Here is a 115,343-nt window from a genome sequence, read left to right as displayed (position 1 = left end):
GCAAATTCTGCAGAACAGTATTTGGCAACAAGTGTCTCAAACTCGGGGACTTTTGGGCCTTGAGTTAAAAAGTCGGATTTTAGAACTTCGACAACAGATTGAATATCTGCATCAGAGATATCTTGTTTGCCATATGGGATCATTTCAAGGCCTCGTTGTTAAAGTCTGTGATTTCTTTAACAGTCATAAAGTGAGGGTTATCAAGGGAATTATATTCAAAGCCAGGATTAACAGGTTTACCTTTTTCACCAATTGCATTAATAGTAAAGTCATTACTTCTACTACTAAACTTTATACCAGGAGCAATTACAAAGTGGTCGTCATATTCGTAGGTGTCAAAACAGAGATCTGATGGACACATTACCTCATGTAATTTTTCACCTGGCCTAATACCAATTATTTTTTGGGGTAAATTTGGTGCCATAGCTTTTGCAAGATCTGTGATTTTTATTGAAGGGATCTTAGGGACAAAGATTTCTCCGCCAAGCATTCTTTCAAAATTCTTTAAAACAAAATCAACACCTTGTTGAAGGCTTATCCAAAAGCGAGTCATATCAGGGTGAGTAATTGGTATGTGATCTAACTTTTCATTGATAAATTTTTCAAAGACTGGAACTACAGAACCTCTAGAGCACACAACGTTTCCATATCTAACTACAGAAAAAGTGGTTTTATGGCCACCAGCAATATTATTCGCTGCGACAAATAATTTGTCAGACGCGAGTTTGGTTGCGCCATAAAGATTTATAGGGTTTGCTGCTTTATCAGTTGATAATGCTATGACCTTTTTTACGTTGTTATCCAAGGCTGCTTCAATTACATTCTCAGCACCATTTATATTAGTTTTAATGCATTCCATAGGGTTGTATTCAGCAGCCGGTACTTGCTTTAACGCTGCTGCGTGAATTACATAATCTACCCCATTCATAGCTCTAATGAGTCTATTTTTATCCCTTACATCACCAATAAAATAGCGCATACATGGTGCATTGTATTCTTGTTGCATCTCGAATTGTTTTAATTCGTCTCTGGAGAAAATGATGATCTTTTTAGGTTTATAACGTTCAAGCAAGGTCTTCACATATTTCTTGCCGAATGACCCTGTACCGCCAGTGATTAAAATGGTTGAATTATTGAACATTGATTTTTACCCATTGCACTTAGATCTTTACACTTTAAACGCTGCGAAAGCCTTTGCGCGAAGTTGATTTAGAATAACCTGACAATTAAACAATACTTTAGCTTATATGAAAACTAAATAGCATATTAAATAACAGGATTTAAGAAACTAGGCTTAATTTGATGATAGTTTGAACACCTCAACTACACTTAAAACTGATTTTATATGTTGTTTGGAGTCAATATGAAAATCAGTTCACCTAATACTATAAACACGAATCGCCTAGAAAGTGGTTTTGAGAAACTTGCTTCTGGCAAAAAGATCAATTCAGCAAAAGATGATGCCGCTGCAATTCAAATCCTTACAAGCGTTATTGCTGAACAAAATGGCAGTGCAGTTGCAATAAGAAATGCAAATGATGGCGTATCTTTTGCGCAGGTGGCTGATGGGGCATTACAAAGCGTTACAAATAACTTAAACCGAGTTGAAGCCCTCGCTATTCAAGCCAATAATGGTGCTTTATCCGCAAGTGATAGAAGTGCAATTCAATCTGAAGTTGTTCAACTTCAAGCTGGTATAGCGCAAACAATAGAGTCTACCAACTTTGCAGGTAAACCAGTTTTTTCGGGGGAGTCAACCCAATTCCAAGTTTCACCAAACCAAGGAGAAACACAATCTCTGTCTGTCGATGTTTCTCAAGTGTTGGATCAACTGTCTAACTTGGACGTATCATCTCAACTAAAAGCGGGTCAGTCTCTTGAATTAGCTAAAGAGCTTAGAGAGAGCGTAAATGATCAGCAAAGTGATTTGGCTAGTTTCTCAAACTCGATTTATCAATCAATTGATTCAAATAGAGAAACACAGCTTGCGTCGACCGCAGGCCAAGAGCGTATTGAAAGTACAGATTATGCATTAGAATCTGCAAAAGGCGTTGCGTCTCAGTTTAAGCTAGATGTTGATATTGCATTAAGAGCGCAATCAAACGCATTACCAAATGGGATCGATAAGTTATTAAGTTAATAAATCTTTTAATAACAAAGTATTGATATATCTCATGCTCAGTGGCATTTTTTTGGCGATAGAGTCAAAAACTTGCCACTTAGGTATTGCATCCCTGACATACTCCCTTACAATCTTTTATTAAGTCACATTGATAGAAGCATTGGACTCCTTAAATGGTTTTAATCTTAGATAACAATAATAATCGCGCGAATGGCTTATCAGCTGCTCTCAACTTTGTGGGGCAACCTGCGCAAATGGTTTCTGAAAGTGGTTTTCAGAAAGAGATGTCTAAGACTAAAGATGCCATAGTCGTCCTAGGTGCCCTTGCAGAGCTTGATCACGAACAAGTCATTAAAGCCTCTCCTGCGACTCCTTTTTTGTTAATAGGCGAAACGCTCAAACCACTTTTAGACCTCGCTAATGTTATTGGCTTAATCTCAGAGCCGTTTATTCATGATGTGACCATGCAATTATTGCATGATTCTCAGCAATACCTTCGAATGCTACCTAACAAAGCTGATGCCACAGCAGGTAAGAGTTTCGATGGTTTAGTGGGTGAAACTGAAGCGGTTAAACAGGTTCGTTTTTTAATTTCACAAGTTGCGAAAACTGATGCCAATGTATTGATTTTAGGTGAATCAGGCACAGGTAAAGAAGTCGTTGCACGAAATGTTCACCTTTTATCTAAAAGAAGCACAGGGCCATTTGTACCGGTTAACTGTGGTGCTATTCCTGGTGACTTATTAGAGAGCGAATTATTTGGTCATGAAAAGGGTGCTTTTACAGGGGCGATTTCAGCACGAAAAGGTCGCTTTGAACTCGCTCAAGGTGGTACCTTATTCCTAGACGAAATTGGTGATATGCCTTTGCAAATGCAAGTGAAGTTGCTTCGAGTGTTGCAAGAACGCAGTTATGAGCGAGTGGGTGGCACAAAAGCAATTCAGGCTGATGTTCGAATCATTGCTGCGACTCATAGAAATTTAGAGATCATGATAGAAGACGGTAAGTTTCGTGAAGATTTATTTTACCGTTTAAATGTTTTCCCAATCGAAAACCCTTCTTTACATGAGCGCGCAGATGATATTCCACTGCTATTAAACGAGCTTATGCGTCGAGTGCATGAGCAAAGCGGCAGCACAGCTAAGTTTACAGAGCGTGCAATTGAGAGTCTTAAAGCCCACCCTTGGCCTGGTAATATTCGAGAGCTGGCTAACCTTGTCGAACGTATGGTGATAATGTTTCCTGAAAAGGTGGTCGACGTCACTGACTTGCCGACTAAGTATCGACATATTGAAGTTGAAGCGTTTGAACCTGAGTATCCCGAAGAATTGCTTGAGAAAGATGCATTTAACGAATTATTTAGTAGTGGTTTTAGCGACTATGATGAAGAGTCGGTTGAGTTTGACTCTGGGTTCAATGACTCTTCAAATCAGTTCGGCCTGTTGCCAGATGAAGGTATTGAATTAAAAGAGTACTTGGCTGAATTAGAAGTGAGTTTAATTACGCAAGCTTTAGAGCGAAACGACTACGTGGTGGCCCGTGCAGCGGAAATACTAGGTGTACGTCGTACAACGCTCGTAGAAAAAATGAAAAAGTATAATTTAAATAAAGACTGAGTATTGAACATGGCAGGTTAATCTGTAATTCAAAGTAGAAAGCGCGTTTAATATGCGCTTTTTATTTTTTACACCTTTTATTTTCTACACAAGTTCTTTTGCAAAATCTTTATCGCAATATAAATCAATGGTTTCTTGCTTTCTAAAGCAGGCATTATCGTGATCGTTGACCATGCCACACGCTTGCATATGCGCGTATACTGTAGTTGGACCTAAAAACTTAAACCCGCGTTTCTTTAAATCTTTGGCAAACTTTTCACTGATCTCGCTGGTGGCTGGGTAATCTTCTTTGCTATGTATTTGATTCACGATCGGCTTATTATTAACAAACTGCCATTGGTATTTCGCGAAGCTACCAAACTCTTGCTGTATCTTTATAAATGCCTTGGCATTATTGATTGTCGCCGCAATTTTTAATTTATTGCGAACAATGCTTGGCTCAGTCATTAAACGTTCTACATCTTCATCTGTCATAGCTGCAACTTTATCAACATCAAAATTCTTAAAAGCAGCTCGGTAGCCATCGCGCTTTTTCAAAATAGTGTACCAACTCAGTCCTGCTTGTGCGGATTCCAAGGTGATAAACTCGAATAGCTTTTGGTCGTCAAATACTGGGATGCCCCATTCTTCATCATGATAAGCAACATAATCTGGTTTTGTTTCGTCTAGCCAAAGGCAGCGTGTGCACATTTTTTGTATCTCTGTTGGTTGATACCAATCCTCAAAATAGATCACTTAATTAAGAGGATTGGTACGAGTATAAAAAGAGTATATATAAAGCTGTATAAAAAAACAGTGTCAAAAATGTAACACTTAATAAATTGAGTCTAATTGTTATTTTAGGTATTGAAAGTAAAGGGTTTTTAACTTTGGCACACAACCTGCTTTGTTCGGTTAGTTTAAAGTTTTGAGATTAACGTTATGGCACTAGCACAATTAGCCCAGACATCACATTTATCTCCAGTAACGCCTCTAAGTCGTCGACCTGATTTAGAGTTTAACCCATGTTTACTGCAGGAGGCTTATGTGGGGGAATTAAGCGACTTACGTCAACAAGCAAGTTGGTTAAGTCACCTAGTTGATACTATGCCTGCTGGTGTTGTGGTGCTCGATGGTCAAGGCATGATTGCCAAAGCAAATCAAATTGCCATTGATATGTTGGGTGAGCCGCTAGAAGGTGAGAAATGGTTTAATATCATTCAGCGCTCTTTTAGCCCACAACAAGACGATGGACACGAAGTGTCATTGCGAGACGGTCGTTTGATCAAGCTTGATATTACCGCACTTGCGCCAGAGCCTGGTCAATTAATTTTAATGACTGACCTAACAGAAACTCGTCGTTTACAGAAACGTATGGCACATATGCAGCGTTTGAGCTCTCTAGGTAAAATGGTTGCATCGCTAGCACACCAAGTCAGAACGCCACTTTCAGCAGCTATGCTGTATGCCGCCAATTTAGGTAGTAATAAAGTGCCTGAAGCATCTCGTTCACGTTTTCATGAAAAGCTGATGTCTAGATTGAAAGATCTCGAATCGCAAGTAAACGATATGTTGTTGTTTGCAAAAAGCGGTGAGCAGCAAGTGATCGAAAAAGTGTCTATGCAGCAACTGCTTAGTGAAGTGAAAGCGGGTGCTGATGCCATGGTGGCGATGAATAGCAGTGAGCTTGAAGTAAATTTACCAGAACCAGACATTGAGATTTTAGGCAATAAAACAGCGCTCGCCAGTGCCATCCAAAACTTAATTCATAACAGCATTCAAGTGATTGGTAAAAATGCCCATATCACATTAAGTGCAGCGCGTGATGAAGAGTCAGAAAGAGTGAGAATTTCAGTGTCTGACAATGGCCCTGGTGTCGATTTATCGCTGTCAGAAAAGATATTTGAACCCTTCTTTACTACAAAAAGCCAAGGCACAGGCCTAGGTTTAGCGGTTGTTAGCTCAGTGGCTAACTCACACAAAGGTAAAGTAGAAGTCACCAATAATGAGCAAGGCGGTGCGTGTTTTAGTTTATTACTGCCAATTTCATTCAGTACAGAGCAATTGGAGGTTGTATGAGTCATTCAATTTTAGTTGTTGAAGATGATGCAGGGTTAAGAGAAGCATTAATCGATACACTTCAACTCTCAGGTTTTGATACGGTTGAGGCGAGCTCTGCCGAAGAAGCGGTGATGCTTTTGAAAAAGCAAACCTTCTCTATTGTGGTTAGTGATGTACAAATGGGTGCAATGAGCGGTTTGGATTTACTCAAAACCATTAAGCTTAACTACCCAGATTTACCTGTGCTGATGATGACAGCTTACGCAACCATTGACGATGCTGTAGAGGCGATGCGTTTAGGTGCCATTGATTACATGGCAAAACCGTTCGCGCCAGAAGTACTATTGAATATGGTTAGTCGTTATATGCCTGCAAAAGAAAAAGAAACAGAGGGCCCTGTGGTTGCTGATCCACAAAGTCTTCAGTTACTGGAACTTGCTAATAAAGTCGCGAAATCTGATGCCAGTGTGATGGTGCTCGGGCCGAGCGGTTCAGGCAAAGAAGTCTTGGCTCGATTCATTCATGATAAATCAGAGCGTAAAGATGAAGCCTTTGTAGCCATTAATTGTGCGGCTATTCCTGAAAATATGCTCGAAGCTACTTTGTTTGGCTATGAAAAAGGTGCGTTCACAGGTGCTATTCAAGCGTGTCCGGGTAAATTCGAACAAGCTCAAAAAGGCACTATTTTGTTAGATGAAATTACTGAAATGGATTTAGGCTTGCAAGCCAAACTCCTTCGCGTGTTGCAAGAGCGAGAAGTAGAGCGCTTGGGTGGTAGAAAAACTATCGACTTAGACGTCAGAGTTTTGGCGACTAGTAACCGTGATCTTAAAGAGGCGGTAGCTGAAGGCAAGTTTAGAGAAGATTTATATTACCGCTTGAATGTTTTTCCTCTGATGTGGCTGCCCCTGCATGAGCGTCCGGGTGATATTGTAGTGTTAGCTGAGCATTTGTTAGCAAGGCATACTAGCAAAGCAGGTAAGCCAGCAGTGCAATTAAGCGATAGCGCAAAGCAAAAGCTATTATCACATTCATGGCCTGGTAATGTTCGCGAGCTTGATAATGTGGTTCAACGTGCTTTGATCTTGCAGCAGGGCGATATTGTACATGGTGAAGATATCTTTATTGAAAACTATCAGCCGAGTTTAATATCTACAAGCTCAAGGAATACAGAAGTGTCGCCACAGATCAATGTGGAGCAACAGGCGCGACAAGTTGAGCCTGTAATCAGTGACACAGAAAATTATGATGCTGCAAATTATAAAGCGACATTACAAGATAAAGAGCATCAAATTATCCTAGATACGCTTCATAAGTGTAATGGTAAGCGTAAAGACGTTGCTGAGGTACTAGGTATGAGCCCAAGAACTTTGCGTTATAAACTCGCTAAAATGCGCGATATGGGGATCCCATTACCTGCGTAATTTTTCTACTCTGAAAGAGGCCAAAATCTTGGCTTCTTTTTTAATACCAATCCTTTAAATAACTCACTTAATTAAGAGCATTGGTATTATTGTCAAAAAATCGACTCACATTAAATGAACTTAACACACTGAAAATAATAAGTTAATTTGTGGCACGCTTTGTGCTTTTACAGGTTATATATTTTTATTGGAGTGGGTGTTATGAAAATCCAACCAAACTCTCTTTATCAAGAAATGCAGTCTCTGGCAGTAGAGGCAACAAGAAATACCATTAAAACCAATGAAGTTGCAGTGCAAAAAACAGCGGCGACATCATCGGCACAATTTGGTGACTTACTCTCAGATGCCATTAATACAGTTAATGGTTTACAAAAAGACGCTAAATCAAAAGTAACTGCACTAGAGATGGGTGATAGAAGTGTTTCACTTGCCGAAGTCATGATAGCATCACAAAAATCATCAGTGGCTTTCGAAGCAACGGTACAAGTTAGAAATAAACTTGTAGAATCTTATAAAGAAATCATGAATATGCCAGTTTAATCTGGGTAGTGGAGTAGCACCGTGGCAACGAATCAATCAACCGATCTGACTTTAACCGATGGCACTGCTGGCGCTGGCTCAGAAGAGCAGCAAGAGCAAAAGTCGGGATATTTAAGCGCATTAAGTGGCGTTGATATGCTTCGCCAGGTGACTATTATCATTGCTTTAGCTATTTGTTTGGCAATAGCAATTGCAATTATCATTTGGGCACGCCAACCTGATATGCGCCCACTGGGCCAGTACCCAACCGAAGAACTAGTGCAAACGCTAGACTTTCTTGATGCTCAGAAAATTGACTATGAACTTGATGGCAACACCATTATGGTTGCCGAAACTGATTACCAAACCATAAAACTACAAATGGCTCGTGATGGTTTCACACAAGCGCCGAGTTCTGGCACAGATATCTTGATGCAAGACATGGGCTTTGGTGTGAGCCAGCGCTTAGAGCGCGAGCGCCTTAAGCATAGTCGTGAACAGCAACTAGCGCGTACAATCGAAGAGCTACAAGATATTAATCGTGCCAAAGTATTGTTAGCAATTCCAAAAGAGAATGTGTTTGCACGTCGCGAGAAAAAGCCTTCGGCCACCGTGGTTATTACGCTAAAGCGTGGTAGAACGCTTGGCGGTGAAGAAGTTGACTCAATTGTTGATATCGTGGCTTCGGCAGTTCAAGGTTTAGAGCCTGCTCGTGTTACCGTTACAGATCAAAACGGTCGTTTGTTAAACTCAGGTTCTCAAGACTCACTGGCTGCACGCTCGCGTAAAGAATATGAAATTGAACGTAAGCGTGAACAAGAATATTTAGAAAAAATTGATAGCATCCTTATTCCTGTTGTGGGCTTAGGTAAATACACCGCACAAGTAGATTTAACCATGGACTTCAGTGCGGTTGAAGAAACACAGAAACGTTATAACCCTGATTTACCAGCAGTACGAAGCGAAACGACCTTTGAAGAAAGCAACATCGGTGGTATTACCGCAGGTATTCCTGGCGCGCTATCGAACCAACCACCAGTTAATTCAAATATTCCTGAGATTGCAGGTGGCACTAACGGTCAAGGTTCATCGCCTTCTCGTTCACAAAAAGAAGCTACTCGTAACTATGAATTAGATACAACCATCAGCCATAAGCGTCAGCAAACAGGCGTTATTCGTCGTATAAGTGTGTCTGTGGCAGTAGATTATCTGCCAAAAGCAGATGAAGAAGGCAATATGACAATGGCGCCACGTAGCCAAGAAGAGTTGATGAATATTCGTCGTCTGCTACAAGGTGGTGTGGGCTTTGATATGCAACGTGGTGATGCGTTAGAAGTTGTAACTGTCCCATTCGTGCGTGAAGATATCATTGAGCAAGCTGATCTGCCGCTATGGGAACAAGATTGGTTTATGAAAACAATCCGTCTTGCGCTTGGTGCCTTGGTTATTATCGTGCTTATTCTAGCGGTTGTTCGTCCAATGCTGAAACGCCTGATTGACCCAGATGACACTCTAGAAGACTTTGATGAAGATGCGTTAACAACGGGCGTAGACTTAGGTGATAGCACGTTAGATATGCTGAATAATGAGTTTGATTCATCAGCAGTTGGCTTCTCATCAGATGGTACTTTACAATTACCAGACTTACACGGCGACGAAGACTTACTGAAAGCAGTAAGAGCGCTTGTAGCCAATGAACCAGAATTATCATCACAAGTTGTGAAAGCGTGGTTAACGGAAGATGAGTAACGAAGAAGAACAAAAACAGCTCCCTGCAGCTTTTGATGTTGAGAAGCTCGATGGAGTTGATAAAGCCGCCATCTTATTACTGAGCTTAACAGAAGAAGATGCCGCACAAATTTTAAAGCACCTAGAGCCAAAACAAGTGCAGAAGGTCGGTATGGCTATGGCAGCCTTAGATGATCTTTCACAAGCTAAGATCAGTGCGGTTCATAACCTCTTTATTGAGCAGATCCAAAGCTTCAGTACCATAGGTTTCCAATCTGAAGACTTTATCAAAAAAGCGCTCACAGCAGCACTAGGTGAAGATAAAGCAGCAAGCCTTATTGACCAAATTGTCATGGGTTCTGGAGCTAAAGGTCTAGACTCATTGAAATGGATGGACTCGAAGCAGGTTGCTAATATTATTCGTAACGAGCACCCGCAGATCCAAACCATTGTTTTAAGTTATTTAGAGCCAGAACAGTCCGCCGAAATTTTGTCGCAATTCCCTGAAAAAGTCCGTTTAGATTTGACAATGCGTATTGCGAACTTAGAAGAAGTTCAGCCAGCTGCACTACAAGAACTAAACGAGATTATGGAGAAACAGTTCGCAGGTCAAGCCGGTGCGCAAGCTGCGAAAATGGGCGGCTTAAAAGCGGCAGCAGATATCATGAACTACCTAGACACCAATGTTGAAGGTCAGTTAATGGATTCAATCCGTGAACATGACGAAGAGATGTCACAGCAAATTCAAGATCTGATGTTTGTATTTGAGAACCTGTTGGATGTCGAAGATCGTGGTATTCAGGCTATTCTACGTGAAGTACAACAGGATGTATTGATGAAAGCAATCAAAGGTACTGACGATGCATTGAAAGATAAGATCCTAGGTAATATGTCTAAACGTGCAGCTGAGATGATGGCGGATGACCTTGAAGCAATGCCTCCAGTGCGTATCAGTGAAGTAGAAGCCGCACAAAAAGAAATCTTATCTACAGCTCGTCGCCTTGCTGATTCAGGCGAGATTATGCTGGGTGGCGGCGGCGGTGAAGAGTTCTTATAATCGATGAGTGATAAAAAGTTTTATAAAGGCAGGCCGGTTGAAGGCGAAGCCATTGATGAATTGTTAAAGAGCTGGCCTATTCCGGATGTCAGCGAAGATCCGACTAAGTTTTCAGGCCGTTCTACGGCATTTGGGCAACCACTTGAGCAAGTTTATCAAAAACAGCAGCATACGCAGGAAGACGAACCAGAAACGCAAGAGCCAGAAGAGTTCCCTACACTGACGCTTGAAGAGCTTGAGCAGATCCGTCAAGACGCTTATGAAGAAGGCATTAAGCAAGGTCATGAACAAGGTTATATCGAAGGGTTCGATAAAGGCGTCACAGAAGGAAAAGAAGCGGGTTATAAAGAAGGCTTAGAAATAGGTAAAGAGCAAGGTTTGAACGATGCCAAGCCTTTGATCGAAGAAAAGTTGCAGTACTTAGGTCAATTAATTGAAGGTATGGCAGCGCCTTTAAATAAGGTCGATGAAACGGTAGAGAAGCAACTTGTTCACCTTGCCAAATTATTGGCGGAGCAAGTGGTGTTTAAAGAGTTGCAAACTCATCCTGAGCTTATTTTAGTTGCGCTCAAAAAAGCCATTGATGCTTTACCTATGGGAGAGCAAGCGGTAAAAATTCACTTGAATCCAGAAGACCTAAGTTTAGTAGAAGAAGCCTATGGCGTTGAACACCTTCAACAACAGCACTGGCAACTGGTGGCTGAACCAACATTAGACAGAGGCGGTTGTGAAGTAAAAACTGCCCAGTCTTCAATAGATATGACACTTAAAACACGACTAAACGAAATTATGGAAAAGTTTTTGCATGATAGTGGTATCTAATACCAGAAATTATCATGCATGAGTCTAGAAAGCCCTTTAGCTGAGCGTTTAACACGCTATCAAAAACACATTAAGCCATTTGCTACGCCCGTTGCTGGCAGCTTGACTCGCGTGGTAGGGTTAACCCTCGAAGCGCGAGGTTTGAGTGCACCTGTTGGCAGTCAATGTAAAATCGAAACCATTCGCGGTTTTGTCGATGCCGAAGTGATTGGCTTTAACGGCGATACACTTTATCTCATGCCAAACGATCATATTTCTGGCGTATTACCAGGTGCCCGAGTGATCCCCCAGTTAAACGAAACCGGTCTACCAGTTGGCATGTGCCTCTTAGGTCGAGTCGTTGATGGTCTTGGTAGGCCATTAGATGGTTTAGGTGCTATTGAAGCTGAGCATTATCTTAAATTTGCACAAGATCCAATCAACCCACTGGCGAGACGTCCAATCAGCCAACCTATGGATGTGGGTGTGCGTGCAATTAACTCAATAATTACCGTTGGGCAAGGCCAACGTATGGGGTTATTTGCGGGCAGCGGTGTGGGTAAGTCAGTTTTGCTTGGCATGATGACTCGTGGTAGTGAGGCGGATGTCATTGTTGTTGGCTTGGTGGGGGAGCGTGGCCGCGAAGTAAAAGAATTTATTGATGAAATCTTAGGCCCAGAAGGTAGACGTCGCTCGGTTGTGGTTGCGGCTCCTGCTGATGCTTCTCCTTTAATGCGTTTAAAAGGCTGCGAGAGTGCAGTTACTATAGCTGAGTACTTTCGCGATCAAGGTTTAAATGTCTTATTACTTTTAGATTCCGTGACACGTTATGCTATGGCTCAGCGTGAAATAGCATTGGCAGTCGGAGAGCCGCCAGCCACAAAAGGCTACCCGCCTTCGGTATTTGCAAAACTCCCTGCGCTGGTGGAGCGGGCAGGTAATGGAGGTGAAGGGCAAGGATCTATCACGGCATTCTTCACTGTTTTAAGTGAAGGTGATGACATGCAAGACCCCATCGCCGACTCAGCGCGTGCAATTCTAGACGGTCACATTGTTTTATCTCGTGAACTGGCTGACAGCGGCCATTACCCGGCGATAGACATCGAAAAGTCCATTAGCCGTGTTATGCCACAAGTTGTTTCTGAGCCACATATGCAGCAAGCGCGAGTGCTAAAACAAGTTTACTCAATGTATCAGCAAAACAAAGACATGATCACATTAGGTGCTTATCAACAGGGGAGCGACCCTATGCTAGATCAAGCTATACAAATGATGCCGCAAGTGAATGGTTTCTTGCAGCAAGGTATGAAAGACGTATTGCGTTATGACGAGTGCTTACAAGGCCTCGCACAGTTACTAGGACAAGGCTAATGGCGAAAAATAAATTAGACTTATTACTCAAACTTGAGACCGATAAAGAAGAGAACTTACGCATTAATTATGTGCAAGCGCAGCAAAACTTTGTTAGTAACCAACAAAAACTTCAGGGCCTAAACGACTTTCGATTGGAGTATAGTCAACAGCTTCATAACAGAGCCAAACAAGGTATGAGCTGTGAAAGTATCAAACAGTACAATTCTTTCATTAATAAAATTGAAGAGGCGATAAATCAGCAAGCAACAACGGTGAGAACGGCGAAGCAAGTTGAAGAGCAGCGCCGAAAACTTTGGCTAGCTCAACAAGCGAAAACTAAGGCGATTGCTAAGTTGATGGAAAAGAAAGCCATTGAAAAGCAAACCAAAGAAAATAAAGCTGAGCAAAAAATGTTAGACGAGTTCGCCACGAATATATTTATGAGACGTGTTGCAAGCTAGCTTGGCTTAAATATTGCTTGGTTTTTACAGATTATAGAATTTAATACGAATGCGGCTTACGTTTGCCGCTCTGAAAAGGTGTAGATATGCTTAATTTAAAATTAGAAGTGGATCTAAAATTGAGCCAAGCTGAAAAAGCGCGATTTGTCAGCGAAAAAGAGCAAGCAGACAAAAACGCCTTTTATTCAGAGTTAGAGCGAGCTGAAAAGGCATCAACGAGTGTTGATGCAACGAATGTTATTACTAAAAATAGTGCTAGTGAACAACATGCTGTTGAAATTACCCAAAAGCCAGCGAGTGAGCATAATAAGAAAGCCAGTGATTTAGATAAACCAATGTTGGCTGACTCTAAAAAAGCAGATGCTTCATCTAATAGTGATTCAGAGCAGAAAGAGTCGAGTGCAGCACCTTTATTAGAAAACGCTCGTGAATCGAGTGAACAAGTTGTTGATGATAAGAAAAAAAACTTAGAACAAATAACCACGACAAAAGATACTGAGCAAAAAGCAAATATTAGTTTTTACCATGGGCAACAAAATCATGAGCAGGTGAGTGCTGAAAGTCAACAAGCGACTAAGCCAGTTACTGATAATAATGCTTTGAATGCTGGTCAAGTCGAGCAACCTGAAATTGCAAAAGCAAATAAGCAAAACATTAATTCATCTAGTCAAACAGGTACGCTTACAAATGCTCAAGTTGAGCCTTCAACATCTGACAAGCTACTTGCCCAGATCCAAGCTTCAACTTCTCAAGCTACCGACGTAAAACAGCACCTTGCGCCAGTGCCAAAAGCATTGAAAGACGTGCTAACACAGTTTGATAGTAGTAAAGAAGTTCTGCCTGTAAACACTGAGAAAAAAGCGGATAAGATTTCACCGCCAAATTTAGGACGAGGTGAAAATGAAGCGGTAAAAGTAATGTCTGCTAAATCTGAACTCGTTTCATTACTTGGTGGGCAAATGCAAGGGGATAAGAAATCAGCTAGTGACACTGGTGAAGTCAACGCTGCATCGTCATTAGCAAATAAAGCTACTCAAGAACATCAGGGTCTATCTAAAGACGGCAAACCACAAGTTTTAAATGAACAAATACAACCTCAGCCTGGTAACATGAATGAGGAACTTACAGAGTCGGTTAATAATCAGGCTAGTAAAAGTGAAAAGCTAATTAGCAGTGTAGCGGCACAGCAAACTTCACCTAAATCAAGCGAAAACCCATCATCTACGGTAATGAATGAGGTGCAACCAGATGCTGATGTTAACCAAGTGTCAGATTTAAATGCTATTAAGAAATCTGATATTAATGTTACTGAGAAATCAAATGAACAGAACAATAAATCACCGCAAATACACGCTGATAAAAGGGTAGATATAATAGCAACTGATTCAAAGCAATCTGTCAAAGAGCCCACAGCAGATAATGTTTCTATTTCTAATGAAGCAAAGGTAGCGACACATCTAGATAATGTAACAGAACGACAAGAAGGCAGTAACCGAGTTACAGATAAAGTGGTAAATTTGACAGATAAAACACCGGTCAATCCAGGCGCTTTAGAGCAGCAAATAAAGTCGCTGCCAAACCAAGAGAAACTTGCACTACAGCACTCATTACAACAAGCCGTTGATAGTGGTAAGTTAGATGATGTGCAATTGAAACGTGCTGAAGAGACACTATCAATACTTAAATCAAGCATTGATATGCATAACCAAGATGCTAAAAAAACTGAACCAAAAACAGCCAGCGTTATTGGTGGTATAGGAACTCAGAATAAAGGCAATGCTGATTTAGCAAACTACAACAGTACAAAAGTAACGGCTCAAAGTTTATCTGAGACAGCTCAAGCATCTGTAGAACAAGCAAAGAATGAGCAAGTTTCAATGGCTGATTTATCAGACGTAATGCAGGTCAACAATGAACAGTTTGCAAAGCAAGGCCGCAAAGCTGAGATGAGCCCGCAAACAGAGAATATTTTTAAGTCGATAATACAGCAGACACCATTAGCGAATTTGCAATCAACACACGATTTAGATGTTTCTCAATCAGTTCAGCAGTTTGATAATGTATTGCAAAATGCGCAAACGCAGCAAAGTGCATCAGTCACTCAAAAGGCAAGTACTGACCCAAATATTGCTCAAACTTTTAACTTGCAGAAAAATGATGCAGTAAAAGCATTACATGACAAAGTAAATGCAATGCTCAACATCAATAACAAAGAAGCGGAAATTCGACTCGATCCACCAGAGTTAGGCAGTATGCAAATTCGAATTCGGAGTGAAGCAGAACAGGCCCAAGTGAATTTTGTGGTCCAAAATCAGCAAGCAAAAGAGGCATTAGAGCAATCTATGCCTAAACTTAAAGAAATGCTCGCTGAACAAGGTATCCAACTAGGAGAGAGTAATATTCAACAGGATTCCGGTTCAAGTTCTGAGCAAGGTACTGATGAAGCTCAAGAACTTGGCAATTCAAAGCTTGCTAATCAGGAATCACAAGCGCAAAATAGCCATCAAAATAGAACAAATTCAACAAGCAGTGAATCCGGCATAGATTACTACGCTTAACAGCTGCTAATATTGATTAGATTAGAATAAAATTTGAAGGCTAGGCATGGCAGAAGAAACTGATTTAGAAATTGAAGAGTCGGGTGGCGGCAAGAAAAAGCTCATTATTATCATTGCTGCGGCTGTAGTTTTAATTGCAGGTGCTGTTGGGGCTTTTTTATTTTTATCAGGCGATGAAGAGCCGGCTGAAACTTTAGCTGAAGAAACGGTGGCGACAGAAGCTGCTTCTGAATCCTCAGGTGCAGAACTTGGCAGTGCATTATACGTAGCCATGCCAAGACCTTTCGTATTCAATGTGCCTGGCGCAAGCCGAGATCGAATTGTACAGATTAAGGTGCAACTTCTTGTGCGTGGTGACGTCAATGAAGAAGTTGCTAAGAAACATATTCCACTTATAGAAAGTACATTATTAGGTGTGCTATCAACTACGACCGCTGACGAGTTAAGCACGTCAGCAGGTAAAGAAACTATTCGTCTAACCGCGTTAGATAAAGTGCAAGCCGCGATGGAAGCCGTAGAAGGCAGTAAAGTGATCGAACGCGTGTTATTCACCGGCTTTGTTATGCAGTAGCGAGGGTTAAGTGAGCGATTTATTATCCCAAGACGAAATTGATGCGCTCTTACACGGTGTTGATGAAGTCGAAGAAGACGAGATAGTCGAAGAGGGCGGTGAGTCCTCAGCAGGTGCATTGCAGTATGACTTTTCTTCTCAAGATCGTATTGTTCGTGGTCGTATGCCGACCCTTGAGATTGTTAACGAACGATTTGCAAGGCATATGCGGATCAGCCTATTTAATATGATGCGTCGCACCGCCGAAGTATCGATAAATGGCGTACAAATGCTCAAGTTTGGTGAATACATACATACCTTGTTTGTTCCAACCAGCTTAAATATGGTGAGGTTTAGACCTTTAAAAGGTACTGGCTTGATCACCATGGAAGCGCGCCTTGTATTTATCTTAGTAGATAACTTCTTCGGGGGGGATGGCCGCTACCATGCAAAAATTGAAGGCCGTGAATTCACACCAACCGAACGTCGTATCGTGCAGATGCTACTTAAAATCATCTTCGAGGATTATAAAGAAGCATGGGCACCGGTAATGGATGTGTCTTTTGAGTACTTAGACTCAGAAGTTAACCCAGCAATGGCTAATATTGTGAGCCCAACCGAAGTGGTTGTTATTAGCTCATTTCATATTGAGCTAGACGGTGGCGGCGGTGATTTTCATATTTCACTGCCTTACTCAATGCTTGAGCCTATTCGTGAGCTGTTAGATGCCGGTGTACAATCTGATACAGAAGATACGGATTTGCGCTGGAGTAAAGCGTTACGCGATGAAATCATGGATGTCGAAGTAGAGCTATCTACGCAACTATTAGAAATAGATTTATCATTAGAACAGGTTATGGGGCTTAAAGCTGGGGACGTTATTCCAGTTGAAATGCCAGAGCATATAACTGTTTTTGTTGAAGATTTACCAACATTTAGAGCGAAAATGGGCCGTTCTAGAGATAATGTTGCACTACAAATTAGTGAAAAAATTAAACGCCCTGAGTCTGTTAAATCTGAGCTGCATGTTTTCACAAAAGGTGGAAAAAAGCTCGACTCTGATGCTGAGCTGGCAGAGCTAGAGGAAGATCTACACCTATCAGAGGGTGTGGATTTAGATTGGTAAGGTTAACTATTAGGTTTTAAGTTATGAGCGATGATCAAGATACTATGGATGAATGGGCGGCGGCCTTAGCTGAAGCTGAAGGAGCTGATGAAGGCGGCGATGTTGCAGTCGCAGAGCTCGATGAGCTACAGGATGCGTCTCAAAGTTTATCGGCAGAAGAAAAGCGTAAGCTTGATACTATTTTAGATATCCCGGTCACCATTTCGATGGAAGTAGGTCGTTCTAAGATTAATATTCGTAATTTACTTCAGCTTAATCAGGGCTCAGTTGTCGAGCTTGATAGAGTTGCGGGTGAGCCGCTTGATGTACTTGTTAATGGTACGCTTATTGCTCACGGAGAAGTAGTAGTCGTAAATGACAAGTTTGGTATTCGTCTAACTGACGTTATCAGTCAAGTTGAGCGAATTAAGAAGCTACGATGAGAAAGGAACTGCTTGGGATTTTAGGGTTTTCCGCTCCGGTACTTGCTGGGTCAAGCAACATTGGTCTGAGTAGCGATTTAGTATCAATGAGCCTATCACTTTTTTTGGTGTTAGGCTTAATTGTTGGTATGGCGGTACTTTTAAAACGGCTTAATCCTAGCCTAGGTAATAGCCCCGACTTCAAAGTTGTTAGAAGCTTTCCTTTGGGTAACAGAGAGCGCTTGATGGTGATTGAGCTTGATGGCAAGCACCACCTTCTGGGGGTTACTTCTCAAAACATTAATTATTTGTACCAGCTCGAAACGCCCTTAAGTGACCAAAATACCCCCGCTTTTGCAAAAGAGTTAAGTCGCTTTATGATGCCGGCCAATAAGAAGAATAAAACAGATGATTAAGTTAAGTGTAGGCATATTACTTTTGTTACTAGCGCCTTTTGCTGGCGCAGAAGGCATAGAAGCGCTGAGTGTTACGACGAATCCAGATGGGTCTCAAGAGTATTCTGTAACATTACAAGTTTTGGCTTTAATGACAGCCCTGAGCTTTATACCTGCCGCAGTCATTATGATGACCTCATTTACTCGTATTATTGTGGTGTTAGCCATACTTCGACAAGCCATCGGCTTACAGCAATCCCCTTCAAATCAGATATTGCTAGGGATGTCGCTATTTTTGACTTTCTTCATTATGGCACCCATATTTTCTCAAATTAATGATAGGGCGGTTCAGCCTTATCTCAATGAAGAGCTCACTTCTATTCAAGCGCTAGAACAAGCGAAAGAGCCAATTAAGGCCTTTATGCTGTCACAGACAAGAATCAAAGATCTTGAAACCTTTGCGAAAATTGCAGGATATGACAAGCTTGATAGCCCTGAAGACACCCCTTTTGTAGTGATTATTCCGGCATTCGTGACGAGTGAGTTACAAACCGCATTTATTATTGGTTTTATGTTTTTCATCCCGTTCTTGATTGTTGACCTCGTCGTTGCCAGTGTTTTGATGGCTATGGGTATGATGATGCTATCGCCAATGATTGTTGCGTTGCCATTTAAGATTATGCTGTTCGTTCTTGTGGATGGTTGGGGGTTAGTTATGGGGACGCTTGCTCGAAGTTTTGGCTTAGGAGTATGATATGGAACCAGAAGTTTTTGTCGACATATTAAGTGATGCGTTATTTGTGGTAATAAAGCTTGTCTCAGCGATTGTTGTACCAGGCTTATTAATCGGTCTTGTAGTGGCTGTTTTCCAGGCTGCGACATCAATTAACGAACAAACGCTCAGCTTTTTACCTCGTCTCATCATTACAATCCTTGCTTTGATAATTGGTGGTCATTGGATCACGCAAATACTAATGGATTACTTCCAAGGGCTGATAATGCAAATCCCTGAAATCGCAGGGTAATAATGGAGTTCCCTTTTGCTGTTGTCATCCAATGGCTAAGCGACTTTATCCTGCCGCTAGTTCGAATCACCAGTATGATGATGATCATGGCTGGTTTGGGCGCAAAAAGTGTACCTTCACGCATTAAGTTAGCACTGTGTGTTGTGATCACCTTTGCTGCAATGCCTATGTTACCTAAATCTCAATTTACAGATCTCTTTTCTTTTGCCATGGTGCTAGTCGTAATTGAAGAGATGATCATTGGTTTTGCTATTGGCTTTGCTTCGATATTACTCTTGAATACGTTCATTGTGGCAGGTCAAATTCTCGCAATGCAAACAGGCCTTGGTTTTGCATCAGTTGTTGACCCTACCAACGGATTAAGTGTGCCAGCAGTAGGTCAGTTTTATCTTATCCTCTCCACTTTACTGTTTTTTGTCTTTAACGGCCATTTAATGATGATCCAAATGGTGCTGTATAGTTTTGAAAGTATTCCGATTGGACAATTTACATGGTCAGTAGATAACTACTGGCAAATTGTAAATTGGGGAGGCTGGATGTTTGCGACAGCACTGGCGCTTTCTCTAGCCCCTTTGACCGCCATGCTGGTAATCAACTTATCATTTGGGATCATGACGAGAGCTGCTCCTCAGATGAATATCTTTTCAGTGGGTTTTGCATTTACCTTGGTTGCTGGGTTAGTCATTATATGGGCCACTCTAGGTAATTTCATTGTGCAATATGAATATCAGTGGCTTAAAATGACAGAGCTACTTTGTAATTTAATTGGGTGCACGGTGTAAGGTATGGCTGAAGATTCAGGTCAAGAAAGGACCGAAGAACCCACCGATAAAAAAATAGATGAATCCCGTAAAAAAGGGCAAGTTGCCCGTTCAAAAGAATTAGGTACTACCTTTGTACTGATATTCTCAGCGATTGCATTATTAATGTATGGACCCGCTATCGCGAAAGGCTTATATAACATTATGGGCCGAGGGCTCACGTTAAATCGCAATGAAACATACGATACAACAAAAATGTTCTCGGTCTGGGGCGAGATGTTTTCTGAATTATTCTTCCCAATGGCGATGTTTGTTTTTATCATCGCCATTGCGGGTATTGTTGGCAATACTATATTAGGTGGGTTTAATTTCAGTTGGCAGGCTGCAGCACCTAAGGCAAGTAAAATGTCGCCAATGAAAGGTTTTAAACGTATGTTTGGACCTCAAGCGGCTGTCGAATTGGTGAAGTCTGTATTGAAGTTTGTCTTAGTTGCTGGCTTTGCAATCCTGCTCATTCAAATATTCTTTTACGAAATACTACATTTAAGTATTGAGCAGGTCCCGAGCTCTATCATCCATGCATTAGAGATATTGGCTTGGATGTTTTTAGCATTGAGTTGCACGATGGTCATCATTTCAGCCATTGATGCACCATATCAAAGTTACAATCATCACAAGCAATTGAAAATGACCTTGCAAGAAGTGAAAGATGAATACAAAAACTCTGAGGGTGACCCTCAAATAAAGGCACGTATTAGAAGAACACAACGAGAAATGTCACAAAGGCGCATGATGCAAGACGTGCCAGATGCTGATGTTATTGTAACTAACCCAACCCATTATTCAGTTGCACTTAAATACGATACCGAAAAAGCGGGCGCCCCAATCGTGCTTGCTAAAGGTGTCGATGAATTAGCAATGCAAATCCGAAAAATAGCGAAAGGTAATGAAGTACCTATTGTTGAGTCGCCAATCTTAACGCGTTCACTTTATCACACCACAGAAGTGGGTGACCAAATTCCAGACCAGCTTTTCACTGCGGTGGCACAAGTTTTAGCTTATGTATTCCAGCTAAAACGTTATCAAAAAGGTCGAGGTAGAAGGCCGACCAACTTGAGTAAGAATTTACCTATTCCAGAAGATATGAGGCACTAACCAGAATATAAATCTTGGCTTACAAATTGCTTTATTAGACCAGTGTCAATATTTTGTAGTTGTTAAGTTATGGATTTTAAAGCAGTTTTACAAAGTCTTAATGAGAATAAAAAAGACTATGCGAAAGGGGTCGGAACGCCATTATTAGTGCTTGCGGCTTTGGGCATGGTAATTTTGCCTTTACCTCCATTCCTCTTAGACATTCTATTCTCTTTTAATATCGCTTTGGCATTGGTGGTATTACTTGTCACTGTATACACCATGAAACCACTCGAATTTGGCATGTTTCCAGCAGTTCTGCTTATTGCAACCATTATGCGTTTAGCGTTGAATGTAGCCAGTACTCGTGTTGTATTATTAGAAGGCCACAATGGCGGAGATGCCGCGGGTAAGGTAATTGAAGCGTTTGGTTCTGTGGTAATTGGGGGTAACTATGCCGTTGGTTTAGTTGTTTTCTTAATCCTGATTATCATCAACTTTGTGGTAATCACAAAAGGTGCAGGTCGTATCTCGGAAGTATCTGCGCGTTTCACATTAGACGCTATGCCTGGTAAACAAATGGCAATCGATGCCGACTTAAATGCTGGTTTTATCAGTGCAGAAGAAGCACGCAAACGTCGTGATGAAGTAACACGCGAAGCAGACTTCTATGGCTCAATGGACGGTGCCAGTAAGTTCGTAAAAGGTGATGCAATAGCAGGTATTGTGATTTTAGTTATTAACATCATTGGTGGCTTATTTGTTGGCATGATCCAACACGACTTATCGTTTTCAAGAGCCATGGAAGTATACACATTACTTACCATTGGTGATGGCTTGGTTGCACAGCTCCCCTCTCTTTTACTTTCAATTGGTACTGCAATCGTCGTTACTCGCCAAAACGAATCTCATAACATGGGTGAGCAGTTTAAAACTCAACTAGGAAATGAGAAATCTCTCTATATTGCTGCTGGTATCTTAATTACGATGGGCTTGGTGCCTGGTATGCCGCATATTGCATTTTTAAGCTTAGGTGCGCTGCTTGGCTATCTGGCTTATTACACACAACAGCAAAAAGCAAAAGCTGCAGAGCTAGAAGCGCAACAACAGGCAGCAGGTGGCGATATTGCAAATAAGCCTCAAGAACAAAAAGAGCTAGGCTGGGACGACGTTCAACCAGTCGATGTGATTGGTCTGGAAGTTGGTTATCGTTTAATTCCGCTAGTAGATCAAGCGCAAGGTGGTGAGCTGTTAAGTCGTATTAAAGGTGTTCGTAAGAAGCTTTCACAAGAGCTAGGTTTCTTGGTTCCGCCTGTACATATTCGTGATAACCTTGAATTAGACCCAAATGAATACCGTATCACTCTAATGGGGGTTGGTTCAGGTAACGGTGAATTAAAACATGGTGATGAATTAGCCATCAACCCAGGGCAAGTATTTGGCCCAATCAATGGCGTTGCAACGACAGATCCTGCCTTTGGTCTAGAAGCGGTTTGGATTAAACCGGAGCAAAAAGATGAGGCGCATTCATTAGGTTACACTGTGGTAGACGCAGCGACTGTTGTCGCAACTCATATTAGTCAATTGCTTACAAACAACGCATCATTACTACTTGGGCATGAAGAAGTTCAGAATTTATTAGACATGCTTGCCAAGTCACACCCTCGTTTAGTAGAAGGTTTAGTACCAGATATACTGCCTCTTACTACGATAGTTAAAGTACTGCAAAACTTACTGAATGAAGGGGTTGCAATTCGTGATATGCGCTCGATTGTTCAGACCCTTGTTGAGTATGGTCCACGCAGTCAAGACCCTGATGTATTAACCTCTGCAGTGCGAATTTCACTGCGTAGATTAATCGTTCAAGACGCCGTTGGCGGTGCAGATGAAATCCCTGTCATAACATTGGCGCCTGAGTTGGAACAGATGTTGCATCAGTCACTTCAGAACGCGGGTGATGAAGGGGCTGGAATAGAGCCAGGCCTTGCGGAGCGACTTCAAACATCATTAAGAGAAGCGCACCAAACGCAAGAAATGCTAGGCGACCCATCCATCCTTCTAACCTCAGGTATGTTAAGAAGTGTGCTTTCAAGGTTTGTCAAACATACGATCCCAGGTCTTCGAGTGATGTCATATCAAGAAGTACCAGATGAAAGACAAATCAAAATTGTAAGCTCAGTTGGACAATAGATAGGAATTAAGGGGTTGTAACATGAAAATTAAACGTTTTTTTGCCAAAGATATGCGCACAGCACTGAAAGAAGTAAAAGAAGAGCTTGGCGCTGATGCTGTGATTATGTCAAACAAAAAATTGGCAGATGGTGTAGAAATTGTTGCAGCCGTGGATAATGACAGAGTGCCAGAAACACCCGTTGAGGCGCCACAAGTAAATTCAGCACCAGCGCAACCTCGAGCTACGCAATCTCGTATTGTTCGCCCAGAACCTCAGCGTGCAAAACCAGAGCCTCAAGCTCAAGTAGCCGACAGTTTACAGGCTCTATTAGACAGACAAGCTCCGAAGCCTCGTTCACCTGAGCTTGCATCTATGTTCTCTCAATCAGGCATTAATACCGAAGAAGTATTTAAACCTCGTCAAGCGACTGAAGAGCGTTATGAGCGTCCAACCTCAACACAAAACTTCAGAGCAGAACCAAATGTTAAAACTCAACAGCAAGCGCAATCATGGAGCTTTGATGATGACCTTGATACAGGGTTTGCTGATGATTTTGAACCTGCGCCAAAAAAAGTTGATGAAATGGCAACCATGAGAGAAGAAATGAATGCTATTCGTCAATTACTTGAACATCAAGTTTCAGGCTTAATGAAGCAAGAAATGGAAAGAAGAGACCCAACGAGAGCGTGTTTAGTTGACCGTTTACAAGGTATGGGTGTCGATAAAGAAGTGGCTGAACAAATGGCTTGTTTCATCCCTGATGACGTTTCTCGCAAAGAAGCATGGAATTCATTGCTTGAAATGGTGGCAAATCAAATGCACACAACTAATAACGATATTCTTCGTCAAGGTGGTGTATATGCATTAGTAGGTCCAACGGGTGTAGGTAAAACAACGACAGTCGCTAAACTTGCTGCATTAGGCGCGCAGAAGTACGGTGCAGACAAAGTTGCGTTAATTACAACTGATACTTATAGAATTGGTGCTTATGAGCAGCTGGCAACGTACGGCAGAATTATTGGTTGTCCAGTAAAACAAGTAAAAGATGCCAATGAATTAGCAGAAGTTTTATATCATTTACGTAATAAGCGTCTAGTATTAATAGACACTGCGGGTATGAGTCAAAGAGATATCCGTTTAACAGAACAACTTAATACGTTAATGAGAAGTTCTAGAGTCGATATTCGAAGCTATTTGGTTTTAAGTGCAACATCGCAAATGCATGTACTGCAAGAAGCGGTTCGTCACTTCCAAAAAGTGAATTTAAGTGGTTGTATTTTTACAAAACTTGATGAATGTCTAAGTTTAGGCGAGATTATTAGTATTGCGATTCAAAATCGCTTGCCAATAGGGTATCTTACTAACGGTCAACGAGTGCCAGAAGACATTCGTGTAGCAAATGCTCATAAAATGGTCAAAAAGGCTGAGCAATTGTATTTAAAGAGAATAAAAGCACAACATTCGCGACGTGTACCTGTAGCGTCTCAGACAGTAGGAATGTATGATTAACACAGTATTAGATCAAGCAAGTGGCCTGCGTAGAATGAATCAAAATGGCAACCATGGCGTAAAAGTAATTGCAGTAACGGGTGGTAAAGGAGGGGTTGGTAAAACCAACGTCTCATTAAATACGGCTATTGCACTTGGTCAGCAAGGAAACAGAGTGCTCGTCTTAGATGCCGATTTAGGTTTGGCAAATTGTGACGTGATGCTTGGTTTAAGAGTAGAAAAAAACTTATCTCATGTCCTGTCGGGTGAGTGTGAATTAGATGAGATCTTAGTTGAAGGGCCCGCTGGTATAAAAATTGTACCAGCCACCTCAGGTTCACAAAATATGGTTGAGTTGACGCCTGCAGAGCATGCGGGCCTCATCCGCGCCTTCAGTGAGTTAAACACAGAGTTTGATATTCTAATTGTTGATACCGCTGCGGGTATATCTGACATGGTACTCAGCTTTTCACGTGCAGCGCAAGATGTGATGGTTGTTGTATGTGATGAGCCTACCTCAATTACTGATGCTTATGCTCTGATTAAAGTTCTCAGTCGTGAGCACGGTGTTTACCGTTTTAAAATTGTGGCTAACATGGTCCGAAGTTTACGCGAAGGGCAGGAGCTTTTTGCTAAACTTTCTAAAGTTACTGACAGATTCTTAGATGTTGCACTAGAATTAGTTGCAACCATTCCATTTGATGAAAATATGCGTAAGTCTTCTCGCCGTCAAAAAACTATTGTTGAGCTATTTCCAAATTCTCCGGCAGCGGTTGCATTTAGAGGGTTAGCGAGTAAAGCAGTTAAATGGCCAATACCACATCAACCATCTGGTCATTTAGAGTTTTTTATTGAACAGCTAGTCAACGGATAACTATGTCGTCATCGATGGGTAAAGCGATGGGCTATCAAACTACAGACAATCTCAATAGAGTGATAGAGCGTCATACCGGTCTTGTCAAAAAAGTGGCGTGCCATTTGTTGGCTCGCTTACCTGCAAATATTCAGTTAGATGACCTTGTGCAATCAGGCATGATAGGCTTGATTGAAGCCAGTAAAAATTTTGACGCAAGCAAAGGCGCAAGCTTTGAAACTTTTGCTGGGATTAGAATTCGAGGCGCAATGCTAGATGAAATTCGTCGTGGAGACTGGGCACCAAGAAGCGTTCATAAAAATAGTCGCATGGTCGCTGAGGCCATCGCTAATCTAGAAAGCGCCCTTGGTCGAGAACCTAAAGACACTGAAATCGCTGAAAAACTTGATATTACTCTAGATGAGTACCATCATATTCTACATGATGTGAATGCAAGTAAAATCATTGGAATCGAAGATTTAGGTGTTGATGAAGACGTAATCACTCCTGTTAACAATGATTTAGCGCTAGACAAACCGTTCAATAACGTTAAAAATGAACGCTTTAACGAATCGTTGCTCACGGCGATTCAATCGTTACCAGAAAGAGACGCGCTTGTCTTATCTCTTTACTACAACGATGAAATGAATTTAAAAGAAATAGGGCAAATACTCGATGTAAGTGAATCTCGAGTAAGCCAAATTCATGGGCAGGCAATGATCAGGCTTAGGGCTAAAATCAATGACTGGGTCAATTAGAGTAATAATAATAGGTTCAAACCTCACTGGAGGATGTTTTGGATAAAAACATGAAAATTCTTGTGGTTGATGATTTTTCTACGATGAGAAGAATAATCAAAAACCTGCTTAGAGACTTAGGTTTTACAAACGTACAAGAAGCAGACGATGGCAGTACAGCTCTTCCTATGCTTCAAAACCAAGAATTTGACTTCGTAGTCACGGACTGGAATATGCCAGGTATGCAAGGTATCGACCTTCTCCGTGCTATTCGTGCAGATGACAGCCTTAAGCATATACCAGTACTTATGGTGACAGCTGAAGCGAAAAAAGAGCAAATTGTTGCTGCGGCGCAAGCTGGTGTAAATGGTTATATTGTAAAACCATTCACTGCTGGAACACTTAAAACAAAACTAGAAAAAGTGTTTGAACGTTTAGGCTAAATAACTAAGAAGGAGAGGCGGATGTCAGCACCTTCTGTGCCTCAAATAACACTTGAGCAAGCTAAGCAACTGGTTACTTATCTTGAGCAAGGCGAGCAAGATAAAGCAGATAAATTAATCATGGAGGCTGCAAGTAAAGAGCAATCTGAACTTTTTGCTGAAGTGGGTAAATTGACTCGTCAATTACACGAGTCATTGAAAAATTTTGAGCTTGATACTCGTATTTCTGATTTGACGACAGAAGCCTTACCGGATGCTAAAGAACGTTTGAATTACGTCATGGAAATGACAGAAAACGCAGCCAATAAAACAATGGATGCAGTTGAAGCAAGTTTGCCTCTCGCGCAGCAGCTCGCAGATGATTTATCTGATATAAAACCAACTTGGGATCGACTGATGAGACGTGATATCCAGCTTGGTGAATTCAAATCTCTTTGTCATGATTTAGATAAGTTTATGCAAGGCTCTCAAGCAACAACAGATGAGCTTCAGGGGCACATGACCAATGTTTTAATGGCTCAAGATTATCAAGACTTAACTGGTCAGGTCATTCGACGTGTTATCGAATTAGTTAGAGAAGTAGAAGACAGCTTAATCCACTTACTAACTGTATTTGGTTCAGCAGAAGAGCCCCAATCAAAACAAAAAGAAAACATTGAAGAGGTTCAGATTGCTGAAATGGATTCTACTGAGATATCTGGACCTGAAGGTCCAATAATGAATGCAGAATCTAGAGAAGATGTCGTATCTAATCAAGATGAGGTCGACGATTTATTGTCGAGCTTAGGCTTCTAATAGGAGAGTGTGTACATGAGCTTTGAAGTCGATGAAGATATATTGCAAGACTTTCTTGTTGAAGCTGGTGAAATATTAGAGTTGTTATCTGAGCAGCTTGTTGAACTAGAGAATAACCCTGAAGATAAAGAATTATTAAACGCAATCTTTAGAGGGTTTCACACTGTTAAAGGTGGTGCAGGCTTTTTGAGCATGACTGAGCTTGTTGACGCTTGTCATGGTGCGGAAAACGTATTCGATGTGTTAAGACAAGGGCAACGCTCTGTTTCTCCTGAATTGATGGATGTCATTCTTCAGTCCTTAGATACCATCAATGAAATGTTCGCTCACATTCAAAATCGTGAACAACCTGATCCCGCAGATCCTGCGTTACTCGAGACACTTCACCAGTTGAGTAAGCCTGAATCAGAAGATGAGCAAATCTCCATTCCAAGTTCAGAACCAGAGCCTGTTGTTGAAGAGACACCACAAGTTGATTTGTCTGCTGATGATATTCTTTTTGATATTGATACCGATGATGTAGCAGGTGAAACTACCTCAGATAGCATTGATGAAATAACAGAAGACGAATTTGAGAGCTTACTTGATGAGTTACATGGGGCTGGTAAAGGCCCTGCTGTTGAGCAAGCTCCTCCTACTGCTTCAGGCTCAGATGATGGTGATATTACAGACGATGAGTTTGACAGCCTTTTAGATGAGCTTCATGGCGTTGGTAGTTTCGGTTCGATTAGTACGCCTCCTCCAGCAAGCCCTAGCCAAGCACCTTCGTCATCCGCTTCAACATCGTCTCCAAGTGATGATGAAATAAACGATGAAGAATTTGAGGCATTGTTAGATGAACTTCATGGTAAAGGTGGTGCGCCAAAGTCATTAGAAACTGCTGAACCGAATAAAACTGCCGCAAATATTGAACCCAAGCAGCCTGAATCAAAGCAGCCTGAATCAAAGCAACCAGAGCCTGTTATAGCCAAGCCAGTTTCAAAACCAAAACCGGCTCCTCAGCCAGCAAAATCTGCACCTTCACCGGCTCCAGCTGCAAAAGCCCAAGGTGCACCTGCATCAGCTAAAAAGCCGCCAGCACCTCAGGCTGAGACTACTGTTCGTGTTGATACAAAACGCCTAGATCAAATTATGAACATGGTGGGTGAACTGGTATTAGTGAGAAACCGTCTCGTTAGTTTAGCAAATAACTCTAGCAGTGAAGCTATGGGTAAGGCGATATCTAACCTTGACGTGGTTACCGCGGATTTACAAGGTGCGGTAATGAAAACACGAATGCAGCCAATCAAGAAAGTATTTGGTCGTTTCCCTCGTGTTGTTAGAGACTTAGCACGTAGTTTAAAGAAAGATATTAATCTTATTCTTGAAGGTGAAGAGACCGATTTAGATAAGAACTTAGTAGAAGCGCTTGCAGACCCGCTTGTTCACTTGGTTAGAAACTCAGTTGACCATGGTATTGAAATGCCAGATGTTCGTGAGGCATCAGGTAAACCTCGTACAGGTACAGTGACACTCTCTGCTTCTCAAGAGGGTGACCATATTCTGTTGACCATTAAAGATGATGGTGCAGGTATGGATGCTGAAAAACTGAAAAAAATTGCGATTAATAAAGGCGTAATTGATTCGGACCAAGCAAGTCGGTTATCTGACACTGAAGCTTATAACTTGATTTTTGCACCAGGCTTTTCAACAAAAGAAGAAATTTCAGATATCTCAGGCCGCGGCGTTGGGATGGACGTTGTTAAAACGAAAATTACTCAACTTAATGGCTCTGTTAATATTCAATCAGAGCTCGGTGTGGGCACAATCCTTGAGATAAAAGTTCCATTAACACTGGCTATTTTACCAACCTTAATGGTAGTTGTTGGCGAACAAACATTTGCTTTACCTCTTGCTGGTGTTAGTGAAATCTTCCATTTAGATCTAACAAAAACTAATGTAGTAGATGGTCAGTTAACGATTATTGTGCGTGAAAAAGCAATTCCTTTATTCTATTTAGAGCATTGGCTTGTTAAGGGCGCAGATAGATCAACGAAGAAAGCTGAAGGACATGTTGTTATTGTGCAAATAGGTACTCAACAGGTTGGCTTTGTGGTTGACTCTCTTATCGGCCAAGAAGAAGTTGTAATAAAGCCATTAGATGCATTATTGCAAGGTACACCAGGTATGGCTGGTGCAACAATCACTTCTGATGGTGGCATAGCATTAATCTTAGATGTGCCGAATATGCTAAAACACTATGCAGGTAAATAACCTGAGATAGCAAAACAGTTAAAAGGTGGTGCGGATGCACCACTTTTCGTTCTTAAGAATTCATAGAGTATGCCAATGGCAGTAAAAGTTTTAGTTGTAGATGATTCAAGTTTTTTTAGGCGTCGAGTCAGCGAAATTTTAGAGCAAGATAGTGATATTAAGGTAATTGACTTTGCTGTTAATGGACAAGAAGCTGTTGAGAAGGCGGCATCACTACGTCCAGATGTTATTACTATGGATGTAGAAATGCCTATTTTAGACGGAATTAGCGCCGTTAAAAAGATTATGCAGGCTAACCCTACTCCAATCTTAATGTTTTCATCATTAACTCGTGAAGGGGCAAGTGCTACACTAGATGCCCTTGATGCAGGTGCATTAGACTTTTTACCTAAAAAGTTTGAAGACATTGCCCGAAATAGCGAAGAAGCAATTAAGTCTCTACAAAACAAAGTAAAAGAAATTGGACGAAGAAGGCTCCCTCGCTCAGTTAGCAGTTATTCCCGACCTGTAGTGAGCAAGCCAGTACCTTCTAAATCACAGGTTTCGGGTAGGCCAGAAGTGTCGGCTCGTACTGCAAGCGTTGCTCAACCCGATAGAAGTTTTCAAAGAGCTGCGGTTCAGCCAGTATCAAATTCAACTACGACAGCTAAACAGTTCAAGGCTTCTGGAAAGCAATATAAAATAGTGGCTATAGGGACTTCAACAGGCGGGCCTGTTGCACTGCAAACCATTCTGACGCAGCTCCCTGCTAACTTTCCACACCCGATATTGCTGATTCAACATATGCCAGCTGCTTTCACACCAGCTTTCGCCACACGGCTAAATAGTCTTTGTAAGATAAAGGTAAAAGAGGCAGAACACGGTGATAAATTACAGCCAGGTGTTGCGTATTTGGCGCCAGGTGGCAAGCAAATGTTGGTTGAGTCTAAAGGAGCAATGAAAACGTTGCGAGTTTTTGAGGATGACAGTGCAAGAGTGACCTACAAGCCTTGTGTTGATGTCACCTTTGCAAGTGCTGCCAAAGCTTATCAAGCTGATGTACTCGCGATTGTTCTAACGGGAATGGGCGCAGATGGTCGAGATGGTGCACGTTTACTCAAACAGTCAGGGGCAACAATCTGGGCTCAGGATGAGCAGACCTGCGTGGTTTACGGTATGCCTCAAGCTGTTGCAAATGCTGGCCTATCTTCTGAAAGTTTGGCTTTGCATGACGTCGCAACCAGAATAAACAAAGAAATAGGTTGTTAATCTATTTGTTCAAGCACTAGGAAGTAATTGTTTCGTGAAAATCTGGACTGTAGCAAATCAAAAGGGAGGCGTTGGCAAAACAACGACTACGGTGAGTCTTGGTGGTATTCTTGCCAAGCAAGGCAAACGCGTTTTGCTGATAGATACAGATCCTCATGCATCTTTGACTTATTACTTTGGCATTGATTCTGAAGAGTTAGAAGTCAGTGTTTATGATATTTTTGCTCGAGGGACGGCAATGGAGAGCGAGGAAATCCTCCAAGCTTTATGCCCCTCAACCATTGAAAACCTTGATATTTTGCCGGCAACAATGGCGATTGCAACGCTTGATAGAAGCATGGGTAATCGCAATGGTATGGGCTTAATTCTGAAAAAAACACTGGCGAAAATAAGTCAGCACTACGATTATGCGATTCTTGATTGCCCACCTGTACTAGGGGTGTTAATGGTAAATGCACTCGCTGCCAGTGAGCGTGTGTTAATTCCAGTGCAAACAGAATTCCTGGCGCTCAAAGGTCTAGATCGTATGATGCGTACTATGGAGCTAATGCAAAGCTCTCAAGCAAAACAATATAATTACACCATCGTACCAACCATGTATGATAAGCGAACAAAGGCATCGTTAGAGGCATACAAAACATTGCTTGCAAATTACGAAGGCTCTGTCTGGCCCGGTGTTATTCCTGTTGACACAAAATTTAGAGATGCCAGTTTGGCACAGCAAGCGCCAGTTGAGTTTTGTCCAAAATCTAGAGGTGTATTTGCGTACAAAGCACTCCTAGAGTATTTGATAAAGAGTAGTTAGAGGGTATATGAGTAAACATCTGTTTGCTAATGAAAAAGTAATGAAACAGTATCTTGGTGCTTTACTCCATGAAGATGAGCCTCAAGATACTGCCCTTGCACCTGTTGCAAAATTACTTGAACGAGTACCTGATATTTCTGAGCAGCAGTTAACTCAACCAGCACAGAAAACTATACCTGATATCGTTGAGCGACCCTCTTTGCCTTCTAAGGAGCGCGTTGAGACTGTTGAAATCCCAGAAGGTGAGTCGAAAGATCTTGAGTTAACAAAAAATAATACTATTATCAAAGAAGAAGCTGTTGTTGAACCAAGTTTAACAAGTGTTCAAGAAGAGTATGGTGAAAGTGAGTTTCAAGCCCTATTTTTTGAAGTCGCAGGGCTAACCCTTGCTGTTCCTTTAAAGTCTTTAGGTGGTATTCACCAACTAGGAGAAGTGACACAACTTTTCGGTAAACCTAAGTGGTTTAAAGGTGTCATGCTTAACCGTGAAGAAAAGCTAAATGTTGTTGATACTGCCAGATGGGTTATGCCAGAGAAATATACCCCAGAGCTTGAAGAAAAACTGGATTATCAATATTTAATTACACTCGGTGATAGCCCATGGGGGCTGTTGGCTGAAAACTTAATAAATAACATTACATTAAAGCCTGAAGACATTAAATGGCGTGTAAACGGTGGCAAGCGACCTTGGCTTGCTGGCGTCATTAAAGAAAAAATGTGTGCTTTGATTGATGTAGAGAATTTAAACCGCTTACTAGAGCAAGGCTTAGATAGCCAAGAGCAGTAACTCAGAACTTTATGGAGTATAACCATGAGCCAAGATAGACTACTTTCTGCAGACAATAATGCCGACAGTAATGATGAAGTTCTTCAATGGGTAACTTATAAGTTAGAAGACGAAACGTATGGTATTAATGTAATGCAAGTGCAGGAAGTGCTGCGTTATACAGAAATTGCACCAGTACCAGGTGCACCAAGCTATGTTCTTGGTATTATCAATCTGCGTGGTAATGTTGTTACTGTTATTGATACTCGCGCACGCTTTGGTTTGATGAGTGCTGAAGTGACAGACAACTCTAGGATTGTCATCATCGAAGCTGAAAAGCAAGTGATTGGTATTCTTGTTGATAGTGTTGCTGAAGTTGTTTACTTACGCAGCTCAGAAATTGACAGTGCACCAAACATTGGTACTGAAGAAAGTGCTAAGTTCATCCAAGGCGTTTCGAACCGTGAGGGTGAGCTACTTATTCTTGTTGATCTGAATAAGTTACTTAGCGATGATGAGTGGGATGAGTTGAGTCACATATAAGTGCTAGCTGTCGTTCAAGAAAATCTTGCTTTTATTGTAGTTACTATTACCTCAGGCATCCTTTTTTTAATATGTCTGGGGTTTATTTTTGGATTGCAAAAAAAGTTAGAACAAAATCATAAAAATCAAAAGTTTTTAAAACAGCAACTCGAAGAATCGAATGCTCAAACTGAGATACTTCGCAGTGAAATAGCGGAGTTAAGATCGGGTTTAATGAGCATAGGCAAGCGTTTATTGGCTTGCGAAAATTTTGCGAAAGATTTAGCCCAGCAGCAAGCTGCACAAAAATACGATGATCCAGATGCAAAAATTTATTCTCGAGCGGTTAAAATGATTGAATTAGGTGCCGATCTCGAAGAGATAATGCGAGAGTGTGAAATACCTCGAGCAGAAGCAGAGTTACTTCTTTCATTGCACCAGAAGCAATCTTAAATATAAGCGCTGAGTTCTTACCTTGGCGCTTTTTTTCAAGCCTTTATATTCAACTTCTTATTAAAACCTTCCCAGCCAGGTGGAAACTTTCCTCTTAAAACATAAGAAAAAGCAATTAACTCGGCGATGACATAATAGAGCTCTTTAGGGATCTCTTGGTGTAACTCAAGTTGATTTAATGTCGACGCCAATTCGGCATCTTCGTGGATCATAATACCTTTTTCTTTCGCTAGCATGATGATCTCATCGGCTAAGTCACCAAACCCTTTACAGACAACCTCAGGTGACTTGCCTGCTTCATATAGCAAGCCAATAGCTGATTTTTTTTCCATTTTCTCTCCACCTAAACCTGAATATTGACAATAGCATGCTGAGTAAAAAACAAATCAGCTTTTTCACTGTCCTCAGTTAACTCTATGTCATCCACTTGAAGACCATGAGCACTTAATTTCCTTCTCAAAGTATCAAGGTGCGGCGCAGCTATTGCACATACCTGAGAGGAGTTTCCAGTTAATTGGCATTCTAATGATTTATCCATGAGTTCAGCTTGCACTGAGAGTTTCCCAGTAGCAGCGAAGTCGAAATTTAATCGGATATACCAAACCGTTTTATCAGGTAAATTGCCTTTTGCTGGTTTTTTATAATTGCCTATTTGTAAATGTGTCTGTTTGCAGTTGTCAGGGAGCTTTGTTGGTAAAAACAAACTGACTAATAGTTGGGTATCACTACTTTGGTTTTGATTTTGGTTGATGTTTGCTGACTGAACCATATTTTGTTGCAAACTATTATTGAGTTGCACGAGTTCACTCATTAAAGATGAGTTTAAATTGGGTATTTGTTGCTGAAGTTGGCCGATATTCTGTGCTTTAAAATTGGGTTGTAGGGTTTTTAAAAGAGCATCTAATTTCGCTTGAGTTGAACTATCGTTATTTTCATCCTGCATCATCTTTGGCGCAGATAGAAACGTGAGCAGCAACTTTTCAACGTTATTCAGTAAACTACTACTTTGTAGGTTTGCATTTATATTGCTTTGAGTCGCAGCGCTTGCAATTGGTTTTGGTAAGTTAAGCTCATTGGCAATTTGCGCTGAAGAGTGCTGTTTCTCATCTATCATTCTAGAAAAAGCTTGATGCACCAATCGTGTAAGGTCTGGTGACTTTTCATCCTTAAAGCGAGAGAGTTTATTAATCAGTTCTGAGCTTACTTCCGGCACCAACTTTTTGGCTTTATCTATTTGTTGCTCAGATATAAATGGCTTAATCAAAAGTTTCTCAAGGCTACCTGAAGGCACATAATGATGCTTTATGATTGATAATACATTTTGACTAGCAAGCTTAACTTGGTTTGAGTCGTTCATTATTTCAGATTGGGGGCTGAGACTTTGTTGTATAGCATTAGTATTTTTCGTAACGATTTTATTTTGTTGTGTTATCGGCCCCATACTGTTTTTCATTGAACTTTGAGTATCTGAAGCAGCACCACTTTTAACATCATTTTGTTCTTTTCCTGTCTTATGTAGTTGCGAGAGTACACTTTGTAGGTTTGATGAAGTATAAGCCGTAGAGCGAGTTTTTATTTCGTTAATAGCAGTTTTTGGTGTTTGTAATTGCTCACTTATATTTGCGCTTTTATTTCCTAGAAAGGGGGAGGTTAGCCCTTTTTCAGAGTTAACTTCGTTGCTTAAAGATGTTCTTTGAATTGCCTCTTTAGATATAAACCTTTCTTGCGTAGCAATTTGAGCTTTGATGGGGTCTATTTCAGCCTTCACCTGGTTGGCTTTTGACTGCTGTAATGATGACTCTTGCTTGGGTGATTGCATTGACTCAGCTGGAAGCTTATTAGGATCACTTACACTTGATGTCATAGACGCTTTAGGCGTTCCTTTCAAATTTTCCTGAGAAAAGAGTAAGCTTGTTAAAAGGTGCTCAGGTACTTTAAGTGGTGTCGTAATCGTAAATTGAGGTGTATAAGCTATTGTTTGTCTGATCTGAGAAAATAACTGCACAATAGGTTCTGATTTTAAGTTTTTGGTTTCTGGATAAATGAGCGCTTGAAAAGCGGGTGTATTGTTCAAGGTAGGTAATTTATTCACAACAGCCGCGATATTCACATTTGAAGAAACAGTGTTTTTACTGTTTTTCTCACCGATCAACATAAAAGGCGCTGCAATAAGATTTTGTAATGCAGTTCGTACTGCTTGCTTTACGTCTTTAAATGAAACATTCAGTAAAGGCTTGTCATAATTTAACCCTGATTTGAGAGGGGCCTCGTTTGTTGGTCTTTCCAACTTTGTAGCCTGTGTAAGCATTGACTTAGCTGAATGCTTTAATTGAATAGCATATTGTTTCGACTTTTCACTAATTTCAAGGCCATGCATGGTGGAAGTAGGTGTTGCAGCCCGCCAGCTTTTGTCTTGGATGTTTGCTGAAAGCAGTTCTACATTTCTGAGTGATAAAGCGGCTTTGGTGACAGGGTGTTGAATTTTTGGCGCTTTCTCAGAAAAGTTAAGCATCATAGAGGGAAAGCTATTTGTCAGGCTCTGTGTAATTTTATTCTTGGCGATTGGTTGTTTGAGCAGTTGTTCTCCAAAGCGATCATTTATCGTGAGTAATACCTGTGCAGTATTGGCATTTAACTTTGCAATTAATTTAGGCTCTGCGGCAAGTATTTTTGCAAGACTTGGATTGATTGCTAGATTTACATCAAGCTTAGGAAGTTGAAGGCTTGCGGGTGTGGTTTTTATTTCAGCGTGTGTCGTGATATTTGGGCCAATTGAATCTCCTTTTAAAAAGTTCAACAGAGAGAGTAATTGGTCAGTAGCCTTGATATGTACACCTTGTTTTGGGGTTTGTAATGTTAACTTTAACCCCGTTTCATCGAGTTTAACAATTGCTTCTGGTAATTCGAGTTTTTGACTTTGAGGCTCTATTGCAAGGCGAACCGTTTGCCAGCGTCCATTTATTTCGATGTCCATACTGATAGAATCAGATTTTATCGAAATGTTTTTGGCTAAGAACGATTGCTCAATCGAGTTATGCAAAGCGCGCTTGTTTGCTTCGCTTAAAGTTGAGATAGACTCAGATGAGACCGAGTTCAGGTTTATAATTGGCAATTCATTCATTATTTTAAATCAAATTTTCAGTAATCGGTCGCAAAGCTCTGTTCGTATTACCATACCATTATGGTAGACTATCGCCCAATTTTACGCACCGAGAATACTAATTTGCTAGAGGTTAAATCTGTCACTTGCGTCAAGCAAGAACGCTGTTTATTTGAAGCGCTTAGCTTTACACTCGGATCTGGCAAGATTATGCAAATTGAAGGCCCAAATGGTGCGGGGAAAACCTCTTTATTGAGGATTTTGTCAGGCTTTGCTCAACCAGAAGAGGGTGAAGTACTGTTCGAGCAGCGCTCAATTAATGATTATTACGATGAATTTGCTGCTGAGTTATTGTTCATTGGGCATAAAACGGGTGTAAACACTCAACTTACAGCATTTGAAAATGTCTGTCATTGGTTGCGTGTTCACGGTTATAACGATGAAAGTCAGGTTTATAACTTATTAGGTAAGTTAGGCTTAGTGGGTCTAGAAGATGTACCTGTCAGAACACTATCAGCAGGCCAGCAACGCCGAGTTGCACTGGTTAGACTTTGGCTTAACAGCGCAAAGCTGTGGATTTTAGATGAGCCTTTTACAGCCCTAGATAAAAAAGGCGTTGCCATGTTGCAGTGCCGCTTTAATGAGCATCTCGAGCAAGGCGGTTCAATTTTATTAACAACACACCAAGACCTCACGCAGCATTTTGAACAATTACAAACTTTAGTGCTGGAGTATCGACACTAATGCAAGTAAATCATTCTTATTGGCAGCTTTTTAAAGCTGTATACAGCAAAGATGTCACTTTAGCATTTAGACAACGTGCTGAAATAGTAAACCCGTTATTGTTTTTCCTCATCGTCATTACGTTGTTTCCTCTAGCAATAGGTCCTGAGCCTGGGTTATTAGCTCGCATGGCGCCAGGTATTATTTGGGTCGCAGCGTTACTGTCTACCATGCTAGGCCTTGATAAGTTATTCAGAGATGATTATCACGATGGTTCATTAGAGCAAATGATTGCCTCGCCCTATCCGTTGTCTTTGTGCGTGTTAGCGAAAGTCTTTGCGCATTGGACCATCACCGGTTTACCTATGGTTCTAATGGCACCCATGTTTGCACTTTTGATGAACCTTGAGTCTCAGGCGCTCGGTGCAACCATTTTAACCTTATTAATCGGAACTCCATTGTTAAGCTTTATCGGTGCCATTGGCGCTGGTTTAACAGTGGGCTTACAAAAAGGAGGTATTCTAATGAGTTTACTTGTTTTACCTCTTTATATTCCTGTCCTAATTTTTGCAACCTCAGCCATTGATACCAGCAGTATGTCGCTGGCATATGGCGGACAGCTTGCAATCTTGGGTGCGATGTTAGCAGTTGCCTGCATTGCCGCACCTTTGGCCATATCGTCAGCATTAAGAGTGAGTGTAAGTTAACATGTGGAAATGGTTACATCCCTACGCTAAAGCAGATCGTGCATACCAGTTGTGTAACACCTTACTGCCGTATTTTGCCGTAATTACCGTTGTCTGTTTAGTTGTTGGTTGGGTCTGGGGCTTAGCGTTTGCGCCAGCTGATTACCAACAAAAAGACAGCTACAGGATCATCTTTATTCATGTGCCTTCAGCCATTTTGTCTATGGGCGCGTATTCTTCAATGGCGATTGCTGCAATTGTGGCGCTCGTCTGGCAGTTGAGAAATGCTGAGTTGGCTGTAATTGCGATTGCGCCTGTAGGGGCTGCAATGACTGCAATTGCTCTCATCACCGGTGCTGCATGGGGTAAGCCTATGTGGGGAGCATGGTGGGTGTGGGATGCACGCTTAACCTCAGAGCTCATTCTTTTATTTTTATATCTAGGGGTTTTATCGCTCTATCATGCGTTTGAAGATAAAAAGGCGGCGGGTAAAGCGGCTTGTATCTTAGCGATTGTAGGTGTGATCAATTTACCTATTATTCATTTCTCAGTTGAGTGGTGGAACACGTTACATCAAGGTGCAACCATCACTAAGTTTGATACGTCGGCAATTGACCCTAGCATGTTGTGGCCTTTATTTATCAACATCGCAGGCTTTGCTGGTTTTGTGGGTGTGATTACACTGATTCGCTTAAAAAATGAAATTCTTCAGCGTGAAAAACACCGTCCTTGGGTACGCAGTTTAGTAAGTCGAGGTTAACAATGCAGTTCGAATCTTTTAGTGACTTTATAGCTATGGGTGGCTACGGCTTCTTTGTGTGGCTTTCATATGGTTCTTGTGCCGCTATTCTGGCTGGTATTCTACTTAGTTCTCTTAACGGTGGTAAGAAACTAAAAAAAGAAGTAAAAGCGCAAATGTTGCGTGAAGAGCGTATTAAGAAAGCAAAAGAGGAGGCGCAAGCATGAACCCTAGACGTAAAAAGCGCATGTTTGCTGTGTTAGGCATTATCTTTGGTCTTGGCTCAGCGATTGGCTTAACTTTATACGCATTACAAGAAAACATTAATTTGTTCTATACCCCGTCAGAGCTCATAAATGGTAAGGGTGAAAACTATGAAATGCCATTTGTAGGTCAAAAGTTACGAATTGGCGGCATGGTTGTACCAGGCTCAGTAAAGCGCGATGAAACTTCGTTAGATGTTGAGTTTAAGCTCATTGATACCGGCCCGATGGTGACTATTCGCTATCATGGTATTTTGCCAGATCTGTTTCGTGAAGGTCAGGGTATTGTCGCACAAGGTACTTTAATTGAGCCTGATGTGATTGAGGCCTTTGAAGTTTTAGCCAAGCATGATGAAGAATATATGCCTGCTGAAATTGCAGAAGCCGTTAAAGGTATCAAACACGAAAAACCAAAATATAATTTAAATAACGAGAATTAGTATGATCCCAGAAATTGGTTATTTCTCGCTTGTACTAGCAATGGGCTTAAGCCTGTTGCTATGTATTTTTCCTTTATGGGGCGCTTACACCGGTAATCTTAGGTTAATGCGAGCAGCGCCTTCTTTGGCTGTTGGTCAGTGTCTTTTTGTCCTATTTTCTTTCGCAATTTTAATTTATGTCACGCTGACGGATGATTTTACCGTCGCGTATGTGGCACATCATTCAAGCACAACTTTACCTTGGTATTATAAGGTTACGTCGACTTGGGGTGGCCATGAAGGTGCTATTCTACTTTGGCTAGTAATGCAGTCATCTTGGACTGCATTAGTTGCGCTTATGTCAAACTCGTTACCTTGGGTTTTACGTGCTCGCGTACTTGGCGTTCTGGGTTTCTTGGGTGTTGGTTTTATGCTTTATACCTTATGGATGTCGAGCCCATTTGAGCGTTTACTGCCTTATTACCCCGTAGAAGGGCGTGATTTAAATCCGCTTCTACAAGACCCTGGTATGATCATTCACCCGCCATTGCTTTATATGGGCTATGTGGGCCTGTCTGTATCTTTTGCGTTTGCAATTGCGGCATTACTAACAGGCAAGCTTGATAATACTTGGGCTAAATGGTCTCGCCCATGGACTATGGTTGCGTGGGGTTTCTTAACATTAGGTATCACTATCGGTAGTTGGTGGGCGTATGCTGAACTCGGCTGGGGCGGATGGTGGTTCTGGGATCCAGTTGAAAACGCTTCACTGATGCCATGGCTCGTTGCCACTGCGTTGCTTCACTCTTTAGCAGTGACTGAGAAACGCGGCGTGTTTAAATCTTGGACGGTATTACTTGCGATTACTGCGTTTAGTTTATGTTTGCTGGGTACCTTTATTGTTCGTTCAGGGATCATTGTCTCAGTGCATGCCTTCGCGACTGATCCAGACCGAGGACTATATATCCTGTCGTTCTTAGGCGTTGTGGTTGGCGGCAGCTTAGCGTTATATGCAATGCGCGTTTCTGAAGTTTATAGTGAGGGACGCTATAAGTTTGCTTCTCGAGAAGTGACTCTTTGGGCAAATAATATATTTTTAGTTGTTGCAACCCTCATTGTGCTACTGGGCACTTTGTTGCCTATGATCCATAAAGAGTTAGGCTTGGGCACAATTTCAATTGGTGTGCCTTTCTTTAATCAAATGTTCTCTATTTTGGTCGTTCCTTTTGCTTTATTACTAGGCATTGCACCTATGATGCGTTGGAAGCAAAACCAATTACCACCTATGGTAAAAAAATGGGGAGGCATGTTGATCTTAGCTCTGGCGCTGACGGCATTGTGGTTATTACCTAACTATGAATATGTTGCGCCGATGACGTTTATTGCAACGGCGCTTGCAGTGTGGATCACGTTAGGCACATTGTTAGATATCTTTGATAAAGCGTCAGCACAAGACAGTTTCTCTAATGGTTTAAAGCGTTTAGGGTTAAGTTATTGGGCAATGGTGCTTGGCCATATTGGTATTGCATTTGTGATAGCCAGTGTGACACTCACATCAGCGTATTCAGTTGAACGTTCAGTCAGTATGAAACCAGGTGACGTGGCACAGCTAAACGAATACAGCTATCGATTCGATGGTGTAAAGGAAATCCGTGGTCCTAACTACAGTGGTCATGCGGGTGTGGTAACAGTGTTGAAAGACGATAAATTCATCGTTGAGTTATATGCTGAAAAACGCCTATATGATATCGGCATGCAATTTATGACAGAAGCCGCGATTGATGATGGTTTCTTCAGAGATTTATATCTAGCACTTGGTGAGCAACTGAGTGAAGGTGCATGGTCGTTACGTATTTATCACAAACCTTACGTTCGCTGGATGTGGCTAGGTGGTATCTTAATTTCACTTGCCGGCTTCATGGTTGTGGCAGATAAGCGTTACCGTAGAAGAAAGGTAAAGGGAGCTATAGCATGAATAAAAAGCTATTAGGGTTTATTCCTTTTTTAATCTTTATCTTCTTGTGCGTTTTCTTATACCAAGGCTTGTTTGGTAACCCAAGAGAATTACAAACAGGTCGTATAGGTCAAACGATGCCAAGCTTTGTTTTACCTGATTTAATGGATGAATCAAAACAGTGGCGTGATACAGACCTAAAAGGTGACGTATATTTACTGAATGTGTGGGGCACTTGGTGCCCGACCTGTATCGCTGAATTGGGTTATCTTACTGAGCTGAGGGAGCGAGGAGTACGCATTATTGGTTTGTATTATGAGCAAGCTTATGATCCAGACTTTGGCGATCAATTTGATATTAATGCACTGCGTAATGAAGTGCAGAATATGCTTGATAGAGCTGGTAACCCATATCAATTCAATATTTTAGACCTAGACCGCACACTGGCACTTGATTTAGGCGTCTCAGGTGCGCCGGAAACTTTCCTTGTTGATGCCAATGGTACGATTTTATTGCACCACACAGGAGATATAAACCCTCGAGTTTGGCGTGCTAAGTTTGCACCTGTGATGCAGGAGTTATCAGAATGAGAATCTTAACTGTGTTATTTCTGAGTATTTTAAGCTTTTCAGCTTATAGTGCCCAAGATGAATATGAGTTTGCGAATGCTGAGCGTGCAGCAACCTTCAAGGCCCTTACGCAAGAGCTTCGTTGCCCGAAATGTCAAAACCAGAATATCGCTGATTCAGATGCGATTGTTGCAAAGGACTTACGTGACAAGGTACTAGTGCTAGTTAATGAAGGAAAATCAAAGCAAGAAGTCATTGATTACATGATTGACCGTTATGGTTACTTCGTTCACTACCAACCGCCGGTTACACCTGCAACCATTGTACTTTGGGTATTACCAGTATTAATTGTGATCATTGGTTTTGGCTTTATTGTCTTTCGACAAAAGAAGGCGTCAAAGAAACAAAAGTGGAATGCGCAAGACGAAGAAAAGCTCGCGCAACTGATCAAGCAGTACCAACGTCAGGAGCATAATTCATGAGCGCAATGACGCAAATGTGGGGCATGTTTGCTCTATTATCAATTCTTGCCGCTTTATTTGTTGTGGTGCCATTTTTACGACGTGAAAAGGTCATCGCGGTTGATTCTGATGCCAATGCAGAGCGTATTGCCATTTATCAACAGCGCCTAGATGATTTAGAGCAAGAGTTTGCGGATAAAAAAATCGAGCAAACTGCGTACAACGAATCAATTGTTGAATTAAAGCGCCGCTTGCTTAATGAGTTATCTCCTGAGAAACAACTTAATGCTCGAGGCAACAACCGCATATTCGCGCTAACCGGCTTGGCTTTTTTAGTTGCTGTGAGTGCGGTATTTTATGGCTTTACAGGCAGTCAAAAACAAATAGAAGACTGGTATACCGCCATCGATAGGTTGCCAGAATTTGGTGAGCGTGCGGTTTTACAGCAAGGCGAACCATTGTCTCAAAATGAACTTCAAGCATTTGCTTTAGGCCTTCGCACAAAGCTGGCAGAAAGTGGCGATGATGCCGTTGCTTGGATGCTGTTAGGCCGTGTTGCTATGTCACTGGGTGATAATGATATGGCCAAGCAAGCTTTTGAAAAAGCACTGGTTATGCAACCTGATAATAACAATGTATTGGTGAACTTCAGCCAAGTGTTATTAATTGAAGGTACAGAGCCAAGCATGAATCGCGCAGCGAGAATGCTATCAAAAGTTTTACAGTCTGATCCAAGTAATATGGATGCGATTTCGCTATTGGCGTTAATCGCATATGAGCGTCAAGACTGGGAAGAAGCGAAAGCCGCATTTGAAGTACTGCAATCTTCTATGACCCAAGATGACCCCCGTTATGCCATGATTTCAGAGCGTATTCATGATATCGAACATAAAATTAATCCTGATGCACACGCACATGAAGAAAATCAGCCTCCTGCAGGTGCGTCGTTGACGGTATCTGTGTCGTTAAATGAATCTATAGCAAGTCAGTTACCTGACAATGCGACGCTGTTTATTTTTGCTAAAGCCCATAATGGCCCGCCAATGCCATTGGCTGTGAACAAATTAAAACAATTTCAATTTCCGATTACTGTTACACTTGATGACAGCATGGCTATGATGCCTGATTTGAAGCTTTCTAATTTTGAAAAAGTTGAGATCACTGCCCGAGTTTCAAGTGATGAAGCTGTAACGGTACAGACGGGCGACTTAGAAGGTCAATCAGACGTGATAGCCTTAGATAATGCGCCTTCAATTGTGCGTGTTGAGATCAGTCGTGTAATAACCAGCACAGGAAGCTAAATGTTAAAACCTATATTATCTGCGTTTGCTGCACTCATTATTTCTGGGTGTGCAACAGTTGCCCCTGAAAAAGTTGATGAGAGAGATCCGCTTCAAAGTATCAACAGAACAGTGTATGACTTCAATATGGATGTACTTGATGCATATATTTTGAAGCCTGTCGCCGAAGGATACCTAGCCGTAACCAATGATCCGGTTAGAAAAAGTGTCTATGCGTTTACTACTAATATTGCAGCTCCCACTGATGCGGTTAACTCATTATTGCAGGGAAAACCAAAAGATACAGGCATTAATACTGCGCGGTTCTTGGTGAATTCAACGGTCGGTATTTTTGGTCTCTTTGATGTTGCAAGCTCATTAGGCTTAAAGCATAAAGATGAAGACTTTGGTCAGACCTTAGGTGTATGGGGCGTTGGTGATGGGGCTTATTTGATGTTGCCAGGCTATGGACCTTCTACTGCTAGAAACATCACAGGTGATGTAGTCGATAACTTCGTGTTGCCAGAGTTGGCTTTATCAACACCACAAAGCCTATTGGTATTTGCTGTGAGGGCGATAGATACACGTGCGAGCCTTTTGTCACAAGAAAAGTTGCTTCGTGAGTCACTTGACCCGTATGTGTTCATGAAAGATATTTACTTCCAGCGTCAACTTTATGAGCTTTATGATGGTAACCCACCAATCAAAGAAGAAGAAGTTGAAGATTTTGATGAAGACTTCTTAGAGAATCTTTAAGCGCGCAAGCATACTTAATAGAAAGCCAAGTCGTTGACTTGGCTTTTTTTATCTAACTCTAAGAGTTAAAAACGCCAGTTGAGGTTAAGCCAAGCAGTTAACCCAGCTTCGTTCACTCTGCTGGTTTGCTCATAGCCATTGACAGCCGCACCTGCACGACTAAAGTGCTCGCTGTAGGCTTTGTCGAGTAAATTATCTATTCCAAAACTCCAGTCTATGTTTTGATTTTGACTGTAGTTAGCATTCATTGACAGCACACCGTAACCGGCGGACTCTGAAACGTCTTGACCTGCGATATTACCCTGACCAACAGCAACACGATGTTGCTTTTGTACAATACGCCAGAGCATGCCAAGCTGCCAATCTTTTAGAGCATAATCAAGAGTAAAACGAGCCTGTAAAGCAGGTTGTTGCGCCAATGGTTTATGATCAGTTAGATTTGTAGCCCTTACCCAACTGATACTTGCACCGGTTGATAATGACTTCGTCAGTGAATATTTGCTGTCTAACTCAAAACCAAAGCTCTCAGAGTCCACGTTACGCGTTACTTTTGCCGGTTTGCCCATTTTCTCAAACGTATTGTCGACGAGAATAAAATCATCGGTTTGATTGTAGAAAACAGAAGCTGAGCTTTGCCAATTATCAGTTTGGTGAACTAAGCCTAAATCGAATTGACTTGTGGCTTCATGCTTTGTGTTAAAAGCACTTGTCGTCTTTTCGCTGCTTCGACCCGCACCTAGTAATTCCCAGTAATCTGGAAATCGCTCTACATAACCGAAGCCAGCAAAGTAACTGGTATTTTCGGTTTGTGCTTGAAATCTTGTGAACCCACTATACAAAGATGACTTTCGGGTCTGAAAAGCGGTAGGGTTAGGGGACATCATCATCATTGAACCGACCATTTTACGCTCATCAGTTGCTTGCCACCTGTCTACGCGCAAGCCCGATACCCATTGTTTGTTTTCCTCTGGACTAAATTCGTATTCAGCAAACACGCCAAACTGCTCAAAATGTCCGTCGGTAGTACGCGTTTGATTGTCAATTGGCATCATATTGATATTCATCGACATACGATTTGTATGTTCATTACTTTGATGGTCAACGCCAATGCTAAACTTGCTCGTTTTATTGTACTCACCGTGTGCTAAAAACTTCCCGCCGTAAGTTGTTCTGTCAGGGTTCATCGCTCTAGGCATTTTGTTCATTGGTGTTGCAACGAAATCACGTAATGAGAAGTTGTCCATAATATGATCGACATAATTGTAAAAAACTTGTCCTTCAATGCGTTTAATGACGGTGCCTTCAAGTAACCAATCTAATTTAATTGCACTATGAGTTCTATCAAATAAACTTCCGTCCATTGCTCTATCTGCATAAGCAACTTCGCCATCACTACGCCCAAGTGAAAGGCTAATAATCTTATCGTCACTTGGTGTGTAAGCGAACTCTAAATCGGTATTCCACTTCTCGTACGCTGAATGTACATGCGTGCCATTGCCATCCTTATAATTGTCCGCTTTGTTATAGCTGGCTGATATATTGGCAAAGTAGTTTTGATCTCCAAATTTAAGCTTGGAATTAATACCGCGACGCCCCGCATTGGCAAGCACTAGGTTGCTAAAACCCTCTACACCAGCTTTATCCATTCTGTAACTATCACGCTCAAATAATACGGTCGCAGCGCTGTTACCTGGTCCATATAATACTGTTTGTGGACCTTTTATTACGGTAAGAGTGTCGTAGGTTTGTGGCGTAATATAAGCCGTTGGAGGGTCCATACGATTTCCACATCCACCCAAGGTGAGGTTGCCATCGGTTAGAATATTCAAGCGCGAACCTGCTTGACCTCTAAAGACTGGATCTGAGCTTGCAGCCCCTTTTTTGATTAATGAAAAGCCACTGATACTTGAGAGTAAATCTGACGCATCTTGAGCAGGCAAGGGCTGCCTTGGCAATTTAGGATCGGTTTTTATATTAAGTGGTGTTTGCATTGGTGCTATGACAACGATTTTTTCTATGTCATCAGCTACAGCATAACCACTTAATACGGTACAGATAAGTCCACTTAGAATTGATTTTTTCATTTAAAAGCCCAGAGATTTAAAGAGTTGTGGGCAGTGTATAGATTTTTATTTGAAGAGGGATGTGACAGATTGTCGCACCTAAGCAGGCTTTTAGGTACGACATCTTTGTTATTGATTTATATCAAATTAACTTCGAGTTAAACGCATTCCATGACTTTTAGCTGCTCGTTACCCCAAGCTAGAGCTTGATTATACATTTCAGGTAATAAGTCGTTGCTAAACTTTATGCGTTCACAGTATTCACAGGTCAACTCCCAGTCTGCCTGCTCATAGGCTTTTATTAGGCCTAAGTATTGAGAAAGTACGCCTTGTTTCTGCACTAAGGCCTCTTTGATCAAATTACTTAAAGGCAACTTTTTCATAACGCCTTCCATACTTTCATCCAAAATCGCATCCATCAGTGACATCATGCCGACTAAAAAAGCCATGCCAGTGTCTTGGATCCCCTTGTGTTTTTGTGCGAGCAGTTCGCAAAAGCGAGCACGAGTTAACGACAGTTTTATTAACTCGACAGGTTTTTCAGATGAAACTTGAGCAGCAAACAATAGAGATAAAAACTTTTTTAATTCTTGGTTGCCAAGCACGACCACTGCTTGTTTGATTGTGCTTATTTCAGCACGGCGCTTAAAAGCAGCGGAATTAGAATAGCGAAGAAGCTTGTATGATAAATTAACATCTCTTTCAAACACAGAGGTAATTTTTTTGATATCCACATCAACCACAGAAGTTTCATATAGCAGCTCTGCAAGTGCCATCTCTGAAGGGGGGAGCGACTTGCTTTTCACCATTTCAGGTTTTGCAAAAAAGTAACCCTGGAAGTAACTAAAGCCCAGTGCCACGGCCTTTTCGAATTGCTCATTGGTTTCTACTTTTTCTGCAACAAGCTTAATATTTTCAAATTCTTTGGTGGCTTCGATGAGCTCTGCAATCTCTTCATCTGAGGTGATCAGCAGATCGACTTTAATTTGGTCTATGTATGGATAAAAATGACGCCACACTTTTTGATGCTTATAGTCATCTAGGGCTAGAGTATAGCCTTTACTTTTTAGCTCTTGAACAGCAGCAAGTAAGCGTTTACCAGGTTGAACGGTTTCGAGAATTTCTATAACGACCTGTTCACTGGGTAACATGCTAGGGTAGCCTTTGAGAATGGTATCCAGTGTAAAATTAATATATGCAGGTTTACTATCCGTTAAGTCTTCTAAACCAAAGTTAAACTGACTGCCTTCAATGAGCTTAGAGGTGGCTTCATCCCCATCTATATTTGGGAAAACATTATCCACGCCATCTCGAAACAGTAGCTCATAACCCATAAGCTGTTTGTTTTGGTCAAAAATAGGTTGTCGGGCTGCATAAAAATACATGTACTACTGATCCTGTTACTTACTTTTACATCGTAAATATAAAATATAATGCGTATTAAATCATTAACTAATTTACAATTAATAACCCAGTATTAATGCTTTGTTCCTAGTTTGGTGTGTGTTTTTGATGTTAACCGCACTTGGCTGGGGTTAGTTTTTCATACATGTTATAGTCATCTTGATAATAAGATTAATATTTATTCACCAACCAAGATTCTCTTAATGAGTAAATGGAGGTAAGTTTTGGAAACAGGTACTTTAGTATCTCTCATTTTGTATTTTATCGTGATGTTAGGCATTGGCTTGTATGCTTATCGTAAGTCAACCAGTGATGTTTCAGGTTATATGTTAGGTGGGCGCAGTCTACCACCTAGTGTTGCGGCTCTCTCTGCCGGCGCTTCAGACATGAGTGGTTGGATTTTGATGGGCTTACCAGGTGCAATGTTCGTGACAGGTTTTAGCAGCACTTGGATTGCAACAGGCTTAGTGATAGGTGCCTGGTTGAACTATTTATTAGTTGCCCCAAGGCTGCGTGTTTATACCGAAGTGGCAAATGATGCCATCACCATTCCTGATTATTTTGCAAATCGCTTTGAAGATAGAGGCAACGCGTTAAGAATTGTATCGGCTTTAGTAATCATCATCTTCTTCACGTTATACACTTCTTCAGGTGTTGTCGCTGGCGGTAAGCTGTTCGAGAGCTCATTCGGCATGAGCTATGAATCAGGCTTATATATCACAACAGGTGTAGTGGTACTTTACACTTTATTTGGTGGGTTCTTAGCAGTAAGTCTCACTGATTTTGTGCAAGGCTGTATTATGTTTGTGGCGTTAATTTTGGTTCCTCTTGTCACTTTCTCTTTACTAGATAACCCACTTTCGATCACGCTCAATGAATTGAATCCGCAGATGTTGACTTGGATTGGCGCAGGTGGTGCCATCGGCATTGTCTCTGCCATGTCTTGGGGGTTAGGTTATTTTGGTCAGCCTCATATCATAGTACGTTTTATGTCTGTACGTAGTGTGAAAGATATGCCGGTAGCGCGTCGTATCGGTATGAGCTGGATGATAATTGCAGCCTTGGGCGCAGTCTTTACTGGCCTGTTTGGTGCTGCTTATGCCCATGAAAAAAACCTTGTAGTCGACGACCCTGAAACAATATTTTTAATTTTGTCGCAGTTATTATTCCACCCATTGATTGCAGGGTTCTTACTGGCGGCGATTTTGGCGGCAATTATGAGTACAATTTCTTCACAGTTATTGGTGAGTTCAAGCTCATTAACAGAAGACTTTTACAAAATCTTTATCCGCCGTGATGCGACAGATAAAGAGCTTGTATTAGTAGGTCGCATCAGTGTGGCGCTGGTTGCATTGTGTGCTATCTATTTGGCGTATGACCGTGATAGTTCAATTTTAGACTTGGTAAGTAATGCGTGGGCAGGGTTCGGTGCAGCATTTGGGCCGCTAGTATTATTTAGCTTACTGTGGAAGCGTATGAACTTTGCTGGTGCATTAGCTGGCATGCTCGTTGGAGCAGGGACCGTTCTTATTTGGATTTATGCACCGATCCAGATTAATGGTCAGTCTTTAAGTAGTTTAATCTATGAGATCGTCCCAGGCTTTATTCTTTCTTCAATTGCTATTGTTGTGGTGAGTTTAATTACAGATGAGCCATCTGCGCAAATCAGCGATAAATTTGCTGAGTATGAACAAGAATTAAATGCATAGCCTGATATTTAATAAATGAAAAGGGAGCGATATGCTCCCTTTGTTGTTTTTAATAACGACTGACAGATAACCTTCTACTTAATGGATCTTAAATCCCTTCACAATTTCAGATAATTGATGGCTTGCTTGCTTTAAACTTAAGCTTGCTTCGGTAAGAGCATGTGTCGTTTCTAAAGAGTGATCTGTGGCTTCTGACAGATCGGTTATACGAATATTTACTTCCTGTGCAGCCGTGCTTTGCTCTTCAGTTGCGCGAGCTATATGGCTATTCATATCTGTAATTGACATGATGAGTCGTTCTATTTCATTTAACACTTCATCGGCTTCTGCAACTTGCTTTACTGTGTCTTCAGAGATTTGCTGACTTGCCTGCACAGCACTCACAGCTTCCTGAGCACCTTTTTGCAATTTCTCTATCATAGTTTGAATTTCATCGGTACTTTGCCCTGTACGGCTAGCAAGGGTTCTAACTTCATCTGCTACAACCGCAAAGCCACGACCTTGCTCGCCCGCTCTGGCAGCTTCAATAGCGGCATTTAAGGCCAGTAAATTGGTTTGCTCTGAGATCCCTCTAATTACATCTAATACAGAGCCTATATTATTACTTTCTTCAGCAAGCACAGTGGTTACCTCACTGACTTCTTGAATATTACTCGATAAAGTTTCTATCGCAGTGATGGTCTTAGCCACAACTTGCTTACCGTTATTGCTATTCTTGAGCGCATCATTAGCAGCATGCTCAGCGGCTTCGGCATTTTCGCTTACTTCCCTTATCTGCATACTCATTTGTTCAACCGCAGTGGCAACTTGTCGACTATTATCATTTTGATGTTCAATATGATTCAAATTGACTTTACCTGTATCATCTACTGAATTTGAAAGCCTTTCGACCTCAGTTGCACTGTGGGAAACGCGCTCTATAGAGTGGCGCATTTTTTCAGTGTAGGCGTTAAAGTAATTCGCTAATTGTGATATCTCGTCTTTGCCTGATTCATCTAGCCGTTGGGTGAGATCACCTTCGCCATGGGAAATGTTCTTCATCATTTCAGTCGCTAAATTGACGGGGTTGAGAATACTATTGCTAATTAAAGAAATCAGTGCGGCTAAAATGATAAGCAAGACAACTACATCAATAATCATTAAATTTCTTAGCTCTGCAAAGTCTTCTTCAATGGAATCTAGATAAACACCAGAGCCCAAAATCCATTGCCAAGGCGCAAACCCTTTAACATAAGAGATTTTGTCTACAGGGTCATCAAACCCTGGTTTTGGCCATTTGTAAGGCACAAATCCTTCACCTTGTTGACGGACAATTTTGACCATTTCCATAAATAGGTATGTGCCATCAGGGTCTTTACTCGCTGAGAGTGACTTACCGACTAATTGCGGTTTCATTGGATGCATAACCATATTTGGGTTGTAATCATTGATCCAATAGTAATTGTCAGTGTCGTAGCGGAGCTTAGAAATAGCATCAAGGGCTGCTTTTTGAGCTTGAGCTTGGGTCAATTCACCAGATTGTTGCAAGTCGTGAAAATGCTCTATGATGCCAAAAGTGTTCTCCACGAGGTTTTTGGTCTTCTCATATTGTTGCTGCTCTAGACTAGAAAATTGCTGTGGAAGACTCGTTAAACTTAGTAACACAAGACCTAATGCGACCACGCCTAATATCATTAGCAGCCGTTGAAATATTGAGAAGTTTCTTAAAAACTGCATACATTCACCACCTTTTTATATTTAAGCTTGTCTAAGCTACGCAAAACAGCTTTTGCGCGAAGAAGCATGCTGTTGGATCTGCATCTAGTAATAAAATTTAGCTTAGTTTAAAGATTTGATTTTGTCACAACTTGAGTGATCAAATATATTTAAAACAGGGGTTTATAGTGTTTTTTTATTCTAGATCAAGGCAATAGGAGATTGGTCTTAAGCCAAAAGTTGTATGGTGATTTATAAACGAAAATGCAATAAAAAAGCCCTCAGAAGAGGGCTTTTGAAGACATAATTTTATCTAGACTCTAAACTGTTCTACAGACTGCCTCAGCTCTTCAGCGAGCTTAGCGACTTCTGAACTTGAAATCGAAGTCTGGTTCGAACCTTCAGCAGTTTGCTCGGCGATAGCAACAATGGATTCAAGACGTTCGCTGATCTCTTGGGCTACTTGTTGTTGCTCGTTAGCAGCATTTGAAATTTCTTCACTGACGTCATGAGCTTGAGAAACTGCTTGGGTTATACTGTTTAAGGCTTCGTTAGCTAAGTCACTCTGTTCAACACAAGAAACCGCTTGTTGTTTGCCTTTTGACATAGCGTTTACTGCTTCTTCAGCACCCGCTTGCAGAGATTCAATCATTGATTGGATCTCTTGAGTAGACTCTTGAGTTTTGCTCGCCAGTGACCTAACTTCATCTGCAACAACGGCAAAGCCTCGTCCTTGTTCGCCCGCACGCGCAGCTTCGATGGCTGCATTTAGCGCAAGCAGGTTAGTTTGCTCAGCAATGCCTCGAATAACATCTAAAATACCACCAATAGATGCACTGTCTTGATGTAGCTTATTAATAACACGAGATGCTTCGTCAACTTCTGAAGCAAGTTGCTCAATTGTTTGCTTGTTCTCATGTGAAATACCTTTCACACGCTCAGCTTCTTTATCTGCATTCTTGATTTCTAGCAATGCCTGATGAGCGCTGTTACTTACACCATGAGAGGTACTGCTCATTTCAGTGGTTGCTGTTGCAGCTTGCTCGACTTGGGCCTGCTGACTCTTAATTGCCTGACTAGATTCTGTGGTGATCATAGATGTTTGCTCTGAAGCTGCAGCCAGTTGAGTAGAGCGGGAGACAATACCAGTAATTAGTTCTCTTAAACTGGTAATAAGCGTGTTACAGCTTCGTGAAAGCTCGCCGAATTCATCTTGTGCACTGTCATCTAAGCGTTGAGTCATATCACCGCTTGCCACTATGGTTAGGATCTTATTTACTTCCGCAAGCGGTTTGGTAATAAGTTGAACGGTCACATAAGCAACACCCACTGCGATAAGTGTCGCAGCAAGCATACCAACCCAAGTCCATAAATTAGCTGCGCTCACATCATCACGCACGCCAGTCTGTAGTTCTAAAGCGACTTCATTTGCTAACGCTACTAATTCAGAGAGTTGTTTTAATGCGGCCTCAGTAGCCAATTCTGAATCGTTAACAGCCTGTCGAGTTTTAGCTTCGGTTTGTAATAACGCACGTTTATTACCAGCTAAACCAGTTTGACCTTCTACTTGCTGCTTCAAGTCACCATAATACCCCTCTAAATCTTCTAAATAAGAAGGTTCGAGAGAATTTACCGGACCTCTGATCAACTCTATATTTCGAGCAATTTCTTTGATAGCAAAGTTTTGCTCGTTAGCAATAATGTCAACTGTGTTTGCGTTATCAGCGGCAATTAGATCGTTACTGCTTGTAACTAAGTTAGAAAAGTGATTTTCAAGGCTTGATGCGGCTTGGAAAGCCCTTTGGCTAGTCGCTTTTAGTTCACTGATGTCTAGGATATCGAGCACACTCGTTGTTGCGTCTTCTGCTGCTAACTCTATTTCTTCAAGCTGTGTTACCAAATCTTTTTTAATTTGCAGGGTACTGGCTTTATCGTCTAGAAGTAGATTTACAGTAGGTAGAAAGTTATTAAATGTATCTCCTACTTTCTGCGCGCGTTGAGATAAATCTGGATTACTTTGTACGACCTGTTCCAACTGACGGTATGCGTTTTTGAAGTTTTCTTGTCGTTTTTCAAATTGAGACTTCAATTGAGCTAGCTCTGAAGGTTGGGTTGCGAAGAAGCTACTCTGTGCGAGTTTACTCATCTGTGTGAACTCTACTTGTAGTTCAGAGCTATTTGTTAATGCTGGCAGAGAAAGGTTATTCACTTGCTGAGATGAGCTGTCAATATTTGCAATTCTCAGGAGAGAATTACCCCCAATCATAAGGAGTAACAAGGTGATGAAAATAAACCCACCCCAAATACGTTGACTAACAGTGAAATTCATATCGATTCCGTAAGTTGCTTAAGACAGTAAATATATCGGTCTGGTAACTGATAAGTTAAGTATTTTATAGCAGATGTAGCAAAATAATTCAGTAAAAAGGGAGGATTAACAAATTATTTGCTCAAATATCGCTCACCTGTATCGAGGTTCATTAGGGTCATGTTCCCACCCCAGACACAACCCGTGTCTAAAGCAAGTATGTTTTCAACATGGGTCACCCCTTCAAGGGCAGCCCAGTGACCAAAAACATAACGATTTTTATCATTTTTAAAGCGTTCATGTCTAAACCAAGGTATTAGAGTACTTTGCTGAGGGCTGCCTTTTTCAAAAAAATTCAAGTTTCCTGATTGCTCTAGGAAGCGCATTCTTGTGAAAACATTAACAGTGATTTTGAAGTTTGTTAAAAAGTCTTTGCTTGGAGTATAGGCTGGATCTTTACTGCCATACATATTTTCAAAGAAGATATTCGCTTCATCACTTCGGTAGTTTTGCTCTGCAATATATGCATAACTTAATGCCTGCTCGATACTCCAATGCGGATGAATGCCGGCATGAGAGAGAAAGGTCGAGTGATCTTTTAGATATACTGCGAGCGGTTGTGTTCTTAGATACGAAACATAGTGTTCGCAGAATTTACTTGAAAATACGGGGGCTAAATTGTCTTTTGGGTTTGGTTGCTTACCGAGGAGGTAGCAAGCGATAAAGTGTAAGTCGTGATTACCAAGAGTAACGGTTAAGGCATCTTGGTTTTGATATACAAAGTCTAGGCAAGCGAGGGAGTCAGGTCCACGCGCAATAAGATCACCCACAAGGTAGAGGTGATCTTTACTTGGATTAAACCCGACTTCAGATAGCAGTTTAATTAAGGGTGTAAAACACCCTTGTAAATCGCCGACTGCGTAATTAGCCATGATTAATGAAGAATGTTTGGTCTAGCAAGCCTGAAGACATCAATAGGTGCTTGAAACTCTGTACCAAACTCATTTCTCATCACATAGTGCCCCTGCATCGTGCCAACCGGTGTGTCTAGCACTGCGCCACTGGTATAGGAATAAGATTCGCCAGGCGCAATGGTCGGACGCTCACCAACGACGCCTTCGCCTTCAACTTCAGTTTCTTTGCCATTTGCGTCAGTAATAAGCCAGTAGCGGCTCTCTAATTTTGCGTTACACAAACTATGATTTTTGATAGTGATAGTGTAAGCAAAAACATACTTATCTTTTTCTGGTTGAGATTGGTGCTCAACATACATGGTTTCTACAGATACCTTGATAGGTGATCCTAAGTTACTGCTTGTTGTCATAAATCCAATTTGCGATATCAATAAATTGAGTCAGAGATAAACTTTCTGCACGTAATGACGGGTCGATGCCTAAGGCTGTGAGCTCATCAGCTGTTAACAGGTTTGAAAGACTATTACGCAGCGTTTTTCTACGTTGATTGAACGCTTCTAAGCATACAGTGTTCAATAACTTAGTGCTTTTGGCTGTTCGCTGCTCAGGTTTTTTCGGAATTAAGCGAACGACTGCTGAGTCAACTTTAGGGGCTGGTTTAAAGCATTCAGGTGGCACATCAATTACCGGCATTGCATGACAATAATATTGTGTCATCACACTTAAGCGACCGAACGCTTTAGAGCCTGGGCCTGCAACCATACGCTTAACCACTTCTTTTTGAAGCATAAAGTGCATATGTTCAATATTGTCTACAAACTCAAATAAATGAAATAGTAATGGCGTAGACACATTGTATGGTAAGTTACCGAATACTTTTAATTTCTCGTCGTCACGGATAAGGCTTGCGAAGTCGAATTTCATCGCATCGCCCTGATGAACGGTTAGCTTAGGCCCTAAGAAAGGATGTTGTGTTAATCTTTCAGCTAAGTCTTTATCAAGTTCGACAACGGTTAGTTGACCACTTAAATCAGTCACAGGTTCAGTGATAGCACCTAAACCAGGGCCAATCTCAACCAAGTTATCTGAAGGTTTAGGGTCAATTGCGGTGACGATTTTGTCGATGATCATGTCATCGTGTAAAAAGTTTTGTCCAAAGCGTTTACGAGCTCTGTGACCTAAATGTACGTTATCTGTCATTAATTCATTGCTTTTTTTGAGGCGAGCTTAATAGCTTCGCGGATCGCTAAATCAAAACTACCAACTTCTATCTGCCCTGTGGCAGCTAAATCTAAAGCAGTACCATGATCAACGGATGTTCTAACGAAAGGCAAACCAAGCGTAATGTTCACTGAATTACCAAAGCCTTTGTATTTTAGCACAGGCAAGCCTTGATCGTGATACATTGCAAGCACCGCATCGGCATTATCTAGATATTTCGCTTGAAAAAGTGTATCTGCTGGAAGTGGACCAACAAGCGTCATGCCCTGACTATTCAGTGATTCAAGCGCAGGTTCAATCGTTTCAATTTCTTCTCGCCCTAAATGACCCCCTTCACCGGCATGGGGGTTGAGACCACAGACTAAGATTTTTGGGTGTTTAATACCAAACTTGGTCTGTAAATCATGATTAAGAATATTGATGACTTTTGTAAGGCGGTCGTGCGTGATTGCTCTTGATACATAGGCCAATGGAATATGGGTTGTTACAAGCGCCACCCTTAATCCTTCAGTAGCCAGCATCATAACAACATCTTGCGTATTCGATTGTTGTGCAAAAAACTCAGTGTGGCCGCTAAAAGAGATACCTGCTTGGTTGATGATACCTTTATGAACCGGGCCAGTGACAACTGCGGCAAATGTGCCGTCCATATTCTTTTCAGATGCGACTCTGAGCGTCTCTAGTACGTATTGACCATTCGCTTCATTTAACTCGCCAGGTGTAACCTCAACGCCTTTATCAATTTGTAGATAAAATAAGCTACCGGCGGGGGCTAAACTAGGGGTGTCATTGTCTTTAAAAGGAATTAGGTTAATTGTTTCTCCTAATTCCTTTGCGCGCTTTTCTAAAATAGTTTTATCAACAACAGCGACGAGTTGTACAGGCCACGCTTTTTGTGCCAGCTTGATAACTAAATCAGGGCCAATGCCAGCTGGCTCACCCGGTGTTATAGCGATACGAATGGTCATATATTACCTATTCAGTAGGAAAAACATCGATATTTGCTTGCTCTCGCATTTCATTCATCCAACGCAAACTTTCTTCTTGAAACTTTCTGTTATAGAGGATGCCATGAGCACGATTTTTCTTAGCAAAATCAGTTTTATCAGCAACACGCTTATCGAGTAGTTGAACGATGTGCCAACCAAATGTTGATCTAAATGGTTCGCTGATTTCATTTTTATCTAAAGAAAGTAGGGTATCTCTAAACGCAGGCACGTATGTCGTAGGATCTGTCCAGTCATACTCACCGCCTTTTAATGCAGAGCCCGGGTCTTCAGAATGTTCTTTTGCTAATTCTGCGAAGTCAGCGTTACCTGCACGTAAGTCTTTAACAAAACCAGCAAGCATTGAGCGCGCTTTCTCTTCACTTAAGATAATAGAAGGCTTGATTAAGATATGACGCGAGCGTACTTCAGTGGTTTCAACCACCTGTCTGCCACGAATATCTTGTACTTTTAAGATGTGGAAGCCGGCGCCTGAACGAAGTGGACCAATAATATCATCTTTCTTTTTACCTTTAACTGCTTCAGCAAACAGTGAAGGCATTTCATTGATCCCCATCCAACCTAGTTGACCACCATCAAGCGCTTTAGCGCCGCTAGAAGAGGCAATCGCAATGCGTTTGAAGTCTTTGCCATCGTTAAGAAACTTAATCACGTTATTGGCTCGGTCTCTGGCATCTTCTAGTTCTTCAGGAGATGCTTTGCTTGGCACTTTTACTAAAATATGGCCAATGTCATATTCTTCAGACTGACCTGTTTGCTGCTCAAGAATGGTTTGTAAATTAGCGATTTCTTGAGGGTTAATATAGATACGGCGGTCGACGTTTGCGCGTCGCACCTGACTGATGGTGATTTCTTGCCTAATTTCTTCTCGATAGGCTTTGAAACTCTCACCGGTCGCTTCGATTGATTTTCTTAAATCAGCGATTGTTGCACCTTGTTCAGATGCAATATTTGCGAGCGTTTGGTCTAATTGAGCATCTGAGATTTCTAATCCCATTCTTTCAGCTAGTTGCAATAATAGAGATTGGTCAACAAGCCTGTCGATGGCCTGTATACGTAGTGTATTATCAGAAGGTAACTGAGTATTTTGCTCTTTTGCTTGTTGTTTTACTCGAGAGATAACTTTATTTACTTCGCTCTGCAATACAACACCGTCATTGACGGTTGCGACTACTTTATCTAATTGTACCCGCTCAGCTAGTGCTGCTTGACTAAAACCTAACCCCATTAGGGCGGCGATTAACAACGTTTTTAAATTCATAATGCTCTATTATTTTACTAATTATTCAAAAAATAAGGTCGACGGTAGCCAAAAATACCCTGTTGTAGTAATCGGCTTACATCATAGCTTGATTTACCACCTAGCCCTTTGAGTACAAAGTTAAGACGAATGCTGGTATCAAACTGAGCCTCATCTTGGTTAATTGTTTTATTTAAATCGGTTTGAATTTGTCTATTACCAGTAAGCTGAACTGCCCAACAACAGCTTTCATATTGTAAACCGGCAAAAAGTTCAGTACTTCTCTTTGATACTAAATCTCTATGATAACTTGCAATAAATTGCCATTGTTGGTTTAGAGGCACACTGGTAAAAAAACCAATTTGGTCTATTTCATATCCTGAGACATCGTTTGCATAACGATGGTTCAATTGTACAAGCTGATTTTTATCACCTTTATAATCAATCGTTGCGTGAGATTGGATTAATTGTTTGGTGTCAGCGTCGTATTGAATACCAGCAGACAAGTACCACCTACGATGCCAATGTATCATGCTTTCTGCAGCAAACAAGGCATTATAGTTTGTTTTATTCAATGGGTTTTGGCGAGTTGGCTTAACATTACTATCCAAGTAAACAATTTGCCCAACACTTAAATTAAAACGTTCTTGGTTTTTATTATCAAAAATGCGTGTTGTCGCACCTATCGTAAATTGGTTAGCTTGGGCAATGCGATCAACACCCGAAAAACGTTGCTCTCTGAATAAGCCTGAAAAATCATCCTGCATTTTAGTGGTATCGTACAGACCGATATTGTCTTGATCTTTTTTAGGTACGTATAAATATTGCAGTTGAGGTTCGAGCGTTTGCACGCCGTTATCCACAATTAACTTAGTTGCGCGTTCAAGATTCATTTGTGCATGCAGTCTCAGTTTCGGCAAAGTCCTGCTTACTCGTTCATCAAATTGTGTTTCGTTGAAGCTTCCATTTTGTTGATAGTAAGTATGTAGCAGGCTTGCTTCTGATAAAAATGACCAAGCAGTGTCGTTGATAGCGTAACTGGCTTTGGGTTCAATATGTAATCTTGAGGCGTCTGTAATCACTAACGCATCATTTTTAAAGTGGCTAAACTCACCAATGAGCGACCAATCAATGCCTTGCCAAGATATTGAATCAGTAGTGTGCCAAGAGAGTTGTGGTAGAGCAGCATAGGATTCTTGGTGATCGCCTAGTACTTCAAAGTTTTGCACTTTCAATTGTGCAGACCAAATATCACCGAGATAGTTTAAAGTACCTGTTCGGTATAATTGTGTGTCAGTGACATTACCATATTCTGAATTTAAATCTGTTAAATAGTTATCGTCACTGACGTTGGTAATATCAATGCTTGCGCGCCAATTTTCATTAAAGTAGCTATTTTGTTGCCAAAATAGCAAGTAACGCTCTTCTAATTCAGGTTCTGAATCATCTTTTTCTAGTAGCTCCATAGCAAACAAGCCTGAGTGGTGAGGCGTCAGGTACCTGAATTCAGTGTTAATTTGAACGCCCTTTTTAGACATATATCGCGGTGTGATAGTTGCGTCATAGTTAGGCGCGATATTCCAATAAAATGGCGTTGAGAGTTCTAAACCATAACGTTCAGAGCTTGATATGGTTGGAGCTAGAAGTCCGGTTTTTCGTCTATCGTCAATTGGAAAAGTAAAGTAAGGGATATAAATAACGGGCGTGTCTAAAATCCTGAGCACCGCATTGTATGTTTCACCCCAGCCTTCGGTTTTCGACAGGCTAATTGTGCTGGCTTCGATGGACCAAAAAGGTTTATCTGACGGGCAAGTGGTAAAGCTTGCATTCAGTAGTTCGATACTATTGTCGCGAGCAGATAATTGAGCTGCACCACCATGACCGAGTTGTTGGGTTAGTTGATAGTCAGCACCCATTAAGTCGATGTGGTAATTATTTAGATCTGCAAACAAGCCGTTGCTTTTAACAAGGGTGTAAGGGTCTTGATAAATTAGAGGCCCTTCGGCATTAAGTTGTAAGCTTTGTTTGTTAAACAGAGCTGAACTTGCAGATAGTTGCATTTGCTCTGTGTTTATTACAACATTACCAGCGAATTGCGCACTCGACGTATTATTAATATTTACTCGATCTGCACGAATGTCGATAGCGTTTTTTGGTAAACCCGTGAGTGGTTGCCACTGCTGAGGTAAATTATTATTTTGGCAAAGCAAAGGCCTTTCAATTTCTGTAGCTGCATACACAGCAGGACAGAGAGGAAATAGTGCCACGGTTAGCCAAACTTTGTTCATTAATTAACCTGTTTACCAGTTGTTACTTCAAGGACAGCACATCATAAAGTAAAACAGAGTTAAATTCAGTAATTAAGAATGTAAAATTGTGATAAAGAACGATAACAGAAAAACACAATTAGAAGCCTTTCTAATAAAGTACTTAGGCGATCAGCCTTTTTCTTTTCATGCAATTACTTCAGACGCGAGCTTTAGGCAGTATTACAGGGTCATAACCGACTCTAAAAACCTGATTTTAATGGATTCCCCTGCAGATTTAATTGATAACCGACCGTTCGTCGGGTTACAGCAAGATTTTGCGAAGGTGGGACTCATTGTGCCGCAAGTACTCGCTACAAATCTCGAGTCAGGTTTTATCTTATTAAATGATTTGGGCGCTGAGCACCTGGCAGATCGTTTAAGTTTGGATAGTCGAGTGACAGACTACAAGGGCGTTTTATCTTTGTTACCTCAAATTGCTTCTATCCCACCTAGCCAATGGATGAAACCGTACGACGCTGACTTTATACGTCTAGAAATCAATATTTTCAAAGAGTGGTTGCTCGAGAAATGGCTAGGTTTAAGTGTATCGGCGGATTATCAAAGACTGTGGCATGAACTGGAAATGAGTTTAATCGAGGTTATGCTTCAGCAACCCCAAGTGACGATGCATCGGGATTTTCACTCAAGAAACATTATGAAAACGTCAGATGGGTGGGCGTTAATTGACTTTCAAGACGCTGTTCAAGGTCCAATCAGTTATGATGCGGTATCTTTGCTCAAAGACTGTTATTTCACTTTACCTGAGCATGAGTTTGAACAATTGCTTAAATACAACTACGAGCTGTTTTATAAACAGGGTTTGATAGCGGGTTTATCATTTGGACAATATTGCGACTACTTCCACCTGACCGGTTTACAACGGCACTTAAAAGCCGCAGGGATATTTTGCCGATTGTTACTGAGAGATGGCAAATCAGGGTATCTACAAAATATTTTACCAACATTAGATTATATACGTGAAACAAGTAAACAGTATGAACAATTTCAATGGCTTGCAACTTGGCTCGACAATGAGATAATTCCTGCAGTTAAGCGTAAGTTAGAGCCGCAGACATGAAAGCAATGATCCTTGCAGCAGGTAGAGGCAAACGTATGATGCCTTTGACTGCTGAATTACCTAAACCCATGCTCGAAGTAAATGGGAAACCGTTAATTGAATACCATATCGAACGCCTAAAAGCGGCTGGGATCACAGATATAGTCATTAATCTTGCCTGGCAAGGGGACAAAATAGTGCAATATTTTGGTGGTGGCTCCCAGTTAGGCGTCAAGATAGAGTATAGCTATGAGCCTGAAGGTGGTTTAGAAACGGCCGGTGGTATCATAAATGCGCTACCAATTTTATGTAAATCGTGTGATAAGTTTATCGTCATTAATGGAGATATTTTTACTGACTACGATGTACACGCTTTAACTCAATTGGTGTTGCAAGAAGCTGAAGCACACATTGTTTTAGTCGAAAACCCAGCGCACCACCCAGGTGGTGACTTTACTTTGGGGTTAGCGAACCAAGCACAGAAGTATACCTTTTCAGGAATAGGTCTTTACCACAAATCTTTTTTCAGTGATTACGGCAATCAGTTTTTAGCTTTAGGACCTCTACTGAGACAAGGTATCGAAAAAGGGCGAGTATCACGTGAGTTATATTTGCATGTATGGTCGGATATTGGCACGCCAGAAAGACTTGAGGAAATCAACAAGCAATTAGGAACTGCATATGTGGGGTAAGCTACTAGGTACGTGTTTTGGCTTTATGTTTGGTCGTTGGCTTGGCGCTGCGCTTGGTTTTTGGCTTGGCCACTTATTTGATAAAAGCTTAAAGCAGGACTTTGACAAAGCCGGTGGCTTTCAAGGTTTTTTCGATAAAGGCGAGTTAGATCAGCGTCAAGCATTATTCTTCTCTAGCTGCTTTGCGGTCATGGGTCATATTGCAAAGTCGAACGGACGAGTCAGTGAAATTCATATTCAAGCTGCCACTGCATTTATGGATGAAATGGGTTTACATGGTGAAGAGAGAAAAGAGGCACAGAATGCATTTCGTTCAGGAAAATCGAGCGAGTTTTCATTAAAAGAGTCAATTCGAGATGTAAAAGAAGTATTTGGCCGTCGTTATGACTTACTTCAGCTGTTTTTAGAAATTCAAATTCAAATGGCGTTTTCAGACGGTCACTTAGCAGAGCAAGAAAAGCAACTTTTACAGCAAGTAAGCCGTTTGCTTGGTTTATCAAGCAGACACTTTCAATTCTTACTAAACCGATATCAAGCAGAGTTTCAATTTAGAAAACAACGAAGCCAGCAACATAGCTATCAATCAAGCCATCAGTCTGAGCAGCAATCTGATTATAGACATAAAGCGACACCACCATCTTTAAATCGTGACAACGCGCTTGCTGTGCTGGGCCTAACTAAAAATGCCACTGAAAAAGATATCAAACGAGCCTATCGAAAACTCATGTCACAACATCATCCTGATAAGCTGGTTTCGCAAGGCTTACCGCCTCATATGATGGAAATTGCAAAACAAAAAAGCCAGGATATCCAGTCTGCATATGAATTTCTTAAGGCTAGGTAACATTTATAGATGACTGAGAAATCCGTTCACTTCTTTTCTCAGTCTTTGGTGTTGCCTCAGCTCGTGACTTAGCCCAAACAGCTCCCTTTGTCTGTAATCGTACTTGCTGTTTCTTTTTGCCCAGCGTTTTCTGTTCGAAATACTCTGCGTGACCGCAGGTCCATCATTGCTGTAAAAAATATCTAGCAAAGGGGGGCTAACAAGGGAAAATGTAGCGGCTAAGTCTTTATTGCGTTTGGGATGGGGGAGATGCGCGCTGATAGTGACTAATGCATCAACGGGAAGTTGCGGTTGTTCTGATATCAGCTCTGCAAATACGCCCGCACTGGTACCGAGCGCTATAACCACAATATGTTCATCAGGCATTTTGCTCAGCTCTTGTGTCAATGCTTGAAAACGCGCTGCTAGCTCATTTTTGTATTCATTTAGCATGCTTTCAGATTGAAAAAACACCGCTTTAGCAAATGGGTTAGGTTGTTGCTCTTGTGTAAAGTCAGGTATTTCTAAAGACTCAAATAACACTGCTGGAGAAGGCAAAATATACGTATCATACCCATCATCTGCGAGGGCCTGTTGTAAAAATTGGCTTCCATTTGAGGACAGAAGTGAGTGACCAATATCAGGTAAGATAATTACAATGCCACGTTTGGTTGCATTCATATAGGTTTGAAATAACACATCTAAGGGTTGCTCGTTAACCGTTATATTAATGATATTACTGGCATCTATATAATTTTTCAGATCTTGTTGGTGCCACACTTTGGGTTCAGTAGGCATTACATGCTCACTCGGTGCTGCGTTGATAGCAGGTGTGGCAAATAGCAACATCATAAATGCAATAAAATAGGGCATAGTGATTTTAATTGGTTTACATAGTTACTTTATCGGGCAAAGTAAGCATAACTTTAGAAACATAATTTGCTTTATCGAAGCTGAGAGTGGTTCTTGTCTAAAGCAATTTAGGATAATATGACTCGCTGTTTAGATTTGGAGAAAAGGACACTATGTCGCAGTTGCAAAGTAAGCGTGACTTTTTATTTTTGTTTTTGAAAGGTGCAGGCATGGGGGCCGCTGATGTCGTGCCTGGCGTCTCGGGTGGTACGATAGCATTTATTACTGGCATCTATACCAGACTATTAAATGCCATAAAAAGTGTTAATTTAGATGCACTTTTATTACTTAAAAAAGAAGGTATTAAAGCCACTTGGCGCTATATAGACGGGACCTTCTTAGTGACGCTTTTCGCTGGCCTATTAACAAGTGCCGCTTCTTTAGCAAAACTGATCACTTACTTACTGGAACATCATAAACTGCTTGTTTGGGCATTTTTCTTCGGCTTGATCATTGCCTCTTTTATCTATGTTGCAAAGCAAGTTAAAGCTTGGAACCTAAAGACAGTGACAAGTTGTCTTTTAGGCGCGTTAATCGCATACGCTATTACGTCAATGTCACCTGCTGAAGCGAATCCGAGTTGGTGGTTTTATTTTGTTGCCGGCTCTATAGCCATATGTGCGATGATCTTACCAGGGATTTCGGGCAGCTTTATACTATTGCTACTGGGAATGTACGGCCATGTTCTGACTGCAGTGACAGAAAAACAATTTGCGTTAATTGCTTTATTCCTGATGGGTTGTGTTGTTGGCCTGATGGTTTTCTCTCGTTTTCTGGCTTGGTTATTGAGCCGCTTTGAGCAGTTAACTTTTGCATTATTGGCAGGCTTTTTAGTTGGCTCCTTGAATCTACTTTGGCCATGGAAACAAGTGCTGACGACTTACACTAATTCAAAGGGCATTGAAAAGCCGCTTATGCAGCAAAATATTTCGCCTGCAGAATTTGCGACAGTAAATGGGCAAGACCCAATGACATTGTTATGTATTGCGCTCGCCATTACTGGTTTGGTATTAATTTTAGCGATTGAAAAACTAACCGCGGAAAAATAGTAAATATAGACTTCTGTACAATTGGTAATCACTGCCGTTGTGCTATTTTATTGCCTACTTAAATACTCTCTTTTGACTATCATAGTAGGCAATAACATGTCCTTTCGGCGCTATACACTTCTACTTCTATTAGCTTTGATAGCTAGCTTTACTCCTTCGGTTTGGGCAGCAGGTGCTCACTTAGACCTAACAAATTCTGCGGTAGGTTTTGCCGCAATCGCAATTTTTATTCTGGCTTATACCTTAGTTATGTTGGAAGAAAAGTTACATTTGAGAAAGTCTAAGCCTGTGCTGGTGGGTGCAGGTTTAATCTGGATCCTCATTGGCAGCTTTTACGTCAGTGAAAATATCCCTCATGTTACCGAAGAGGCATTTAGACATAATTTACTCGAATTCGCAGAGCTGATGCTGTTCTTGTTGGTAGCAATGACCTATATCAACGCCCTTGAAGAACGCCGAGTTTTTGATGCTTTAAGAGCTTGGATGATCCGCAAAGGCTTTAACTATAAAAATCTATTTTGGATCACGGGCTTTTTATCATTCTTTATTTCACCCATTGCTGATAACTTAACTACCGCACTATTAATGTGTGCCGTGGTGATGAAAGTGGCTGAAGGTGATAAACCCTTTATCAATATATCTTGTATCAATATTGTCATTGCAGCCAATGCCGGCGGGGCATTCAGCCCGTTTGGAGATATTACGACCTTGATGGTTTGGCAAGCTGGTATGGTGACCTTTGGTGAGTTCTTAGTCTTATTTATACCTTCTTTAGCAAACTTCTTAGTTCCTGCGGCCATTATGAGTTTTTATGTTGAGAATAAACAACCAACAGCGGCTTATGAGGAAGTTGAATTAAAACGCGGTGCCTTACGTATTTTGTCATTATTTTTATTTACCGTGGCAACAGCAGTTGCGTGCCATAGTTTCTTACACCTTCCACCGGTATTAGGCATGATGATGGGGCTAGGTTATCTTCAGTTTTTTGGTTATTTCCTTAGAGTGACATTACCGGGGTCTTTGGCACGCAAAAAAGCGTTGGCAGAGCAGCAGGGTGACAAGGAGCGTTTAGCCAGATTAGGTAGTGTTGTACCGTTTGATGTATTTAGTAAAGTGTCTCGTGCGGAGTGGGATACATTATTGTTCTTCTACGGCATTGTGATGTGTGTAGGCGGGCTAGGGTTCTTAGGCTATTTGAGCTTGATGTCTGAAGTACTCTATGGAGGTTGGTCAACAACCGCTGCGAATGTGTTTCTTGGTGTCATCTCGGCTGTTATCGATAATATTCCGGTGATGTTTGCTGTTCTCACAATGCAGCCAGAAATGTCACATGGTCAATGGTTGTTAATTACTTTAACTGCAGGCGTTGGTGGCAGCTTGTTATCGATTGGCTCAGCGGCAGGGGTGGCGCTTATGGGGCAAGCTAGAGGCTATTATACTTTCTTTGGTCATCTTAAATGGACCCCAGTGATTGCGCTGGGGTATGCAGTAAGTATTGTTTTACATTTATGGCTAAATGCTGACCTATTTTAAATAGTGGGTGAGTGGACCTGTGTGAGCGTTGACTAGTTCATCGCTCACAGGTTTGTTTATCGAAACAGCTTTGTTTAGGTCTGTTTTGGTTAGTTGCGCTGCACTCAAGCCAAGCATAACCTTATCATCACCCTTGATTAAGGCATCAACAGCGTGTAGTCCAAGTTGAGTGGCAAGCACTCTATCTTCAGAGACGGGATCTCCCCCTCTTTGCGTATGACCCAAAATGCAAATTGCACTTTCAATGTTACCCTGAGACTTTAATTGCTCTTTAAGGGCATTAGCACCACCAGGCCATAAGTTCTCTGCTAGTACAATTAAATAACTCGCATGGCGGTTTAGCTGTTGTTTCTGTATTTTATCAATTAGGTTTTTGAGTATGATGTCATGCTTTTCATTGCTGTAATTCTCGAATGAAAAAATACTCTCAGCACCACAAGATAAGCCAACTTGAAAGGCGATATGACCACTGTGTCTACCCATTACTTCAACAATGAAAGCTCTATCAAATGCGTTTGCGGTATCTCTGATTTTATCTATTGCTTGCGTTGCGGTGTTAACCGCAGTCGCAAAACCTATGGTTTTATCACAGCCATAAAGGTCATTATCTATGGTGCCAGGTAAGCCAATAACTTGACCATGCCAGTGGGCCTTAATTGCTAATAAGCCATGAAATGAGCCATCGCCCCCAATGACGATCAGGGCGTCAATTTCGTGCTTTAATAGCGTATTACATGCTTGCTTTACACCCGTGTCAGTCATCATGGCAGGGCAACGCGCACTTTTTAATAGGGTGCCGCCATTCTTTATTTCGGCATTAACTAATTGGCTAGATAAAGGGAGCAGATGATCTTCGATTAGGCCGTTATAACCATGATAAAAACCAAAACAAGATAAATTGTTATATTCACAGTTGAGCACAATTGCACGAATAGCTGCATTCATGCCAGGGGCATCACCACCACTGGTGAGTAAAGCGACTTTTTTCATATTGGTAGTCTTCATACGAAGGGGGGAGGTGAAATGGCCCTCGTCAGATAACGAGGGAGGCCATTACACGTATACTCAGGTTATGAAAGATTCGCTAGCGCTTCTTTCTGAGCTGTAGGCAGGTTATCAACAACTATCTGATAAGAGTCATCGATAAACTTTTTGATTTCGTCTTCAGGTACCGTACCATCAAGGACAATCGTGTTCCACAGACGTTTGTTCATGTGATAACCCGGCAAAATTGATTCGTACTTATCTCTAAGTATTAATGCCTCGTCAGGATCACACTTAACGTTTAACCAAAAAACAGGCTCATTGTTTTCGTCTAGTTGACCTTCTTTACCTTCGTAAAGGGTGGCAAACATCTTATGTTGCACTTTGTAAACATCGCTATCCTGCGAAAAAGGCTGCGTAATAAACGTGCCTGGTTTACTTTGCAAATAATCATGTACGCTTTGTTTATTCATAGCTCTTATCCTTGAAGTAACTATTAATTAAAACCACATGGTTTGAGTTTAGCACTTAATTCGTAAAGACAATAATCTTAGGAAAAAACATTTTAGTCTGTTTACTGAGTTTACTAACACAACTTGATAAGCTGGAAAACTCGGCTTGCTCGAGTGATGAGCAATAGTCAATAAACGTCTTTATTTAAACTCACAAAACCTGTGTGTAAAAACCGTGCTAAAGCCTCGCCATGACGACCAGTTAAAATTTCACTTAACCTAACTATAAATCAGTTAGTTATGAAAAAATGAATAAAATACCATTTTAAGAGTGAAATTTATGGCTTGGTATTAAATGAAATAATGCAATATTTTGCAACAATTAAACGTTTTTTTGTGCTTCTTTTATGCTGTTTGCTGTATAATTCGCCAATTTAAAGGGGAGTGCTAATGTTAGTGATGTTTTGTTTGCTTTTAAGTGCAATGGCCATTTATTGCGAAACGATTCGCCTAGGCATGCCGACAAAGCGTTGGGTTGCATTTAGTTTGGCTGTTGGTCCTATTTGTTGGGTGTTTTTGAGAATGCATTACAGAATGGCTATTCTAAGAAATATGAAAATGGGACAACTAAAGTGCTTTAAGGTAAGCTAAACAGTTAGCTGACCACTTTTAAATCGGGTTTAGATTGTTTATTTTTCACAGCTCTTTGTTGTTTCAAAAATTCAGTAAACTCCTCTGCTGAAAGGGGCTTGGAGTAAAAGTATCCTTGTACAGTTTGGCAATTTAGCTCTTCTAATATTGCTAGTTGCTCTGCCTTTTCAACACCTTCAGCCACAACGTGTAACTCTAGATTTTGAGCTATTGTTACAATCGAGTCTACCATATTCCGACCACGCTCATTGTGCATGTCGTCGACAAAAGCTTTATCGACTTTTAACGTATTCAGAGGAAACTGCTTTAGATAAGCCAGTGATGAATAACCTGTACCAAAGTCATCGATCGCCAGGTGAATACCTCTGGCACTGAGTGAGCGCATGATATTAATGGCTTCTTGTGGGTCGTCCATTACGGTACCTTCAGTTATCTCAAGCTCAAGAAAGTAAGAGGGCAAATGGTTTTTCTGTAAGATGATATCGATACGCGTGGTAAGGTCGGGCAAACTAAATTGCTTTGCAGATAAATTAACGGCAACGCGGCCGTCAAATAAATCTTGGTCTATCCAGCGTTTCACGTCTTTACAGGCTTTGTCGAGCACGACTTCACCAATATCAATGATTTGCCCTGTTTCTTCGGCAATAGGAATAAACACACCTGGGCTTATAATGCCTTTTTTAGGGGTAATAAAACGGACTAACGCTTCCATGCCGACAAGCAGACCTGATTTGATGTCCATTTTAGGTTGGTAATAAACGACAAAATGGTCTTCTTTTAACCCAAACCGCATCAGGTTTTCTATTTGTAGCCGTTTAACGGCTTGTTCATTCATTGAATCGTTAAAGAATAAGTAGTGGTTACCTTTTTGTTTTGCATGATACATGGCTGTATCTGCATTCTTAAGTAAGATTTCTGGAGTTGCACCATCTTCAGGAAATAGCACAATGCCAACGGAAGAGGTGATCACGAGTTCATGATTTGCCATTTTAAATGGTGTTGCAATGGCTGCCAAAAATTGCTTTGCAGTTTTAGTTATGGTGTGAATGTCATTCGTGCCGGTCATCACTAATGCGAACTCATCACCACCTAGGCGATAAAAGGTGTCTTGTTGGCGAGCAAGTTTATTTAGGCGCATTGCCAGTTTTGCGAGTAAACTATCGCCAAGTTGATGACCCAGTGAGTCATTAATCTTTTTAAAGTTGTCTAAATCAAAGACAAGCAGAGCATGATGAACATCTTGTTGCGCTAATTTTTTTAAGTTAGTGAAAAATAAGTTTCTATTTGGAAGACCCGTTGTTCTGTCCCTGTTAGAGAGATTATGTAGCTGGGACTCTGCTTTCTTACGTTCGGTTAAATCTGAGAAAATAACAACATAGTTTGTTACCTGACCATGACTGTTTTTTATTTCGTCGATGCTGACTTCGATTGGCAACAAGGTATTCTTAAAGTTCCTAAGCTTAAGTTCTTCCTGCCAATGCTCAGACTCTTTTAGGTTTGCCTTGATCTCAAGAATATATTTTTCATCATATCCTGGAAGATTGAATTGCTTTCCGAGGTAGTGAGTCCTCAACCCTCCAAAGAGTTTTAAGTAGCTAGGGTTGACATCTACAAGCTGGTAATTTTTGTCATAAATGGCAATTGCATCAGTCAGTGATTCGACACATTTAGCAAATAAGTTGAGCCGCTCTTCGGTACTTTTTAGGTGGCTAATATCACGTACTGTGCCTGTCATTCTTACAGGGTTTAAATTGGCGTCTTTTTCAATGATTTTACCGCGATCTAACACCCAGTGGTATTGATCTAAGGTATCTTTTAGACGGTAACTGGCTTCAAAAAAAGCTGTTTGCTCAGCAAAATGTTGCTTAAGCAATTTGTCTACTAGGGGGAGATCTTGGGGGTGTATACGGTGCGCGTTGGGTAAAAAGCGTGCATTTTTTTCAGGCTGGTCTTGGCATACCATATATTTATCATTTATACGTATGATTTCCCCTGAGCTGATGTCCCAGTCCCATAGCGTATCACCACTGCCTTCAACAGTCCGTTTTAAGCGTAATTCAGACATAGCCAAGTCTTGCTGTGAACGCTTTAGCCTACGGTTTATAAATAGCAAATAGGTGGTGAATAATGTCATTAAGCCCACAGGGGCAAGCCAATAAATATTAGCTCCCAGGCTCTGTTGATTAAACTCCAATGCCATCAATGGCATGCTGAATAATGAGCTTAATAACGCTATGAACATCATTATTGTTATATTTTTAATCATAGATGTTTATTTCTCAGAACAACGCTTAATCTAATCTATGCTGAACTGAGAGTAAAGTAGATAACAGGGCCTTATCAGTTGAAAGTTAATGTTGCATGAGAGTCTTTATTACTTATCAGAGAGATAGCATCATTGATAAATACATCTTTTGTCAGTATTTGAAGGGCTGTGAGTAATCTAGATTGCATTGAAAAATGGTGATCTTCATTGGTGATCGCGACCCAAAGTCGTTGAGCTCTCAGTCTCAGGTTTTTATCGTTTTCTGCAATTTGTAGCTCTAAAGCTTGCTTAGCCTCTAAAAATGCTTCTGAACTTAATTTAGCCAAATTATTTAAGAACATGTTGATAAATTCTTCATGGCTTTGCAGCAGTAATTGGCTCGAATTATTTGGAGATTGTACATAAAACGCAAGCCCTGCACGGGTATTAAAAGGCGCGTAACCTGCACCGACTAAATAACCTAATTGCTGTTTGGTTCTGAGTTCATCAAAATAAAGATGTTGTACAAGTTGATTAATGAGCATGAGTTGTACTTTTTCATCAACATCTGAAGTTTTTGCTTGGATATAATATAGTAATCCATGTTCAGCCTGTTCTTTGAAAGAAGCATGCGTCATGTGTTGTTTGAGCTTAATAAGAGGGCGTTTTAAATCTTCTAAGATTTTGCTTTCTTTAAAGGTGTCTTTGATGCTGTTTAGCATATTTTCAGCATCACTTTCACGCCAATTACCATACATAAATGCTTTTATATGTATGGCTTTAAAAAATGCATGTCTAAATTCAATGAACTCATTAAATGTAATACCTTTTAGACTTTGCGCTAAGTCCTCCGGTGCAGGGTTCCACGGCATTAAATGTGCACCCAATATGCTAAATAGCGCAGACACAGGTTTATTATGATTATGTTGAAGCCAATGTCTCGATAGTTGTTTTTTATATTCAGCAAAGCGAATAGGGCTAATATCTTGAGATAAAATATAGTTAAGTAACTCTATTGCAAATTCAGGCTGGTTTGCCGAGAGACCTGCTGTATTGAGCGTCAAACCACCCTGATGAGAGGTGATGTGGTAGTTTAGGCCCGCAAGTTCAGCCGAGTAGAAAGGCTCAGCAAGACTATCCATTAATAAATCGGCTAATAAGCGTGTAAGTGCCATATTCTTAACACAACTAACCGCGACTTTTGAATCTATCTCGATATAAAGGTGTCCTTTTGTAACTTTGAATTCTGTGTCTTGTTTAAACCAGAAATTTAACCCTTCTTTGAAAGCGAGCTTTTTTGGCACCGAAAAAGACGACGCGCTAGTGTGTAACACTTGTTTTGCTTTTAAATAAGGATTGACGCTAGGCAGCTTCATTTCTGGAAGAGGGTGTTTTATTTTATCAAGTGTCTCAAGCCAATGCGCAGGTAAATCTTCTACTAGATAAGCTGTGTTATACCACTGGGCTCTTTTATTAGTTGCAACACCTTGATGAATTAAAACGACTCGCATGTTCTTCGCCGACAAGTATTGGCAAAGTTTTTTGTGTAATTGAGGCTCGAACCCAGTCATGACATAGTCACCGCACAAATAATCCGCTTCATCGAAGTGGTGCATATTCACGCTTAACGCATTAACCCACTCCACTAATTTGCTTGGTTCTTGATTGTCAAAGGCGATTTCTAATAAAGCTTGTTTGTCGGCATAGAGTGCAGGTAAATCGACAAACTTATGCTCGATAAGTGCGATATATTCGAATAACATTTCAATAATGTCTTCGTAAAACTCAATCCCTTGCTCCGTGAGGGCAAAGCTGACATTAAAGTCTTTATAATTACTGCCACTCACGCCGCCACCGGCTGAAAGCGCGTTGATCCAACCTTGGGCTTTTAATATTGAGTACAGTGAGCCTTCGCCTTCAAAGCCAATCAAGTGAGCTAAAAAGCTTAAACTCTTAGATTTATACAGGTTATGAACATTAGGCATAGCAAAGCTAACGATCAGTTTCTGCATTTGCTTTTTAGGCGTAATGTGAATGAGTTTACCCAGATCATTGCTACGGTAGAGAGGTACATTGATAGCGGGTTTATTATTTTGGCTTGAAGGCACCTTAGAAAAATATTGTCTAGCCATATCGGCTAACTCATTCAACGATTGAGGGCCGGCAATGGTTAATGTCATCCATTGGGCAAGGTAATGGGTGCTGAAAAATTGACGCAATTCGTCTGAGATACAGGTTTCTCTGTCTTCTAATGTTTGGTGGTTGCCCACGGCAAACTTTGCGAATGGATGAAGAGGGTTTGCCGTTTCTTTATGGACTTGATAAATGCGTCTGCCATCATCTTTAGTTTTCATCTTGTATTCGGCATCTATCGCATTTCTTTCACTCGTTGCTTGAAGCTTGTTGAACAAGGGAGCAATAAAGAACTGGCTGAAAATGTCTAATGCAGCATGTAATTGTTGATGATCACAATCGAAAAAATAACTACTGTGTTCAGTGCCAGTCCATGCATTGCAATGCCCGCCAGCTTGATTAATGAATTGAGAAAAATAGCCGGGGTCTGGGTAGGCTTCAGTACCGAGAAATAACATGTGTTCAATAAAATGTGCCATACCTTGGCGATCGTTAGGATCATCAAAGTGTCCAGCATTGACTGTCAGTGACGCTGCAGATTTTTTTGAATCTAGGTCTTGTACAAGCAGTACTTTCAGACCATTGTCGAGTGTAAGAGTTTGATAGCTGCGTTTATCATTATTGCTAATTTTCAAGAGTCTGCCGCCGATATAAAGTAAGAAATGAGGCCAATTTGAACTAACTTACCGCTGCTAAGGTTCTTTGGATTGTCATGTGTTTTGTTTTAATATAGCGAACAAAGTGGCTAAGTTGCTACCGCTTTACTGAAAATTATTACTCTAAGTGTTTGAGGTTTTATGAAAACAATCTTAATTATGCGCCATGGTGAAGCCGAACCTATGCAAGCTGATGATGCCGCAAGAGCCCTGACCCCACGAGGAGTAAGCCAAGCGAGTGAAATGGCACTATGGATTAAAGCGCATTATCAGCCAAAGGCAATACTCGTAAGCCCTTTTATTAGAGCGCAGCAAACCGCCGAGCAAGTTATTAAGCACAACCCCGCGGGTTATTTTGAAGTGTGTAAAGATATCGTTCCCAGTGGCGATGCGCGATTTGCGATTGATTACCTAGAAACTTTAATGAGCTTGAATCCTGAGATTGATACTTGGCTCTTGGTAGCGCACATGCCAATTGTGAGTTATTTGGTCGATCAACTTAGCCCAGGAGATATGCCTATCTTTTCTACAGCGGGCATTGCGGTTATTCGCTATGATGAAAAAAACAGAAAAGCGGATTTTTTAAAAATAGTCTCTCCTTCACTTTAGTTTGTTTATTGTACAAACTTAAAATCTCTCCCTTGCTTAATTAAAGCGTAAAAATTAACGTCTGCCGATGTTGGTACAGGACAAATGTCCTTGTTTTTGCTTTTGGCTAAGAAAATAAAAGTTGTTAAAATCGGTAATCTTGTAGATAAAATTTATTATTTTTGGCTTTTTTGGGGTTATTTGAAGCAAATTTGAAATTTGCTGTTATAATTATGCCGTTAGATTCAGCCTTAGAATTCGTTTTGCACTCTCGACTCTAAGGTCCGCATTGTACGTTCAGTATAGGCGAAAAATTGAACTAATCACGCCAATGTGATACGGCGCCCATATTTTACCGTTGAACAATAGAGTGCTTATAAAAGGTTTACCCCAAACATGAAAGCAATCAAAAGATCTACGTTAGCAGTTTTAGTCAATGCAGCGTTGTTCTCTACTGTAGCAAGTACTTCGTTCACCTCGCATGCTGAAGAGCAAGAAGCTAAGAGCAACCAGCTTGAAGTTATTCAAGTAACAGCACGTAAACGTGTTGAAAATGCGCAAGAAGTGCCTGTGTCTGTGTCGGCCCTACAAGGCGATGGATTAGACGCATATAGCTCAGCGGGTATGGATATTCGCTTCATGAACGCAAAAATCCCAAGTTTATCAGTTGAATCATCATTCGGCCGTACTTTCCCGCGCTTTTATGTTCGTGGCTTGGGTAATACCGATTTTGATTTGAACGCGTCACAACCTGTTTCATTAGTTGTAGACGAAATTGTTCAAGAAAACCCTATTCTTAAAGGTTTCCCTGTATTTGATATCGAGCGTATCGAAGTACTAAGAGGCCCACAAGGCACACTGTTTGGTCGTAACACGCCAGCAGGTCTTGTAAAGTTTGACTCAGTTAAGCCAAGCCAAGAGTTTGATGCTTACAGTGCTGTATCTTACGGTAGCAAAGGCTCAGTAGACTTTGAAGGTGCCGTAGGTACTGGTCTGACTGACAAGCTTTCAACGCGTGTTTCTCTACTTATTCAAGATCGTCCAGATTACATCGACGTAAAAGCACCGGGCTTCGAAAAAGAAGACTCGCTTGGTGGTTACAATGAAAAAGCAGCGCGCGTTCAGTTTTTATATGAAGGTGATGACTTCACCGGTCTTTTAAACTACCACAAGCGCGACCTTGACGGTCGTCCAATTGCATTCCGTGCAAACCTAATTGAAAAGGGCACAAATAACATCAACCCACTGTATGACAATGATGTTGTTTACCATGATGCCGCTTCACGTTCGACTCAACAGGTAAATACGCAAGGTTTAAGCCTTAAACTTGAGTGGGATTTAAAAGAGCACACATTAACGTCGATCACTGGTTGGGAAAGCGCTGAAATCTATTCTCGCGCTGACGTAGATGGTGGTTACGGTGCATCATTCTTACCTGCAATGGGCCCAGGGTTTATCCCGTTTGCATCTGAAACTGCTGATGCAATCCCTGAGCATGACCAATATACTCAAGAGCTTCGTCTTTCAAGTAACTTCTCTGGCGATATGAACTATCAAGTAGGTGTGTTCTTATACGAAGAAGACTTAATTATCGAAAGCTTCAGTTTTGATACGTTTGCTTGGGATGCAGCTGCAAATAACTATGGTCTTCAAAATGGTTACGCAATCCAAGATCAAAGCACGTCTGCATGGGCATTATTTGGTTCATTTGATTACACAGTATCTGATGAATTAAAAGTAACAGCAGGTATTCGTTACTCGAATGATGAAAAAGAGTTTTACGCGAAGCGCACGAAAACACCTGTGCCATTTACAGGCGCGACAGACTTTAAAGAAGGCTCTGCAAACCCAGATGACAGCCATGTATCTTGGGATTTAAGTGCAACCTATAAGTACACTGATGACATTAACCTATTCGCACGTATCGCTAACGGTTTCCGTGCACCAAGTGTGCAAGGCCGTATCTTATTCGGTGATGAAGTAACAGTTGCTAAATCTGAAACGACTAACTCAATTGAAGCTGGTATTAAGTCTGATGTTTTAGATGGCCAAGGTCGTGTTAACGCGACAGTATTCTATTACCAGATGAATGACCAACAGTTAACAGCTGTAGGTGGCGACGCTAACTTTAACCGTCTGATCAATGCTGATAAGACAACAGGTTACGGTATCGAGCTTGACTCAGAGTGGGTTTTAACTGATGAGTTAAACGCAACATTTAACCTGAGCTACAACAAAACTGAGCTGAGCGATAAAGACCTAGCTGTTCAAGTGTGTGCTCAGTGTACAGTTACAAACAAAGTAGAGAACGGTTTAGCGGTTTTAGATGGTAACAGCTTACCACACGCGCCAGAGTGGATTGCAAACGCGACTCTTCGTTATACCAAAGAACTTGAGGGTGGCGACTTCTTCGTATACTCAGATGTGTCTTACCGCAGCGAAATTGACTTCTTCCTATATGAAGCGGTTGAGTTTAAAGGTGAAGCATTATTTGAAGCCGGTGTACGTGCAGGTTACCAATGGCTAGCTGGCGACAACGAATATGAAGCATCTGTATTTGTACGTAACTTATTTGACGAACAAGTGGTTATTGGTGGCGTAGACTTCAATAACAACACAGGTATGTTAAATGAAGAGCGTTACATTGGTGCTGAATTTAAAGTACGCTTCTTCTAATCTTATTTCTAAATAGAAATTTGTTTTAGTAAAAACCCGCACTTTTGCGGGTTTTTTTATATTTCAAAAACATAGTATTTAGCCTTTTGCCAATTACTCCCAAATAAGTCACATTGAGGATTGGTATTAATAAAATGAGCTGGTAAAGTTGCCCTAAATTGAAAGTAAGAGAAAAATTATGTCTGGATTTTGGAATTACCGTGTTATTTTTTGTGAAGCAACTAAAGATGAAGCGGCGCTTTATCAAATTCACGAAGTTGAATATAACTTAAATGGTAAAGTAACAAATTGGTCTGAAACAGGTGCTGCACCCTTCGGTCGCACTGTTGAAGAGCTTCAAGCTGATACAGATCGTTTAAAGTCTGCGTTTGAAAAGCCAATCTTAAAAGTAGTACGCCAACCTCGAGGCTATACGCTTGTAGAGGTTGAATCAGGTGAAGAAGCAACAGCAGAAGTACCTGAGAGCTTAAAGCAATAATTTAAAAGCTAAAAGCAATCAATTCAAGGAGAGAAACATGGAAAAGCGAGCATTACTAATAGATTTTGACGGTACCTTGGTTGATTCTGAGGTCGTCCATTATGATAGCTGGCAACATGTTTTATCTCCTTTTGACATTCATTACACAGAGCAAGCTTTTTGCTTAGAGTTTGCCGGTGTCCCTACCTTACAAGCCGCAACAGTAATAAAGGCACGGCATAATTTAGATGTCTCAGCTCAGTGGTTATGTGAACAAAAAAATCAGCAGTTTGTTTTAACGTCTGAGCAGGTAAAACCAAGGTTATTAGCTGGCGTGAAGGCTTTCCTCAATGCAGCTAAACAGCAGTTTACTTTGGTATTAGTGACGGGTAGTACACGCAACGAAGCGATCCCCGTATTAGCGCACTACGAATTGCTAGATTTGTTCAATGCGACGATATGCAAAGACGATGTAATCAACCCAAAACCTGACCCTGAGCCATATTTAAAAGCTCTTAAGCTATTGTCTATAAGGCCCCAGGAAGCATTTGCCTTAGAAGACAGTACAACGGGCCTACAAAGTGCAACAGCAGCGGGCGTACAAACAATTGTTATCCCTCATGAATACTCTAAATCTCAAGATCATAGTAAGGCTAACTATATTGCCAATGACATCGGTGAGGCTTGGGAGTATATTCAAAAAAATACTTACATTGAGACGTTATAAAGGTCATCAATACTTCAGTTAGTGAGTGCAGCTAGGAAGTCTAAACTCATTATTAATCTTACTTCAGCGCATAAGGAGCCATGCGTATGTACTATTTCTATTTTTTAGCTTTTTTATTGCTAAGCTTACCTTCTTGGTCAAATACCTCACCCGCGCAATTAGCTTCTGTATTCAACAATAGGCATCAAGTCGAACACTATTTAGTGAGTGAAAAATATGATGGTGTGCGGGCCATATGGGATGGCACGCAGCTTAAAACCCGGCGTGGTAACCTAATTTATGCACCAGCTTGGTTCACAGAGAAGTTGCCAAACACTTACCTAGACGGAGAGCTTTGGGTCGACTACGGGCAATTTGAGTTTGTCAGTGGTCTTGCCAGACAGCTTAACGGCAATGATAAAGACTGGCGTAAAGTGAAGTATATGGTCTTTGATATGCCAAAAGCGTCTGGCAGTTTTGCTGAACGCTATAAAAAGTATTTGCAATTGGTCACTGTAATCAAACAGCCTCATATTCAAGCTGTTAAGCAGCAAAGCTTTGCCAGTAGAGCTCAATTAGATAATTACTTTGATGAAGTGGTAGCAAAAGGTGGAGAGGGGGTAATGTTACATTTAGCCACCGCTTCTCATTTAGCAGGACGCTCAGCACACTTATTAAAGTACAAACCTTACTCAGACGCTGATGCGGTTGTAATTGGTTACAGCGAAGGCAAAGGTAAGTACCAAGGCAAAACAGGCGCTTTGCTCGTGCGCAATTTAGACGACGGCGTTGAGTTTAAAATAGGCTCGGGGCTTACCGACGTACTCAGAGCAAACCCGCCTCAAATTGGTACTGTGATCACCTATCGTTATCAAGATAAAACAAAATATAACAAGCCGCGTTTTGCACGGTTTTTAAGGGTGAGAGAAATATTTTAAACTCGTTTTATCTGTGATACCCTGCGCGACCTTTTTTGTGTCGGAGGTTGAAGATGATAGTTGGATTTGATTACGGTAGTTCTAATTGTGCGATGGGTGTGATGCGTGATTCCCAAGTGACGCTCGTTAAATTAGAAAACAACAAGCATTATTTACCTTCGACTTTATATGCACAGCATAACGCCTTGATCTCAGACTATGTCGCACATAATTTAAGTCTGGGTGATGTAGAGGGGTTTAGACAATCTAGGGCGCACCTTTTAAATGCTGTGCCAGCTATTAAACGTGACCTAGATTTGGAGTCTTCTGATACGGGTATTTCTATTGGTCAGGCTGCCATAGAAGAATATATCGACTTTCCAGAAGATGGCTATTTCGTTAAATCGCCAAAATCGTTCTTCGGTGCAGTAGGCTTAAAGCCACAACAAATCGCCTTTTTTGAAGACATTGCCAGCACCATGATCATGCAAATCAAACAACGTGCAGAGCAACAACTGGGATATGAACTGACACACACGGTCATTGGTCGTCCGGTAAACTTTCAGGCCATTGGTGGCGAAGAAAGCAACCAACAAGCGGTGAGCATCTTAACAACAGCGGCAAAACGTGCAGGTTTTAAAGAAGTGGAATTCTTATTTGAACCTTTGGCTGCGGGAGTTGATTTTGAATCTGGACTCACGACTGACAAAAAAGTGCTGGTGGTCGATATCGGTGGGGGTACTTCTGATTGCTCGTTTGTGCAAATGGGACCAAGTTTTAGAGACAATGCTTGTCGAAATGCCGACTTTTTATCGCATACCGGTAAGCGTATTGGCGGTAACGATTTAGACATTGCATTGGCGTTTCATGAACTAACTGATTTACTTGGTCGTGACGATAAGTTTAAGTCAGGCCTTCCTATGCCTAACCAGTTGTTTTGGCAAGCATGTAAAATTAATGACCTGCAAATGCAAAGTGACTTCTACTCAGATAAAAACCATCGTGACTTAAGCGCGATGCTTCGAGAGATAGGGCAGCCAGAACGACTACAGCGTTTAATTAAAGTGCAAGAAAATAAGCTTTCACACCGTTTAGTAAGACAAGCTGAATTAATGAAAATTGCGTTAAGTGCTGACTCGCAGACTCACTGTGATATGAGCTTTATTGGTAAAGACTTAGCTAAGCTTATCACTGATATACAGCTTGCTGAAGCCCTTGAAAACAGTTTAGAGCAGATCTGCACCTTGGCCGAACAAGCTATTCAAGATGCTGGAACGCAACCTGATGTGATTTATCTAACGGGCGGTAGTGCGCAATCACCCTTATTAAAGGCGGCGCTAAAACACCGATTGGGTGATATCGAGATGTTAAGCGGCGATAACTTTGGTAGCGTAACCGCCGGTTTAACGAAGTGGGCTGAAAAGCTGTTCAGATAAACATTTTTAACTCTATAAAGATATGTTAGGTATTTAGTCGCGTTGCCAAGTATTTATCGTAATCAGGTAAAGCGCGACTAAATTCAGTACTCATCAAAGATGAATGCAGCAGCATATCGGCGGTTGCTTCATTACATGCCACCGGAATATTCCATACAGCAGCCAAACGTAGCAGTGCTTTAACATCTGGGTCGTGCGGCTGTGAAGCAAGGGGATCCCAGAAAAATACCAGCATATGTATTTGATGCTCGGCTATTTTCGCCCCAAGCTGCTGATCGCCACCCATAGGGCCGCTAAGTAGTTTATTGACGCTTAGGCCTGTAGCCTGCTCAATAACATTACCCGTCGTGCCAGTGGCAGAGAGCGTGTGACGTTCAAGGGTATTTCTATGGGCTAAACACCAGGCTTTTAACGCGTCTTTCTTACCATCATGAGCAACCAGTGCTATATGCTTATTAGCGGGGATTTTCTCAACCTTGGTTTCCATACTCATTTCTCTTTTTTATTTGTTAGAGTAACAAGTTAATCGCTAGGGCGATAAAAATAAAGCCCGAAAAACGGTCTATCCAGATTGGTGCGCTTGGATGCTGCCTGAAGTAGCCTGCGATTTTGTCACCACTGTAAATGTAGGCACAATCTATCGGGAAAGCCAAAATAGGGTAAAGCAAGCCAAACATAGCCAGTTGTAGAGTGGTAGAAGAGAGCGTAGGGTCAACAAACTGCGGAATAAAAGCAATAAAGAATAACGCCACTTTTGGATTGAGCACTTCGGTCATCATGGCTTGTACAAATACATTACCTTGTTTTTTAGTACTCACATGAGGTTTATCTTCAGAGTCAATTTGCTTCTTAAACGTATCTTTAAGGGTCACAAAACCCAAATAACATAAATAGGCTGCGCCTAAATACTGTACCGTCGCATAGGCCGTTTCAGAAGCTTTTAGAATGGCCGACAGTCCTATTACTGCAAAAATGGTGTGGATAACCCCACCGGCGGCAAAACCTAACGCGCTTTGCATACCTGCCTTACGACCATGGGTAAATGTTTGTGCCATTAAGAATGCATTTGAAGGGCCTGGTGCCACGGCGATAACCGCACTGGCAATTAAAAAAGAAATGACGGATTCGGGATTGAGCATCGCATTTATATTTTTATTGTTATTGATTGGGGCAGAGTATAAGCGGGTTTGAATAAAATATACAGGGGTAAACAAAAGCGGGCATGAAGCCCGCTTAAAAATGGTTGGTTAGAATACTACAGTCTGAGTGCTTGAACAGGCTGAAGTACTACCTTGTTCACAAACTTGGTAGCTGTAGCTACCGCCGCCTTTACCACCTATGCTGTCAGTGTAGCTATTATCGTTGCTGGTTGTGACAATTTTGCTACCGTTACGGTAAATATCAACATTTGATGTGGTTGCACCCTGCCAGTTTAGGTCAACATACTTTGAACCTTTAGACTTATAACCTGAAGCAGTTAGGCTGAATGAACCACCTGTATCGCCGCCACCGTTTTCACCACCGCCATTATTTCCACCAGCACAACCGTTTTGTGTTAGGTAATCGTCAGCGGCTTTTGCTTTAACAATACCGTAACCGAAGTAGACGTCATTACCTGCCGCACCTTGGTCTTCTGCTGTTGCTTTTAGTGCTGAACGAATCTCTTCACCAGTACAATCTGGATGATTTGACCAAACGAGTGCAGCAAGACCAGCAACTGCAGGTGTAGCCATTGAAGTACCGCTCATTAGGCCATAATCACTTGAGCCAATACTGATAGATGCAGAAGTTGCCGCCATTAATGCTGAACGATCTTCAAAAGCCGCACCTACTGCTGGAATTGATGTTGTGTTTGTATCGCCTAATGTTGCGTAAAGCATGCCAGCTTCATTGTTTACAATGATAGCGCCTACACCGCCAGAAGCTTCACAGTTTGCAACTTTGTCATGGAATGAAATATTGCCACGGTCAATTAGACATACTTTACCTGCGGCTTGTGCATCAGTTGCTTCAGCTGTGCCCATGAAGTAAACATTTGCGGTTACTGAGCCTGAGTTTTCCATTGAAGAGGTTTCAAATGCAGTGCCGTCCATAGATAGGCTTGCAGATGTTGCCATACCTGCTGGATAAGTAGATAACGTATCAACACCGCCAGCTGTTACTTCTACACAAATTGTTTCGTCAGTCGTAACTCGACGGCCCTTGCCCGATGTACAGCTTGGGTATTGAGAGAAATCTGCAATTTGATTGTTCGCATCATTTGCACCAATCATCATGACTGACGGATAGCCTGCAGGGTAAGAGCGAACTGAGTTGCCATCATTACCTGCAGCTGCAACTACTAGGCCACCAGCTTGAGAGAAGCTTGCAAATGCATTTGATTCAGTGCTGTTTGAACCACCGCCACCAAGGCTCATGTTGATGATGTTTGCACCTGCTTGTGAACAAAGGTTTGCAGCATGGGCTAGGTCAGAAGAGTAACCCCAGCCTTCAGCGTTAAATACTTTAATGATGTGCATGTCTACACCTGGCGCCATACCAACCACACCGACATTGTTGTCAGCCGCACCAATAGTACCTGCTACGTGTGTGCCGTGAGGGCCACCATGCTCATACCAGTTACCTGTGCCTGAGTCGTTATCGCCTGTGATGTTACCCCATATAAAGTCAGGGTTAGACATATCAAGACCTGAATCGATAACACACACCTTCATACCCGCGTTTGCATCAAACGTAACTTGGTCAGCTTGAGACTGGTAAACAGCATAAGGCGTGATCTGCTGCTGCATTGCATTACCTAGATCATCGTTATAGATGCCCATTGCTTTACGCTTTTGGTCTTCTTCAATAAGTTTAATATGTGGGTTGTTTAGTAAGCCTTTTACTGTTGATAGGTCTTTACCAGAGAAACTGGCTGCAAAGAAACCATTGCCATCAACATGTAGTTCAGCGCCTAATTTTTTAGCTAATGCTTTAACGACGCCTTTTTTGTCATTATCAACCTGAATGATGTAGCGGTCGTCCGCTGCGTTTACAGAAGCGGCTGAACAAACGCCTGCAAGAAGTAGTGCTGAGGTGAATTTATTAAACTTCATACTTGTTATCTCTTTTGTAATTTTTATCTAATGCTTTGTAAACATCTTTTTAACAAGTTCGAGGTTACGCGAAATTTTTAGGTTGTAAAGGGTACAAAATTACATTTTATCGAGTTTTTTAGAATAAAAAAATCTAGTCGTAGAAGTAAAAAATATTAACAGAAGTCCAGATATTTAAATGGTTTACCATAGTGGGAACGCAGGTGAGAGTAAGACCTATTAGTAAAAACAGGTCTTACCATTTTGTCATGAGTTTGAATAAAGTACGTTGCTCTTTGTTGATTTAAGTGCAATTAAAAATAGCAAGCAGGTGGCTAAATGAATACCAACTTGAACAGGCGCACTCAGACCAAGTTGCTGTGTTAATACAGCAAGTACTGCAGCGCCAGACATTTGCATTACACCGATGAGTGCTGATGCGGTTCCCGCTTGTTGTGCAAAGCCGCCAAGCGCTTTTCCTGCCGCAGAACCTAAGGTAAATGCAAAGCCGATAGAAGCGATATACATAGGCAGCATAAATGCCGCGGGTTCAGCGGAAGAACTAAGTACCATCATGAGCAAACCACCAATCATCAGTAGTGCTAGACCAAAAACTAGGCTCTGTTTAGGTGCGCTTTGAATGTATTTTGGCGCGATAAAGCTAGCAGTAATGCTGATCACAGCATTAATAGTAAACCACAAGGTAAACTCAGAGATGTCTTTATCCAGCTGTGTCATCACCCATTCAGGTGCCGTTGTAACAAACACCAGCATAGCCGACATGGCGACCATGGTAATAGAGGCGTTAAACATAAACTCACTGCTTGCAAGCATAGGTTTAAAACGCCTTAAATCTAATATATGACCAGAATAAATGGTATCTTTTGGACGCGTTTCAGGACACAGCACAAATAGCAAAATAAAACCAAGTACTGCAAAGATAACTAAAAAGATAAAATTACTTTGCCAGCCAAATTGCACCGTTAACCAAGCACCGAAAATAGGCGCCAATGCCGGTATAAAGCACACGATACCATTGAGATAGGTGATCATTTTACCACTGCCTTTATGACCGAACTGATCTCTGACAATGGCAAAAGCCGTAACAAAAGTCGCACATGCGCCAAACCCCTGCAATGCTCGGGCTGACATGATCACGTGCCAGTCATTGGTGTTTGCTGCAAGCAAGCCACCGAGTGCAAATAATGAAATACCAACCAAAGCAATGGGTCTTCTACCATATCTATCGGCAAGCGGCCCTGCTATTAATTGTCCTAAACCGACGGTGAGCATATAAATGCCAACGGTTTGTTGAATGTGCGCATTGCTTACTGCTAAGCCAGATTGCATGGCAGGGAATGCGGGTAAGTATAAATCTATGCCAAGTGGGCAGAAAATAACGAGTAAAATGAGAATAAAAACGCTGAGTTTTGAATTAATTTGGGGGTCAGACATGCGCACTCCTTATTAAGGGCGCGTATTGTAACGCTCTAAAATAAAAACGACAGGACTTAATACCGAGAAACGATAATATATTTTCATTTTTGGCTTTTTACTTGAGGTTATATTCAATTTAAACTTGCTGAAAACTGGTCTGATGAGTTATGTTTTATCATCATAAAATAATAACAATTGGAGCAAACATGGCTGCATCATTAATGGGTATTTACAAAAGTGTGCGTTGGTTACCCTTTGGTAATTGGCTATTTAGCAAAGCTGTATGCATTAAGGCACCTTACTTTGGTTCTATCAAACCGACTATTACACATTTAGAAGCGGGAAAATGCGTGGCAGTAATAAAGAAACGCCGCTCGATTCAAAATCATATTGGTACTATCCATGCCATTGCACAGTGTAATCTTGCTGAGCTGGTGGCAGGTGTCATGACAGATGCTACCGTCCCAGTTAAAACCCACCGCTGGATCCCAAAAGGTATGACAGTGCAATATCTAAAAAAGGCAGATGGTGTTTTAACTGCTGAGGCTAAAATTGACTTACCGAGAGTGTGGCAAGACAAAGAAGATTTGATTGTACCTGTAGAAGTATTTGATCAGCACAAAACCAAAGTATTTCATGCTGATATTACTATGTATATTACTGAGCGTTAGCTTGCTCTTTGATGGGAGTGATATTGTCGGGGGCTTGCTTATGAGTAAGCTTGCCTTCTAAATGCGCTCCTGCATCGATAGTCAGTGTGTCATGAGCAACGTCACCATGTACTTTGGCGGTTACTTCTAGGTGAACGGATTGCGCGTCAATGTTGCCGTTGATCGTCCCTTTAACTTGTACTTTTTCAGCGATAATATTTCCGTTAACTTCACCATTTTGACCCACGATCAGTGTCGATACTTTTAAATCGCCAGTTACTTTTCCATCTACTTGTAACTCCCCATCACAGTCAATCTGCCCAGTCACATGGGTGTTGGGTGAAATTAAAGCGGGTAAACTTGCGCTGCTGTTATTTTTAAATTTATTGAACACGAGAAAGTACCTTAGCCAGTTTTATCGGATTGATATGCTTACCATTTTGTAAGACTTCATAGTGTAAATGAGTGCTGGTACTTCTGCCAGTACTTCCCATCAAGGCGATCACGTCCGACTTTTCGACTTTTTGCCCTTTCTTAACTTTAATGGTGTGAAGGTGACCAAAACGGGTCACTAAGCCATTGGCATGCTCAATTTCAACGAATTTGCCATAGCCGCCATTTTTGCCGGCTTTTTTCACAATACCAGCTGCAGGCGCATGAATGTCTGTTTTATGCCACCCGGCTAAATCGACGCCTTTATGCATGGCTCTGCGGCCTGTGATGGGATCTTTTCGATAACCAAATTGACTTGATACATAAAACTTTTCTTGTTTTACCGGCATGCTATCAGGCAGCAATGTGATCATTTGTTCAAGCTCATTAAGTTCAACCAGCTTATCAATCACGCTTAAATAATCAGAAGAAATATGTTGTGTGTCTAGTTGGTGGTAAGGACCACCTTGCGCGATAGGTGAAAGTGTTAATTGTTTGTCTAAACCAATTTCATCTAAGTGGGTATGCAATTCTCTTGCTCTTGCGGTGATGCTATTTTCGATTTGGTTTAGTAATGATGCTTGCTTATCGGCCAAGTTTTCTGACTGCTCTTCAAACTCGTCTTTTTGAATGCTTTGCTCTTCAGACGTTGCTGGCGAAGCGACACTTTCAGGTAAAGCCTCGACTAAGCCCTCTAATAAGTTCTGTTGTTGCGAAAGATCTTGAAGTGTCTTTGTTTGTTCAGCTAATTTTTGTTCTAATTGTTGTTTTTCTAGCTGCCAATTTGATTCAGCCACCAAACGTTGTTTTTCTAACGTTTGTATTTGGTCTTGCTGTTGTACATAACCATAAGAGCTCACACTGACCCAGCAAACCGCACCTACAGCGGCGCACAACAAGCTTACTTGCAGGCTGCTAGGTAGAGTAAACATACTCACGTCACCATTTTGACGGAGTAACAATTGTTTTGGCTTAAATGCGCTTTTTGCTAGGTAACTGATCTTGTTCAACATATTTCTTAATAACCTGTTAACAACGCTCTACCTTAACAATATTTATGCAAAAATCCAGCTTAAAAACACAAAAAAAGGCGTGCTTTATGCACACCTTTGATTTGAATAGTGTTTTTTATTAGGTTTTGACAGTTTATTTTGCAGGTAAAACTGTGCCTTCAACTGAGCCAAAACCAATACGGTTAAAGCCGTCAGCTTCACACCAACCGCGCATGATAACCTTGTCACCATCTTCTAAGAACTTACGCTCTTCGCCGTTGTTCAGTGTGATTGTTTCTTTGCCGCCACGAGATAATTCAAGCATTGAACCTGCTTCTTCGTGCTCAGGACCAGACTGTGTACCAGAACCCAGCATATCACCAGGAATAAAGTTACAACCGTTTACCGTGTGGTGCGTTACCATTTGTGCCACTGTCCAGTAGCTGTGCTTGAAGCTAGACTCAGAAAGCTTGCTTGGAGCAGCACCTTCGCTACGCATTTTTTCTGATTCTAGTAATACATCCATTTGAATGTCGAATGCACCTGCTTCACGGTTATGTGAAGACTCAAGATACTCTAGTGGTTGAGGATCGTTTTCGTCACGGTGCCATTGAGTACGGTATGGTGCTAGTGCTTCAGTTGTAACAATCCAAGGTGAAACTGTAGATGCAAAGTTTTTCGCAAGGAATGGACCAAGCGGTTGGTATTCCCAAGCTTGTAAATCACGTGCTGACCAGTCGTTAAATAGACAGAAACCAAATACGTGATCTTCAGCATCTTCAATGCTAATTGCATCACCAAGTTCATTACCTTTACCAAGGTAAATACCTAGCTCTAACTCGTAGTCCATACGCTTAGCTGGGCCAAATGATGGTGCATCTGCGTCAGGCGCTTTAGTTTGACCTTTAGGACGTGGGAAGCTTTGACCAGATACATCAATAGAAGATGCACGGCCGTGATAACCAATTGGTACCCATTTGTAGTTAGGTAGAAGCGGGTTATCTGGACGGAATAAACTGCCTACCGCAGTTGCGTGATAGATTGACGTGTAGAAATCTGTGTAGTCACCAATGTGGCATGGTAGTGCATATTCAACGTCATCTTGTGCAACTAAAGCAGATTCAAGTGCACCTTGGTGCTCAGAACCTTCACGTAGTGCTTTTGAAAGCGCTAAACGAAGTGCTGACCAATGTGCTTTGCCCATGCCCATAAACTCGTTAAGCGCAGGTGCGTTAGCCGCTTCTACCGCTTCTTGTGCTTCGCCAGAGAAAATACCAGCAGCCGCAACTACAGCTAAATCTAAAACTTGGTCGCCGATAGCAACACCACCGCGGAACTCTTCAGATGCGCCTTTACGGCGGAAAGAAGCGAATGGTAGATTTTGGATTGGGAAGTCATTACCCGCAACGTTTGCGCTGCTTACCCAGCTTTTTAAATTAATATCGTGCGTTTCATTAATAAAAGACATGGTCTTTCCTTTTGCATTAATTGGCTAAGTCTAAATATGGAGATTCAATAAAGTAAATCAAGCTAGAAAAACGACTTAGCTTTAAAAACTACAAAAGCAGCTACGTTTTTAACGTCAGCTGCTTTTAATTTACTCAGGTTATCTAAAATTAGATAACACCACGACGCTCTTGGTCGCGCTCGATTGATTCGAATAACGCTTGGAAGTTACCTTCACCGAAACCACCGTCATCGACACGTTGGATCATCTCAATGAAGATAGGGCCGAATAGGTTCTTAGTGAAGATCTGTAGTAAGTAACAGTCTTCGCTTTGGCTATCTACTAAGATTTGGTGCTCTTTGATTTTCTCTTTATCTTCTTTAACCCAAGGAACACGGTCGAAGATAGTGTCGTAGTAGTGTTCAACGATATCTAGTGTTGCAATGTTTGTTTTGTCTAGCTTATCTAGTGAACCAACAAGGTCATTTGTTAAGAATGCAAGATGCTGTACACCAGGACCGTTGTACTCGTCTAAGTACTCGTCGATCTGGTTGTTGTTGTCATCTTTACCTTCGTTGATTGGAATAGAGAAAGTACCACAAGGCGACTTAAGCGCATAAGAAAGTAGTGCAGTCTTTTGACCTTTGATGTCGAAGTAACGCACTTCTTCAAAGCCGAATACGCCTTTATAGAAGTTAGCCCAAGTTTCCATCGTACCTTTGTAAACATTGTTTGTTAGGTGGTCGATACGGATGAAGCCTTTATCTTCAACAATGTTTTGCTCAGCTAGGTCTTCAAAATCATTTTCAAAGATTGAACCTTTATCACCGAATACGTCGATGAAGTAAATTAAGCTGTCGCCAATACCGTAAATTGCTGGGTACGGTAGGTCTTTGTTTGCTGAATCTGTAGCTGGTTTCGCACCACGCTCTACTGCAATATCAAACGCTTTTTGAGCGTCTTCTACACGCCAGCCCATTGAACAAATCGCAGGACCATGTGACTTAGCAAACTCAGCAGAGAAACCGCCACGTTCGTTGTTTAGTAAGAAGTGGATCTCGTTCTGGTTGTAATGAACGATGTCTTTACCTTTAAACTTTTTAAGTTTAGAGAAACCAAAATCAGCAAAGATTTTGTCCATGTAATCTGCATCTGGGGTTGCGTATTCAGTAAATTCGATACCAACCAAACCTAGTGGGTTTTTTACTTCACTCATTGTCATACTCCGCAATTAAGCACAATTGGGTTGCTTGTTAGATTTGTTGTTGGAACGAATCATTAATCAAAAATCGCAATAGGGGAAGCTAGTGCAGTGATATTGTCAGGGGGGCATTTGTAAATTTAAAAACACACATTAATAACGACTTTGCTGTATTTCGATTAGGGCAGGTGATGGAATCTCCTCAAGCGGGCCAGAACAAAAATCGATGACTATTTGCTGTTTTAAAACGTGGAGCTTTAAACTTATAAAATATTGATATTAAATGATTATTTTTGGTTGGTGGTTTTTCCAGGAAATGGGTTTATAAGTTTAAAGAATACCTCTGAACTTGCATCTAAAAGGAGTGGGTGTAAAGAAATTAATACAGTTTAAAAACAGATACAAAAAAAGCCGCATAAGCGGCTTTTTTGTCGCAAGGAGAATTATTGCTTAGAACCTGATACTTCTAATTCTTCGCTTAAATAATGCTCTTGAGTGTGTGGCTCGTGGTTGCCCTCTGCGCCATGCATCCAGTCAACTAAACGGTCACTTAGGAAGTACATTAATGCTGCAGAGATTAAACCTGTTGCACCTAGACCAATAAATATGCCCATTGCATTTTCCATAGCCGCTTCACCTTCACCGATGAACGCACCTACGAATGCAGCAATTTTGTTTGCAACTGCAGTACATAAGAACCAAATACCCATAAGCAGTGAAGCAAGGCGAAGTGGTGCAAGCTTACTTACCATAGAAAGACCGATTGGTGACAAGCACAGCTCACCTAGAGTATGGAATAGATAGAAAAGCACTAACCAAATCATGCTGATTTGCAGTGCATCTTGACCATTACCACCTTCAGTCGCAAGGGCAAGCATCATAGTGAAGAAGCCAAGTGCTAAGAAAACTAAACCAATGGCAAACTTAACTGGCGAGTTTGGCTCTTTGTTATCAAGCTTAAGCCAGATCATAGCTACAACCGGCGCGAAGATAATGATGAAGATAGAGTTAAGAGATTGGAACCAAGATGCTGGAATTTCAAAGCCCATCAACATACGGTCAGTGTAATCGTTGGCGAAAATATTCATTAGACCGCCAGCTTGCTCGAAGCCCATCCAGAAAATGATGCTGAAAACACTCATAGTGAAAATTACCTTGATACGGTCTTTTTCAACTTTAGTTAGAGGCTCTTTTTGACCTGATTCAGACTGCTGCTGAGACAGTTTTGCTGATGGTACTACACCGATGTCGCCTAAATACTTTTTACTTAAGATCATCTGCATCACAACAGAGATAACCATACCGATACCTGCCGCGATAAAACCAGCCTGCCAGTTTATTACAGCTGCAACGTAACCTGCGATAAGTGGACCTAAAGCGCCACCTAAGTTAATACCCATGTAGAAAATAGTGAATGCACTGTCACGACGTTTGTCACCTTCTTGGTACAAATCACCAACCATAGTAGAGATATTTGGCTTGAATAAACCATTACCAATACAAAGTAATGTTAAACCAATATAGAAAACATTTTCTTCGATACCACTTACCATGGCATGAGGAATACCCATAGTAAAGTGGCCAGCAGCCATTAAAATACCACCAATAATGATGGCTTTACGTTGACCTAATACGTTGTCGGCTAACCAGCCACCAAATAGTGGTGTTAGGTATACCGCCATAGTAAATGTTCCGTATAGACTTAATGCATCGGCGTTGCTCCAGCCGAAGCCGCCGTCTTGTGCCATAGCAACAAGATATAATACCAAGATGGCACGCATGCCGTAGTAACCGAATCGTTCCCACATTTCTGTGCCGAATAGCAGGAAAAGCCCCTTAGGGTGCCCTAAAAACTCACCTGCTTTAGGTAATGTGCTCATATTTCTTCCTAAATTATCAAAATGTGTTGTATGGCCTAATTATAATTATGCACTGTGTGCTTGAGTGACGTTTGGCCAAACGTCTAATAACAATTTCATTAAAGCGATGTATTGTTAATAAGCGCATTGCTTTAATGAAATTGGTAAAACCTTGAAACAGGTACATTCGCATAGTTTTTGCGTAAATATGCACTGCAACGATGCAGTATACCCAGCGCTAGGCGTTAGGGGAAGTCTGACAAGACAAACCGAGTATTGTATAAGATAAAATCTGCTGGTGCCGGTTAAGAAAGTTACAAGTCTTGTTGTTCATTCTTTGATGTTAACCAACCTGGCTTTTGACTTCGGTTCAGAGTCGCTAGCACTGAGATAGCTTTTTCTATCGTGATGCGTTGATCTGCAATATCTTGATAAACCTGTTGTGCTGTTTTCTTACGTTTAACGGCAGCCCCTGCATCTAAAAATGACTCGATAACCTGATTAAAGAATCCTCTAAACTTGCTTTTCGGTTGTTGCTCGTCATCTTTATTACTCCCGATTTTAGCCGTTGAGACTTTTTCTTGAATATACTTAATTTCGGCTTGGCTAAATTCATTTTGCGCATGCTCTGAGTGTGCAATGTCTTCTATGGCTCGCTTTAAGTAATCAATCTCAAGAGCACTGAATTTAGGTTGTTGAGCAAGTTTTAAAAGTAGCTTTCTAAATTCAGATTGTTTGGTGACCGAAGACTTAAGGGTTTCGCAGATATAGTAGATCTTTTGCCATTGCTGCCACATGTAAACGTAGTTGAGGCCAGCTCCTTTAATATTTTGCATACCCACGATGAGTTGATGTTGATTTTTCATCGCTAGGTTGGCGATATGGCTTGTTAGTTGATCTGGTTTTACATAAGCGTTTTCTACCAAGACTATTTTGCTTGCAACGATGCTTTGCACTGTTTCCTTTAATAACTCTGAATGATTTGATAAATCATCTATATCAAGCAGTGAATTAGCCATTTGCCAGTTTTCATATTGAGTGACAATTTTTTGCATATGGTCAGCATCGTTTAACAACCTAGCATTTAACAAGGCTGTTAAAGTTTCTAGAGAGGTAATATCCGTTGTCTGTAGAGGTATGTCTAAGGTGTGATTAATTTTCTCAAGCCAAGTCTGGGCACTATAAAGTACGTTCAACTGGTTAAGAAAGGCCTTGAGGTCGTTTACATCGTTATTTTTCAGTAAGGTATCGAGACGTTCGTCAATGGCATGCTGTAAATATGAATTGAAGCCGTCCACGTTGGTGCCTATCACAACTAGGAAGTCGAAGCGTAAATCTTCCGCCAAAATCTGCGCGAATACTTTGGAACGAGCAATACGGTCATTGCGGTTATTGATTAATGCAATGGTTTGAATATGGGGCTGGTCGTTTAAATCAAATAGCTCCAAACGCTTCCAGTTTTCTATGGTCGCAAGCCGCTCATTGGCTGACATACTATTCACAAAGGATTGAGAGATAGTGCCAATAGGGGCCGACTGAAAATGTTGTAACACACCAATGTCTGGCACGATGCGCTCAGCCGTTTCCTTATATACATAGTCTTTTTCTATGCCAATATACTGAGCCATTTTACACACAAGTGCGATGTTATCAGGATGCTCTTCATAGGGATATAAAGCCCGAATGTCAGGCGTTATTTGATAGCCGTCTCCCCAATGCGTTTGAATTAGGGTTGTGCGTTTGGCATCTGCGGCATCACTCAAAATCGGCATCATCGATTGTTCAGCAGTGAATACTTGTGTGTTACTCCCTATAAAGGCTGACATCTCTTTGGCAACATCAATGCCTGTTGGCCCTAGAATATCTTCATGATCTGGGTAAGCATTAGTAATGGTGGCAAAGTTATCTTGCATCCAGCGGCGTAGAATTCTTACATATCTTGGGGTTAGGCCCATACATTCCCAGAGAAATACATCGGCTTTGGTTTTTCTGGCAAAATCGAGTACATCGCTTTGCTCCCATATACTGGCCTTATCGAAAGGTCTGAATAGTGGTACTTCGTACTGCTCTCCGCTACTCTTACCATAAATCATCATGGCTTCGCACCCTGTGGTTTTGGCGATAACACGTAAATCTAAACTGCTGAACAGTGCAGCTTTTAATCTTTCAGTACCTGACTTTCCTCGCGTTCCCCAACCACCGATGCTGACAGGGATTGCCTTGCGGTTACGTTTTATTTTCTTGCTTACATGGATGTGGCGACCCCAAAAATAAGCCATAAAGCCGGTGACGAAAAAGACCAATTGCGAAATCGAATTTTGATAAATGGAATACAGGTACTCTTTAAAGCTAAACCAGATATTAAGGAGCACTGGGGTTAATGCGGTTTTACTATAGAGTTTAGCGATACTTTGCTCGACAGGAAATGACGCACCAAGAACATCACCGTATGCATTAAATTTTATTTCGAAACCGAGTTCTCTCAAGGTTGAAATGAACTTCTTTTGCTCAAATTCACTGCCTTTTCTTAAGCTATCGAGTTGCTCAAAATGAACTGAGATGTGCCAATATGCTTTAATTCGTTTGGTGAGTGTGACAGGGCGATGTATTTCTAAAATACCATCTGGGGTGTAGCTAAAAGCGGGCTCTTTGCTTCTATCTTGGCTGAGCACAGACAAGAGGTAATCTAAAAGGGGTAAATGTGGTCTTGCTGAGTGTTCGGTTAAGTTAAATAGCGCCTCACCAGGGACGTTGGTTTCACTAATTTCAGCGACACTACAGCTGGCAACATGTAACTCAGCTGAGGGCTTTTTTGTCTGTGTATGGTTAAAACTCTGACGCTTATCAGTACTGGGGTTAAAGAACTCATGCCAGATCCGCCAAAAGCGTCGACCTCGTCGATAGCCAGGTATAATATGCCAGTGTTGCTTTGTGACTTCGCCGCTAAATGCTTCTGCATGTTGCGCTTTAAAGCTTAATGCTCGGCCTAGAGTGTGACGATCAATGCCCTTTGATAGCGTAATACTTTGTGTTTGTGAAAGCTGTTCGTCGATATTTGCCAGTAGCGTTTGCTGACTAAAGCTGACCAATTGCTCTCTCGCCCTAGTTATATGTCTTTTTAATGCAATATGGGACTCTTGTTCGAGAACAATATTAAGCATTTGAATAAATTGCTGAAAAATCTTTTCAGGCTCATCAGATTGCAGCTGCAAATTGAGCATTACACGGGCACTATTTTCGATATTGAGCCGTTTTACTTCAAAAGGCAGCGGCTTTTGAAGTACTTGTTGCCAAAGTTTAAAGATAAAGGCATCTTCGGCATATTGAGGTTGTGTAAATTGTTTTACCAAGGTAAATAGCACTGCACCACAGGTCTCTTCTTCGAGCCTTCTCACTAGCAGCGCTTTTGCTTGTTCGAAGTCAATGACATTTAATTGCTCAATTAACGCTTGCCTTACACGTGGGTAAGGGTGTTCACTTAGGCTATTAAGCAAGTCCATTTCTTTGTTTGAAAAGTGAGGTTGCTTGGCAATGATTCGTGGCAGCGCAGCAAGCACAAATAAGCTGTCATTATTTTTAGGTTTGTCAGCAAAGTCGATGACGGTTTCTTGTATTAGCGCCCAAATATGCGCTCTGATAAAAGTGGGGCGCTGAACATATAAAATCTCAAGAATATCAATCACAGCTTGGTAAGGGGTATTGGGTTCTTCGAGTAATTCAATTAACTCTGCAGCCAGCTCCTCGTTGAGTTCTGGGTCGGCGTGGCATTGATGGATGACCGCTACCTGATTCACTAAAGCACGAATAAGACTATGCTTGATGTGAACACTGTGATTATTTTGCAGCATCTGCATAAAAAAGGGCTCAAGATCGAGCTTTTTCCAGTTGTCTAAGATTTCAGCTTCATTGGCGCGCAAATGAGATGTGGTTAGAGCGCCAAGCTTACTGATCAGAAATTTAAGAGTTTGTTCTGTATCTGCAACTTGTCGTTGATAACGATCGATTACTGCACCATCATCAAACCAGCGTGACAAGGCTTGTTTGTCCTCTTTTAACTGGGCTTCAGAGGCGCCGAGCTCTCGTGCATAACTCAGAATATGAAGCTCTTTTTCTGCGCTGATCTCTGCTTTTGCTAAGCGCTGTACAAATAATTGATAAGACGCGTCTAGCTTTTGACTTTGTGCATTAAGCTGTTCAATTTTATGCCTTAAAAATGCGATAGATTGTAGTTGTAACCAGGTTTGTACCGATTCGTTCTCAGGAATATTTCTAATTAATGGCCATTGCAAAAGCTCATTGATCAGATTCTGATATTTATGACGATAGAGTTTGAGCCAAAACTCTTCGATATTGGCGAATAAGATTAACTCAAGTTGTTGCTTTAATTCATTATTGGTCATAAATGTCTTGTTCTAAAAAATGCGTCAATTGGAGTGACTTAAAGAGAATTTCATCGTGAGCAAATGGTCCAAACCCAGTATTTTGCAAGTTGCCTAGGTTAATTTCTAAACGTAGTGAGTGGTCTTTTCTAAACCAATCCTGTGTCCAGCTCAGTTTTATCCATCCTGCTGTATTGTCTGAAAAGTCAAACAGGGTTTGCCAACTCACTTGGGTTAAATATTGCCATGTATTGTTAGGCCTGTGTTGATCGGCAAATTTATATTGAGATGCGCCTGCGAGCGTAAAAATATGCCCTTGGTAATATTGCTGTAGCTCAATATCAAAACCTAGGCTGTCTAAAGACGACCAGTCTTCATTTGAAGTTGTAGAAAAGCTAGCGGATAGCTGATTATCTACCCAAGGTTGATAGCGATATTGATAAGCCGCCCGCCAGCCATGCATATGATCTTCACGATAAAAACTAAACATCGACGGGCTCATTAGTCTGTCAGCAATATATTCATCTGCGGTGATGCTAGTGTAGTAATAAAATGGCTGCCACCACCATTGATGACGATGAATGTTGTCGTCACGCCAAGTTTCGCCAATTTTAAAACTAATATTAGAGCTGAGATGGCTCTCGCTAATAGGCGTATCGTTTTGCCAACGGTTATTTATTCTAGCTTCACTGAACCAATGACTTTCTTGTGATAACCAATTGTGTTGTGCGTTGATAGAAAACGTTTCGTAATTTTGATTATCGAGTGTGAATAATGATTCTAACAAATACCAATGCTGCTTATCTTTATTTCTTAGCCTTAGTCCAAAATCGGTATAGTGACGAGCTGACTGGCTTTGTTCACTTTCGAAGATACCTGCTCGGTTGTATCTAACGAGCCCTTCAACATGAGTAAGGTTTTCATCTGTAGATAAAATATCCTCATAAAATGGCTTTTTCGATGGCTCATGAAAATAAATCGGTTTTTCAACGATTAAGGGCTCGATTGTTGGTGCAAAACTGGTTTTAGCTCGATTGAAGTCGAGTTGCCATTTAAAAACGCGTGCTAACTGTGAAGTCTTTGCTTGAACATTAATTTTTCCCGCAGGATAAAAACCGACTTGCTCTTCTCTGACTTGGCCTGAAAGGCGCTCAATTTTTATTAAACTATCTGAATTTAGTTTTGCGCTTATTTGCTGTTCAGCTTCTGCAAAATAAAATAGTTGGCGTGTATCTAACTTCGCATCTTGCCAGCGGCCTTGTTGATAGGTTTGAATTTTTACACTGACCAGTTGAGAAATAAATGGATTCATCCAGCGTAGTGCGATTTGACCATTTGCAAGTTCGTCATCTGTTAATGCTAACTCACTATTGTGATTACTCTCTATGGTCCAAAGTACATTATTTTTGCTGGTAGAAACGAGAATATTGGCGTAGTTAGTTTTGACTAACTCTGCAGCGGCGAAATCAAAAATGAGTTTCACCTTATGACCTGCTAATTCTCTCAGGTCTAAGTTTAGAGTGTGATTTGGACGAATTAATAGCCCGTCTAAATTTGAACTTTTGCTTGTATGACGGCTTATTTGCTCAGAAAAACTGCGTCGCGTTATGGCATTCATGTCAATCAGTTGAGTGCCAGAATAATTTAAGTACTGCTCAATCGGTTGCCATGACCCATAATGCTCAATACGGTTCTTAAGTGAGTTTAAACTGTCTGATAGCTTTACGTATTCAAGTTTGGCAAATAGTAAGTTGAACTCGTAATTGTTTAGAGTCCCATGGCTTAATCGATATAACGCATTCGTGAGTAAGGTTTTAATATCGATATCAGGCTGGTGGAGCAGGTTAATAAATGGCTCTTTAAGAGAAAATTTTACAGCGTCGGAGCTTAAGTGTGCTTTGTATGCAAGGGAGTCAGGTAATACCCGTAAACTTAAGTACTGCTGTTGCTCACTACTTAAAGTCAGTTGTTCACCTTTATTTAGCGTGATAAGTGCCTCACTGGCCACAGACAGTTTAAGTTCATTGTGCTGAACTTGCGTTGTAGAATAGACATCCGCGAAGACAGGCAAAATAGACTGTGTTGAGTTTGTATCTAAATGTAGCCAGTGTTGTTGCTGCGTACCATCGTGAATATAAGGCGTTCTGACTCTTAATTGCAAAGTTAAATCTTGCTTAGCATAAAGCTGTAAAGGTAAGCCATTTTGCAGAGTGTAAGCATTGTAATCAGATGTATCACCTTGTAAGTTCACGGTGCCAAAATGTTTGATATCAAATGAAGAGTTTGTTGGTTCTTTCAAAGGGGTTAATTGTGCAATACGGCTTTGCATCCAGCTATGTACAGCTGTGTCTGTAAAATTATGATTATCATGCTGTAACCACAGTGCTTGTAGGTTTTTTTGTTGTGCTAACAAGAATTCCCTCATTAAGCTGCCGCAGCCAGTTAAAACATCAAACTTATATGCACATAAACCTTGTAGCTTATAGACTTGTTTAGCTTCTAAGTAGCGGCTAAAGAGAGCTTGTGCAGCATAATTACTGAGTAGTGGGCGCTCGGATTGCAACAAGCTTTCTAAGTAGGCGTTGGCTGTCGAGACTCTATCAAGCTCAGTCAATAAATCAATACGTATTCGCCAGGCATCGAGTGCTATGCTGGCAATCTTGCTATTGACTAAATCTTTCAACAAGGGCAAAGCCTTACTCGGTTCTGACAACGCTAAGTTCATCGCTTTTGAAATTAACTGATAGTCGCTTTCATGGCGCCTTTTGTTAACAGGTTTCTCGATAGGAAGGGGCAGACTATTGATGTAAGCCTGCGTCTGCAGATTATTTTGTTGGTTAAGTAATGTTGCCAGTGTTGGGCTTTTGGCTGTTATTTTTCCTTGCATTAAATAAAGTAATGGGTTGTTTGGTAAGGTCAATAAATCATCTACTTCAACGGCAATATTGATTGCTTGTTCATCGGCACTGAATAGTTTTAAAGAGGATGATTGCAAGCTTACAGGCAGCACAATGCGGCTGAAAGCTTGGTTTGGTGAAAATTGAATAATGTGCCTTTGATTGTCGTATTCAGCGACTAAGCGGCCGCTATGCTCAGCTTGAATATAGAGAAATAACGCGTCTCTGATCCGCTGAAACTGGCTGATATCAAAACTTAGCGTGTCTTTTAGTTGATGGCTGGTAAGTACCTTGTGTTGAGACACAGAATAGAGTTGTTCGCTTGCAGCACGTAAACCAGACACAACCTTTTGCTTGCTATTGTTGCTTTCTATAGGTAACCCTCGATGACTGACTTGCGCATTTCTTCGTGTTGAAATGGTGCTCACCAGATCTTGGTAACGTCGCTGTTCAAGCACTGAAGCATCAGCAATTGAGAAGTGACTAATTGAAGATAAGTCTTGTTGTGAGTAGATTTTTACAAAGGCATCATCTAGGTTAGCTGTCCAGTAAGGGTTGAGAAGCGCCTCTGGTTGTTTGTCTAGTGCATCAAGGTCGTAAATGCCGCGATGCATTTGTTCGAGTTTTATAAGTGCTTGATCTTGAACTGTGATTTTTAAGTAACTGCCTTTGGGTACAGCGAAGTAATCAGTATTTACAGTGCTGACTTTTTTATCTTGATATTCAGGTGCATGAGTGTTCGATACATTCACTAAACTGACAGGTTGATCGTTCACTTCAACAAAGACTTTATTATCCTGCTTTAGGTTTGACATCCACTTTCGAACTGAGAGCTTAAGCTTTTTAGCCTCAGCGAAATATAAACGCATGCTCTGTTTCGGCTCTAATGTGTAGTAAAACTCGTGATCTTGAGCAAGACTTAATTTAGTCGCTTTAAGAGGCAGTTTTAAAGCGCGACGAAAAGGGTCTCGATGAAAATGAAACTGGCCTTGTTCGATATCTAAATTTATCCAATCTTGAGTGATATTTTCAAACTGGACAAGTTGGTTGTATTGCGATGCAGGTAACTGGCAGCGATGCGCTTTACACATTAGTTCACTGGGGTGGAGCTTACGCATGGCATACTGTGTTTGGCCTACCCAAACTATGGTTTTGTTGAATATATCGTCAGGTAAAGTGAGCCAGCGAGCGGCAGGTAAGTACAGGCGTTTCGATTGACTTTTATCAATACTAATAAGGCTTTTAGGCTGACCAAGTGATAAATCTGAATTTACCCAGGCAGGTGCAGTCTGCAGTGGTGCGGGCGCTGCAAACAACTGACAGGTAAATAAAAGACCGATTAAAACTAAATAACTTGGTTTATGCATTCAGAAAATTGACTCATTGTATGTTGTTCTTTTACTAGGCGTTCTCGCATAGGTTTGCTTATCTCTATGTGAATAAACGAAAAAGGTGTTAAATCTAGTTTATGTAGTATGTTCTTCGTTCCGCCAAGCTCTTGTATCAATTCTGGATAGAAATAACTATTTCTTGATATTTTACTTAAGCATAGAGTTAATTGCTGCTTAATGACATTGCCTTTTCTACCTTGACTGATAATAAAATCAGCCAGTTTTCCCTTATCGCTTTTACGTTTGCTTTGATTAAAGCCATGTAACTGTATGATTTTGGCTCTCGGGTGAAGCGACTGAAAGGCTAAAATGGCGCTGTTATGTAAATTATCGCGACGTTTAGAGTAATCCATTGACTGCTTATCCAAACTGTCACTGTGTCTGTGATGCGTATTCGCTAACATGAGTTGGCAGTGGGTATTAAATATTTGCTCACCTATTGTATAGGTGTGTGTATCAAAGAAACGATGTGGAATAGAAATAATACATGCTTTGGCATTCAATCGATAAATGAGCGTGCCGCCACCATTAACTTTTGAGGTAGCTTGCAAATGATGCCTATTATTTTTAAACGCATATTGCCAAGAAGCTAAGTTGGCCTTACTCGCAGACTGAAACCAGTTCGATACATCTTTCGTCAGTTTTTCTAGTGGTGATTTTGGCTCTGCACAAGCGACGGTCACACTACAACTCACTATGATGGCAACAATCAGCTTAATCATTTTCATATTGCCTCCATTGCGCTTCAGAGGGAGCGTGTACTAGTTCATCAAGTACACTGATCCAAATATCTTGTTCAGCAGTGATGGTGATACTTTCCAGTGTCTGTACATCATCGTTTATCGCAAGTGAGACACTGTTATATGGTAGCACTTCTGCAATTGCAGGATGCAGCGCAAAGACGTGGGTCAACGGTGCCTGCATCAGTGCAAACCGTTTATTTTTAATTGTGTATTCAGGACTTAAACCAGCTTTAAATTGACCACTAATGCGGGTGTTTAGTACCACGAAGTCTTTGACCCCTTTGGTTTTAAGCACTTTAATGACAACCGATTCGGATTTATTTGAATAGTTTAAAGTTAAAGGCTGGCCTGCTTTTAAAAAGTAGCCTCGCTGTTTTTGCCAAGGGCGTTCACTGCCTTCATTAACAAATAAAGTATTCTGTAGGGTTCTAAAAGAGAGTAGTTGAGTCTCAGTTAAATGCGTGAAAGCACGCTCTTTGAAAAACGGGGCTTTTTTATTTATTTCAATAAGACGCTTATCTCTTAGATGGTTGTTTCTTTTTGCCAATAATAACTGCTTAAAAGAAAAAACCTGATTGAATTGATGCTCGGTTGGCTCTGCCTTAGGAAACAAATTAGCAAAATACTTATCTGGGCTATTGACCAAAAATGTATTTGATAGAGGTAAGGCTTGAATTAAGTCCCGACTCACATAGGTGGTTGCCATGTCCTCATTGCTTGGTAATGGAGGCGGCATTTCAAACAAACGCACATTGGTAATGCGCTTTTGTTCGGTAAAATTAAAATCATTCTGCGCTTTTTGCGAAAACCAGGCACCTATAGCGGCAAAGTCATCTAACTCAGGTTTACAGAGTTGTTCGCATAGTTCAGTTTGATAATGAAAAGACGACTGTCTGGCTTGCAATTTCGCGAGTACAGTCTGTGGTGATGAAATTTTGATGCGATCCACCGTGTTAGGTAAGCGAGCATAGTATTGCTCAGAACTGAAAACAGGTTGTCGGATGGTTGTTTCGTCTATGATCCTGTCAAAGTTGCTTTTTTCGCCTTGCAGAAATATACGGTACTGTTCTATCTCAATGTCGTTATCATAAAGTGTGATATCAACAGGCGTGCCTTTTGGGCCTCTAAATTCAAAGTTAATGTCACTGCCTTTAGCAACCTGATATTCAGCGCTAAAATGCTCGTCAATGTTATAAAAGTAGCTGTGTAAAGCATTAAAATGAGCATCATTTTCGGCAAACCATCTAGTTAGCATAGGCTTGGCAGATTGAACCACAATCAGGCCGGGTTCAACACTTGAAATACGATAAGTATTGGGTGTGTCAGTGGCAGTGAAACTTAGCTGAATAGGCGCCTTGAGTTGTTTAATGTCATACCAAGTTGCGAATAATGTCGCGTCGCTTTGCTCTTTAAAGACAAATAAGTCTTGAGTTTGATAGTTTCTGAATGAGGCACTCAGTTGGCTATCAGTATAGAAGCTATCTAGGTTTAATTGCTCCGCACTAAAGTCATAACTTAACACGTAATAGGGCAGTGTTTCGTATAGGGTATCGCCGGTAAAGTCGATGCCGGGGATCCCTTGTGGTGCTAATTTTTGCCACTCAAATGTGACTGCATTTAATATTTCTTGGCTCGATAAAGCGTTGTTGCCAATGGTGTGGTAATTAGTCATACGTTCACGCCAATCGGTAGATTGCCTTAGCCAAGCTCTATTGATGTCATTGAGGCTTACTGGGGTTTTCGCGTGCAAACGAATAACAACTCCTCTGAGTTGATTATTTTCAGGGATCAGCTTTAATGCGATTGATGATGCATTCGTGAGTTGCTCGTTGCTGATAAAAAAAGACTGCCCAGAAGAGACGGCCAAGGTGTCGCGATTTTCAATAATTTGCTTTACTTGCTTTTGTTCATTATCTAATGCCAATTTAGAAGCATGATGGTAAACGTGTGTACTGAGAGGGTTTTCTTCACTGTCTAACAGTGTGTACTCAATGGCATAGTGTACGGGTTCTTCAAATTGTTGTTGCTCTGAAAAAATCGCATTCGATAGTACACGAATTGAATACGTTCTATCAGCGGAAAAGTTGAAAGTGAGCGCCTTATCTTTTTGTAACCAATGCACTGTTGAGCGTGTTTCATCTTCGGAGCGCAGCGCAACTGGCTCTGCAGACACTATCCAAAAATAACTACGGATCACGAGCCAAAGTAGCAATAAGATTAAACTGAGTCTAAAAAGTAAAGTCAGTAGGTGCTTAATTAAATACATTAAGTCCTCCTGTCATCATTTGAGTAAATCTTTGCAAGTCGACGACTTTATTTCTTTTTGGTAAGTAAATAAGTGCAATCTTATTATTTAGCTTGATCAATAAGGCGAGTTCGTTTGGCATAGAAAGTTGTGTGGCCTGCAGGGTACACGCATTTTGTTGCTCACATAAAGATTTAATAAAAGGCAAATGCTGAGAGAGCGCATAATGCTCGGTAATATCCTTAAGGGCATTTAATTGAGTAGCCTCAACTGCTTGCCAGTCACTAGGAGACAGGGCTGCAATATTAGTGTGCTTCAAAATAGGCTGTTGCGATACCGCTAATAGTCGTTGCAACAGTGCTTCGTTCGATATTGAAAAGTGTTGCTTAAAATCGGAAGCAAGCCACAGTGTGGCGAGCTCACTCGCAGGCGAAAATATCTGGTATCCGGTTTGGGGAGAGGTACCTAATTCGAGCCCTCTTGTTGCTGCTTGACCTAAAACAATCTGATGCTCAACCCCTAGCTCTTTGAGTGACTCCCGTACCTTGCCCAGACTTAACTTATGGTTCGGATGAGGTTCTGTGTACTGAAAAGCTAAAGCACTTGGCCGAATGTGTGACGGCGCACTGTGGCTACGTATTTGCAAGTTTAAAACGCCGGATTGCGGGTAGTGACGCAATGCACTCTGATGCACAATATTAAATAAGGTTTTTACATTGGCAGCGGCCATAACATTGGCCTCTTCACTGGCAAATGGGTGCGCCCCTGCGATTAACAACAGCTTTGCATTACTCTTTTGATACAGCTGACTGGCAAACTGTATGGTATTACTTTCATACAAAGGACGAGGTACTTGGATATTGAGTGCATTAGTTGGGTCTAAATGAATGAAATAGAGGCCTTGACCTAATTGGTAATATTGTAAGTCATCTAAAGGAGAAACCTTAATATATCGACCGTTTGCGGTATTAAGTAAACTTAATTGGTACCCGACCATACGGGCAATATTGTTTATTTTATTCAGTTGGTTAAGTACGTCCGTCGTTATTTCTTGCCCTGCAAGCTGATCAGATAAACTGTATAGCGGACGAAGGATCTCATACTCCCAAAGTGCCGCCTCATTATCAGATAAGCTTTGAAATAGTTGGCTACCTTTGGCTGTTATCTTTGGTATAAAAGCGTTTATTTCTTCTTCTAAGCTGGTTTCAATTTGCGCAACAGGAGACTGATATAGTTGGTCACTTAAGGCGACTTTAGACAGCAAAGAGGTATAAGCAGAAGTATCAATAAAGGTTTCGATCAATCTACCTTCAAAGTTGGGGCTTGGCAGGCTTTGATTGTTTAATAAGCCAAAACTACTTTGCGTAAACCCTAATAGCTCGGTGAGAAGAGATTGGTTTACCGCAGCTGGAATGCGATTGAAGATCCAAAATTGTCCTGTTGCACCATACGGGCCAGTTTCAAGCAAGGCTGTAGTACGTGCGTTAACTGAGCGTAATTGCACTATGTCTTCGCTTTCAAGCGCATTTATAAAGGCCCAATAATAGTTACTTTGCTGGCTGGTATTATCGGCGCTAAAAGCCGGCGTAGCTTGAGTGCCTAAAGCCAACGCATCTGCTTTTAGGAGTGTCATAAGCAGTGCTGAAGAGTCTGTTGCTACACGTTCTGTGGAAGGGTGAGGGACCGATAGCAATAAACCTGTATTAGTTTGTTTAGATAAGACAAACAGTCCTCTAATTGCATATTTTCTGGCATCTTGAATATAAATATATTCTCCATCTAGACGCAGTGAAAAGTCTAACTTTAGTAACAGCTCTGTGGCTTTGTTAATGTTATCTAAATTACGCCTATCACGGTTTAAAATACTGATAGCAGCTCTAAAGGTTTGCAAGTTTTGAGTCTGCTGATACTGGCTGATCTCTACTTTATTTTTTTGGTCGGTATACAAGTAACTTTTGTATTCACTGAGCTGTTGGCTGAGGTCTTGTATTTCAGTATAACTCTGTAAAGACTTTATTTGGTTGCCAATGAATAAAGAGGGGACAAACATGATCACAAAGCCAATGAAAATAGCGACAAACCCACCGACAACAGAGGTTTGAAACGTTGCTCTAATGATTAATCCAAGGGCATTTTTTTGATAGATTTTTAATGCCAATAGAGTGGATAGCATGTATCCGAACGCAAATGTATCTGTCACTTTTAATGCTGGGTAATAATTGACAATAAAATAGTTAAGCGCGAGCTTGTAGGCAAAGCCTATATTGAAGAAAAAGAGTAGTAAGCGCGCGCCTTCAAAGTTGGCGTTTTTAAGGCGTGTATATTGAAGTAGTAAAGTCCCGAGGATCAAGATCACGGCTGTTTCAATAAAAGAGGTCAGCAGTTTACTCGGCTGCATGAGTTGCAATGCCAGTAATGCAGGCAGCATGATACCGTTAAACTCCCAGCCGTATTTTAAGTTGGCACGAGAGGCGATAAATGCGGTGATCACTAAAATAATATAGGCCTTTGGTGCTGCAATTATCGAAGCTGCCACGTCTTCGTACATAATGGCTAGATTGGCAATGCTGAAGTTGGTCATCGGCATTAATACATATCGTACTAACACATAAGTAAAGATAAGCTGTATCAGTGTGACTTTAGTTCCATATCGAAAACCGCCGTTCCACATAACGTTCGCTGTGAGGGCAATGATGACTAACCCTAAGCTATACAGTTGTGTCGAGTAGTCAAATGTGATGTCCCAACTGCCTAGTACATCGGCGACACTAGGCCAAAATAGCGTGTCCATAACCACACGCACTAAGATACTGATCAAGATGATGGCAAAGAATCGGTCTCGACCAAACATCTCAGCATAACCGAAGCGCTCCATTATAGTCTTGGCAGTAACTCGCATGACGAAGTACACGACGAACGCTTCAATTATGATAACAGCGGCAGAAGTAGGGCTAACAATGAGTAATGGCACAAGGTAGCCAGGAACAACCAGACCAGTTAAAGGGAAACCAAAGCGAAGGTTTAAGAAGCACACAACGGCTATGCCTACCCAAACAGTGGTGATAACAGATTGACCTAAGCCGCTACCTGTCGGAAAAATACTCAGCACCCAATCCATTAATTAGATGCCTCAGACTCGGTGTTATTTTTTTGCTTTTCACTGTTTTGTGACAGCAAACCAGCTTGATCTTCGTTTTGGTGTATTTGGCTCATCAGTTCAGAGAGGTTTATGAACTCAAATAAAATCCCCCCCACTTCAAAGGGCTCTCCTGCACTACTTTTTTCATCCGATGATTCAATGGTACGTACGTTTAATACAAACTGCTGTTCAGCCAATTTTACTGGGAGATAAATTTCGCCTTTGTGCAAAGTTAAATAGCGCAGTTTTCCTTTGGCATTTTCATGATCTAACTCACTGACCTGACATAGCAAATCGAGTGCTGTCATCTCGAAAATAGGCAAGTGATGCTGTTTCGCTAGCTGTTCAAGCGCATGATTAGTTTGTACCACCTGACCGAATAAATTGAATAGCACCGACGCTGAGCGGATCTGATTAAATACATGCTCTAAGGTTGTCAGCTTTTGTTCCATTTCGTTAATCGAGTGCTTTATTTGCTGACTCAATGGTTTGGCTAAATTCAAGGTGAGTAAACGAGCAATTGCATTGCTTTCGGCTTTGCCTTGCGTTTCGAAAACACGATAATGAAATAAAAGCTCCCCAACCTGATTGGCAAATCGATTTACATTTTTAATAAACGCAGCTTCGTTAAATCGTTCATCTGGAGTAATGGTCATCGCCCAGAACCCACGAATATCACCAGCATACATAAGCGGGACTATGTACTGGGATTCGTTTTCTTCCAGTGCTTTAAAGAAGGGACGTGTAATTTTGACTGTACCAAATGCCTTGATTGCATCTGAATAGGGCGCACGTTCGTAGTCTCTGCGCATCTCATGAATATCAGAAAGATGGCAATTAATGGCCCTTATTTCATATAAACGATGATCTCCCTCTAGGCGAGCAAGCAGAATACTTTTATCTAAAGCCAACTGTTGGTTAATTAATTGAATAATAGAGTCCCAAGGTGTGCTTTGATCTGTGAACGATTTAGGTAGATAACGGCCAGACATTTTTTGCCTGATATTATTCATCAATCGTTTAAGATCGTCCTCTTCAACCCATTTTGCCGATAAAAACACCCAAAATAAGGTAACAAAGTTTAGTATCACGCCTTCGGCTGCAGGTAAAAAGATATGCATACCTGTCATGATAAAATAACAAAGCGTTAGCCAAGTTATAGAAAGGGTAGATGCGACGACAATACCTATATTAAAGGCAATTTTTTGATAAAGAACGAGCAGTAAAATGATGCTGACTAACTGAATAGTCAGGGATAGCTTGCCACTGATGAGTGAAATTAACGACCCTTCAATGAGGTTATGGGCAACAAATGCATGAAGGTAAATTGGGTTTACTTCAGCTGAGAGTTTTGGTGCCCGTATTGGTAAACCAAAACTGTGATTTGTTTGTGATATTAAGACTAATTTATCGGTGATCTGCCCAGTTAGTAAGTCTTCACTTTGTACTCGTTTGCTATTAAATTTTGGCAGTGCATGTAAATCTAATGCAAAGCTGAGTAAAGGTGAGTGATCTAGGCGACGCTCTGGAAAGAGTTCAGCCCAGAGGCTGGTACATTGGTTAGGAGTTTGGTGATTAATTTGAATCGTATAGCCAAGCCATGCTTTTAGGTCTGCAAGGCATAAGTTATTATCTGGGCGAGGGTAAAAGACCCTTTGATCTTGTATATGTGTTAATTTCGAGTCTGAAACAACAATAATTGCTTTTGGATTGTGCGCAAGTAAAGAATAGACAAGTTGGTCATGTTCAAAAATAAGCTCATCGGCTTCAATGACAACAACATCACTGTGTTTTTCTGATTGAATTTGGCTAAAGTATTTAAAAATAGGTGCATTGAAGCGCTGCAGTGCACCGGTTAGTTCAGCCAGTAGAATAAAGCAAATCAAACTAATGATCAGCCAAAATGTTTTATGCCTTTTTACAAAGAAAAATTGTTGTTTTACCGACACAAAGCGTTCCTAAAAGGTCAATCAGAATTGACTAAAGGTTAAATTTAATCGAACAGCCTTGTCAGTTGATACTTTTAAAAATGATTTTCCATGTAAATGAGTAGTACGCCACGTTCGATCCGTTAATTCAATAGAATCCTGCCAAGAAATTAGAGCAATATCATCTAATTGTAGTTCAGCGTTGCCATTTTGTGGAGGCGAATGAATAAACGCGAAACGGATACCTCTAGGCGGTAAATTCTCTGGGCCCAATACATTGCTGTCATCTGGCAGCTCGAAGTCGATATTAAATGACTGCCAATCAAACTCTCCACCTTCTAATACAGATAAAGTTTGCTCTGAGAAAATAAGTGAATCCTCAGAAGTTAATATACTTAAATCTAATTCTAATTGACCAGCATTGATACCTTTAGCATACCCGTAAAGTGTATGTTTATGAAAGACTTTACTCACGTCATCCGCAGGAGTGAGTGGAAAAGCCCGTATCGTTTGCTTAAACGGTACGCGAAGGGCAAAGTTATCAAATTGATCTCTCGTTAAGCATAACCCTTGATTGCCTCGGTATGCACCAGTCAGACATGGCGCTGTATCTTCATTAGAATGATCCCAGTGATTTATTTCAAACTGCGTATCATCATTATCCCAATCTTCGAAATCACCAAATACTAATAAATCTCTGCCCAAGGTTAGTGAAGTGACCTCAACATCAGTTGTTATTTGGCTCAAAAAGCTATGGCTAGGTGCCAAAAGGCGCAGATCTATAATATGTTCACCAGGTTCAAGTTCGATAACTTCTTGCTTTAATTGCGTCGCAGCAATTTGTTGAGAGAATAAAACGTCAGCATACCCTTGCCTGGGGATCACTGAAACATGATTTGAGAATTCAGCAACACGTTTTATTAAGTAATTACTTAAATCACCAGAAATGAGGCGAGGTTTATATTCCTCGATATAAATAGGGTAGGCTCTTGCTGAGCTTACTTTAGGGGTGGTGTTTTTATTAACTCGAACTTCAACAGCAAGGCCTAAAACTGTTTCTAATCGGTTTTGATCAAACACAAAATTACCAAGTCCTAAGACAGTTGGTATGCCATCATAGACGTCAAAGCCTTGTGCAACGTGAGGGTGGTGGGTCACCATTAAGTCAGGTTTTTCTTCGAGCTTAGAAATCAGGTTATAGCGATTCTCAATATAGTCTGTTTGGGCATAAGAATACTCATCGCCACCGTGTAATTGTATGACGGTGAAATCACTATTCTCTTTGCTTAACTGCAATGCTTCAGCTAAGGACTTTGAATCAGATAAATCAGCTGCGCCACCTTTTTCTTCGTTTGCGACATAGGTCACCGCATGATCGCCACCACGAATTGAAGTGGCAGACACTAGACCTAGGGTCGTTCCCTTAACGTTTTCAAAGACCGGAGCATAAGCATTCACTTTATTTAGACCTGCACCACTGTGAAGAAGCCCAGCCTCTGATACAAACTTTAGAGAGTCATTTAGCCCATCTAATTGGTAATCGTAAACGTGGTTGTTACCCAGTGCGACATAGTCGATACCAATTGACTTTAAACCCTCTAACGTTTCAGGTAGAGAGAAAAAAGAAAACTCTTTTGTTGGATGAACACTTACTGGCTGATTGAGTACTGGGGATTCTAAATTTACAGAAGCAAAATCTTGATTAAAAAAGAGGGGCTTTACATGTTGAGTGATTTCAATTGCTGCAGTTGCAGCGTTTGACTTATTGATTAAGGCATCTGGTAAATCGGGCACCGAGTTATTCATGGTCGTGATGCTTGGGTCCATAAAGCGGCGGCCAAACATAGTGTCACCGGCGAAAACCAAACTGATTTCATTCTCTACTTTTTTAGATAGAACTATGACTTCGCTGTCATTTGCCGGAGAAATGTTTATGGTTGAAAAGAGAATATGATAATCGGGATGGATAATCTCAACGGGGTAATTACCTAAAGTAAACGTATCTAGATGCACTATGCCTTGAGCATTCGTTTGGTATAAGTTTCCTGCTATTTTCACATCTAAGTTAGCGACAGGGGTACCTGTTGAATCTTTCACTTTGAAAGAGAAAGGAATAATGGCTTCAACAACCTTGTCACGCTCATCTTTTTCTTCTTGCTGCTGCTCAGAAGGGCCTGTTTCATATGGGTCTTCAACTGAACACGCTGATATGAATATGAGAAGCAAATAAGCTGTAACATGGTTAACAAATTTTTTGGGGTAGCTAGTTAATGACATTTAAAACTCACATATATCAGTCGTTAGTATTATAAAATATTTGTTCAGTTTTATGCAATTGTTAAATTTGTATCCAATATGTGGACTTTTCAATTCATAAAATAGCTTATTCAAAGAATAAGTACAGTGAAACGTTCAATAATGTTTACATTTTTCTAGTCTGACGACTATTCTTAGAGTATCATTTCGCCGTGTCATATATAGCCCTGTTTGAGGAACAAATGCGTCTTGAAATCCTGTGTGCCGATCGGATAGGAATTGCACAAGAAGTTTTGAATATATTGGTAAATTATCAGGTTGACCTTAAGGGCATTGAGGTCGATTCGGTCAATTGCAAAATGTATGTCAGCTTCCCACCTATCGAGTTTGAACAATTTCAGAAAATAATGCCTGAGATTCGCCTAATTGATGGTGTTGAAGATGTGCGTACTACTGCTTTCTTACCTTCTGAGCGAGAACATAATGAGCTTAATACTTTATTAAGTGCGCTACCCGATGGTGTGATATCTATCGATGCAAAGGGGTGGGTTCGTCATTGCAATGACGCAGCTTGTAAAGATCTTAGTTTGAGCCTAGACGATGTGTTGGGTGAGAATATTAATAACCTTCTAAAAGGCTTTAACTTCACACGTTGGCTAGAAGGTAAAGAAGTATTAGGGCAAACCACGCGTGTTGAAGTAGGTGGTGAAGATTATATTGCTGACATCTTACCGATCACTGTGCCACAAAAACCAGATGGCGATATTCTTGCCGGTGCGGTGATTAATATTAAATCGCAAAGCCGTCTCGGCCAGCAAGTCAGTGCCTTCAGACGATACGGACAAGAAAGCTTTGCAACTATTCACAGCAATAGCACCGCGATGCGCCGTGTTGTGCGAGAAGCGCGCAAGATGTCTCAATTAGATGCACCGATCTTGATTACCGGTGAGACAGGCACGGGTAAAGAGTTGTTGGCTAGAGCATGTCACTACGCATCAAATCGTTCAATTAAACCTTTCATCGCTTTGTCATGTGCTTCTTTACCTGATGATGTTGCAGAGTCAGAGTTATTTGGGTACGCAGGCTTTGAAGAGAATGCTGCGCCAAAACGCGGCGTGTTAGAGCAAGCCGATGGCGGCACAGTCTTTTTAGATGAAGTGGGCGAAATGTCGACCCAATTACAGACAAAACTGTTGCGCTTCTTGCAGGATGGCACGTTTAGAAAAGTCGGTGATGAAAATGAAGTTAAAGTTAATGTCAGGATTATTGCAGCGACACAGAAAGATCTACCTGCGATGGTTCAAGAAGGTTCTTTCAGAGAGGACTTATACTACCGTATCAATGTACTAACTTTGGATATCGCACCTCTTCGCGATAGAAAAGCTGATATCGGGCCACTTACAGAGCACTTTATTCAAAAGTATGCACAGCAAAATGGTCAGCCTGCACCAACGCTCGCGCCAGATTGTTTAGTCTTTTTGGAGCAATACCCTTGGCCTGGTAATGTGAGACAACTTGAAAATGCAGTGTATCGCGCAGTTTCTTTACTCGATGACAAAGAACTTCGTGTTGAGCATATGCAATTACCAACATTCACCCATGAACTAGGGTATTTGGAATCTGATTTTGAAGGCACTTTAGAGCATGCAGTTAAACGTTTTGAAGCTACTTTATTGAGGAAGCTTTATCCGGCGTACCCTAGCTCTAGACAGCTCGCTAAAAGATTAGGGCTGAGCCATACCGCAGTGGCAAATAAATTAAGAGAATACGGTATAAACAGAAAGACCGTAAAAGTTTAACTTTATTTGGCTAACTAGCTTACTAAGATATGGGACTACTTTTTAGCGCCCATATCTTTTGTTACACCATCTATCTTGATGTTATCGATTCCTTTTTCATTAAACTTAATCTGAATACTGACGTTATTTTTAACCAAAAAGTAATCAACTTTATTAAGAGAAAGCACATAGTTACCTTTTACTGGCACCTTAAATTCTTTCTTCTTTAAAGTAATTGTTTGTTCACCAAGTTGCCATTCAAAACTGTCAATAAACCCAGCATTGAATTCTTGAACCCATACTTTTTCATCGTCTTTACTGAGTGTAAGGGCAATAGAATATGACTCAGGCAAACTAGACATGTTGTAGGTCTTTTTGCCTATTCTAAATGTTTGCTTTTGATCATCCCAAGCAAAGCCAAACGCAAAAGCTTTGTCCATGCCAGTTGGGTAAGTGATTTTTCCTTTTCCCTCAAAATCAAAGTTGGCAAAAACACAGGAAGAAAAGAGCAAGCTGGTAAGCACAAAAGGATACAATTTCATATTAGGTTTCTTGTAAGAATAGTTATCTTTTAAGACTAGTGGAGCAAATACGGCTTAGCAACAATTTATTGTGAGTAACTAAGCTTATGTTAAACTTTATTTTTTATTCACTGGTTGGACCATAAATGAACCTGTATTTTAGGCTGATACTGCTACTTTTAAAGATTAAAAGAAATAATAAATACAAAGGCTTACTGGATGTTAGCGACATAGATTTTAAAGTAATGCCTAGTGACTGCGATATTAATATGCATTTGACCAATTCGCGATATCTTGCCTTTATGGACTTAGCTCGAACTTGGATGACAGAAGAGATTGGCCTATTTAAGGTAGTGATGAAGCGTCGCTGGTTTCCAATTGTTAATGCAACTGCCATTACTTATATCCGAGATATAAAACCGCTTGAATCATTTAAAGTCAGTACTCAGTTAGTAGGATGGGACCATAAATATTTTTACATAGAGCAAAAGTTTACAACGGCGAGAGGCCTTCATGCGATAGCTTATGTGAGAGGGGTGTTTAAAAGTAAACAAGGTATCGTCTCTGTTGAAGATATGCTTGCAGCAGCAAATTACTCGGGCCCGGCTCCTGTATTATCGGAAGAAATAGAACATTGGAAAGCGATGTTAGAGGCGAAGAAAAGCAATAATAAAAAAGGCCACTGATTGTGGCCTTAGGGATCGAGAAAGTAACTGTATTTTTTGCTTAGAACTTGTACTTAACACCTAGCATCGCAACAACAGGGTCTAGCTCTACGTCTGATGTTAGTGCTTTTGCACCGTTTGCATATACTGTTGCGTCAGTGTTGATATCAATTTTTGATACCATACCATGTACACCCCACTTTTCATCAATGTCATAATTGAAACCTGCTTGAAGTGCGATGCCGAAAGAGCTATCAAGTTCAACCTTTACATCATCAGTTTTCAGTGTTGCTTTAAGCGCTGCGCTTGGGTCTTCACTGAAGAAAACCGTATAGTTTAGGCCTGCACCTACAAATGGGCGAAATTTCGCTGTTGAATCAAAAAAGTGATACTGAGCTAAAAATGTAGGTGGTAGGTGTTTAACCTTAGCGATTTCAGCACCAGCAAGACCACCTGCACCATTTACTGTATGAGAAAATGGGGTCGCTGCAACTAATTCAAATACAATGTTATCAGTGTATTTATAATCAAAAGTAATACCCAGCTGTGTATTTGAATCTGCTACTAATCCAAGTGCTTTATTTTGATCAATAGCTGAAGCTGTGTCGCTAGGGTTAACATTAATAAGACCAACATTAACGCTTAATTTAGCTTGTGCTAAAGGAGCGGCTACTAGAAGAGTAGTAAGTAGAGCTGCGCCAAGTTTTTTCATTTTCATCTCCTGATGCCTTTGCAAGGTATGTAATTTTTTTCTTGAAGCCACTATAGGCCAGTCCAGAAAACGAAAACTGTTCTAGATCAATTTTTATTTCAGGTTATTTCAGAAATTTTTGAAACTTTGATTTAGATTAATTTTTGGGTGTCAAAATCAATTTTTACATGCGGTGAAGACTTAAAATTGCAAGTAAAGTGACACACGAATGCAATACTGCAACGTTTAAATAACATTCAATCTTTTGTGTATAAACGAACGTTATGATTAGTGCAGCTATTGAAAACAAAACGGACCTTGAAGTCATAGATTTTCTACAAACCTTGATCAGGGCCAAATCAATCACCCCCGATGATGCAGGTACTTTAAGTTGGCTGTCTGAGCAACTGAGTCAACTTGGGTTTGACATAAAGGTTTTGGAAGTCAATGGAGTTAAAAATTTAATTGCCGCAAAACAGTTCGGTTGTGGGCCGAACTTAGGCTTCATTGGTCATGTCGATGTAGTGCCCGCCAATTCTGATGGGTGGAAGAGCTGTCCATTTTCAGGGGAGATATTTGAAGGTTGTATTTATGGAAGAGGCGTTGCTGATATGAAAGGCGGTATTGCAGCTATGCTATCCGCGACCAAAAAAATGCTCAATCAAACATCACCTCAAGTAGGCAGCTTATATTGGTTAATTACTTCTGACGAGGAAGGGGAAGCTGAATATGGCAGTAAGGAAATCGCTGCATATCTGGCGAAGAACGATATAGTACTTGATGCATGCCTTGTCGGTGAGCCTACCGCAGATAAAATTGCTGGAGATACCATAAAAAATGGGCGTAGAGGCGCGCTATCAGGTCGTATTCGTATAAAAGGAAAAGCTGGGCATGTTGCTTACCCTGAAAACAGTGTAAATGCAGCACATATTAGTGGCAATGTAATCAATAGTCTGACCAACATTGTTTGGGAGTTGGATGAATATGGCTCTAAGACGGGGCTACAGATAACAGGGCTGCAGGTTAATAACAGTGTAGACAATATTATTCCGGACAACTGTGAGATTACTTTTAATGTCCGTTATAGCCATAACTATGATAGCAAGACAATTATAAAGCTGGTTGAGCAGGCGTTAGTTGAAAACCAAACATATATATACTGTGAATGGGAAAGGCCCTGTGAGTCTTATTACACTGGGCATAAACAAGATAATTGCTTCTTAA

Annotated in this window: 95 protein-coding genes (2 of these 95 cut by a window edge); 57 read left to right on the top strand and 38 right to left on the bottom strand. The window is 41.1% G+C overall.

Translation table 11 applies throughout. The features are described from left to right. Both pseC and pseB read right to left on the bottom strand, forming a co-directional pair. Window positions 1-143, bottom strand: the 5' end (the start) of a protein-coding gene (gene pseC / locus AC1HJP_RS08910) for a UDP-4-amino-4,6-dideoxy-N-acetyl-beta-L-altrosamine transaminase (protein WP_480361502.1). The gene continues 1,006 nt to the left of window position 1, outside the view; the window shows 143 of its 1,149 coding nt (coding positions 1-143); the start codon lies at window positions 141-143; the stop codon falls past the left edge of the window. Next, window positions 140-1,141 (bottom strand): UDP-N-acetylglucosamine 4,6-dehydratase (inverting), encoded by a 1,002-nt coding sequence (pseB, locus tag AC1HJP_RS08905; RefSeq protein WP_480361501.1) that lies wholly within the window; start codon window positions 1,139-1,141, stop codon window positions 140-142. Before pseB ends, pseC begins: the two co-directional genes overlap by 4 nt. A gap of 222 nt (window positions 1,142-1,363) precedes the next feature. Between pseB and AC1HJP_RS08900 the strand changes: the two genes are divergently transcribed. Then, on the top strand, window positions 1,364-2,140 hold the full coding sequence (locus tag AC1HJP_RS08900) for a flagellin N-terminal helical domain-containing protein (protein ID WP_480361500.1): 777 nt from the start codon (window positions 1,364-1,366) through the stop codon (window positions 2,138-2,140). 155 nt (window positions 2,141-2,295) lie between these two features. Then, window positions 2,296-3,738: a sigma-54 dependent transcriptional regulator gene (locus tag AC1HJP_RS08895; protein ID WP_480361499.1), complete on the top strand. Its 1,443-nt coding sequence runs from the start codon at window positions 2,296-2,298 to the stop codon at window positions 3,736-3,738. A gap of 84 nt (window positions 3,739-3,822) precedes the next feature. Here AC1HJP_RS08895 and AC1HJP_RS08890 read toward each other — a convergent pair whose 3' ends face one another. Further along, a complete protein-coding gene (locus tag AC1HJP_RS08890) occupies window positions 3,823-4,428 on the bottom strand; it encodes a DNA-3-methyladenine glycosylase I (protein ID WP_480361498.1) in 606 nt (201 codons plus the stop codon). Between the two features lie 231 nt (window positions 4,429-4,659). Between AC1HJP_RS08890 and AC1HJP_RS08885 the strand changes: the two genes are divergently transcribed. The 29 genes from AC1HJP_RS08885 (at window position 4,660) to AC1HJP_RS08745 (ending at window position 33,607) form a co-directional block, all read left to right on the top strand. Beyond that, on the top strand, window positions 4,660-5,796 hold the full coding sequence (locus AC1HJP_RS08885; protein WP_480361497.1) for a sensor histidine kinase: 1,137 nt from the start codon (window positions 4,660-4,662) through the stop codon (window positions 5,794-5,796). Then, window positions 5,793-7,202, top strand: coding sequence for a sigma-54-dependent transcriptional regulator (locus AC1HJP_RS08880; RefSeq protein WP_480361496.1), 1,410 nt, complete (start codon window positions 5,793-5,795; stop codon window positions 7,200-7,202). Before AC1HJP_RS08885 ends, AC1HJP_RS08880 begins: the two co-directional genes overlap by 4 nt. A gap of 201 nt (window positions 7,203-7,403) precedes the next feature. Further along, window positions 7,404-7,742 carry a flagellar hook-basal body complex protein FliE gene (gene fliE / locus AC1HJP_RS08875; RefSeq protein WP_058029194.1) on the top strand — a complete coding sequence of 113 codons (339 nt, stop codon included), beginning with the start codon at window positions 7,404-7,406 and terminating at the stop codon, window positions 7,740-7,742. A gap of 21 nt (window positions 7,743-7,763) precedes the next feature. Beyond that, window positions 7,764-9,470 (top strand): flagellar basal-body MS-ring/collar protein FliF, encoded by a 1,707-nt coding sequence (fliF, locus tag AC1HJP_RS08870; protein WP_480361495.1) that lies wholly within the window; start codon window positions 7,764-7,766, stop codon window positions 9,468-9,470. Then, entirely contained in the window at window positions 9,463-10,506 is a 1,044-nt protein-coding gene (fliG, locus tag AC1HJP_RS08865) for a flagellar motor switch protein FliG (protein WP_480361494.1), read from the top strand. Before fliF ends, fliG begins: the two co-directional genes overlap by 8 nt. Window positions 10,507-10,509: 3 nt before the next feature. Continuing rightward, complete coding sequence (gene fliH, locus AC1HJP_RS08860) at window positions 10,510-11,328, top strand: flagellar assembly protein FliH (RefSeq protein ID WP_480361493.1); 819 nt, start codon at window positions 10,510-10,512, stop codon at window positions 11,326-11,328. Between the two features lie 18 nt (window positions 11,329-11,346). Continuing rightward, window positions 11,347-12,678 (top strand): flagellar protein export ATPase FliI, encoded by a 1,332-nt coding sequence (fliI, locus tag AC1HJP_RS08855; RefSeq protein ID WP_480361492.1) that lies wholly within the window; start codon window positions 11,347-11,349, stop codon window positions 12,676-12,678. After that, window positions 12,678-13,121, top strand: a complete 444-nt coding sequence (fliJ, locus tag AC1HJP_RS08850) for a flagellar export protein FliJ (RefSeq protein ID WP_480361491.1) — start codon at window positions 12,678-12,680, stop codon at window positions 13,119-13,121. Before fliI ends, fliJ begins: the two co-directional genes overlap by 1 nt. 86 nt (window positions 13,122-13,207) lie before the next feature. Next, window positions 13,208-15,679, top strand: a complete 2,472-nt coding sequence (locus AC1HJP_RS08845) for a flagellar hook-length control protein FliK (protein ID WP_480361490.1) — start codon at window positions 13,208-13,210, stop codon at window positions 15,677-15,679. Between the two features lie 46 nt (window positions 15,680-15,725). Next, complete coding sequence (gene fliL / locus AC1HJP_RS08840) at window positions 15,726-16,250, top strand: flagellar basal body-associated protein FliL (RefSeq protein ID WP_138483370.1); 525 nt, start codon at window positions 15,726-15,728, stop codon at window positions 16,248-16,250. Between the two features lie 10 nt (window positions 16,251-16,260). Next, a complete protein-coding gene (gene fliM, locus AC1HJP_RS08835; RefSeq protein WP_349287165.1) occupies window positions 16,261-17,355 on the top strand; it encodes a flagellar motor switch protein FliM in 1,095 nt (364 codons plus the stop codon). 23 nt (window positions 17,356-17,378) lie between these two features. Beyond that, window positions 17,379-17,777: a flagellar motor switch protein FliN gene (gene fliN / locus AC1HJP_RS08830; RefSeq protein ID WP_480361489.1), complete on the top strand. Its 399-nt coding sequence runs from the start codon at window positions 17,379-17,381 to the stop codon at window positions 17,775-17,777. Next, on the top strand, window positions 17,774-18,172 hold the full coding sequence (fliO, locus tag AC1HJP_RS08825; RefSeq protein ID WP_480361488.1) for a flagellar biosynthetic protein FliO: 399 nt from the start codon (window positions 17,774-17,776) through the stop codon (window positions 18,170-18,172). The genes fliN and fliO overlap by 4 nt, the downstream gene beginning before the upstream one ends. Then, window positions 18,165-18,905 (top strand): flagellar type III secretion system pore protein FliP, encoded by a 741-nt coding sequence (gene fliP / locus AC1HJP_RS08820; RefSeq protein WP_480361487.1) that lies wholly within the window; start codon window positions 18,165-18,167, stop codon window positions 18,903-18,905. The genes fliO and fliP overlap by 8 nt, the downstream gene beginning before the upstream one ends. Before the next feature lies 1 nt (window position 18,906). Next, window positions 18,907-19,176, top strand: coding sequence for a flagellar biosynthesis protein FliQ (fliQ, locus tag AC1HJP_RS08815; protein ID WP_138483360.1), 270 nt, complete (start codon window positions 18,907-18,909; stop codon window positions 19,174-19,176). Between the two features lie 2 nt (window positions 19,177-19,178). Continuing rightward, complete coding sequence (fliR, locus tag AC1HJP_RS08810) at window positions 19,179-19,958, top strand: flagellar biosynthetic protein FliR (protein ID WP_480361486.1); 780 nt, start codon at window positions 19,179-19,181, stop codon at window positions 19,956-19,958. 3 nt (window positions 19,959-19,961) lie between these two features. Then, window positions 19,962-21,092 (top strand): flagellar biosynthesis protein FlhB, encoded by a 1,131-nt coding sequence (flhB, locus tag AC1HJP_RS08805; RefSeq protein ID WP_480361485.1) that lies wholly within the window; start codon window positions 19,962-19,964, stop codon window positions 21,090-21,092. A 69-nt stretch (window positions 21,093-21,161) separates the two neighbouring features. Then, on the top strand, window positions 21,162-23,261 hold the full coding sequence (gene flhA, locus AC1HJP_RS08800; protein ID WP_480361484.1) for a flagellar biosynthesis protein FlhA: 2,100 nt from the start codon (window positions 21,162-21,164) through the stop codon (window positions 23,259-23,261). Window positions 23,262-23,283: 22 nt separating this feature from the next. Then, window positions 23,284-24,753, top strand: coding sequence for a flagellar biosynthesis GTPase FlhF (gene flhF, locus AC1HJP_RS08795; RefSeq protein WP_480361483.1), 1,470 nt, complete (start codon window positions 23,284-23,286; stop codon window positions 24,751-24,753). Beyond that, entirely contained in the window at window positions 24,746-25,606 is an 861-nt protein-coding gene (locus tag AC1HJP_RS08790) for a MinD/ParA family ATP-binding protein (RefSeq protein WP_138483351.1), read from the top strand. Before flhF ends, AC1HJP_RS08790 begins: the two co-directional genes overlap by 8 nt. Window positions 25,607-25,632: 26 nt before the next feature. Beyond that, the gene (locus AC1HJP_RS08785) at window positions 25,633-26,343 is read left to right on the top strand and encodes an RNA polymerase sigma factor FliA (protein ID WP_480361541.1); all 711 of its coding nucleotides are present in this window, start codon (window positions 25,633-25,635) and stop codon (window positions 26,341-26,343) included. 38 nt (window positions 26,344-26,381) lie between these two features. After that, window positions 26,382-26,765, top strand: coding sequence for a chemotaxis response regulator CheY (gene cheY / locus AC1HJP_RS08780; RefSeq protein WP_010364893.1), 384 nt, complete (start codon window positions 26,382-26,384; stop codon window positions 26,763-26,765). A 21-nt stretch (window positions 26,766-26,786) separates the two neighbouring features. Continuing rightward, window positions 26,787-27,560 carry a protein phosphatase CheZ gene (locus AC1HJP_RS08775; protein ID WP_480361482.1) on the top strand — a complete coding sequence of 258 codons (774 nt, stop codon included), beginning with the start codon at window positions 26,787-26,789 and terminating at the stop codon, window positions 27,558-27,560. 15 nt (window positions 27,561-27,575) lie between these two features. Then, window positions 27,576-29,813 (top strand): chemotaxis protein CheA, encoded by a 2,238-nt coding sequence (locus AC1HJP_RS08770; RefSeq protein WP_480361481.1) that lies wholly within the window; start codon window positions 27,576-27,578, stop codon window positions 29,811-29,813. 75 nt (window positions 29,814-29,888) lie between these two features. Beyond that, window positions 29,889-31,061 carry a protein-glutamate methylesterase/protein-glutamine glutaminase gene (locus AC1HJP_RS08765; RefSeq protein ID WP_480361480.1) on the top strand — a complete coding sequence of 391 codons (1,173 nt, stop codon included), beginning with the start codon at window positions 29,889-29,891 and terminating at the stop codon, window positions 31,059-31,061. A 34-nt stretch (window positions 31,062-31,095) separates the two neighbouring features. Next, on the top strand, window positions 31,096-31,866 hold the full coding sequence (locus AC1HJP_RS08760; protein WP_480361479.1) for a ParA family protein: 771 nt from the start codon (window positions 31,096-31,098) through the stop codon (window positions 31,864-31,866). A 7-nt stretch (window positions 31,867-31,873) separates the two neighbouring features. Next, window positions 31,874-32,653: a chemotaxis protein CheW gene (locus AC1HJP_RS08755; RefSeq protein ID WP_480361478.1), complete on the top strand. Its 780-nt coding sequence runs from the start codon at window positions 31,874-31,876 to the stop codon at window positions 32,651-32,653. A 24-nt stretch (window positions 32,654-32,677) separates the two neighbouring features. Continuing rightward, window positions 32,678-33,175 carry a chemotaxis protein CheW gene (locus AC1HJP_RS08750; protein WP_138483340.1) on the top strand — a complete coding sequence of 166 codons (498 nt, stop codon included), beginning with the start codon at window positions 32,678-32,680 and terminating at the stop codon, window positions 33,173-33,175. Further along, window positions 33,176-33,607 carry a DUF2802 domain-containing protein gene (locus AC1HJP_RS08745; protein WP_058029217.1) on the top strand — a complete coding sequence of 144 codons (432 nt, stop codon included), beginning with the start codon at window positions 33,176-33,178 and terminating at the stop codon, window positions 33,605-33,607. It begins immediately after the preceding gene. 35 nt (window positions 33,608-33,642) lie between these two features. On the opposite strand, the gene AC1HJP_RS08740 is transcribed toward AC1HJP_RS08745, so the two are convergent. After that, window positions 33,643-33,939, bottom strand: a complete 297-nt coding sequence (locus tag AC1HJP_RS08740; protein WP_480361477.1) for an EscU/YscU/HrcU family type III secretion system export apparatus switch protein — start codon at window positions 33,937-33,939, stop codon at window positions 33,643-33,645. Between the two features lie 11 nt (window positions 33,940-33,950). Beyond that, window positions 33,951-36,728 carry a flagellar hook-length control protein FliK gene (fliK, locus tag AC1HJP_RS08735; RefSeq protein ID WP_480361476.1) on the bottom strand — a complete coding sequence of 926 codons (2,778 nt, stop codon included), beginning with the start codon at window positions 36,726-36,728 and terminating at the stop codon, window positions 33,951-33,953. A 102-nt stretch (window positions 36,729-36,830) separates the two neighbouring features. Here fliK and ccmA point away from each other — a divergent pair, with 102 nt between their 5' ends. The 10 genes from ccmA to AC1HJP_RS08685 are packed head-to-tail and all read left to right on the top strand — an operon-like array spanning window position 36,831 to window position 44,557. Next, on the top strand, window positions 36,831-37,451 hold the full coding sequence (gene ccmA, locus AC1HJP_RS08730) for a cytochrome c biogenesis heme-transporting ATPase CcmA (RefSeq protein WP_480361540.1): 621 nt from the start codon (window positions 36,831-36,833) through the stop codon (window positions 37,449-37,451). Continuing rightward, window positions 37,451-38,137 carry a heme exporter protein CcmB gene (gene ccmB, locus AC1HJP_RS08725; protein ID WP_138559509.1) on the top strand — a complete coding sequence of 229 codons (687 nt, stop codon included), beginning with the start codon at window positions 37,451-37,453 and terminating at the stop codon, window positions 38,135-38,137. Before ccmA ends, ccmB begins: the two co-directional genes overlap by 1 nt. A 1-nt stretch (window position 38,138) precedes the next feature. Continuing rightward, a complete protein-coding gene (locus AC1HJP_RS08720; RefSeq protein ID WP_138483332.1) occupies window positions 38,139-38,876 on the top strand; it encodes a heme ABC transporter permease in 738 nt (245 codons plus the stop codon). 2 nt (window positions 38,877-38,878) lie between these two features. Further along, window positions 38,879-39,082, top strand: a complete 204-nt coding sequence (gene ccmD / locus AC1HJP_RS08715; protein ID WP_480361475.1) for a heme exporter protein CcmD — start codon at window positions 38,879-38,881, stop codon at window positions 39,080-39,082. Continuing rightward, complete coding sequence (gene ccmE, locus AC1HJP_RS08710; RefSeq protein WP_058029223.1) at window positions 39,079-39,558, top strand: cytochrome c maturation protein CcmE; 480 nt, start codon at window positions 39,079-39,081, stop codon at window positions 39,556-39,558. The genes ccmD and ccmE overlap by 4 nt, the downstream gene beginning before the upstream one ends. Window position 39,559: 1 nt before the next feature. Next, window positions 39,560-41,512, top strand: a complete 1,953-nt coding sequence (locus AC1HJP_RS08705; protein ID WP_480361474.1) for a heme lyase CcmF/NrfE family subunit — start codon at window positions 39,560-39,562, stop codon at window positions 41,510-41,512. Next, window positions 41,509-42,081, top strand: coding sequence for a DsbE family thiol:disulfide interchange protein (locus AC1HJP_RS08700; protein WP_138483324.1), 573 nt, complete (start codon window positions 41,509-41,511; stop codon window positions 42,079-42,081). The genes AC1HJP_RS08705 and AC1HJP_RS08700 overlap by 4 nt, the downstream gene beginning before the upstream one ends. Further along, a complete protein-coding gene (locus tag AC1HJP_RS08695; RefSeq protein ID WP_480361473.1) occupies window positions 42,078-42,542 on the top strand; it encodes a cytochrome c-type biogenesis protein in 465 nt (154 codons plus the stop codon). Before AC1HJP_RS08700 ends, AC1HJP_RS08695 begins: the two co-directional genes overlap by 4 nt. Window positions 42,543-42,547: 5 nt before the next feature. Then, the gene (ccmI, locus tag AC1HJP_RS08690) at window positions 42,548-43,822 is read left to right on the top strand and encodes a c-type cytochrome biogenesis protein CcmI (protein ID WP_480361539.1); all 1,275 of its coding nucleotides are present in this window, start codon (window positions 42,548-42,550) and stop codon (window positions 43,820-43,822) included. Next, window positions 43,823-44,557, top strand: a complete 735-nt coding sequence (locus AC1HJP_RS08685; protein WP_480361472.1) for an MlaA family lipoprotein — start codon at window positions 43,823-43,825, stop codon at window positions 44,555-44,557. Between the two features lie 65 nt (window positions 44,558-44,622). Here the strand turns inward: AC1HJP_RS08685 and AC1HJP_RS08680 are convergent, their stop codons facing one another. Together AC1HJP_RS08680 and AC1HJP_RS08675 are read right to left on the bottom strand one after the other, a co-directional pair. Beyond that, window positions 44,623-46,641, bottom strand: a complete 2,019-nt coding sequence (locus AC1HJP_RS08680) for a TonB-dependent copper receptor (RefSeq protein ID WP_480361471.1) — start codon at window positions 46,639-46,641, stop codon at window positions 44,623-44,625. A 137-nt stretch (window positions 46,642-46,778) separates the two neighbouring features. Further along, a complete protein-coding gene (locus AC1HJP_RS08675) occupies window positions 46,779-48,005 on the bottom strand; it encodes an EAL and HDOD domain-containing protein (protein WP_480361470.1) in 1,227 nt (408 codons plus the stop codon). Window positions 48,006-48,248: 243 nt separating this feature from the next. Here AC1HJP_RS08675 and putP point away from each other — a divergent pair, with 243 nt between their 5' ends. After that, on the top strand, window positions 48,249-49,733 hold the full coding sequence (gene putP, locus AC1HJP_RS08670; RefSeq protein WP_480361469.1) for a sodium/proline symporter PutP: 1,485 nt from the start codon (window positions 48,249-48,251) through the stop codon (window positions 49,731-49,733). A gap of 78 nt (window positions 49,734-49,811) precedes the next feature. Here putP and AC1HJP_RS08665 read toward each other — a convergent pair whose 3' ends face one another. The 8 genes from AC1HJP_RS08665 to lptD form a co-directional block, all read right to left on the bottom strand. Next, complete coding sequence (locus AC1HJP_RS08665; protein WP_480361468.1) at window positions 49,812-51,449, bottom strand: methyl-accepting chemotaxis protein; 1,638 nt, start codon at window positions 51,447-51,449, stop codon at window positions 49,812-49,814. Between the two features lie 292 nt (window positions 51,450-51,741). Next, window positions 51,742-53,757 carry a HAMP domain-containing methyl-accepting chemotaxis protein gene (locus AC1HJP_RS08660; protein ID WP_480361467.1) on the bottom strand — a complete coding sequence of 672 codons (2,016 nt, stop codon included), beginning with the start codon at window positions 53,755-53,757 and terminating at the stop codon, window positions 51,742-51,744. Between the two features lie 113 nt (window positions 53,758-53,870). After that, complete coding sequence (locus AC1HJP_RS08655; RefSeq protein ID WP_480361466.1) at window positions 53,871-54,668, bottom strand: symmetrical bis(5'-nucleosyl)-tetraphosphatase; 798 nt, start codon at window positions 54,666-54,668, stop codon at window positions 53,871-53,873. Window positions 54,669-54,670: 2 nt separating this feature from the next. Next, window positions 54,671-55,060: a Co2+/Mg2+ efflux protein ApaG gene (apaG, locus tag AC1HJP_RS08650; RefSeq protein ID WP_421965091.1), complete on the bottom strand. Its 390-nt coding sequence runs from the start codon at window positions 55,058-55,060 to the stop codon at window positions 54,671-54,673. After that, entirely contained in the window at window positions 55,044-55,850 is an 807-nt protein-coding gene (gene rsmA, locus AC1HJP_RS08645) for a 16S rRNA (adenine(1518)-N(6)/adenine(1519)-N(6))-dimethyltransferase RsmA (protein WP_138483305.1), read from the bottom strand. The genes apaG and rsmA overlap by 17 nt, the downstream gene beginning before the upstream one ends. Then, on the bottom strand, window positions 55,850-56,839 hold the full coding sequence (gene pdxA / locus AC1HJP_RS08640) for a 4-hydroxythreonine-4-phosphate dehydrogenase PdxA (RefSeq protein ID WP_480361465.1): 990 nt from the start codon (window positions 56,837-56,839) through the stop codon (window positions 55,850-55,852). The genes rsmA and pdxA overlap by 1 nt, the downstream gene beginning before the upstream one ends. Before the next feature lie 7 nt (window positions 56,840-56,846). Further along, window positions 56,847-58,139 (bottom strand): peptidylprolyl isomerase SurA, encoded by a 1,293-nt coding sequence (gene surA, locus AC1HJP_RS08635; protein ID WP_138483301.1) that lies wholly within the window; start codon window positions 58,137-58,139, stop codon window positions 56,847-56,849. Between the two features lie 17 nt (window positions 58,140-58,156). Beyond that, window positions 58,157-60,406 (bottom strand): LPS assembly protein LptD, encoded by a 2,250-nt coding sequence (gene lptD / locus AC1HJP_RS08630; protein ID WP_480361464.1) that lies wholly within the window; start codon window positions 60,404-60,406, stop codon window positions 58,157-58,159. Between the two features lie 88 nt (window positions 60,407-60,494). Between lptD and AC1HJP_RS08625 the strand changes: the two genes are divergently transcribed. The 3 genes from AC1HJP_RS08625 to djlA are packed head-to-tail and all read left to right on the top strand — an operon-like array spanning window position 60,495 to window position 63,020. After that, window positions 60,495-61,505 carry an aminoglycoside phosphotransferase family protein gene (locus AC1HJP_RS08625; protein WP_480361463.1) on the top strand — a complete coding sequence of 337 codons (1,011 nt, stop codon included), beginning with the start codon at window positions 60,495-60,497 and terminating at the stop codon, window positions 61,503-61,505. Further along, a complete protein-coding gene (gene murU, locus AC1HJP_RS08620) occupies window positions 61,502-62,176 on the top strand; it encodes an N-acetylmuramate alpha-1-phosphate uridylyltransferase MurU (RefSeq protein ID WP_480361462.1) in 675 nt (224 codons plus the stop codon). Before AC1HJP_RS08625 ends, murU begins: the two co-directional genes overlap by 4 nt. Continuing rightward, window positions 62,166-63,020 carry a co-chaperone DjlA gene (djlA, locus tag AC1HJP_RS08615; protein WP_480361461.1) on the top strand — a complete coding sequence of 285 codons (855 nt, stop codon included), beginning with the start codon at window positions 62,166-62,168 and terminating at the stop codon, window positions 63,018-63,020. Before murU ends, djlA begins: the two co-directional genes overlap by 11 nt. A 3-nt stretch (window positions 63,021-63,023) precedes the next feature. Here djlA and AC1HJP_RS08610 read toward each other — a convergent pair whose 3' ends face one another. Continuing rightward, the gene (locus AC1HJP_RS08610; RefSeq protein WP_480361460.1) at window positions 63,024-63,872 is read right to left on the bottom strand and encodes a DUF3530 family protein; all 849 of its coding nucleotides are present in this window, start codon (window positions 63,870-63,872) and stop codon (window positions 63,024-63,026) included. Between the two features lie 152 nt (window positions 63,873-64,024). Here AC1HJP_RS08610 and AC1HJP_RS08605 point away from each other — a divergent pair, with 152 nt between their 5' ends. Both AC1HJP_RS08605 and nhaD read left to right on the top strand, forming a co-directional pair. Beyond that, a complete protein-coding gene (locus AC1HJP_RS08605) occupies window positions 64,025-64,960 on the top strand; it encodes a polyprenyl-phosphate transporter (protein ID WP_480361459.1) in 936 nt (311 codons plus the stop codon). A gap of 96 nt (window positions 64,961-65,056) precedes the next feature. Beyond that, a complete protein-coding gene (nhaD, locus tag AC1HJP_RS08600) occupies window positions 65,057-66,493 on the top strand; it encodes a sodium:proton antiporter NhaD (RefSeq protein ID WP_421965100.1) in 1,437 nt (478 codons plus the stop codon). On the opposite strand, the gene AC1HJP_RS08595 is transcribed toward nhaD, so the two are convergent. The 4 genes from AC1HJP_RS08595 to AC1HJP_RS08580 all read right to left on the bottom strand — a co-directional run bounded on the left by AC1HJP_RS08595 (window position 66,485) and on the right by AC1HJP_RS08580 (window position 73,593). Then, the gene (locus AC1HJP_RS08595) at window positions 66,485-67,483 is read right to left on the bottom strand and encodes an ATP-dependent 6-phosphofructokinase (RefSeq protein ID WP_480361458.1); all 999 of its coding nucleotides are present in this window, start codon (window positions 67,481-67,483) and stop codon (window positions 66,485-66,487) included. The two genes, nhaD and AC1HJP_RS08595, sit on opposite strands and share 9 nt — an antisense overlap. Window positions 67,484-67,563: 80 nt before the next feature. Continuing rightward, window positions 67,564-67,950, bottom strand: a complete 387-nt coding sequence (locus tag AC1HJP_RS08590; RefSeq protein ID WP_421965102.1) for an MmcQ/YjbR family DNA-binding protein — start codon at window positions 67,948-67,950, stop codon at window positions 67,564-67,566. Window positions 67,951-68,584: 634 nt separating this feature from the next. Further along, complete coding sequence (locus AC1HJP_RS08585) at window positions 68,585-70,846, bottom strand: putative bifunctional diguanylate cyclase/phosphodiesterase (protein ID WP_480361457.1); 2,262 nt, start codon at window positions 70,844-70,846, stop codon at window positions 68,585-68,587. A gap of 74 nt (window positions 70,847-70,920) precedes the next feature. Continuing rightward, a complete protein-coding gene (locus AC1HJP_RS08580; protein ID WP_480361456.1) occupies window positions 70,921-73,593 on the bottom strand; it encodes an insulinase family protein in 2,673 nt (890 codons plus the stop codon). A 162-nt stretch (window positions 73,594-73,755) separates the two neighbouring features. On the opposite strand from AC1HJP_RS08580, the gene sixA reads away from it, so the two are divergent. The 6 genes from sixA (at window position 73,756) to yegD (ending at window position 80,394) form a co-directional block, all read left to right on the top strand. Beyond that, window positions 73,756-74,223, top strand: a complete 468-nt coding sequence (sixA, locus tag AC1HJP_RS08575; protein WP_480361455.1) for a phosphohistidine phosphatase SixA — start codon at window positions 73,756-73,758, stop codon at window positions 74,221-74,223. A gap of 375 nt (window positions 74,224-74,598) precedes the next feature. Then, on the top strand, window positions 74,599-76,878 hold the full coding sequence (locus AC1HJP_RS08570) for a TonB-dependent receptor (protein WP_480361454.1): 2,280 nt from the start codon (window positions 74,599-74,601) through the stop codon (window positions 76,876-76,878). A gap of 178 nt (window positions 76,879-77,056) precedes the next feature. After that, window positions 77,057-77,356: a hypothetical protein gene (locus AC1HJP_RS08565; RefSeq protein ID WP_058029251.1), complete on the top strand. Its 300-nt coding sequence runs from the start codon at window positions 77,057-77,059 to the stop codon at window positions 77,354-77,356. 37 nt (window positions 77,357-77,393) lie between these two features. Continuing rightward, on the top strand, window positions 77,394-78,062 hold the full coding sequence (locus AC1HJP_RS08560; protein ID WP_480361453.1) for an HAD family hydrolase: 669 nt from the start codon (window positions 77,394-77,396) through the stop codon (window positions 78,060-78,062). An 86-nt stretch (window positions 78,063-78,148) separates the two neighbouring features. After that, entirely contained in the window at window positions 78,149-78,979 is an 831-nt protein-coding gene (locus tag AC1HJP_RS08555) for a DNA ligase (protein WP_480361452.1), read from the top strand. A gap of 53 nt (window positions 78,980-79,032) precedes the next feature. Beyond that, on the top strand, window positions 79,033-80,394 hold the full coding sequence (yegD, locus tag AC1HJP_RS08550; protein ID WP_480361451.1) for a molecular chaperone: 1,362 nt from the start codon (window positions 79,033-79,035) through the stop codon (window positions 80,392-80,394). A gap of 25 nt (window positions 80,395-80,419) precedes the next feature. On the opposite strand, the gene AC1HJP_RS08545 is transcribed toward yegD, so the two are convergent. The 4 genes from AC1HJP_RS08545 to AC1HJP_RS08530 all read right to left on the bottom strand — a co-directional run bounded on the left by AC1HJP_RS08545 (window position 80,420) and on the right by AC1HJP_RS08530 (window position 84,923). Further along, complete coding sequence (locus AC1HJP_RS08545; protein ID WP_421965110.1) at window positions 80,420-80,881, bottom strand: methylglyoxal synthase; 462 nt, start codon at window positions 80,879-80,881, stop codon at window positions 80,420-80,422. Between the two features lie 22 nt (window positions 80,882-80,903). Then, window positions 80,904-81,533, bottom strand: a complete 630-nt coding sequence (locus tag AC1HJP_RS08540) for a LysE family translocator (protein ID WP_480361450.1) — start codon at window positions 81,531-81,533, stop codon at window positions 80,904-80,906. 108 nt (window positions 81,534-81,641) lie between these two features. Next, window positions 81,642-83,489 carry a S8 family serine peptidase gene (locus AC1HJP_RS08535; RefSeq protein ID WP_480361449.1) on the bottom strand — a complete coding sequence of 616 codons (1,848 nt, stop codon included), beginning with the start codon at window positions 83,487-83,489 and terminating at the stop codon, window positions 81,642-81,644. Window positions 83,490-83,735: 246 nt separating this feature from the next. Next, the gene (locus AC1HJP_RS08530) at window positions 83,736-84,923 is read right to left on the bottom strand and encodes a multidrug effflux MFS transporter (RefSeq protein WP_480361448.1); all 1,188 of its coding nucleotides are present in this window, start codon (window positions 84,921-84,923) and stop codon (window positions 83,736-83,738) included. Between the two features lie 188 nt (window positions 84,924-85,111). On the opposite strand from AC1HJP_RS08530, the gene AC1HJP_RS08525 reads away from it, so the two are divergent. Further along, window positions 85,112-85,576, top strand: a complete 465-nt coding sequence (locus AC1HJP_RS08525; protein WP_480361447.1) for a hotdog fold domain-containing protein — start codon at window positions 85,112-85,114, stop codon at window positions 85,574-85,576. On the opposite strand, the gene AC1HJP_RS08520 is transcribed toward AC1HJP_RS08525, so the two are convergent. From AC1HJP_RS08520 to AC1HJP_RS08465, 12 genes are all read right to left on the bottom strand, one after another. After that, window positions 85,563-85,949, bottom strand: a complete 387-nt coding sequence (locus AC1HJP_RS08520; protein ID WP_138483262.1) for a bactofilin family protein — start codon at window positions 85,947-85,949, stop codon at window positions 85,563-85,565. The two genes, AC1HJP_RS08525 and AC1HJP_RS08520, sit on opposite strands and share 14 nt — an antisense overlap. Beyond that, window positions 85,939-87,000, bottom strand: a complete 1,062-nt coding sequence (locus AC1HJP_RS08515) for a peptidoglycan DD-metalloendopeptidase family protein (protein ID WP_480361446.1) — start codon at window positions 86,998-87,000, stop codon at window positions 85,939-85,941. Before AC1HJP_RS08515 ends, AC1HJP_RS08520 begins: the two co-directional genes overlap by 11 nt. Window positions 87,001-87,133: 133 nt before the next feature. Beyond that, window positions 87,134-88,447, bottom strand: coding sequence for a fumarylacetoacetase (fahA, locus tag AC1HJP_RS08510; protein ID WP_480361445.1), 1,314 nt, complete (start codon window positions 88,445-88,447; stop codon window positions 87,134-87,136). A gap of 148 nt (window positions 88,448-88,595) precedes the next feature. Further along, entirely contained in the window at window positions 88,596-89,642 is a 1,047-nt protein-coding gene (hppD, locus tag AC1HJP_RS08505) for a 4-hydroxyphenylpyruvate dioxygenase (protein WP_421965117.1), read from the bottom strand. A gap of 428 nt (window positions 89,643-90,070) precedes the next feature. Beyond that, on the bottom strand, window positions 90,071-91,507 hold the full coding sequence (locus AC1HJP_RS08500; protein WP_480361444.1) for a peptide MFS transporter: 1,437 nt from the start codon (window positions 91,505-91,507) through the stop codon (window positions 90,071-90,073). 293 nt (window positions 91,508-91,800) lie between these two features. After that, window positions 91,801-95,886 (bottom strand): poly-gamma-glutamate synthase PgsB, encoded by a 4,086-nt coding sequence (locus tag AC1HJP_RS08495; protein WP_480361443.1) that lies wholly within the window; start codon window positions 95,884-95,886, stop codon window positions 91,801-91,803. Next, a complete protein-coding gene (locus tag AC1HJP_RS08490; protein WP_480361442.1) occupies window positions 95,876-100,129 on the bottom strand; it encodes a hypothetical protein in 4,254 nt (1,417 codons plus the stop codon). The genes AC1HJP_RS08495 and AC1HJP_RS08490 overlap by 11 nt, the downstream gene beginning before the upstream one ends. Then, a complete protein-coding gene (locus tag AC1HJP_RS08485; protein WP_480361441.1) occupies window positions 100,108-100,881 on the bottom strand; it encodes a hypothetical protein in 774 nt (257 codons plus the stop codon). The genes AC1HJP_RS08490 and AC1HJP_RS08485 overlap by 22 nt, the downstream gene beginning before the upstream one ends. Further along, window positions 100,868-103,162, bottom strand: coding sequence for a hypothetical protein (locus AC1HJP_RS08480; protein ID WP_480361440.1), 2,295 nt, complete (start codon window positions 103,160-103,162; stop codon window positions 100,868-100,870). Before AC1HJP_RS08480 ends, AC1HJP_RS08485 begins: the two co-directional genes overlap by 14 nt. Continuing rightward, on the bottom strand, window positions 103,149-106,259 hold the full coding sequence (locus AC1HJP_RS08475) for a poly-gamma-glutamate biosynthesis protein PgsC/CapC (RefSeq protein ID WP_480361439.1): 3,111 nt from the start codon (window positions 106,257-106,259) through the stop codon (window positions 103,149-103,151). Before AC1HJP_RS08475 ends, AC1HJP_RS08480 begins: the two co-directional genes overlap by 14 nt. After that, the gene (locus AC1HJP_RS08470; protein ID WP_480361438.1) at window positions 106,259-108,229 is read right to left on the bottom strand and encodes a hypothetical protein; all 1,971 of its coding nucleotides are present in this window, start codon (window positions 108,227-108,229) and stop codon (window positions 106,259-106,261) included. The genes AC1HJP_RS08475 and AC1HJP_RS08470 overlap by 1 nt, the downstream gene beginning before the upstream one ends. A 21-nt stretch (window positions 108,230-108,250) precedes the next feature. Further along, window positions 108,251-110,485 (bottom strand): CapA family protein, encoded by a 2,235-nt coding sequence (locus AC1HJP_RS08465; RefSeq protein WP_480361437.1) that lies wholly within the window; start codon window positions 110,483-110,485, stop codon window positions 108,251-108,253. A 221-nt stretch (window positions 110,486-110,706) separates the two neighbouring features. On the opposite strand from AC1HJP_RS08465, the gene tyrR reads away from it, so the two are divergent. Next, window positions 110,707-112,263: a transcriptional regulator TyrR gene (gene tyrR, locus AC1HJP_RS08460; RefSeq protein ID WP_138483239.1), complete on the top strand. Its 1,557-nt coding sequence runs from the start codon at window positions 110,707-110,709 to the stop codon at window positions 112,261-112,263. 35 nt (window positions 112,264-112,298) lie between these two features. Here tyrR and AC1HJP_RS08455 read toward each other — a convergent pair whose 3' ends face one another. Further along, a complete protein-coding gene (locus AC1HJP_RS08455) occupies window positions 112,299-112,784 on the bottom strand; it encodes a hypothetical protein (RefSeq protein WP_480361436.1) in 486 nt (161 codons plus the stop codon). Between the two features lie 125 nt (window positions 112,785-112,909). On the opposite strand from AC1HJP_RS08455, the gene AC1HJP_RS08450 reads away from it, so the two are divergent. Beyond that, window positions 112,910-113,449, top strand: coding sequence for a thioesterase family protein (locus tag AC1HJP_RS08450; protein WP_480361435.1), 540 nt, complete (start codon window positions 112,910-112,912; stop codon window positions 113,447-113,449). Window positions 113,450-113,489: 40 nt separating this feature from the next. On the opposite strand, the gene AC1HJP_RS08445 is transcribed toward AC1HJP_RS08450, so the two are convergent. Beyond that, window positions 113,490-114,140 carry an OmpW/AlkL family protein gene (locus AC1HJP_RS08445; RefSeq protein WP_480361434.1) on the bottom strand — a complete coding sequence of 217 codons (651 nt, stop codon included), beginning with the start codon at window positions 114,138-114,140 and terminating at the stop codon, window positions 113,490-113,492. 263 nt (window positions 114,141-114,403) lie between these two features. On the opposite strand from AC1HJP_RS08445, the gene dapE reads away from it, so the two are divergent. Continuing rightward, on the top strand, window positions 114,404-115,343 hold the 5' portion of the coding sequence (gene dapE, locus AC1HJP_RS08440; RefSeq protein ID WP_480361433.1) for a succinyl-diaminopimelate desuccinylase. Its footprint extends 230 nt past the window's final position; 940 of the gene's 1,170 nt are visible here — the first part of the coding sequence; it begins with the start codon at window positions 114,404-114,406; its stop codon lies beyond the right edge, outside the window.

The organism is Pseudoalteromonas sp. NFXS53, from assembly GCF_056629255.1.
The sequence above is the reverse complement of the archived record's forward strand: the minus strand, read 5'-3'. Positions and strand labels throughout refer to the sequence as shown.

Excerpts from the sequence above, each read along its gene's own strand:
- pseB (WP_480361501.1), bottom strand. The coding sequence starts at position 1,141 with ATGTTCAATAATTCAACCATTTTAATCACTGGCGGTACAGGGTCATTC.
- AC1HJP_RS08900 (WP_480361500.1), top strand. The coding sequence starts at position 1,364 with ATGAAAATCAGTTCACCTAATACTATAAACACGAATCGCCTAGAAAGT.
- AC1HJP_RS08895 (WP_480361499.1), top strand. The coding sequence starts at position 2,296 with ATGGTTTTAATCTTAGATAACAATAATAATCGCGCGAATGGCTTATCA.
- AC1HJP_RS08890 (WP_480361498.1), bottom strand. The coding sequence starts at position 4,428 with ATGTGCACACGCTGCCTTTGGCTAGACGAAACAAAACCAGATTATGTT.
- AC1HJP_RS08885 (WP_480361497.1), top strand. The coding sequence starts at position 4,660 with ATGGCACTAGCACAATTAGCCCAGACATCACATTTATCTCCAGTAACG.
- AC1HJP_RS08880 (WP_480361496.1), top strand. The coding sequence starts at position 5,793 with ATGAGTCATTCAATTTTAGTTGTTGAAGATGATGCAGGGTTAAGAGAA.
- fliE (WP_058029194.1), top strand. The coding sequence starts at position 7,404 with ATGAAAATCCAACCAAACTCTCTTTATCAAGAAATGCAGTCTCTGGCA.
- fliG (WP_480361494.1), top strand. The coding sequence starts at position 9,463 with ATGAGTAACGAAGAAGAACAAAAACAGCTCCCTGCAGCTTTTGATGTT.
- fliH (WP_480361493.1), top strand. The coding sequence starts at position 10,510 with ATGAGTGATAAAAAGTTTTATAAAGGCAGGCCGGTTGAAGGCGAAGCC.
- fliI (WP_480361492.1), top strand. The coding sequence starts at position 11,347 with ATGAGTCTAGAAAGCCCTTTAGCTGAGCGTTTAACACGCTATCAAAAA.
- fliJ (WP_480361491.1), top strand. The coding sequence starts at position 12,678 with ATGGCGAAAAATAAATTAGACTTATTACTCAAACTTGAGACCGATAAA.
- AC1HJP_RS08845 (WP_480361490.1), top strand. The coding sequence starts at position 13,208 with ATGCTTAATTTAAAATTAGAAGTGGATCTAAAATTGAGCCAAGCTGAA.
- fliL (WP_138483370.1), top strand. The coding sequence starts at position 15,726 with ATGGCAGAAGAAACTGATTTAGAAATTGAAGAGTCGGGTGGCGGCAAG.
- fliN (WP_480361489.1), top strand. The coding sequence starts at position 17,379 with ATGAGCGATGATCAAGATACTATGGATGAATGGGCGGCGGCCTTAGCT.
- fliO (WP_480361488.1), top strand. The coding sequence starts at position 17,774 with ATGAGAAAGGAACTGCTTGGGATTTTAGGGTTTTCCGCTCCGGTACTT.
- fliP (WP_480361487.1), top strand. The coding sequence starts at position 18,165 with ATGATTAAGTTAAGTGTAGGCATATTACTTTTGTTACTAGCGCCTTTT.
- fliQ (WP_138483360.1), top strand. The coding sequence starts at position 18,907 with ATGGAACCAGAAGTTTTTGTCGACATATTAAGTGATGCGTTATTTGTG.
- fliR (WP_480361486.1), top strand. The coding sequence starts at position 19,179 with ATGGAGTTCCCTTTTGCTGTTGTCATCCAATGGCTAAGCGACTTTATC.
- flhB (WP_480361485.1), top strand. The coding sequence starts at position 19,962 with ATGGCTGAAGATTCAGGTCAAGAAAGGACCGAAGAACCCACCGATAAA.
- flhA (WP_480361484.1), top strand. The coding sequence starts at position 21,162 with ATGGATTTTAAAGCAGTTTTACAAAGTCTTAATGAGAATAAAAAAGAC.
- flhF (WP_480361483.1), top strand. The coding sequence starts at position 23,284 with ATGAAAATTAAACGTTTTTTTGCCAAAGATATGCGCACAGCACTGAAA.
- AC1HJP_RS08790 (WP_138483351.1), top strand. The coding sequence starts at position 24,746 with ATGATTAACACAGTATTAGATCAAGCAAGTGGCCTGCGTAGAATGAAT.
- AC1HJP_RS08785 (WP_480361541.1), top strand. The coding sequence starts at position 25,633 with ATGGGCTATCAAACTACAGACAATCTCAATAGAGTGATAGAGCGTCAT.
- AC1HJP_RS08775 (WP_480361482.1), top strand. The coding sequence starts at position 26,787 with ATGTCAGCACCTTCTGTGCCTCAAATAACACTTGAGCAAGCTAAGCAA.
- AC1HJP_RS08770 (WP_480361481.1), top strand. The coding sequence starts at position 27,576 with ATGAGCTTTGAAGTCGATGAAGATATATTGCAAGACTTTCTTGTTGAA.
- AC1HJP_RS08765 (WP_480361480.1), top strand. The coding sequence starts at position 29,889 with ATGGCAGTAAAAGTTTTAGTTGTAGATGATTCAAGTTTTTTTAGGCGT.
- AC1HJP_RS08755 (WP_480361478.1), top strand. The coding sequence starts at position 31,874 with ATGAGTAAACATCTGTTTGCTAATGAAAAAGTAATGAAACAGTATCTT.
- AC1HJP_RS08750 (WP_138483340.1), top strand. The coding sequence starts at position 32,678 with ATGAGCCAAGATAGACTACTTTCTGCAGACAATAATGCCGACAGTAAT.
- AC1HJP_RS08740 (WP_480361477.1), bottom strand. The coding sequence starts at position 33,939 with ATGGAAAAAAAATCAGCTATTGGCTTGCTATATGAAGCAGGCAAGTCA.
- fliK (WP_480361476.1), bottom strand. The coding sequence starts at position 36,728 with ATGAATGAATTGCCAATTATAAACCTGAACTCGGTCTCATCTGAGTCT.
- ccmB (WP_138559509.1), top strand. The coding sequence starts at position 37,451 with ATGCAAGTAAATCATTCTTATTGGCAGCTTTTTAAAGCTGTATACAGC.
- AC1HJP_RS08720 (WP_138483332.1), top strand. The coding sequence starts at position 38,139 with ATGTGGAAATGGTTACATCCCTACGCTAAAGCAGATCGTGCATACCAG.
- ccmD (WP_480361475.1), top strand. The coding sequence starts at position 38,879 with ATGCAGTTCGAATCTTTTAGTGACTTTATAGCTATGGGTGGCTACGGC.
- ccmE (WP_058029223.1), top strand. The coding sequence starts at position 39,079 with ATGAACCCTAGACGTAAAAAGCGCATGTTTGCTGTGTTAGGCATTATC.
- AC1HJP_RS08705 (WP_480361474.1), top strand. The coding sequence starts at position 39,560 with ATGATCCCAGAAATTGGTTATTTCTCGCTTGTACTAGCAATGGGCTTA.
- AC1HJP_RS08700 (WP_138483324.1), top strand. The coding sequence starts at position 41,509 with ATGAATAAAAAGCTATTAGGGTTTATTCCTTTTTTAATCTTTATCTTC.
- AC1HJP_RS08695 (WP_480361473.1), top strand. The coding sequence starts at position 42,078 with ATGAGAATCTTAACTGTGTTATTTCTGAGTATTTTAAGCTTTTCAGCT.
- ccmI (WP_480361539.1), top strand. The coding sequence starts at position 42,548 with ATGACGCAAATGTGGGGCATGTTTGCTCTATTATCAATTCTTGCCGCT.
- AC1HJP_RS08685 (WP_480361472.1), top strand. The coding sequence starts at position 43,823 with ATGTTAAAACCTATATTATCTGCGTTTGCTGCACTCATTATTTCTGGG.
- AC1HJP_RS08680 (WP_480361471.1), bottom strand. The coding sequence starts at position 46,641 with ATGAAAAAATCAATTCTAAGTGGACTTATCTGTACCGTATTAAGTGGT.
- AC1HJP_RS08675 (WP_480361470.1), bottom strand. The coding sequence starts at position 48,005 with ATGTATTTTTATGCAGCCCGACAACCTATTTTTGACCAAAACAAACAG.
- AC1HJP_RS08665 (WP_480361468.1), bottom strand. The coding sequence starts at position 51,449 with ATGCAGTTTTTAAGAAACTTCTCAATATTTCAACGGCTGCTAATGATA.
- AC1HJP_RS08660 (WP_480361467.1), bottom strand. The coding sequence starts at position 53,757 with ATGAATTTCACTGTTAGTCAACGTATTTGGGGTGGGTTTATTTTCATC.
- AC1HJP_RS08655 (WP_480361466.1), bottom strand. The coding sequence starts at position 54,668 with ATGGCTAATTACGCAGTCGGCGATTTACAAGGGTGTTTTACACCCTTA.
- apaG (WP_421965091.1), bottom strand. The coding sequence starts at position 55,060 with ATGACAACAAGCAGTAACTTAGGATCACCTATCAAGGTATCTGTAGAA.
- rsmA (WP_138483305.1), bottom strand. The coding sequence starts at position 55,850 with ATGACAGATAACGTACATTTAGGTCACAGAGCTCGTAAACGCTTTGGA.
- pdxA (WP_480361465.1), bottom strand. The coding sequence starts at position 56,839 with ATGACCATTCGTATCGCTATAACACCGGGTGAGCCAGCTGGCATTGGC.
- surA (WP_138483301.1), bottom strand. The coding sequence starts at position 58,139 with ATGAATTTAAAAACGTTGTTAATCGCCGCCCTAATGGGGTTAGGTTTT.
- lptD (WP_480361464.1), bottom strand. The coding sequence starts at position 60,406 with ATGAACAAAGTTTGGCTAACCGTGGCACTATTTCCTCTCTGTCCTGCT.
- murU (WP_480361462.1), top strand. The coding sequence starts at position 61,502 with ATGAAAGCAATGATCCTTGCAGCAGGTAGAGGCAAACGTATGATGCCT.
- djlA (WP_480361461.1), top strand. The coding sequence starts at position 62,166 with ATGTGGGGTAAGCTACTAGGTACGTGTTTTGGCTTTATGTTTGGTCGT.
- AC1HJP_RS08610 (WP_480361460.1), bottom strand. The coding sequence starts at position 63,872 with ATGCCCTATTTTATTGCATTTATGATGTTGCTATTTGCCACACCTGCT.
- AC1HJP_RS08605 (WP_480361459.1), top strand. The coding sequence starts at position 64,025 with ATGTCGCAGTTGCAAAGTAAGCGTGACTTTTTATTTTTGTTTTTGAAA.
- nhaD (WP_421965100.1), top strand. The coding sequence starts at position 65,057 with ATGTCCTTTCGGCGCTATACACTTCTACTTCTATTAGCTTTGATAGCT.
- AC1HJP_RS08595 (WP_480361458.1), bottom strand. The coding sequence starts at position 67,483 with ATGAAAAAAGTCGCTTTACTCACCAGTGGTGGTGATGCCCCTGGCATG.
- AC1HJP_RS08590 (WP_421965102.1), bottom strand. The coding sequence starts at position 67,950 with ATGAATAAACAAAGCGTACATGATTATTTGCAAAGTAAACCAGGCACG.
- AC1HJP_RS08585 (WP_480361457.1), bottom strand. The coding sequence starts at position 70,846 with ATGATTAAAAATATAACAATAATGATGTTCATAGCGTTATTAAGCTCA.
- sixA (WP_480361455.1), top strand. The coding sequence starts at position 73,756 with ATGAAAACAATCTTAATTATGCGCCATGGTGAAGCCGAACCTATGCAA.
- AC1HJP_RS08570 (WP_480361454.1), top strand. The coding sequence starts at position 74,599 with ATGAAAGCAATCAAAAGATCTACGTTAGCAGTTTTAGTCAATGCAGCG.
- AC1HJP_RS08565 (WP_058029251.1), top strand. The coding sequence starts at position 77,057 with ATGTCTGGATTTTGGAATTACCGTGTTATTTTTTGTGAAGCAACTAAA.
- AC1HJP_RS08560 (WP_480361453.1), top strand. The coding sequence starts at position 77,394 with ATGGAAAAGCGAGCATTACTAATAGATTTTGACGGTACCTTGGTTGAT.
- AC1HJP_RS08555 (WP_480361452.1), top strand. The coding sequence starts at position 78,149 with ATGTACTATTTCTATTTTTTAGCTTTTTTATTGCTAAGCTTACCTTCT.
- yegD (WP_480361451.1), top strand. The coding sequence starts at position 79,033 with ATGATAGTTGGATTTGATTACGGTAGTTCTAATTGTGCGATGGGTGTG.
- AC1HJP_RS08545 (WP_421965110.1), bottom strand. The coding sequence starts at position 80,881 with ATGGAAACCAAGGTTGAGAAAATCCCCGCTAATAAGCATATAGCACTG.
- AC1HJP_RS08540 (WP_480361450.1), bottom strand. The coding sequence starts at position 81,533 with ATGCTCAATCCCGAATCCGTCATTTCTTTTTTAATTGCCAGTGCGGTT.
- AC1HJP_RS08535 (WP_480361449.1), bottom strand. The coding sequence starts at position 83,489 with ATGAAGTTTAATAAATTCACCTCAGCACTACTTCTTGCAGGCGTTTGT.
- AC1HJP_RS08530 (WP_480361448.1), bottom strand. The coding sequence starts at position 84,923 with ATGTCTGACCCCCAAATTAATTCAAAACTCAGCGTTTTTATTCTCATT.
- AC1HJP_RS08525 (WP_480361447.1), top strand. The coding sequence starts at position 85,112 with ATGGCTGCATCATTAATGGGTATTTACAAAAGTGTGCGTTGGTTACCC.
- AC1HJP_RS08515 (WP_480361446.1), bottom strand. The coding sequence starts at position 87,000 with ATGTTGAACAAGATCAGTTACCTAGCAAAAAGCGCATTTAAGCCAAAA.
- fahA (WP_480361445.1), bottom strand. The coding sequence starts at position 88,447 with ATGTCTTTTATTAATGAAACGCACGATATTAATTTAAAAAGCTGGGTA.
- hppD (WP_421965117.1), bottom strand. The coding sequence starts at position 89,642 with ATGAGTGAAGTAAAAAACCCACTAGGTTTGGTTGGTATCGAATTTACT.
- AC1HJP_RS08500 (WP_480361444.1), bottom strand. The coding sequence starts at position 91,507 with ATGAGCACATTACCTAAAGCAGGTGAGTTTTTAGGGCACCCTAAGGGG.
- AC1HJP_RS08495 (WP_480361443.1), bottom strand. The coding sequence starts at position 95,886 with ATGACCAATAATGAATTAAAGCAACAACTTGAGTTAATCTTATTCGCC.
- AC1HJP_RS08490 (WP_480361442.1), bottom strand. The coding sequence starts at position 100,129 with ATGCATAAACCAAGTTATTTAGTTTTAATCGGTCTTTTATTTACCTGT.
- AC1HJP_RS08485 (WP_480361441.1), bottom strand. The coding sequence starts at position 100,881 with ATGAAAATGATTAAGCTGATTGTTGCCATCATAGTGAGTTGTAGTGTG.
- AC1HJP_RS08480 (WP_480361440.1), bottom strand. The coding sequence starts at position 103,162 with ATGTATTTAATTAAGCACCTACTGACTTTACTTTTTAGACTCAGTTTA.
- AC1HJP_RS08475 (WP_480361439.1), bottom strand. The coding sequence starts at position 106,259 with ATGGATTGGGTGCTGAGTATTTTTCCGACAGGTAGCGGCTTAGGTCAA.
- AC1HJP_RS08465 (WP_480361437.1), bottom strand. The coding sequence starts at position 110,485 with ATGTCATTAACTAGCTACCCCAAAAAATTTGTTAACCATGTTACAGCT.
- tyrR (WP_138483239.1), top strand. The coding sequence starts at position 110,707 with ATGCGTCTTGAAATCCTGTGTGCCGATCGGATAGGAATTGCACAAGAA.
- AC1HJP_RS08455 (WP_480361436.1), bottom strand. The coding sequence starts at position 112,784 with ATGAAATTGTATCCTTTTGTGCTTACCAGCTTGCTCTTTTCTTCCTGT.
- AC1HJP_RS08450 (WP_480361435.1), top strand. The coding sequence starts at position 112,910 with ATGAACCTGTATTTTAGGCTGATACTGCTACTTTTAAAGATTAAAAGA.
- AC1HJP_RS08445 (WP_480361434.1), bottom strand. The coding sequence starts at position 114,140 with ATGAAAAAACTTGGCGCAGCTCTACTTACTACTCTTCTAGTAGCCGCT.